Genomic DNA, 114,633 nt, shown 5'->3' with positions numbered 1-114,633 from the left:
CTCAGCTCCTTCAAGCCGGCGGGAGACCTGTTCTCCTCGCTGTCGCTGTTTCCGGACGACCCCACCCTGTCGGGCTACAAGGCAGCGTGGGACGGCGCCAACTTCTCCCAGTACTTCATCAACACGGCCATCGTGTGTGTGATCGCGACGATCCTCACGGTGGGAGTCAGCTGCTGCACGGGGTACGCGCTGGCCAAGTACGACAACAAATGGCTCAAGGTGTTTTTCATCTGCATCCTGGCCACGACGATGCTGCCGGGCGAGGTCATGCTCGCCCCGCAGTTCCTGGTGGTCCGCGACCTGGGCCTGTACAACTCGCTCGCCGGCATCATCGTCCCGGCCTTGCTCACCGCGACCGGATGCTTCATGTTCCGCCAGTTCTTCCTGACGGTCCCCGACGAGCTCATCGAGGCCGCCCGCATCGACGGGGCGCGTGAACTGTCGATCTTCCTGCGGATCATGGTGCCGATCTCCCGGCCCATCATGCTGACCCTCGCCATCCTGTCGTTCCAGTGGCGATGGAACGACTACATCTTCCCGCTGCTGATGCTCAACGACCCCAACAAGTTCACCGTGCAGATCGGCATCCAGAGCCTCGTCGGCGCGCAGAACATCAACTGGTCGGTGGTGCTCGGCGGCTCGGTCATCACCATGATTCCGCTGATCGTCGTCTTCCTGGTGTTCCAGCGTTACGTCATGAACGCCGACATCAACGCCGGACTGAAGGATTGACCTTGCCCAACCCGCTCGACCACGAGTTCGTCCGCGCGGCGGCCCGCGCCGCCGACCGGTCGGCCGCCCCGCTGGCGGCCGGCCCCGACGAGGAACTCGCCGGTGTGCCGCACCGTGGTCTGGCGCGCCGGGTGAAGACCCTGGTCGCGGCGTACCGTTCCCCGGACTCGGCACTGCACGGCAGCGGACAGGCCGTCGCCGCCGCGATGACCCACCTGGGCGCCTTGCGGGCCGTGCAGACCACCACCGGCCTCTTCGCCGGCGGCGACAACGTGCAGTCACCGCCGGACTCCGCGTTCACCGTCAACGATGTGTGCGACACGCACGTCCTCGCCGCCGGCGCGGGGCCGGAACTGCGCGAGGTCACGGCCGCGCTCGCCGAGATCGCCGACGCCGCCTCCGGCAGTCTCCTGACCGGTGGCGTGCACACCCCGAACCACCGCTGGGAGCTGTGCGCGGCACTGGCCCGGCTGCACCGGTCGTTCCCGGACAAGCGGCTGCTCGACCGCGTCGAGGAGTGGCTCGCCGAGGGCGTCGACATCGACGCGGAGGGCCTGTACTCGGAACGCAGCGCCGTCTACGCGTCCATCGTGACCAACCCGGCGCTGCTGTTGCTGGCCGAGGTGCTCGGGCGTACCGACCTGCTGGACGCCGTCGAACGCAACCTCGCCACGACCCTGGACCTGATCAGGCCGGACGGCACGGTGGAGACCGTCCACTCGCGCCGCCAGGACCAGAAGCTCTCGTTCCCGCTGTGGCCCTACCTGCCGCACTACCGGCTGCTCGCGATCCGCACCGGCCGGGGCGACTTCGCCCGCGCGGCCCGCCTGGCGGCCGCCGACGGCATCGACGACCCCGACCTGCTCGCCCAGACCCTCCTCACTCCGGACCTGTGCCGCGCCCTGCCGGCCCCGGCCGCGCAGACACTCCCGCGCCACCGGTACCTCACCACCGCACGCCTCGCCACACGCGCCTCGGCCACAGCGCACACGGTGGTGTACGGCGGCTCCGACGTGCCCGAGCACCGGCGCATCCGCTCGGGCCTCGCCTGCAACCCCACCTTCCTGCGCATGTTCGCCGGCGACGCCGTCCTCGACGCGGTCCGCCTCTCGCGGGTGTTCTTCGACCTGGGCCCGTTCCGCGCCGCCGACATGGAACAGCTCGCCGACAACCGGTACCGGCTCACCCAAACCCTCACAACCGCCTACTACCAGCCGCTCCCGAAGGACCTCAGGCGCGACGACGGCGCCTACCGCCTGGTGGACGAGGGCCGCTTCTCCGCGGCGATGGCCTTCCCCGACCGCCCTCAGGACGAGGTCTCCCACACGACCCGAGTCGAGGTCGACCTGCGGGAGGACGGGGCCGACCTGCGGATCAACATCAGCGGCCCAGCGGTGCCCTGGGCCCTCGAACTGACCTTCCGGTCGGGCGGCGAGCCGCAGGGCGCCGTACCGCTCGGCGACGGATGCTGGTGCCTGACGACCGAGCCTTTGACCTACCGCGTCGGCGACGACGAGATCCGGGTCGAGGCCGCCGTCGAGACGGGTGAACCGCTCGCCGCACCGGACCGGAGCGACGTACTGCGCTACGACCCGGGGCAGTACTACACCGTGGTCGGCGGCACCGACGCGACGACCGGGAACCGTGTCTACCTCGGTGGGCACGGACCGCAGACAGTGACCCTCACGCTGCGCGCCACCTCTCAGGCATGAAGGGCTGATCTCCTTGCACCTCCCTCGCCAGCTCGGCGCGTTGCACGACCTGCCGGACACCCCGGAGGCGTACGACGCCGTCCTCGCCGACGTCACCGAACAGGCCCTCGCGCGCCTCACCCCCGAGGGCAACCTCGAACACCCCGACTGCGTAGACGACATCGGCGACACCTCCCTCGGCATCACCTCACTGCTCGCCTTCGCCTGGCAGCGCACCAAGGACGACCGACTGCCGGAGGCGGTCCGCCGCAGCCTCGCGTTCCATCTGCGCGAGCGGGTCTACGTCGACGACAACCCTGGATATCCGAACCTCAGGGTCCGCGACTCCGGTCTGCCGTACGCCCGTTACACCCTCGCGGCCGGAGCCCACCCCATCGGCGACTGGCCGAGCACGGTGTGGGCGCTGCTCCAGGCGGTGAACCTGCTCGACGCGGCCGAAGGTCTGGTCGACGACGCACAGCGCGCCGAGCTCCTCGACACGGCCCGCGGATACTGGCGCTGGCTGACCGAGGCGACCTTCTTCAACCCGCAGGAGGCCGGCAACCAGGCGATCGGCTGCGTGGTCGGCGGACTGATGCTGGCCCGCCACCTGCCCGCCCCTGACCGCGCAGCGGTGCGCCGGCGCGCCCTGCGCCTGTACGAGGACGAGATCCGCGCCCACCGGGTGCGCGACCGGGGCGCCCTGCTGCCGCCCGAGCACGGCGGGGCGTACGACAACAACTACGGCCCGATCTCCCTGTCCTTCCTCGCCCAGGCCCACCGGGTCAGCGGCGAGGACGTCTTCGCCGAGGACGGCGACGCGCTCGCCCGCTACATCGACGCCCGCCTGACCACCGGAGGCTTCGACAACGGCGGCCCGCGCTACAGCGAGCAGCACAGCGGCTTCGAATCCGTCCTGGGCCTGCGCTACTTCAGCCGGCGCATCGGCTCCGACCTCGGCCGCTACCGGGGCGACACCCGCTGGGGCCGGCACGCCGTGAAAGCGGACGGCGCGGTCGACGGGCACTTCGCCTGGATGCTGGTCTGGCAGATCCAGGACACCACCCGCTGGCACCGCACACCGTCCCCGACCCCGGCCCGCCACCAACTCCGGGCGGGCACGGTCTCGGTGGCCTTCGACGACCGTATGACCCCGTCGCTTCTCGAGGCGGCCGGCACCTACTACCTCCCCGCCGCCGTGAACCGGCAGCACGGCTTCGGCCCGGTCACGGACGGCTTCCTGCACTGCCGCCCGATGGGCGAGGTCCGCGTGCGGGACGTGCGCACGGAGGGCCTGACGGCCAAGCTGGTCACCAAGCCGGTCGTGGGCCGCGACCACGTCCTGCGCCATGTGCGGTCCCTGTATGTCACCGACGGCACGAGCCTGTGGACGACGGTCGCGCTGGAGCGACTCCCCTCAGCGCCCTACCTGCTCGCCGGCCTGCCGTACGCCACCGACGACGGCGACCGGGTGCGCCGGACCGCGTCAGGCGAGGTCACCGCGGCCGGAGAGCTCCGGCTGACCCATCCCGAGGCGGACCGCGTGGACCACTTCGACGCCCGCGCCGAGCGGACCCAGGAAGAGGCGGCCTTCGCCCTGGCGGCCGACCCGCGCGGCTACGGCAACCCCGACCTGGGCTGGAGCCACCTGATCGCCTCGACGGCCCTGGAGGCCGAACCGGCCCCCGGCGCCCCGCAGGACCTGCACGTCTTCGCCGTGCGCTACGGACCGGCGGGCCCGTTCGCACCCGCCTTCGCCTCCGACGGATCGGACCTGACAGTCCGCACCGAGTCCTTCACCGCCGTGATCGGCGAGCCGGCGGGCGACGCGCACGGCGAGCCGGAACTGACGCTGCGGCCCGTGTAGACCGGCGCTCACCGCCCCGCAGGCGCCGTCGGCGGCCCGGGACTGTTCAGGGGGGGTCCCGCAGAGCACCCGCGGCGCCCGGCACGCGCCCTCGCGGCACCGGCACCGGCACCGCACGGGGCCCTCTGAACAACCCCCTAGCGCAGGGCGGGCACCGCCGTGACCGGCACCACCAGGTCCGCGTGGTCCCGCGTCCGGGCGACCAACTCGGCGTTGCGCTGGTCCGAGCGCATCACCCAGGCCACCGCCTGCTCGTGCGACTTGCCGAACTCCTCGTGCCGCGCGATCAGCCGCCGCAGCCGCTCCTCCTCGTCGAGCTCGCAGAACCACACCTCGTCCAGCTCCAGCCGCACCCGGGCCCACGCGCCCGTGCCCAGCAGCAGGTAGTTCCCCTCGGTCACCACCAGCCGGGCGGTCGGCGCCACCGGGACGGCCCCGGCGATCGGCTGCTCCAGAACCCGCTCGAAGCCGGGCGCGTACACCGTGTCGGCATCCTCGTGCAGCCGCCGCAGCAGCGCCGCGTACCCCGCCGCGTCGAACGTGTCCGGCGCGCCCTTGCGATCCCGCAGCCCGAGCCGCTCCAGCTCGACGTCGGCGAGATGGAACCCGTCCATCGGCACATGGGCGACCCACGGATCCCCGCCACCGTTCAACTCCCGCACCAGGCGCTCCGCGAGCGTCGACTTGCCCGCCCCGGGACTGCCGGCGATACCGAGGACGGCGCGACGGCCGGCCCGGGGGAGGGACCGGGCGCGGGCGAGGAGGTCGTCGAAGGTCAGGGTCACCACCAGAGTGTCGCACCCGTCATTCGCCTGGCCGAACAGCGTGCGGCACACCCAGCCCTCACGGGTTAGCTTGGCAATGTTTTAATCATTGCCCGTTCCCCGCCCGTCCAACTCCTCGGGCTGTGGGGCTCAGAGGCCCTACGGCTCGTAGGGGTGAGGAGTGGACGATGACCCAGGGCACACGGCCCATGCCCGTCGGTGCGGGACGGCGCGACGGGGTGCTCGTGTCCGGCAGGTCGGGGCGGGCGCGCGGCGACATTCTGCTCGCTGCGGTGGCCGCCGCCTTCACACTCCTCCAGCTCCTCCTCGTACGGCCCGCGATGGGCCTCGGCTGGGACGAGATCGTGTACGTCAGCCAGGTCGCCGACGACGCGCCGGCCGCGTTCTTCAGCGCCCCACGCGCGCGTGGCGTCCCGCTGCTGGTGTGGCCCGTCGCCTCCTGGTCGTCGTCCACGATCCTGCTGCGGGTCTACCTCGCCGTCCTCTCCGGGCTCGCCCTGTACCTGGTCCTGCGTGTCTGGCGCGGACTGTTCCCGGCCCGGGTCCTGGCCGGCGCGGGCGTCTTCTTCGCCACCTTGTGGGTGACCCTCTTCTACGGCCCGCAGGCCATGCCCAACCTCTGGGTGGCGTTCGGCGCCCTGCTCTGCGTCGGCTGCTTCCTACGGGCCCGCGCCGACCGCTTCGACCGGTGGGCCCTGTGGGGCGTCCTGGCCGGTGCCCTGCTGATGGCGTGGATGCGGCCGACCGACGCCGTCTGGGTCACGCTGCCGCTGCTCGTCCTCGCGGCGGTGGCACGGCACTGGCGGCTTGGCGCAGCCCTCGTCACGGGCCTGGCGGCGGGTGGCATCCAGTGGGTGATCGAGGCGTACGTCAGCTACGGCGGCCTTCGGGAGCGGCTCAACGAGGCCTCTCGCATCCAGGGCGACCTCGGCTGGAACCTCGCCGTCGACGACCAGCTGCGCAGTCTGGTCGGCCGCGCCCTGTGCCGGCCGTGCGACGTGCCGACGCCCGGCCCGGCCGTCTACGCCTGGTGGCTGGTGCTGCCGCTGCTCGCCGCCTACGCCCTGGTCATCGCGGTCCGGGCCGGACGCACCGCCCGCACAGTGGTCCCGCTGGCCTGCGCCGCGACGGTCGCCTTCCCCTATCTGTTCCTGATCGGCTACGCGGCCCCCCGCTTCCTCCTGCCCGCCTACGCCCTCCTCGCCCTTCCCGTCGCCGATGCGCTGCTCCACCTGGCCACTCGCCCGAACGGCCGCCCGCGACCGGTGGTCGCCGCCGTCGTCGCGCTCGCGTCGGCCGGGCATCTGGTCATGCAGTACATCGTCCTGGACCGCACCGTGGACCGCACCACCGCCGCCCGTGTCGACTGGGCCCGCTCCGCCGCCGAACTCAACCGGCTCGGCGTGCGCGCGCCGTGCCTGCTCACCGGAGACGAGGCCATCCCCGTCGCCTACTACACCGGCTGCGCCTCGGGCGCCATCAGCGGCAACAACGCCAACACCACCACGGCCGAGATCCTGCGCACCACACGGACAATCCCGGTCGGCGCCCTGTCCTTCCCCGGCCACCAAGCGCCCCGCTACGCCCAGGACTGGGAACTCCACCGCCTCCACGGCCTGGAGGTCCGCATCGCCCCGGCGCCGGGTGCGGGCGGAGCAGGATGACATCCGCCCCTGGGCGCTGTGATCCCCAAGGGCGTTTCCCCGGCGTCCGGTTCAGGTAGGAGTCCGGATGTCGGTCGGACTCAGGAGGGGGAGTGCCATGACGAGCGGGGAGCACGACGGGCGGCTGGGGGAGGAGTTCTTCACTCCGGGGACGTCCTCCTTCACCGAGTTCCTGGCCGCGCACCGGCCGGCCCTGCTGCCCATGCGCCGCCCCTTCCCCGACGGCGTCCGCGCCGCCCCCGACCGCTTCCCGCACGGCACCACGGTGCTGGCCCTCACCTACCGCGACGGCGTGCTGATCGCCGGCGACCGCAGGGCCACCATGGGCAACCTCATCGCCCAGCGGGACCTGGAGAAGGTCCACTGTGCCGACGACCACACGGCCGTCGCCTTCGCGGGCACCGTCGGCCTCGCGCTGGACATGGTGAAGCTGTATCAGGTCGAGCTGAAGCACTTCGAGAAGATCGAGGGCGTCCCCATGACGCTCAAGGCGAAGGCCTCCCGCCTGGCCGGCATGATCCGCCAGAACCTCGGCCAGGCCATGCAGGGCCTCGCCGTCGTGCCGCTCCTCGCCGGCTACGACCCCAAGGCTCCCGAGGGCGCCCGGGGCCGCATCTTCGACTTCGAGGTCACCGGTGGGCCGTACGAGAAGTACGACTTCCACGCCGAGGGCTCCGGCTCGCCGTATGCCCGAGGGGCGCTCAAGAAGCTGTTCCGTCCGGGCATGTCCCGGCACGAGGCGGTGCTCGCCGCGCTGCATGCGCTGTACGACGCGGCGGACGACGACTCGGCGACCGGCGGACCGGACATCAACCGCCGGATCTTCCCCAGCGTCTCGGTGATCACCGAGGACGGATTCGAGCGGCTGCCCGAGACGGAGACCGAGGAACTGGCCCGCGAGATGGTGCGGCAGCGCACCGCCCGGCCGGACGGGCCCAACGCCGCACCCTGACAGGGGGCCTGGCCTTTTCCGTCCCCCGTGGCCCGGAGCGGTGCTTTCCATGGCCAAGAACTGCCACGGCCTTTACTGCACATGGTTTGCAAGTACCGGAGAGGACGACGGGCCCGCGCACTGAGAGGCGCGTCGCCCTCGGCTCCCGCGCCGGTCAGCCCCGTACCCCCACGTCCTTGCGCCACTTGACGAACTGTTTGTCCGGATCGCCGGTGTACGCCCACGGCGCCCGCGTGGCGCGCGGCCCCAGCATCCGGAACAGGGCCCCGGCGATGTCATTGGCCCGCGCATGACTTGCCGCGTGTGCCAGGTAGTTGAGGTCGCGCAGCTCGCCGGGGGCCACGCCCTGTTCGGTGCGGCCCATGATCCAGCGCTCCCAGGTGCGGCGTACGTCGCTGACGGCGCCGTCGCTGTTCCAGTGCTGCCCGAGCCCCATGGCGGCATGCTGCCCCTTGGCCGCGTCCAGGGCACAGCGGAACTCCTCGACCCGGGCGTACTGCACGAGCACCGGCAGCGGGCAGCCCGGCGGTGCCACCCCGGCCGCGTCGCGGGCGAAGTCGTACATCAGGCCGTGGGTGCCGTGCCAGCGCGCGGAGTAGTAGTGCAGCACCTGCAGATGACCCTCCACGCTGTACGGGTCCCGCCCGTGCAACTCGTCCCACCAGCGCCCCAGTTCCTGCCGCCGTACTCCTCGCGGATACAGCCGTGCCACGGACATCAGCGAGATCCACGGCGTCGGATCGTCGGGATACGCGTCGGCGGCCTTGAGGCACGACAGCACCGCGGTGTCGACGCGCCGCTGGTCGATGGACACGCCCCGGCCCGCGGCGATGGCCACGTTGAACGCCCGGGCCGTCTCCGTGGCCGCCCGCAGCACCAGTGCGTCACCGCTGTGCGGCTCGGCCGCGAGCCACGACTCCACCGTCGAACTGCCCGCGCAGGCCTGGGCGAGCAGCCGGATCCGGTGGCCCCGCACCGGCCAGTCGGGCCCGGTGGCCCGCAGCAGCTCCCGCAGGCCCTGCCAGCGGCCGATGACGATGTCCTGGCGGGCGCAGGTGAGCGGGGTGTCCCCGCAGTCGGGATCGAAGTCGGGAGTGAAGCCGCGTCTGGAGTTGCCTCGCGCCATCGCCGGTCTCCCTCAGAAGTCGGTCGGAAGACCCTCGTGGACGAGGGGACCTCGGTCGCCACCGCCCCCGGCGGGGACGTAGTCCGCCTCGACGGTCCGGGTGGCGTCCAGCTTGGCGGGGCGGTAGTAGTCGCTGCCCCGCCGCCAGTACCAGAGCATCGGGATCAGCCCGGCCGCCAGACCGCCGAGGCCGATCGCGATCGCCGAGCCGCTCAGCTCGCCCAGCGACTCGACGAAGATCCAGAACATGAACAGGGCCCCGAACAGCGGCCACAGCCCACCGAGGACGAAGGTGCCCACCGACGTCAGCAGCACCTTGCGGTAGGCGACGACCGCCGCGAGCCCCGTCAGCCCGTAGTACACGGCGATCTGCAGCCCGATCGCCGAGATGGCGTCGGCCAGGATGTCGCCCACCGTGCCCAGGGCGTTGGAGGCGACGAACATCGCCGGCGCCACCACGCCGACCACCGCGACCGCCACCCACGGCGTGTTCCACCGGCGGTGCACCCGGCCCAGCGCGGCCGGCATCGTGCGGTCCCGGCCCATCGCGAACAGCGAGCGCGTGACCTGGATGAGCGTGGTCTCCAGCGTGGCGACGGTCGACAGCATGACCGCCACGATCAGCAGCTTGCCGCCCCAGCCCGGCCACACCTCCTCGCCGAGCACCGCCAGCACATTGGCGTCGCCGGCGTGGATCTGCTCCGAGGACAGGACGATGTTCACCGCGATCGTGAACACCTCGAACAGCAGGAAGACGATGCCCACCCCGATCAGCCCCGCGAGCCCGGTGGTACGGCGGCTGTCGCGGGTCTCCTCGCTGAGGTTGCTGGTGACGTCCCATCCCCAGTAGTAGAACGCGGCGATCAGCGCCCCCGAGGCGAATCCGGTGGCCCCGTCGAAGTGCCCGAAGCCGAGCCAGGACCAGTCGAAGGCGCGGGCGTTGGTCGAGTGCAGGAGGGCGAGTACGGCGAACAGGGCCAGGATCGCCAGCTCGACACCGGTGATCAGGAGCTGCGCCCGGACGGTGAGCCGGGCCCCGCCCAGCACCACCAGCAGCATGACCAGGAACCAGCAGGCGCCGACCAGCGTGGACAGCGCGGTGTTGCGCGCGAGTTCCTCGTCGAACAGGGTGAGCGTCATCGAACCGGCGGGCAGCGAGCCCGCCACCATGAACAGGGTCGTCGAGATCACCAGCGCCCAGCCGCTGAGGAAGCCCAGGAAGGGGTGCAGTGTCCGCCCCACCCAGGAGTAGCCGGCGCCCGCGTTCACATCGATCCGGCTCAGGCGGCTGAAGGCGAGGGCGATGCCCAGCATCGGTATCGCGCAGTACAGCAGCGCGGCCGGACTGGCCAGGCCCACCGAGCCGACGAGAACCGCCGTGATCGCGGCGATCGAGTACGCCGGGGCGCTGCCCGCGACCGCCATCACCACCGTGTCGAACGTGCCGAGGACATTGGCCTGCAGCCCTCTGCCCGTGTTGTTGCTCATGCGCGCCGCTTTCCGTCTTGCACGACGCCGGGGCGAAGCGGCCCCGACGGCGTAGAGGGGGGTGAGGTGGAACAACGCCACGAACCGGAGAGGGGTGACCTCGGGGCAGGGGCGGGCGAAACAGGTGGCGGAACTGTACGCCGTTGCGTTGCCGTACGGTCACGCCGTGTGTGCGAGTGATGATAGCCACACTCTTGAGGTCTCAAGAGCCATGGGATCTCCCAGGGTTGGAGAACGCGCGACGGGAAACGCGAGGAGGACATGCGTGAGCCGGACCGGCAGACGCCCGCGAGCGAAGGAGGCACCCATGGGCACCGAACACACGCCCTCCGAGCAGATGGCGGACGACGCGTACCAGCCCACCGGAAGCAACGAGGAACAGCAGGACGCCGCACCGCTCGACCTTCAGGACGCCGTCGACGAGCGGACCTACGACGACACCCTCGACGAGGGCTACTCCCCGCCGGAGAAGCCCCTCGGGGTCTCCAAGCACGGCACCACCGCCGCCGAACAGCACACCGGCGAGACCCTCGAAGAACGGCTCGGCCAGGAGGTCCCCGAGGTGAGCGAGCCGGCCGGCGACGAAGTGGGCGACCTGCCGGGCGGCGACGGCGAACCCGTCGACCCCGAGGCCGGCGCCGACCGCGCGGGCCGCCTGGTCGCCCCGGACGAGGGAACCCGCGGCGACACCACGAAGGAGGAGATCGCCGCCGACCGGGGCGTCGACGCCGGAGCGGCAGGCGCCGAGGAGGCCGCGGTGCACGTGGTCGACGACGAACAACTGCGGGAGGGCGGACAGACCTGACGCCCGGCCCCGACGCGCGGGCTCAGTCCCCGATGCGGTCGATCTGGCGCAGCCTGTTCGTGGCGTCCAGGGCGGCGACCTTGTACGACTCCGCGAGCGTCGGATAGTTGAACACCGCGTCGACGAGATAGTCGACCGTCCCGCCGCACCCCATCACCGACTGCCCGATGTGGATCAGCTCCGTCGCCCCCGTACCGAAGCAGTGCACCCCGAGCAGCGTGCGGTCCTCGGGCGAGACCAGCAGCTTCAGCATGCCGTGCGAGTCGCCGATGATCTGCCCGCGGGCCAACTCGCGGTAGCGGGAGATGCCCACCTCGAACGGCACCCGGTCCTCGGTGAGCTGGTCCTCGGTCCGCCCCACGAAGCTGATCTCCGGGATGGTGTAGATCCCGATCGGCTGGAGGCCCAGCATCCGGCCGACGGGCTCCCCACACGCGTGGTACGCCGCCGCACGCCCCTGCTCCATCGAGGTCGCGGCCAGCGCGGGGAAGCCGATGACGTCGCCGACGGCGTAGATGTGCGGCACCTCGGTGCGGTAGTGCTCGTCGACCGTGATCCGGCCGCGCGCGTCGGCGGTCAGCCCCGCCTTGTCCAGGTCCAGCTCATCGGTGAGCCCCTGCCGGCCCGCCGAGTACATCACCGTGTCCGCGGGGATCTTCTTGCCGCTCTCCAGGATGGTCAGCGTCCCGCGCGGATGCCGTTCGACGGCGGCCACGGTCTCGCCGAAGCGGAACGTGACCGCGAGATCGCGCAGGTGGTACTTGAGCGACTCGATCACCTCGACGTCGCACATGTCGAGCATCCCGGCGCGCTTCTCCACCACCGTGATCTTGCTGCCGAGCGCGGCGAACATCGAGGCGTACTCCATGCCGATCACCCCGGCGCCCACGATGACCATGGAACGCGGCACCCGCTCCAGCGCGAGCACGTTGTCGGAGTCCATGATCGTCCGCCCGTCGAACTCCACGCTGGCCGGCCGCGCGGGCCGGGTGCCGGTGGCGATGACGATGCGCTCGGCGGTCAGCAGCCGCTCGTGGCCGGTGATCTCGCGCAAGGCGACGGTGTGCGGGTCGACGAAGTGGCCGGTGCCGGCGTACAGGGCGACGTGGTTGCGGGAGAGCTGGCTGCGGATGACGTCCACCTCACGCCCGACCACGTGCTGGGTGCGCGCCGTGAGGTCGGCGACGGTGATGTCCTCCTTGAGCCGGTAGCTCTGGCCGTACAGATCGCGCTGGGTGAGACCCGTCAGGTACAGCACCGCCTCACGCAGGGTCTTGGAGGGGATGGTCCCGGTGTGGATGGACACGCCGCCCACCATGTCGGGGCGGTCGACGACGGCGACGCGGCGGCCCAGCTTGGCCGCGGCGATGGCGGCCTTCTGGCCACCGGGGCCGGATCCGATGACGAGCATGTCGAAGTCGGGCACCCTCCGGAGTCTGACAGCCGCAAGACCCCTTTCGAAAGGGTGAGCCATGAACCACCGACCGGCTGAAGTTCCGGATCCGGTGCGGAAGTTGCGGCTCCGCGCAGGTGCGCGCACTCCACGGGCGCGCGGTCCGGGGCGCGGGTCGATAATGCGGGTATGGGTCACCGACTCGCCGACGCGAGCACGCCGGCCCGGCTGGCCGCCCCCGAGGAGGGCATCGGCCGGGACGAACTGGCGCTCGCCACCCGCAACCACGGCCTGCCCCTCGAGGCCCTGCGCCACGACATCACCCCACCCGGACTGCACTACGTCCTGACCCACTACGACATCCCGTACGTCCCCAACGACACCCCCTGGCCCCTGACCCTGAACGGCCGCGTCCGCCGCCCCCTCCGCCTGGACCGGGCCGATCTGCGGGCATTCCCGCAGGTCACCACCCGCGTCACACTGGAGTGCGCAGGGAACGGCCGCGCCCTGCTGACCCCGCGCCCGGTGAGCCAGCCCTGGCTCGTCGAGGCGGTCGGCACCGCCGAGTGGACCGGCGTACCGCTGCGTCTGCTGCTCGCCGAGGCCGGTGCCGACCCCGGCGCGGTCGACGTGGTCTTCACCGGCGCCGACCACGGCGTCGAGCGCGGCGTCGAGCAGGACTACCAGCGCGCCCTGCCCCTCGAGGTGGCCCTGGGCGGCGACCCCGAGGTGCTGGTGGCGTACGCGATGAACGGCGCCCCACTGCCGCCGCAGCACGGCCGCCCGCTGCGGCTGGTCGTGCCCGGCTGGTACGGCATGGCCCATGTGAAGTGGCTGCGCGAGATCACCGTCGTCGACGAACCGTTCACGGGGTTCCAGCAGGCCGTGGCCTACCGGCTGCGCCGGGACCCGGATGACGAGGGCGAGCCGGTCACCCGTATCGCCCCGCGCGCTTTGCTGGTCCCACCCGGATTCCCGGACTTCATGTCGCGGGCCCGGGTGGTGCGGCCCGGTCCCGTGGCCCTGGAGGGACGCGCCTGGTCAGGGCGCGCGCCGGTGACGCGCGTCGAGGTCAGCACGGACGGCGGGTGCACCTGGCAGGACGCCGACCTGGCACCGGACCGGGGACATCGATGGGCCTGGCGCGGCTGGCGGCACGGCTGGACGGCGACCCCGGGTGAGCACGTGCTGACCGCACGGGCCACGGACGCCGGCGGCGACACCCAGCCACTGGACCAGCCCTGGAACCGCGGCGGCTTCGCCAACAACCTCGTCCAGCGGGTACCGGTGCTGTGCCTGGACGAGGACGGGACGACGTAGCCCGCAGGGGCGCTGCCGAGGCGCGCGGGGGTCGCCCTGGGTGCACTCGCGCAGCCCCAGGGCGACCGGTGCCGATCGTGGGCGGGGTATCGGCTAGGGCAGGAGCTTGTCCAAGGCGGACGGCCCTTCGGCCGCCAGCTTGCGCTTGGCCCATTCCAGGTTGCGTGGGGTGATGTCCTTGCCTGAGGCAAGGACGATGTCCTCGGGGGACACCTCGGTGCCGGTACGGGCGTGGAGCAGGTCGTCCGGGGTGGCGCGGTCCTCGGACGGCCCGGACGCTTCGGGCTGGGACGTCGGCATCATCTCTGCTCCTCGGATCCGGATCACTGGTTCGGGCCCGGTGAGGTCATCGGGTCTGTTATCACCATTCAACGCCAGAGCGGACCCTGCATCCCGAAGGCGCCGCAGACCCGCCCCGCACCTCGGCCGCGTCAGCCCTCGAAGGGCGTGAGCGTCAGCGTGATCCCCGTCGGCGCCGTGTCCTGGATGTACGAGGCGAAGCCGGCCACGTCGTCGAAGGCGAAGCCGTACGCCCTGCCGTCCTCGGTTGCCGTGTGCATCGCCTTGGCGTAGTGGTTGGTCAGGTCGGCCCGGTAGAAGGCGCCGGCGTCGGTCGTCGGCTGGGCGGGGTGGCTGAGCAGGGTCGAGCGGTTGAAGCCGGCGCCGAGGATCGCGGCGACGGGACCCGTCGTGCCGTCGTTCGGAGCGGCGAGAGCGCCGTCGCAGAACAGCACGTCCCGGGTCGACGGCTTGGCGAAGGACACCTGGGCGGGCCCGTCGAAGGTGAACCGATCACCGCGCACCCGCCCGGTGAACGCCCCCGCGTTGGTGGTGACGGTGAGGTCCCGCCCGGTGTACGTGCTCCACACCTCGTCGATGTACGGCGCGAGGTAGTACTCGGCGAACAGCCCGGCGTCCAGGCCGTGACCCGGTGCGATGACGCGCGTGTCGTCCACGACGAGCCGGGCGAACCCCTCGACCTGGCGGACCGCGGCGAACGCGGCGGCACGTCCCCCCGCGCGCAGCCTGCCCGTGGTCTGGTCCTCGGCGCCGGTCAACCGGATGCTCAACGGCACGCTGAACATGTCGACCATGGTGGTGTTGCAGAACATCCCCGAGGCGTTGTACGTGAACTCGGCGCAGTCGTGCAGCACCGGGTAGTTGGGGTCCGAGGTCACCCAGCCGGCCGGGTACTGGAGCGCGGCGTTGCCGTTGCCGTCGGCGACGGCCTTGAACTTGAGCTTCTCGCCGAGCGACACATAGATCCGGCCGGACATGTGGGGCAGGGACAGCCGGGTCTCGCCGCTGCCGGACAGGGAGATGGCGTAGTCGGTGAAGCCGTCGGGGCCGTTGTCGGACAGCGCGATCGGCGCGAGGGTGCCGTCGGGCGTGACGCGGACCTGCCTGCCGTCCTGGTTGCCGACGATGTAGAGGTGGACGCTCGCGTTGCCGAAGGAGCCGCTGTCATTGACGATCGTCAGCGGCAGCGGGCCCGCCGCGGCAGGCGAGCGATCGCCGGCGGACGTGCCCGCGAGGGCGTAGGGGCCCATCGTGGCGGCGGCGGGGACGGCCACCGCCGCACCGCCGAGGGTGAACAGAAGCCTGCGTCGGCCGAGTCGGCTCTGGTGACGGGAAGTCATGTGGGGGGTCTCCCGGAGTACTTGTGGGGGTACTGGGGCCGTGGCGGCGGGCCGTACGGTCGGTTTGAGAGCGCTCTCGAAACGCGTCGGACCGACCCCGGCCGCCACCGATGGGCCCCGATGCTACGCACGACCGTGGCATGGGCCAATAGGTCTGCACCAAGTTCAAATCCCCTTGAGGGGCGTGCATTTGAAGAGCGCTCTCAGATCCCAAACCCCTGGACGCCCCTGCCGGAGATCACATACTCTGTGGGTCCACGCCCTGAGACGGACGGAAGGAGGCGAGTGCCGTGCGGTTCACATCTACCCAGCGCTCCCTTTTCCGTTGCCCCGGCGTGCGTATCGCGATCTGACCGGGAGCGCTCCAAGCAGCCTGTATCCCGGAGGAATCCGTGACCGAACTGGTCATCCGCGCGCTCGACGAGAGCGACGCCCATCTCTTCGACGCACACCCCGACCCGCTCGGCGCCCGTGAGGGCCACCGGCGGACCCGATTCCGCCCCGAGTGGAAGCGGGTGGCCCTGCGCGACGGCAACGTGGTCGCGCGCGGCGCCTGGTGGGGCGGCCCCGACGACTCGGAGCCCCTCAACATCAACTGGTTCGACGTGGCCGAGGGCGAGGAGGAGGCCGGCGCCGCACTCCTGCGCTCCGCCCCGTGGCGGGTCGAACTCGAGATCAACCTGCCCGGCGGCTGGCGCGACGAACCCGCCCTCAAGACCGCCGCCGAGACCCGCTTCAACGCCGCACGCGCGGCCGGATACGACCTCCTCGTCGAACGCTTCCGGTACTGCTGGACCCCGGACCTCGGCCTGCCCGAGCGCCCCGGACGCCTGTGCTTCAGCGCCGAGCCCGACGACGCGGTCTTCTTCGACGCCCTGCGCCGCATCCACTCCGTCACCCTGGACGCACACGCGCTGCGCGCCATCGAGGAGGGCGGCCTCGACCGGGCCGCCCAGGAGGAGCTGGACTTCTTCCACTGGTGCCCGTCCCCGCGGGAGTGGTGGCAGGTCGCCCACACCCCGCAGGGCGACCTGGCCGGCATCCACATCCCGGCCCACAACCCCTCCGGCCCGACCATCGGGTTCATCGGGGTCGTCCCGGAACAGCGCGGCCACGGCTACGCCTACGACCTCCTCGCCGAGTGCACCCACTTCCTCGTCGAGCAGGGCGCGCGGTCCGTCACCGGCGCGACGGACCAGGGCAACTTCCCGATGGCCGCGAACTTCGCCAGGGCGGGCTACCCCGTCGTCGAGGAACGGATCAACTTCCATGCGGTGAGCCCGGAGTAGCCGGGCCGGGCGCGGCGAGGTCGCATCACGCGACGGCGGTCCCCTCGAGCTCGACCATCTGGCCGGGGACCGCCAGCCGTGTCACCCCGAGCATCGTGGTGGGCGGCGCCACCCCGGCGGCGGCCAACCGCGACGCCAGCACGCCGTAGTGCGGGAACAGCAGATCGACGTCGGTGGTGTACACGTTGAGCCGGACGAGGTTCGCGAGGGACATCCCGGCCTCGCCCAGCACGGCCTGAAGGTTGTCGAGGCTCAGCGCCAACTGTGCGGCCATGTCACCGTCGTGCCGGGGCTTGCCGTCTTCGCCCATCGCGGTCTGTCCCGAGCAGTACAGGGTCCGGGTGTGCCCGGAGACGATCTCACCCTGGTTGAATCCCAGCTCCGTCGACCACGTCACCGGGTTGACCGCCGTTCGTTCCACTGCCACATCAGCTCCATTCGGTTCACGGGCCCGCACGCACCATGGGCGGCGGTGATCACGAGGAGCTTCCCAACAAAACACGACACCCTTCGTCATGTATGTGGATAGGGTCCTCGTATGCGCGCCGATCGGTTGGTCTCCTTGGTGTTGCTGCTGCGCCGGCGGGGTCGGCTGACCGCGGACACGCTCGCCCGCGAGCTGGAGGTGTCCACCCGTACCGTGCTGCGCGACATCGAGGCGCTGTCCGCAGCCGGCGTCCCGGTCTACGCCGAACGCGGGCGGCATGGCGGGTTCGCGCTGCTGCCCGGTTTCCGGACCGAACTCACCGGACTGAACCACGACGAGGCCCTTGCCCTGCTGACCGCCGGATCGGCGCGCGGCGAGCAGGCGTTCGGCCTCGGCACGGCGCTCGCCTCGGCCATGCGCAAGGTCGTTGACGCTCTGCCCGAGAGCCACCGGAGCACGGCGAGCGACGCGGCCGAGCGATTTCTCGTCGAGCCGGAGACCGACCTGCTCTCACGCCGGCTGGTCACCGAAGAGGTGCCGGACACGACGATGATCGAGATCCGGCGCGCGGTGCTCGCCGGACACAAACTGCGTATCCACTACGCGGCCACGGACCAGACGCCCCGGTGGCGCACCGTGGACCCGATCGGCCTGGTCACCGTGCGCGACCGGGGCTACCTGCTGGCCACGAGATCCGGCGCGGACCGCACCTACCGGCTGTCGCGGGTGCTGGCCGCCGAGGAACTCCCCGAACCGGCACAGCGACCGGACCGGGTCGACCTGGACCAGGTCTGGCGGGAACGCTGCGCGCAGTTCCTGTCCGGCGACCACATCGCCGTGCCGATGCGGGTGAACCCTAAGCGGCGGGAGGACCTGCTCAGCACCGCGGTAGCCGTCCGAGCCGCGGAACCCGAGGCAGACGGCCGACTGCGCCTGGAGGTGACGTTCCAGGACCTGCGCCACGCCGAGTGGGCGCTGTGGCAGCTCGGCACCGATGCGGAAGCCTTGGCCCCCGAATCGTTGCGCGCCTCCCTGCGCGACCGCGCCGCCGCGATGGCCGCTCGCTACGCAGACTCGTCCTGAGAGCTGGTCAGGGCGCCCGTCCGAAGTCGCCTGGAGCAGTGACTCGGCGTATCGAGTCCCGCCGCGGCGCGCCCTCAGCCGCCGCCGTACAGCAACCCCTCCGCCTCGGCCAGAATCTCGGTCACCCGCAGCCCGAACGCCGCGTCGCAGGCGTGCGCGTTGCCGTCGCGGGCCGCGGCGAGCAGGCCGTCCCCGGCCCGGATCAGGGCGGACACCGCGCTCTCGGTGCTCTCCGGGAGCACCGTCACCCCGGCCGCGCCCCGCAGCTCCACCGTCGCCCCCGCGGCGGCGGGCGGTGCCGTGAGGCTCAGGGCCAGCGTGCTCGACGCGCCGCCAACGTGCTCGAGGACCAGGTGGACGGTGTCGCCCGGGCCGGGCGCGGCCGCCGCCACGCGCCTCGCGTCCCCCAGGACCGGCAGCAGCACGGACAGCGCATGCGGGCCCACGTCCCACAGCGCACCCTTCTCCCGCCGCCACGGCGAGTCGGCGAACGGGTTGCCGTCACCGCTGAACAGCGCCCCGAGCCACTGCGCCCGCCCGGTGAACCACCCTTCCGCAGCCGCCTGTTCGCAGATCCACGCCTCGGTCTCCGGCTGGAACCGCGCGGTGAAGAAGACGACGGACGCGACCCCGGCAGACTCCACGCTCTCGACGACCGCCCGCGCCTGCTCCACGGTCGGTGCGAGCGGCTTGTCCAGCAGCAGATGGCAGCCCGCCCGCGCGGCCCGCACCGCCAGGTCGGCCTGAATGGCGGGCGGCAGGGCCACGGCCACCGCGTCCACGTCGGCGAGCAGCATGTCGACGTCGTCGTAGGCGCGCACGCCGTAGCTGTCGGCCAGCTCCTTCGTGGGGGCGGTGCGGCGTCCTCACACCCCTACGAAGTCCAGTTCCCCATGCCGGCTCAGGGCGGGGGCGTGGGCCATCCGCGCCCACGGGCCGGTGCCGAGCAGTCCGATGCGCATGCCGCCGCCTCTCACTGTGCCGTCGATCGAGGCGAGCGTGCCACATCAACCCCGAGGCCGCGCAAGCGGTTACACGGCCGATCCCGGCAGCGCACAGCCGCGGCGGGGATTCAGCGGCGCCGTCACTGAATGCATTCGCTTTCTTCTATTGGACCTCGTGCGTCCCGGCGGCGACGCTGGAGTGGTCCGGTACGGCCCGTGATCCACGCATCGCCCGCCGGACGACAACGTTGCCAGCGCGACAGCCGAAAGAAGGGTCACGAGCCCATGCACACCCGCCGCATCGGGGATGTCGAGGTCAGCGCGATCGGCCTGGGCGCGATGCCCATGTCCATCGAGGGCCGCCCGGACGAGGCACGCTCCCTCGCCACCATCCACGCCGCGCTCGACGCCGGCGTGACACTGATCGACACCGCCGACTCCTACCACCGGGACGCCCACGAGGTCGGTCACAACGAGATCCTCATCGCCAAGGCCCTCGCCTCCCACGACCTCGGCAAGGACGTCCTCGTCGCCACCAAGGGCGGCCACCTGCGCCCCGGCGACGGCAGTTGGACCCAGGACGGCAGCCCCAAGCACCTGAAGGCGGCCTGCGAGGCGTCCCTGCGCCGGCTCGGCGTGGAGGCCATCGGGCTCTACCAGTTCCACCGGCCCGACCTCAGGGTGCCGTACGCCGACTCGGTCGGTGCCGTACGCGAACTGCTCGACGAGGGCAAGATCCGCATGGCCGGCATCTCCAACGCCGACCCGGACCAGATCAGGCAGGCGGGCGACATCCTCGGCGGCAGGCTGGTCTCGGTGCAGAACCAGTTCTCCCCGGCGTTCCGCTCCAGCGAGCCGGAACTGCGCCTGTGCGACGAGCTGGGTGTCGCGTTCCTGCCCTGGAGCCCGCTCGGCGGCATCTCCCGGGCGGCTGAACTGGGCTCCGCCTACGCCCCGTTCGCGCGCGTCGCCGAGGCCCACGGGGTGAGCCCGCAGCGGGTGTGCCTGGCCTGGATGCTCGCCAAGTCGCCGGTCGTCGTCCCGATCCCCGGTTCCAGCCGCCCTCAGACCATCCTGGACTCGCTCGCCGCGACCGACCTCGTGCTCACCCCCGAGGAGATCGCGCAGCTGGACGCCGTCTGAACGTCGCCGGAACCCTGGGAAGGGCAACGCCGATGGCGTCGTCGTACGACAGCCCCCTCGACCACCGCTACCGGGACGAACATCCCGTCCGCACCCTCGCCTATCTGTTCCGCGCCGACCGTCACCGCATCGCGGCGGCGGTCGGCGTCTTCACGGTCAAGCACAGCCCGGTCTGGCTGCTGCCGCTGATCACCGCGTCCATCATCGACACCGTCGTCCATCACCAGCCGATCGGCAGGCTCTGGCTGATCACCGGCGTGATCCTGTTCATCCTGCTGGTCAACTACCCGCTGCACGTGCTCTACGTACGCCTGCTGTACGGCAGCGTGCGCCGGATGGGCACCGGCCTGCGCTCCGCGCTGTGCACCCGCATGCAGCAGCTCTCCATCGGCTACCACTCGCGCGTCAGCGCCGGCGTGCTCCAGGCCAAGGTCGTGCGCGACGTGGAGGCCGTCGAGCAGATGGTGCAGCAGACCGCCGAGACGGGGCTCGGCGCGACCACCGTGCTCATCGGCGGCCTCGTCATCATCGCCGTACGCACACCGGAGTTCGTGCCGGTCTTCCTCGTCGTCGTGCCCGCCGCCGCACTGGTCGTCGCCCGTCTGCGGGCCCGGCTGCGCACCCACAACGAGCACTTCCGCAACGAGGTGGAGACCCTGTCCTCCCGGGTGACGGAGATGACCCGCCTCATCCCGGTCACCCGCGCCCACGGCCTGGAGGGCAAGGCGCTGCGCCGCATGGACGGCACGCTGCACCGGCTGCTGACGTCCGGCCTGCGTCTCGACCTCGTCAACGGCCGCTTCGGCTCGCTCGCCTGGGTGGTGCTGAACGTGGTCGGCGTGCTCGTCCTCGCCGGTGCGGCGCTGATCTCGTACTACGGCGTCTGGGGCGTCACCCCCGGCGACGTCGTCATGCTGAGCGCCTTCCTGACCACCCTCACCAACTCCACGACCACACTGGCCGGCCTGGCCCCGGTCATCACCAAGGGCCTGGAGTCCGTCCGCTCGGTCGGCGAGGTGCTCCAGGCGCCCGAGCTGGAGGACAACGAGGGCAAGGCCGAACTCGCCTCCCTGCGCGGCGCCGTGACCTTCGAGGGCGTCGGATACGCCTACGAGGACGGCGACCGTCCCGCCGTACGGGACTTCGGCCTCGCCGTCGCGCCGGGGGAGACCATCGCCCTGGTCGGCGCGTCCGGCGCGGGCAAGTCCACCGTGCTGAACCTCGTCATCGGCTTCATCCGCCCGACCTCCGGCCGGCTCCTCCTCGACGGCACCGACATGAACACCCTCGACCTGCGCACCTACCGCCGGTTCGTGTCGGTGGTGCCGCAGGAGTCGATCCTCTTCGACGGCACGATCCGCGAGAACGTCGCCTACGGCATGGACGAGGCCGACGAGGAGACGGTGCGCGCGGCGTTGCGCGACGCCAACGCGCTGGAGTTCGTCGACCGGCTCCCGCAGGGCCTGGACACCCTGGTCGGCGAGCGCGGCGCACGCCTGTCCGGCGGGCAGAAGCAGCGCCTGGCCATCGCGCGGGCGCTGATCCGGGACCCGAGGGTCCTGGTCCTCGACGAGGCGACCTCGGCCCTGGACACCCGGTCGGAGGCGCTGGTCCAGCAGGCCCTCGCCCGGCTCCTGAGAGGCCGTACCACCTTCGTGGTCGCCCACCGCCTGTCCACCGTGCGCGGCGCGGACCGGATCGTGGTGATGGGGGACGGCCGCATCCAGGAGATCGGCACCCACGAGGAACTCCTGCGCCGGGGCGGGGCGTACACGGCACTGCACAGCGGCCAGGTCGCCTGACGCGTGCCGTCCCACCCGCTCCACCGACGCGTCGCGGTGGAGCGGGTGGCACGGCCGGGCTACGGCAGGCCGACCACGCGGCCCAGCTCGATCCGGTCGATGTCCGGCGCCCGGGCGGTCGCGTTGGCGAACGTCACCTTGGTGGAACCGCCGCACCGACCGCCGTACCGCCCGAGCAGGGCGCCGTCTGGGCCTACCCGCAGCCCGGCCAAGACGACGACCTGATCGCCTTCACCCTGGGCGGGGCCCTGCTCGGCCGGATCCACCTGTCCGGCCACCTGGACCGGATGACGCCGCGCCAACTCGCCCTCGTGCGCGAGGCGCTGACCACGTACAAGGCGATCCGCCGGGACCTGGCGCGGGCGCTGCCGTTCTGGCCGCTGGGCCTGCCCGGCTGGACGGACCCATGGCTCGCCCTGGGGATGCGCACGCCCGACGACCGCACGACGTACGTCACGCTCTGGCGCCGCGGCGGCGACCCCGGACTACGGCTGCCGGTCGACCACTTGGCGGGCCACGACGTCCACACCGAGATCCTGCACCCGTCCGCCGCACGGGCCGATGCGGCGGCCTGGGACGGGGACGCGCTGCGGGTGACGCTGCCGCGCACGCCCGGCGTCCTGCTGGTCCGGCTCACGGCGGGCGGCTGAGTACACCGGTCCTGGCCGGGTACATGGACGACAAGACAACGGAGCGATAACAGGAGGCAACTGAAGGAGACTCGCCGAGGTCTAGTCCGCCATGAAGATCTCTTTCCTGCTGCACAACGCCTATGGGATCGGAGGCACGATCGCCACCACGTTCAACCTGGCCCAGGCACTCGCCGAGCGGCACGAGGTGGAGATCGTCTCCGCCCTGCGGCACCGGGAGCACCCGAATTTCACCCTGGACCCGAGAGTGTCCCTGCGGCCGCTGGTGGATCTGCGGCAGGAGAAGGAGCATCCGCTGCATCTCAGACCGGCGCGGGTGTTCCCCGCCGCCGAATACCGCTACCGGCAGTACAGCGAACTGACCGACCAACGGATCGGCGACGCCCTCGCGGCGACCGAGGCCGACGTCGTCATCGGCACCCGGCCGGGACTCAATGTGCACCTCGCCCTCCAGGCGCCGGAGCGCGTCGTCCGCATCGGCCAGGAGCATCTCACCCTCGACAACCACTCGCCCCGGCTGCGCACCGCGCTGCGCCGCGCCTACCGCCGACTCGACGCGCTCACCACCGTCACCGAGGCCGACGCCGCCGCCTACCGGCGCAAGATGCGGCTGCCCGGGGTCCGGGTGGAAGCGCTCCCGAACAGCGTCCCCGATCCGGTGCTGCCCTCGGCGGACGGCACCGCGAAGGTGGTGGTCGCGGCCGGCCGACTGGTCCCCGTGAAGCGCTACGACCTCCTCATCGAGGCCTTCGCCCCGGTTGCCGCCGCACACCCGGACTGGCACCTGCGCATCTACGGCAAGGGCGAGGAACACGAACGGCTGCGAGGGCTGATCCACAGCCTCGGTCTGCACAACAACGCCTTCCTGATGGGCGCCGCGGCCCCCATGGAGGCGGAGTGGGTCAAGGGCTCGATCGGCGCGACCGCGGCCAACTTCGAGCCGTTCGGCATGACCATCGTCGAGGCGATGCGCTGCGGACTGCCGGTCGTGAGCACCGACTGCCCCTACGGGCCCGGCGAGATCATCAAGGACGGCATCGACGGCCGGCTGGTACCCGTCGGGGACCGCGAGGCCATGAGCGCCGCGCTGCTGGAACTCGTCGGCGACGACGAGCGACGCCGCCGGATGGGGCGTACGGCACTGGAGAACGCGGGACGGTACGCCCCGGTCCCCGTCGTCGAGCAGGCCGAGCGCCTGATCGACGAGGTGAGGGCCGCGCGCGGGACCGGGCGACCGGCCCCACCGGAAGCCGGTCGAATACAACACGCCCTGGTCAGCCAGGGCTTCGCCGCGCGCGACGCCGCATACACGGTGGCCTCGGGCGCGCTGCGCGCGGTACGGAGGGGACGCCGATGACCACGCAACCCGGTACGACGGGCGCCACCGGCCTGCGCGCCGACTGCACGGCCGACGCGGACGGCCGGATCACCCTCACCCTCGAGGCACCCTCGGCCGCCGCCCACCTGCTGCTGAGGCTGCGCCCCAAGAAGGGCCAGCCCGAGAAGATCCTGCACACACTCGACCTGGAACCCGTGGAGGACGGCCGCTTCCGCGCCGTCCTGGACAGCGAGCCCGTACTCGCCGAAGGCCGTTGGGACGTCTACCTGGTCCCCGAACCCGGCGCACCCCGGCAGCGACTGCGCCCCGGGCCGCGTGACCTGCGGGCCCTCGTCGACGGCCACCGCCGTGACCGGCCCTCGCCGGTCGCCGTGCGGATCCCGTACGTCACCAAGGACGGCTACCTCGCGATGCGCGCCTGGCTGCGCACCGCCCACGCGGAGGTCGCCGGCATCGACGTCACGGACCGCACGATGACGGTCAGGGCGAGGCTGCACGGCACATCCCTCACCGAGGGAGCGGCCGTACGACTGCGGCTGCGCGGCGGCGGCACCGTGCGGACCCTCGTGCCGCGGGTCGAGGACGACGGCCGGGGGTTCTCGTTCACCGTGGACTACGGAGAACTGGTGGGCGACGACGCCGGGAACCGTGTCTGGGACCTGTCCGTCCAGGCCGGACCGGCCGAGGGGACGGCTCCGGTCCGGATCGGCCGCCTCCTCGACGACGTGGCGGACCGCAAGGAGGTCTTCGTCTTTCCGGAGGCCGTGGTCGGCGGCGCGGTCGTGCGCCCCTATTACACGGTCGACAACGATCTCTCCGTACTTGCGGACAGAACCTGACCGCAAGTGTTCCTACGGTGGTTCCATGACGCAGACACAGCAGGCACAGAAGATCCTTGTCACCGGAGCCACCGGAACCGTTGGCCGCCAGGTCGTGGCCGAGCTGCTCGCCCGCGGCCACGCGGTCCGCGCCCTCACCCGGGATCCGGCGAAGGCCGACTTCCCGGCAGGCGTCGAGGTGGTCCAGGGCGACCTGACCGAGCCCGACAGCCTGGTCCCGGCCCTGGAGGGTGTCACCGGCGTCCACCTGATCACCTTCGGCGGGGCGTACTTCGCCCCGCTGGAGACCGGCCCGCGCATCCTGGAGCTGGCCCGCGCGGCCGGGGTGCGCCGGGTCACCGTGCTGCACGGCGGGGAGGGGACCCCGCTGGAGGACGCGGTGCGGGCGGACGACGGGGTGGACTGGACGGTGCTGATGCCGGTCGAGTTCATGGGCAACGCCCTGGAGTGGGCGGACGAGATCGTGTCCTCGGGCGAGGTGCGCGAGCCGTTCGTCTCCCGGTTGAGCGCCATGGTCCACGAGGGCGACATCGGTGCCGTCGCGGCGGTCGCGCTCACCGAGGAGGGACACGGGGGACAGGAGTATGTGATCACCGGGCCCGAACTGCTCACCGTCGCCGACAAGGTGACGACGATCGCGGAGGCCCGCGGCCAGGAGATCGCCCTGGTCGAGCTGACCGAGGAGCAGGCCATCGCGCAGTGGCGGGCGGCGGGGCACCCCGAGAACGTGATCGGGTTCCTGCTGGAGGCGTACGGCAACACGCCGGAGGTCGGCCGCACGGTCGTCGGCACCGTCGAGAAGGTCACCGGCCGGCCCGCGCGCACCTTCGGCCAGTGGGCGGCGGAGCACGCGGCCGCGTTCAAGGCGGGCTAGCTCCACGTTCCGTCGCGTCGTGGGCGACCTGTGAGTGCAGCGCGGCGCACGAGCAGGGCGTCCACGCCGGCGGTGGTGCGGGACGCTCGAAATGGCCAAATCGGGGCCGGAAGTCGTCCAGACCTCCCAGGAGCCTTGAACCGGCCTGTCCGGGCCTGCTTGGGTGACGGAGGTTTTAGTGCGGGGCCGGCAACGGGGGCATGAACGCGCCGTGCGACAGCGGGGGGCACCGACTCGCGGTTGAGCGGGCGGGGCACGGTATTCCGGCCGGACATCACTCTCACCCTTCATGCGGACCAGGGGAAGGTGCATGAGGCATTTCCGGCTGCTCGTCCTGGGCAACGGCATCTCGGCGTACGGCAGTTACCTGAACATGGTGGCGCTGAACGTGTTCGTCTACGACGCCACGGGCAGCGCGCTGGCCGCCGGGCTCTTCATGGCCGTACGGCTGGCGACGAGCGTCGTGTCGGGCTGGGTGAGCGGTCGGCTGGTCTCGGCCCACGACCGCAAGCGGCTGATGGTCGGCGCCGACCTGTGCCAGGCCGCGGCGCTGCTGACGCTGCTGCTGGCGCCGGACGGCATGCGCGCGGGCCTGCTCTACGCCCTCGCCGTGGTCACCGGCGGCTGCTCGACGCTTTCCCAGGTGGCCCTGCGCAGCAGCATCCCGGAGATCGTCGGGGCGGAGCACCGCGTGCGGGCCAACGGACTGCTGGTGACGGGGCGTTCGCTCGCCATGATCGCCGGGTTCGCCTCGTCGGGCGTGGTGGTGGCGCAGCTCGGGTACTCCGCCGCGTTCGCGCTGGACGCAGCGACCTTCCTGGTCTCCGCGACCGTGCTGTTCCTGCTTCCCGTGCGCACCAAGGCCGCCGCGCCCGGCGGAGGTTCGGCCGAGGCATCGGGTGCCGCCCGCTGGACCGCGCGGATGCTGCTGGGCACGGCGCCGGTGCTGATGGCGATGATCGCGGTCCGCGCGGTGGACGGGCTGGGCTCCTCGTCCCACAACGTCGCCCTGCCCATCTACTCCAGCAGCCTGGATCCCGACCATCCGGCCACGTTCATCAGCCAGTTCTGGGCCACCTGGGCCATCGGCAACATCGTCGCCCAGCAGGTGATCGGGCGCGTCACCAAGAGGACCGGGCGGACACCGGGGGAGCGGGCCTTCGCGCTCGGCGCCTGTGTGATGTCGGCCGGGTTCATCGTGGTGTTCTGCGGACTGCCCACCGCCCCCGCCGTCCTCGCCGCGCTCATCGCCGGAGCCGCCGACGGATTCACCGAGATCGTCTACGTGTCGCGGCTCCAGACCGCCCCCGACGAGCAGCGCGGCCGCCTGTTCGGGCTCTCCGCCTCGGCCGAGAACACCGGCTTCGGCCTCGGCATGCTCGTCAGCGGCGCCCTGCTGGAGAAGTTCTCCCCGCTGCAGGTGGTGGCCGCGTTCCACGGCCTGGCGATCGTCCTGTGCCTGGCCCTGCTGCTGGCCCTCCTCAGGCGCGGTGGCGCGCGCGGTCCCGGCGTCGAGGAGACGGCCCGCCGTGGCACGTCGACCGTGACGGAGGGACGCGGCTGATGACCACGAGCGACCCCGACCCGCGGATGGCCGTCATCGGCATGGCCTTCCGGCTGCCCGGCGCCGACACCCCCGAGGCCTTCTCGCGTCTCATCCATGAGGCACGGACACCATCGCCCGTTTCACGCCGGGGGAACTTGCCGCCGCCGGTGTCCCGAGCAGGGAGTACCGGCAAGCAGCCTTCGTCGGCGCCTCCGGCGTACTGGACGACATAGCCGGCTTCGACGCCCAGCACTTCGGGATGAGCGCCCGCGAGGCCCGCCTCACCGACCCCCAGCACCGCATGTTCCTGGAGTGTGCGCCCAGCACGCCCTGGAGAACGCCGGCCGCCCCGGCGAACGCCCACCGGCTCGGCCGGCTGACCGGACCGGCCGTCAACATCCGGACCGGCCGCTCCAGTTCGCTCGTCGCGGTACAGTCCGCCGCCCAGTCCCTGCTCCTGGGCGACTGCAGAGTTCGCCGGCAACTGGAGGCGGAGGTCGAACTGCCCGGCCTGACCACGGCCGTCGAGGGCTGGACCCGCGACCATGTCGGCCTCCTGCGCGAGGAGGCCGATCGGGCCTCGGGCACCGAGGACACTGAGCCCGCTCACGCGGCGCTGCTGCTCCTCGGCATCCAGTGCCGGCACGTCACCTCGTGCTCCGTGCCGAGACTCGTCCACCAGCGCTCGCAGCACGCGGAGTCGAGCTCCGCCTGGACGATCGCGTCGGCGGCGTCCCCGCCGCCCCGCGAGGCACGCGCGATCAGATCCAGCAGAATCCGCCGCTGCTCACCGATCACCGTCTCCCGTACGACGGCGATCACCGGCACCAGACCGGCGGCCGCGAACAGACAGGCGGCCCACAGCGGGCCGAACCGGAACTCGAGGATCGAGGTCCAGGCGAGCCCCGCGCTCGTGGCGATGTAGAGGACACACAGCAGTCGGCTGGAGCAGTTCATGGGCGTACACCGTCCTTGAGGCGGATCGATTCCCCCTGTCCAACTGCTCACGGCCCTCGCGGATTCGGGTGAATTATCCCGCCGTGACTGACCAGGCGCCGAAAGCCGGGAATGACTAGGCCCTGACCGGGGACTTTCCCTGGAACGCGCAGCGGTAGGCGTGCGGCGTGGTGCCGACCACCCGGCGGAAGCGCTCACGGAACGCCGTCGGTGAGCCGAACCCCGCCTGCCGGGCGATCCGTTCGACCGGATGATCGCTGTTCTCCAGCAGGTACTGGGCCCGCCGCACCCGCGCCCGCAGCAGCCACTGCAGGGGAGTGGTGCCGGTCTGCTCGCGGAAGCGGCGGCTGAAGGTGCGCTCGCTCATCCCCGAGCGCTCCGCCATCGCGCCCAGCGTGATCTCCCCGGCCAGGTTGTCCTCGATCCACTCCAGCAGCGGTTCGAGCGCCGAGCCGCGCGGCACGGGCGGATGCTCGTGCACGATGAACTGGGCTTGCCCGCCCTCGCGTTCCAGCGGAACCACGCAGACGCGGGCGGTGTGCGCGGCCACGGCCGAACCGAGGTCCCGCCGGATCATGTGCAGGCACATGTCCAGTCCCGCGGCGGCTCCGGCGGAGGTGAGGATCTGCCCGTTGTCGACGTAGAGCACGTCCGGCTCCACCCGGACGTCGGGGAAGCGCCGGGCCAGCTCGCCCGTCGCCATCCAGTGCGTGGTGGCGCGCAGCCCGTCCAGCAGTCCGGCCTCGGCCAGCACGAAGGTGCCCACGCAGATGGACGCGATCCGGGTGCCCGCCCGCGCGGCCCCGCGCAGGGCCGCCACGACCTGCTCCGAGGGCGGACCGGTGGCGTCGCGGCCCGGCACGATGATCGTGTCCGCGTCCGCCAGCCCGTCCAGCCCCCGGTCGATCCGCAGGGCGAAGCCCTCCGTGGGCACCTCCGGCGATTCGGCGCACAGCCGCACCCGGTACGGACAGCGGCCGTCCGGCAGCCGCGTCCAGCCGAACATCTGGAACGGCGTTGCCATGTCGAACGGCACCACGCTGTCGAGAACCAGAATCGCCACGGTGTGCATGAACGCCACCTTAGGCAGGTTCCTGCCAGCGGCAGAAGTCGAGGTCATGGGTTGAGGGCCGGGGTACGAGGCGGGGTGAGGGAGGTGGCGGGAATCCGTTGGAAGCTGTCGTTTCAGCCCCTGTGCGGTCGGTCGGAAGATCCTTAGCGTGGGCCCGGTGACCAAGATCCTGCTCATCCTTCATGTCCTTGCCGCGATCATCGCCGTCGGCCCCGTCACCGTCGCGGCCAGCATGTTCCCGCCGGCCGCACGCCGTGTCCCGGCGACGGACGGGGCCGTGGCGGTGGGCACCGTGCAACTGCTGCACCGCATCTGCCGCGTCTACGCGGCCATCGGGATGTCGGTGCCCGTCCTCGGCCTCGCCACCGCCCTGGCGATGGGCGTCCTGGGCAGCGGATGGCTCATCACATCCATCGCCCTGACCGCTGCGGCCGCCGGGATGCTCATCGCGTTCGTCCTGCCCCGCCAGGAGGAACTCCTCGGGCAACTGGCCGCCGACAAGCCCGTCGAGCGCTCGGCCACCGTGCAACTCGCCATGGTCACCGGCATCTTCAATCTCCTGTGGGCGACCGTCACCATCCTGATGATCGTCCGGCCGGGCTCGACGACGGGCGCCTGACCCGCCGGGGAGGGCGGCCCCACGACGCCGCGTCGGGGCCGCCGTAGTCCCCGTTCGTCCGCCGTCAAGCGCTCTGGCAGAATTCGTACTTCAGTGTGCGTCGGCGCCTAGACTCGACAGCCGTGCCCATATGCACACAGGGGCCACGACACGAAAGGCGCGTTGACGGGTGTTCCAGGATTCCCCCATTTACGACCGGCTCATCGCGGAGCGCGGCGACATCCCCACCCAGGTGCGCAGGGAGGCCGAACGCGTCAGCCGGGAAATGGAGTTCGTGATGCAGCCGGGTCCGCCCCTCGGCGGCCCGCCGGCTCCCGGACGCCCGGCGTCCCCGGCCCCGGCGTGGCAGCGCAGCGCCCTGCCGCCCGGCCAGTTGCCGGGCTGAGCCCGGTCATACGACTTTCGCGCTCGCGCCGTTGACATGGCCGTCGTGCCCCGTGGCGGGGCGGGCGAGCCACTCGGCGATGCTGCGGGCTATGGGCTGGCCCGTGTCCACCTCGACGAAGCCGAACTGCCCGGACTGGTTGCACTCCAGGAACCACCACGTCCCGTCCGCGTCCTCGACGAAGTCGAAGGCGCCGTAGGCGAGTTCGGCCTGCCGCAGATACGCGCGCACGGCCTCGGCGACGCGCGGCGCGACCTCGACGGGCTGCCACGGCACATCGGACGCGGCGAAGCGGACGTCCACCTCGGCCTCGGCGCCGGTCGCCTTGCGGGCGGCCAGCAGTTCCTCGCCGACCGCGGTGAGACGGATGTCGGCCCGCTTGGCGACGCGGCGTTGCAGCAGGGTGGGGCCGAACGCGACGGCCGAGAAGTCCGTGTCCGGGGCCACCCTGCTGGTCGGCACCGCGCGCGGCGGGTCCTGCGGATGCGCGCCGGACACCGGCTTGACCACCAGATCCGGATAGCGCTCGGCGAACTCCCGGGCGGCCTGCGGGAACGTCGTGATCAAAGTGGCCGGCACGGGCAGCCCGCAGCGCTGTGCCAGCCGCAACTGCCACGGCTTGTGACGGGCCCGGCGGGCCGCGTCGGGATGGTTCATCCAGCGGGCGGCACTGCCGCGCAGCATGCCGTACAGCGCCTGCCCGGCCTCCTCCGTCAGCCAGGCCGAGGGGCTGGCCGCCCGCAGCGCCGCCGCTCCCGGCCTGCGCAGCCATATCGAGCGCAGCCCACCGATGCTCACCAGGCGCCCCGCGAACGACAGATGGCCGCGGAAGGCGCCGTGCACGAACTCGCCCGACAGGGCGACCCCACCAGTCAGGTCGGCGGGATCGAGGCGGAACACCGGAACGCCCGACGCGTTCAGGTGGACGACCACCATGTCGGCCGTCACGTCCTCTTCGCTGGTCAGAATCAAGACGGTCATCGTCGCCGACCTGTGTTCAGTCGTCGAAGTGAGTCTTCGAGCCCGCCGTGGACGTCGTGGTGCCCAACTCCCGCAACAACGCGTGATCACAGGCGGCTATTCGGCCGTCACGGAGCACGTTCAACTGCATACCGGAGTCATAGACGTACGGAGTGGTGACCTCCAACTCCGCTGCCGGCCGTGCATAGTTGAGCGCGAACGGTTGCATCGTCTCTCCCTCACAGGTGCTGCTCCGATCGAGCCTGGTCACCCGGCGGCGGCCCTCGGTCACCGACGCCCTTTGTCTTCTACTTACTTAAACGAATCGAACGGGTGGTTGGTTTCCTTACTTTCTGTAATCAACGGCGTCCGGGGGCCCCGCCTCGGGAGAACGGCGCAGGGAGCGCAGTGCCAGCAGGAGCACGCCGATGTCGTCCAGGTACACCGGATCGGGCATCAGATCGGCCGGCAGCACGAAGTACAGAACGGCACCCCAGAACACCCAGCGCGGCCCGGTCGGCAGCCCGGAACGCCGCAGCAGCCGCCGCGCCCGTACGAGCCGCACCAGCAGGCCGACGGCCACGGCGAGGAGGGCGGCCGCGAGGGCCACGGCGACGACGATCACCGCGGTGGTCGAATCCACGGGCCCTCCTCCCGCCGGCGGCGCACCTCGCGCCCCTCGCTGGTCGGATGCCCGCTCACGTCGTGCGCATTGCATGACGGCGGTCACCCGGCCGCATCCCATCACTCGTCAGGACGGAAGACGCACAAACCGCCCGGTCACCTGCTTGACCGCGCTGACGGGCAGAAGAAGCAAGCAGGGAAGTGCCCCCGCCCGACGCAGTAGCCGCACCCCACGAATCCACCGCAGCCGGCATACGCCCCCCGGGGTGCACGGGCCGGTCGTTTCCCGCATTTTCCGCTCGCCCCGGCTAGTGGTCGGACGGCTCCGGCTGTTCCCCCGCGGGGGCCTTGCGGGGCCGGGCCGTGCCCTTGAGACGCTCGAAGGTCCGGGTGAGCTGCTGGAGCGGGGACGCCGTCGGCGCGGCGGGCGCCTCGGGCTGCCGCTCGGGTGCGGCCTCGGCGGACTCCCGGTAGGCGGTCAGCGCCGCGTGCGCCTGCTCGGCGGCCTCCCGGTACAGGTCGCGGGACTTCGTCATCGCCTCAAGGGCCTCCGCGTACATCGCCACGAGCTTGCGCTCGCGCGCGAGTTCCTCCTCCAAGGTCAGCAGCCGCCAGTCCTCGCGCAGCGCGGTGAGCGCCTCCTCGCCGCCGTCCGGCAGCGGGCGCGGCAGCGCGGCGAAGCGGGTCACGGCGTGGATGAGCTCGGCCGGCTCCGAGCCGTCGAGGAAGACGCTGCGTACGGCGAAGTCGTCGGCGTCGTACCCGGGCGGCGCCGGGGTCCCGGGCAGCACCACGGCACCGCCGCGCGGCACCTCGATGCCGAAGTCCCGCAGGGCCCAGTTGACGACGCGGAGCCGGCTGGGTGCGGCACGGTGCTCGACGACCCGGTGCCCGAGGCCCGGCGGCAGCATCCCGGCGAGGGGCACGCGGCCGCGCTGGTCGGTGGTCATGGCCTCGTGGACGACGACATGGATGCTCCAGCCGTCACGGGCGGAGTCCCGCAGTACGCGCCGTACGGCCTTGTCGTCCGAGGGGAGCGGGTTGATGTCCCGCAGGCGCAGGCCCGTGACGGCCTCGTGGTCCCAGGCCGCGTCCGGATCCTGCGGCCAGAACTGGGTGGCCGGCGACGGCCAGCGCGGATCCCACGGGGCCTCCGCCTCCGCGACCAGCGTCCACTGCTGCCCGCTGCCGGCGTCGTGCTCGAAGGTGAGCCGGGCGCGTACGGTCACCGACTCGGCGACCTGCCACCGGGCCTCGAAGATCCCTTCCCGGGCGCCCTCGGTCTCGGGCAGTTCCAGGAAGTCGTCGATGGCCCGGCTGTCCTTGAGCCGCGGCAGGCTGCGCCGCAGTACGTCCTGTGCGGCGGGCCCGGCGTGGCGACCGCGGGCGAACCACACCGTGTCAGGGGCCGTGGGGCGGGTGCTGGGAGAGCTGGGCATGGGTCCATCTGTGGGGCGGGGGCACGTGCTCGTACCAGTATCGTCGCCGCAGGTGGATGCCGAGCGCGTGGGGTCCGCACACGGGGTGTGCGCGATCCGCACCGGCCGACCGCCGCTCACTCGTGGCCCGCTCCCCGTCCCGTCATGACAATGACTCGGTGAGCAGGACCCGCCCACCATCCGCATTGGGGCGGGTCCTGCTCGTCCCCGGGTCCTCGGTCAGCCGTGGTACGTGATGTAGCCGTTGCCGTCCCGGTCGTCGCGGCTCTTGGTGTAGGAGTGCGAGTCCGCCCCGGCGCCCGAGGGCTTGTAGAGGTAGATCGAGTCCTTGTCGTTGTTCCAGATGAAGTTGCAGTTGTCGCGGTAGACGACGTTGCCCGCGTCGGAGTCGGTGCCGTTGCCGCCCCGGAGCTTCACATAGTCACCGGGCTGCAGGTAGTGGTTGGCGGTGAACCTGAAGCGGTTGCCGGCCTTGTCCTTCACGACATAGCCCTTGAGGTTGACGGTCGTGCGGGACGCGTAGTTCTTGATCGTCAGGTATTCGGCGGCGGTGTTGCCGGTCCGGCAGTTGTTGGAGTCGCGGCCGGGCGCGTCGTACTGGACGCCCTTGATCTTCAGCGCGGACGAGTACTCGGTGGCCTGGGCCGGTGCGGCGGCGAGCGCGGCGAGGGTGCCGGCCGCGAGGGCGGTTGTGGCGAAAATGCGTATGCGCATGGAGAAAATCCCCCCTGTGTGGAGCTTCTGTGAAGATCCGGAGTGTATCCAGGGACTGTCTCCCGTGTGTCGACTTCACCGAATTGCGAGACGCGGGGCGCGGCGACGGCGAAGGGGCCGGAGTGGGAACCCCGGCCCCTTCGGTCGGCCTCGGTCGGTGTCGACGGCGCCGTCTTACGCGCCGCTCTCCCGGAGCATGTCCTCGCGCTCGACGAGCTTCACGCGCTCCCGGCCCTGCGGCTCGCCCAGCGCCTTCTCGGCGGCGTCGAGCTTGTACCAGCCCTCCCATGTGGTGAAGCGGACCTCGCGCTCGGCGAGGAACGCCTCCACGGCCTCCGGCTCGGGCGATGCCGGCGTCTGCAGACGGTCGTTCGCGTAGTCGTCCAGCAGGTTCGACACCGTCTCGTTGGCGTCGCCCTTGGTGTGGCCGATCAGGCCCACCGGGCCACGGCGGATCCAGCCGGTGACATACGTCGACTGCAGGTGCTCGCCGGACTCCTGGACGACCCGGCCGCCCTCGTCCGGAACGGTGCCCGTCTCGATGTCCCAGGGCAGCTTGGGGAGTTTGTCGGAGAGGTAGCCGACCGCGCGGTAGACCGCGGTGACGTCCCAGTCCTTGAACTCGCCGGTGCCCTTGACGTTACCGGTGCCGTCGAGGGCGGTGCGCTCGGTGCGCAGGCCGACGACCTTGCCGTCCTCGCCGAGGATCTCCGACGGCGACTCGAAGAAGTGCAGGAAGAGCTTGTGCGGCCGGTCGCCGACGTCGCGGATCGCCCAGTTCTCCAGGGTCTTGGCGACCATGTCGGCCTGCTTGTTGCCGCGCCGGGTCTCGATCGAGCCCTCGTCGTAGTCGATGTCCTCGGGGTCGACGATGACCTCGATGTTGGGGGAGTGGTCCAGCTCCCGCAGCTCCATCGGGGAGAACTTCGCCTGCGCGGGGCCGCGCCGGCCGAACACGTGGACCTCCAGCGCCTTGTTGGCCTTCAACCCGTCGTAGACGTTCGGCGGGATCTCCGTCGGCAGCAGCTCGTCCGCCGTCTTGGCCAGGACGCGGGCCACGTCGAGCGCGACGTTGCCGACGCCGAGCACGGCGACCTTCTCCGCCTGAAGCGGCCAGGTGCGCGGCACGTCCGGGTGGCCGTCGTACCAGGACACGAAGTCCGCGGCGCCGTACGAGCCGTCGAGGTCGATACCCGGTATGCGCAGCTCGCGGTCGGCCATCGCGCCCGTCGAGAAGATCACGGCGTCGTAGAACGCCCGCAGGTCGTCCAGGCTGATGTCGTTCGGGTAGTCGACGTTGCCGAAGAGACGGATCTGCGGCTTGTCGAGCACCTGGTGGAGGGCCGTGATGATGCCCTTGATGCGGGGGTGGTCGGGGGCGACGCCGTACCGGATCAGGCCGAACGGCGCGGGCATGCGCTCGAACAGGTCGATGGACACACCGGGTTCGGCGGCCACGTCGGACTTGAGCAACGCGTCGGCGGCGTAGATCCCGGCGGGGCCGGCTCCGACGATGGCTACCCGCAGGGGGCGGGGCATGATCAGGTTCCCTTCGAGAGGCGATAGATCGACTCGAACGGGAAGCCTAAACTAAGGCAAGCCTAAGTCGGTACGCGGGTCCGGCCTATGAGCTCATAAATCAATTCTATGGGATGGCGGCAGCCGAAGTGCTCCGGTCAGTCGAGGTGGTAGCTGTCCCCGTACACCTTCCAGTCCAGCGGTGTGTCGAGATCGAGGTTGCCGTCGCGCAGGAAGACCCGCTGGGCCGTGTCGACCCGGCTGGTGTCGCTGTGGGCCTCCTCCTGCTCCATGGCCCACACCCGCGCGTCCAGGAAGGCGTCGAGGTAGGTGACCTCGTCGCCGCCCTGCGCCGGGGGCCGGGCCCGGCCGAGGGCACGCCTGCGGATGTTGCGGAAGCCGGTGGGGTCGGTGCCGTCGCCGTGCATGACGAGGGCGTCGTAGTACGCGAACTGGCCGAGCACCCGTAGGCCGTCGGCCTTGCCCTGCCGTACGGCCGGGTTGAAGTACACCCGGTCCCGCTCGTCGTTCTGCGCCCGCCGGAAGGCCTCGTCCCGCGCGGCCCGGACCCAGTCGCCGGGGTAGTGCGGGTCGAGCCCGTCGTGCGAGTCGGTGCCGTTCACGCGGCGCAGCGCCGGCAGGTACGGGGCGAGGACGTTGCCGGGGCGGCGGTCGGCGTACAGCTCGACCAGGTCGAGCATGTCGCCGGTGCCGGAGCAGAAGCCGATGATGCCGGCGGTGTAGCCGCGGCCGTCGCCGATGTCCTCGATGTACTTGTACTGCGCCTTCCAGTCGAGCGAGGAGTTCTCCGCGCTCGACACCAGCTTCATGGCGATCTCCTTCTTCGCCGGGTCGTCGAGTCCCACCGCGACATGGCGCGCCGCGGCGCGCGGGGAGTCGAGGAGCGGGACTGCTGCCAGGGATGCGCCGATCAGGGCGAGCAGGGTGCGGCGCGACGTGCGAGCGGGGTGCTTCACGGCGACTCCAAAGGATGGTGGGGGGTGGGGAGTTGGCCGTACCTGGCGCTGATAGGAAAGTTTCCTATCAGAAGCCGAGTGCGATGCGCACCGGTCGCGTCAAAGGTTCGTACCTATCTACAAGCCGTCGACTACGGCAGCGGCTGCTCCGACCAGATCACCTTGCCCGCGGGCAGATACCGCGTCCCCCAGCGCTCGGCGAGCTGCGCCACGAGGAACAGGCCGCGCCCGCCCTCGTCCGTCATGGTCGCGTACCGCAGATGCGGCGAGGTGCTGCTGCTGTCGAAGACCTCGCAGATCAGGCTCCGGTCGCGCAGCATGCGCACCCTGATCGGGTCACCGCCGTACCGGATCGCGTTGGTGACCAGCTCGCTCAGGATCAGCTCCGTGGTGAACGTCAGCTCCTCGAGCCCCCAGCTCTCCAGCGTCCGCGTCACGGCGGAGCGCACCCGCGCCACCGCGGCCGGGTCGGACGGCACGTCCCACTCGGCGACCAGGTCGGCCCCGAGCGCCCGGGTACGCGCCACGATCAGTGCGATGTCGTCGCTCGGCCGGGCCGGCAGCCGGGCCTCCAGCACCGCCTGGCACGTCTCCTCCGGCGTCCGGTCCGCGCCGGCCAGCGCGTCGCGCAGCAGCTCCAGGCCCTCGTCGATGTCCCGGCCCCGGTCCTCCACCAGCCCGTCCGTGTACAGCACCAGCCGGCTGTCCTGCGCCAGCTCCAGCTCGGCCGTCTCGAACGGCAGCCCGCCCAGGCCCAGCGGGGGGCCGGCGGGCACGTCGGGGAACTCGACGGTGCCGTCCGGCCGCACCAGGGCCGGCGGCGGATGGCCGGCGCGCGCGATGGTGCACACCCGGGAGACCGGGTCGTAGACCGCGTACAGACAGGTCGCGCCAGTCACCGCCGCGCCGTCGCCCTCCTGGGCCTCGTCCTGGTCGATACGGGCCACCAGCTCGTCGAGGAGCGCGAGCAGCTCGTCGGGCGGCAGGTCCAGCGCGGAGAAGTTGTGCACGGCCGTACGCAGCCGCCCCATGGTGGCCGCCGCGTGCAGCCCGTGGCCGACGACGTCCCCCACCACCAGCGCCACCCGGGCACCGGACAGCGGCAGCACGTCGAACCAGTCACCGCCCACCCCGGCCTGCGCCGGCAGATACCGGTAGGCGATGTCCAGGGCGTTCTGCTCGGGCAGGCTGCGCGGCAGCAGGCTGCGCTGAAGCGTCACCGCCATGCTGTGCTCACGCGTGTACCGGCGGGCGTTGTCGATGGACACCGCCGCCCGGGCGACCAGCTCCTCGGCGAGCGCCACCTCGTCGGCGTCGAACGGCTCGGCCTTCTTCGACCGCCAGAAACTCACCACGCCCAGCACCAGGGACCCCGCCCGCAGCGGTACCGCGACCAGCGAGTGGATGCCGAACTCCACCACCTGCGCCGTCCGCTCCAGATCCTGGGCACGCCAGTCCGGAGCCTCCTGGAGCTGGGGCTCGATGACGGCCTGCCCGTCGCCGAGCGCGCGGCCCTGCGGCGAGGAGTCGACGAACCGGATCTGCTCGCCCACCGGGTACAGCGGCGCGTCCTTGCGGATCCCGCTCAGCGCCGTGCGCCGCAGCCGGGTCGCCGCCTCCGGCTGCCCGCCGCCCAGCACCGCGTCGAACAGGTCGACCGTGGCGTAGTCCGCGAACCGGGGCACCGCAAGCTCCGCCAGTTCCTCGGCGGTGCGGGTGACATCCAGGCTGGTGCCGATGCCCACCCCCGCGTCGTACAGCATGTTCAGGCGCTCGCGGGCCTCCTCGGCGCGGCCGGACAGGGCGCGCAGCTCGGTCGAGTCGCGCAGCGTGGCGACGCTCCCGGAGGGCTTGCCCCTGAGGTGGGTGGGGCGCTGGTTGACCGCCAGCAGCCGGTCCTTGACCAGGTGCACCTCGTCGGTGGCCATCCGGCCGGAGTCCAGCAGCTCGGCGGTGTCGGCGGCCAGGCCGAGGTCGAGCACCCGGTGTCCCTCGGCGTCCTCGGGCAGATCGAGCAGGCGGTGCGCCTCGTCGTTGGCGAGCAGCATCCTGCCCTCGTCGCCGACGATGATCACGCCCTCCCGCACCGCGTGCAGGACGGCGTCGTGGTGCTCGTACATCCGGGTCATCTCGTCCGGCCCGAGGCCGTGCGTCTGCCGCATCAGCCGCTTGCTGACCAGCGCCGTGCCGCCCGTGGACAGGGCGAGCGCGACCGCGGCGGCGATCAGCACGAGGGGCAGCTGCCGGTCCGCCGTGCCGCCCACGGTGGCCGTCGTGATGCCGGCCGACACCAGGCCGACGACCTTCCCGTCGGGATCCTCGATCGGGACCACCGCCTGCACGAGCGGGCCGATGGTGCCGGTGATCTGCTCGGTCACCACCCGGCCCTCGAGCGCCGGTTCCAGGTTCCCGACGAAGTGCTTGCCGATGCGGTCCGGCTTGGGGTGCGTGTAGCGGATGCCGTCGGTGTTCATGACGACGATGAAGTCCACGCCGGTCGCCTCGCGCGCCGCCTCGGCCCGCGGCTGCAGCACGGCCGTGGGATCCGGGCCGTCCAGCGCCTCCCGGGTGCCCGGCGCGTTCGCGAACGCCTCGGCCACCGCCACCGAACGGTTGCGCGCCTCCTGCGTGCTGTCGTGGCGCACCTGGAGCACCAGGGCCACCACCGCGGCGACCACCAGCAGCAGCACGATCACCACCTGCAGCAGGAACACCTGCCCGGCGACGCTGCGCCCACCGACCGCCGACCGCAGCCAGGCCAGCGGTCCCTTGCGCTGCCCCGGATCGCGCGGCTCTCCCCGTTCGGGCACCACAACAACGCGGTCTGGCGCACGCCGGGTGCGCGGACCGCTGGGGCGACCGGCCGACCGGGCCCCGGATCGACCCGATAGTCGGACCATGTGCCCATGTCTACACTGCCGCGCCTCCGGAGGCGAGAGACGTCACAGACCGTGACAGGAGGTGTTTGCACTCTCACCCGACGATCACGTTGTGAAGCGTCGAGCGCGGGCAACTCCCGTGTCCCGAGCAGGGGTACGACGCCGCCGGAGCGCCCCTCACTTCCCGCGCAGCGGCGTGGCCCGCCGGGTGGCGAGCAGCAGCGCGATGTCGTCGGGGCGATCCGCCATGTGCCGGGCCGTCGCGGTGAGCCGGTCGGCCACGCCCGCCAGCGACCGGCCGCCCGGCCGGGCACCGAGGGCACCGGCCTTGGCCAGCGCCACCCGCAGCGCGCTGATGCCCTCGTCGATGTCGACACCGGGCCGCTCCACCAGCCCGTCCGTGTACAGCGCGAGCACAGCACCGGGCTCCATCCGCAGCTCCGCGACCGGATACTGCGCCTGCTGATCCACGCCGAGCACGACTCCGCCCGGCAGATCCACCAGATGAGTACGGCCGTCCGGGCGGCGCAGCAGCGGCCGCGGATGCCCCGCCACGGCCGCCTGGGCGACGCCGGTCGCCGGGTCGAGGCGGATGTAGCAGCAGCTCGCGAACAGGCCGGTGTCGAGGTCGATGAGCAGGTGGTTGGTGCCGCTCATGACCTCGTCGGGCGGCCGGTCGCCGAGCGCGAAGGCCCGCACCGCGCTGCGCAGCTGGCCCATGGTGGCCGCCGCCTGCACGCCGTGCCCCTGCACATCGCCGATGACCAGGGCAAGGCCGTCCCCGGCGGGCACCACGTCGTACCAGTCACCGCCCACCTCCATGCCCTGGGTGCCCGGCAGATAGCGCCCGGCGGTCTCCAGCAGCGGGTGCTCGGACAGCCGCCGGGGGAGCAGCGCCTGCTGCAGCCCGCGGGCCAGCGCGGCCTCGCTCTCGTAGCGCTGCGCCTTCTCCATGGCGTGCGCGATCAGCCCGGCCATGGCGGTGAGTACCGCGCGTTCCTCGCTGCTGAAGCTGCGCGGCCGGTCGAAGCCGAGGATGCAGGAGCCCACGGGACGCCCGGAGGCGATCAGCGGCAGAAAGGCCCGGGCGCCCTCCGTGGCGTCCAGCGGGATGCCCGGATAGGCGTCGGCGAGCTGCTGCATCGAGTCGAAGAACAGCGGGCGCCCACTGGTCAGCGTCTCCACCCCCGGCAGGCTCTCGTCCAGCCCCACCCCCTCGAACGGGGCGAGGAACCCCTTGGGGAAACCCGTCTCCCACGCCAGGTACAGATGCCGCTCCTGGAGCAGATAGATGGCCAGCCGGCGGCCGCCGAACGCGGGCAGCAGCTCCCGCATCACCACGGCCGACACCTGACGGGGCGTGACGGCCTCCGTCAGCGCGATGGCGAGCACGATCGGGCGGTACAGCGGAGCGAGCGAGGGCGCCCCGGCCGGCTCCGGCGTGACGTGCGCCTCCGGGAGGTCGGACGGCGTGTCCGCCACCCCGTGCCCCGGGCGGATCGTGCAGGTCAGCAGGTCGGGGCCGGGATAGACGGACAGGGCGAGCCAGTCACCGCCGAACGGGCGGTCGGCGGGTTCACGCTCGGGGACGGACGGCCTGCGGACATGGAAGTGCACCGGGTCCGGAGCCAGCAGGGCCACCCGCAGATGGTCCTCGACGGCGGGCTGGTCCAGCCACGGCACGCCTTCCCACAGCGTCCGGCCCAGCAGCTCGGTGCGCGAGCGGCGCAGCAGCCGCGCCGCATGCGGATTCGCGTAGACGACCGACCCCAGCCGGTCCAGGCAGAACACCCCGTCGGGAAGCTGATCGGCCGCCACGTCCGCCACCGCGCCCGCCCCCGGATCGAGGACGACACCGCGGACCGGCGCCACCCCGAAGGGAGCCGAGCCGTCGTACGGCCCCCAGACCTCGACCAGCCGCAGCGCACCGTTGGCGGCCCGCACATACAGCGGCAGCGCCGGTGGCCGCCCGCCAGCCGCCTCCCGCAGCGCCGCCAGAATCCGGTCCACGTCCCCCGGGGCGACAGCCGCCGCGAACTCCTCCACGGTGGCGTGGGCCTCGCCCGGAGCCTCGCCGAGCACCACGTTCAGCCGCTCCTCCGCGCTCACGACACCCGACACCGGGTCCCAGGCGAACCGGCCGAGATACCCGGAGGGCCGGCGTCTGGCCGGCGGCCGGACGCACAGGGGCCCGCCGTCCCAGGACACCGCCGACGCGTCGGCGTCCTCCAGGGTCCGCAGCGCCGATCCCAGCTCCTTGGCGAGCTGCGCCATGCGCTCGCGCACGGGCAGCAGCTCCGCGGCGTCCGGCGCCGAGGGCCGCAGCACGGTCAGCACGCCGAAGACGGCGGAACCGCAGGTGACGGGGACGTACAGGGACCCGAACTGGAACGGCAGGCCGGCCGCGAACTGCGGATAGCGGCGCATGGTCTCCGTCGCGTTCGGCAGCACCACCTCGACCCCGAGCCGGTAGGCGTCCGCGACCGGAAACGGCCGGTCCACATGCAGCCGCCACCATGGCCGGAACAGTGGCCCCGGCAGGCCTTCCAGCACCGCAAGCCGGAGCAGTCCGGGCGTGCCGGAGCGCAGGTAGACCCCGCCCGCGTGGCCGCCGGCCGCGCTGATCGCCTCCGCCGAGGCATCGATCAGCAGCGCCGCCAGCCCGCCGGGCGTCCGCTCTGCGCCCTCGGCGCTCACCGTCATCGGCCCTACCTCGTCCGTACGCCGTCGCGCGCGCGACACAGCAAGAATGCGCCACTACACCCCTCGCCCGCACCTGGGCGGCGGAACCTCTCGTAGAAGATTTCCGGCCATAGGACGTCCCGCAGTCGTGGATGCAGGCGGACATCCGCAGCCGGAGGCGGGCCGGTGTTCCCCGCGCGCCTCGGCATCGCGATCACCAGCAAACGGGCAAGTCCTCTCCCCGTTGTCGGTGCGAAGCCACGCCGCCACCGGGAAGACTCGGAAGCGACCCCGGCGGGCTCAGCACAGGCAGGAGAGCAGACGCATGGAGTACTACGACCTCGGCAGCCACACCCGCTCCGTCACCACGTCCTCAGCCCAGGCCCAGCTCTGGTTCGACCGCGGCCTGGTGTGGACGTACGCCTTCCACCACGAGGAGGCCGTCGCCTGCTTCGAGGCCGCGGCCCAGGCCGACCCCGACTGCGCCATGGCCCACTGGGGCATCGCCTACGCCCTCGGCCCGAACTACAACAAGCCCTGGGAGTTCTTCGACGACCAGGACCTCGTGCGCACCGTCGACCGCACCCACGCCGCGGTGGAGCTGGCCCACGAGAAGGCGGCGAGTGCCACCCCCGTCGAACAGGCCCTGATCGCCGCACTGCGCGCCCGCTACCCGCAGGCCAAGGCGGTGGCGGACTGCGCGATCTGGAACGCCCCCTACGCCGACAGCATGCGCGCGGTCTACGAACTCGCCCCCGACGACCTGGACGTAGCCACCCTCTACGCCGACGCCCTGATGAACCTCACGCCCTGGCAACTGTGGGACCTCGGGACCGGCGAACCGGCCGAAGGCGCCCGCACGTTGGAGGCGAAGGCCGTCCTCGACCGCGGCCTGGCGACCGGTGCCGGACGCGACCACCCGGGGCTGGTCCACATGTACATCCACCTGATGGAGATGTCCCCGACCCCCGAGGCGGCCCTGACCGTCGCCGACCGGCTGCGCGGACTGGTGCCCGACGCCGGACACCTCAACCACATGCCCTCGCACCTGGAGGTGCTGTGCGGCGACTACCGTCGGGTGGTCTCCGACAACACCGCCGCGATCGCGGCCGACGAGAAGTACCACGCCCGGGCCGGGGCGATGAACTTCTACACCCTCTACCGCTCGCACAACTACCACTTCAAGATCTACGGCGCGATGTTCCTCGGCCAGTCCGAGGTCGCCCTCGAGACCGCGGCCGAGCTGGAGGCGTCCATCCCCGAGGACCTGTTGCGGGTGCCGAGCCCGCCGATGGCCGACTGGCTCGAGGGCTTCCTCGCCATGCGCGTCCACGTGCTGATCCGCTTCGGCCGCTGGGACGACATCCTCGCGCTGCCCCTGCCCACCGATCCCGAGTTGTACTGCGTGACGACCGCGATGCTCCACTACGCCCGCGGTGTCGCGCTGTCCTCCATGCACCGCGTCCCGGAGGCGGAGGCGGAGCGCCGGCTCTTCCGCGAGGCGGTGGCCCGGGTCCCGGAGACCCGCATGCTCTTCAACAACACCTGCGCCGACATCCTCGCCATCGCCTCGGCGATGCTCGACGGCGAACTGGAGTACCGCAAGGGCAACCACGACACGGCCTTCGCCGCACTGGAACGCTCCATCGAACTCGACGACAACCTGCCCTACGACGAACCGTGGGGCTGGATGCAGCCCACCCGGCACGCCTACGGCGCCCTCCTCCTCGAACAGGGACGCGTCGAGGAGGCCGAGGCGGTCTACCGCGCCGACCTCGGCCTCGACGGCACCCTCCCGCGTGCCCTGCAGCACCCCGGCAATGTCTGGTCCCTGCACGGCCTGCACGAATGCCTGATGCGCCTGGGCCGGACCGGCGAGGCACAGATGGCGGCCCAGCAACTCCGTCTGGCCGCGGCTCTGGCGGACGTACCGATCGAGGCGTCCTGCTACTGCCGCCTCGACACCACCGCCGACGGCGACTGCTGTCCCGAGTGACGGCGGGGGCCTGCTTGAGGGGGTCGGCAGTCGTCAGGCGCGGCGTCGGCAGCGTAGGAAGATCTGTACCTCCGGCTGGACGTCGGCGGCGGCCGGCGCATAGGAGTGCGTGGACTCCTCGGTGATCTCGAAGCCCGCCGACTCGACGACCTCGCGCAGCTCGTTCCGCAGATAGCCGGAGACGCGGATGCTCGTTCCGATGAACGGGATCGTGACGTCGTCCACATCGGCCTCCACCATCGACAGCGCGAACAGGCCCCCCGGAACCAGCAGGTGGTGGACGGTCCGAAGGGCGAGAAGGATCTCGGCGCGCGGGAGCATGAGCAGGGAGAAGAAGGCGGTCACCGCCTCGAAGCGACCCAGGTCCAGCGGGCCTCCGGGCCGCAGATCCGCGATGTCCGCCTGGTGGAACACCGCCCCGGGCACATGGGCGCGCGCGAGCGCCACCATCCCGGCCGACAGATCCACACCGAAGACCGCGAAGCCCGCCTCCGACAACCGGCGGGCGGTCGGCAGCCCGGTGCCGGACCCCAGATCCAGCACGCGAGCGCCGGGCTCCAGGGACCGGATGAGCCACTCGGTGGCCGCGACCTGGCCCTCCTTGTGCGGGAAGGCGTCGTCGTAGCGCTCGCCGAGGGCGTCGAAGGCCTCGGCCTGGCCGGTGCGGTCGGGCCGCAGCTCCCCGTAGTCGAACTTGTCGGCGGGGTTGCTCACCAGGAATCTCCTCCCGGAATCATGGTGCCGGTTCTCAGATTCGTACGGATTCGGTCGGAGGGGGCTCCGCATCCGTGGGACTGTCCAGGCCGTCCTCGAGGAAGCCGCCCGACTGGTGTTGCCACAGCTTCGCGTAGGCGCCGTCCGCGGTGAGCAGTTCGTCGTGGGTGCCCTGCTCGATGATGCGGCCGTGATCGAGGACGACGAGCTGGTCCATGGTGGCGACCGTGCTCAGGCGGTGCGCGACCACCAGCGCGGTCCGTCCCTCCATGAGCCGCCACAGCGCCTCCTGGACCAGGATCTCGCTCTCCGAGTCCAGCGCGCTGGTCGCCTCGTCGAGCAGCAGGATCGGCGCGTCCCGCAGGATCGCCCGGGCGAGGGCCACCCGCTGGCGCTGGCCGCCGGACAGCTTGATGCCGCGCTCGCCCACCATGGTGTCGAAGCCTTGGGGCAGCGCGTCGGCGAACTCCGTGACGTGCGCCGCCTCGGCCGCGCGCCGGATCTCGGCGTCGTCGGCGCCCGGCCGCGCGAAGGCGATGTTGTCCCGAAGGGTGCGGTGGAACATCGCCGGGTCCTGCGGCACATAGGCGATCAGGCCGCGCAGGTCGGCCTGGCGCAGCCTGCTGATGTCCTGTCCGCCGATCAGGATCCGGCTGGCGTCGATGTCGGTCATCCGCAGCAGCAGCCGGGTCAGGGTGGTCTTGCCGCCGCCGGAGCGGCCCACGAGGCCGACCTTCGTCCCGGCGGGCACGGCCAGGTCGAGGCCTTCGAACAGCGGCCGGCCGCCGGCGTGGGTGAAGTTCACCTGCTCGAAGCGGACGTGGGCCGGGCCGGGCAGCAGCGGCTCCGGCGACGGCGGATCCAGCACGGTCGGCGGCGTCAGCAGCAGTTCGGTGAACTGCGCGGCCTCCGTCATCGAGCTCTCCAGCCGGCGGTAGATCTGGTTGAACTCGAACATGATCCGCGTCGCGTTGGCGTAGTAGGTGAACGCGACCACGATCGCCTCCACCCCGCCCCCGCCGAGCGCGACCGCCAACAGCAGGCCCAGCGCGTTGGTCAGCACCGACATCGGCGCGACCAGCGTGTCGATGCGCAGATTGCCGTAGTCCCACGACCGCAAGGTGAGCCGACGCGACGCGGCGACGCGGGCGCGGTGCTCGGCGGCCTCGCGCTCCTCGGCGGCGAACGCCCGCACCGTGTCCATGTTCATCAGGCTGTCGGCGACATGCCCCGACACCCGCGCGATCGCCTCCTCGCGATGGTCGACGAGCGCCTGCCGGCGCCGGATCAGAGGCACCACGCACACCGCCGTCAGCGTGATCATCGCCAGGAGCCCGACGACCAGCAGCGGCTCGTAGCGCCACAGCACCACCGCCCCGAACGCCAGCGGCACGAAGCTGCCCACGATCTGGAACGCCAGCGTGTCGACGAACTGCTCGTAGCGGGCGGCGAAGCTCAGGACGCGCTTGGTCAGCGATCCGGCGAAGTTGTCGTGGAAGAACGCGGCGTCCTTGGCGAACAGTTCGTCCATCCCGATCACATACAGGTGCTCGATGCCCAGCGCGTCCAGGCGGTTCAGACAGTGCAGCGCGATGCGCCACAGCGCCTCCGAGAGCAGCAGCACACCGACGAAGCCCAGCACGTACGGCAGCGCCGAGGCGACGGTGACGGCCGTGTCGCCCGCGACGTCGCCGACGAGCTTGGCGACGATCAGCGGTGCGACGTAGTTGATGCCGATGTTGCCCAGGGCCGACAGCAGCATGGCGGGTATCGTCAGCCACCGCAGCCGGGCCAACTCCCGGCCGTAGTAACGAAGTGCGAGCAGCACCGAGCGCTTGCCCGGCAGGACCCTGCGTGACTCAGGCGTTCCCATCCCACCCCTGTACGGCTACGTAGAGTGCTGGTTCGAGTACGCAGTGTCCCGCGACGGCGGCCGTGGCGTCCAAGCGTTTTTCCGGCCGGTAGCGGTCAGGTCACGACGGCTTCCCGCTACCACAAGTAACATGATCAACTTTCATCTTGGGTGCCCCTCGCGGGCGCCTCGGCACCGCGTTGCCGCCACCCCCCACCAGTTCGACCCAGAGGACCTCGATGTCGTCCCGAAGCGATGCCCTCCAGCAGACGCGCACCGACTACGAACACCACATGCGGACCTGCCGGCAGTGTCATGCCGACAACGCCCCCTGCGCGGTGGCCAAGCATCTGCTGCGCCTGTACAACAACGCTCGAAGAACCGCTGCCCGGCCCTGAGGCCCAACTCCCCGGCCCCCTGGAGGACTTCGTGCGACTCCTGCCCCGCTCCGCGTCCGGCTGGACCATGGCCGCCTTCGGCGTCCTGGCCGCCACCATGGGCCTGGTAGGGCTGATCGCCCCCGACGCCCTGCTCCGGCTCATGGGCTTCACGCCCGTGGCGGGCTCCCGGCGCGGGGCGGGGGATCACACGCCGGCCTTCGTGACGGCGTCGTCCATGGCGGCGCTCAACATGGGCGTGTACTACGTGCTGGCCGCGCTCTCCGACTGGAAGGCGTTCTTCCGCTGGACCGTACCCTTCCGCCTGCTGACCTGCGCGGTCTTCATGCTCGCGGTGATCGGCGGCCGAGCCCCCTCGGGTTTCCTCGGCGTCGGCCTGTGGGAGGGGATCGGCGCGCTGGCCACGGGCGCGGCCCTGCGCCACGAGAGCCGGCGCGCCCCCGGCTCCGGCCAGGTGTCGGCCGCCGTCAGTTGAGGACCGTCTCCCAGGTGTCCACGGCGTAGTGCAGGGTCATCCCGTGCCGGGCGTACAGCGCCGGAGCCCCGGTGGCGTTGGCGGTGTCCACGCCCAGCCCCACCGTGTCGCGGCCACGGGCGGCGAAGGCGGCGAACGCGTTCCGCAGCAGCAGGCCGCCGAGCCCGGCGCCCCGGGCCTCGCGCACCACGCCGATGCTGCGGATCCAGCCCATGGCCTCATGGTCGTCACGGGCCATCAGGAACCCGGCGTCCCCCAGGCCCTCGGTGCCGGCGATCCACACCAGGGACCAGTCGAGGGTGTCCGCTTCGACGTCGTGCAGCCACTGCTCATACGTGCGCGGCTGGAAGTCGAAGTGCTCGGCGAAGCTCGACTGGTACAGCGCGTGGACCCGGGCCCGGTCGGCCTCGTCGGCGCACGCCCGCAGCCGTATGCCGGGTGGAAGCTCCGGCACCGCATCCTCCACCGCCTTCAGTGGCCGCTGCAGCACCTGATAACGCCGTACGACGTACCAGCCCCGCCGCTCGATCAGGTCCGTGTCGAGCGTGGGCCGCGTGTTGAGGTGCAGATGCACCACCGCCCGACTCGCGCCGTTCTCCCGGGCCTTGGCCAGGGCCCGGGCCTCAAGCGCGTCCAGGATCACCTCGCCCGCCCGCTGGTGGTCGGGCAGCACATAGTGATCGACGTCGATGCGCTCGCCCCCCGACTCGTCCCACAGCAGTCCGTACGCCACCAGCCGGTCGCCGTCGAAGACCAGCCACGAGTCGCGGTCCAGAGCGACGTCGGGCCGCTTCAGATCGGCCTCGACGGTGTGCAGGTCGGTCTCGGGCCGGCCGATCTCGATCCGGTCGATGTCGTTGAGCAGGTCGGTGACGGCGGCCGCGTCGGTGAGGCCGGCCGGGCGAAGGGCGTAGGGCATGGGCTCAGGGTCCGGGCCGGGCAGGCGGGCCGCAACGGATTTTCGGCGGCCCTCCCGCCCAGCGCCCACTTGATGCGAACAGGTCCCAGCGCCCACTTGATGTCAGCAGGTCGCGGACGCCGGCAGGTCGCCGTACTGGTCGCCCTTGAGGTAGACCGCGCTCACATAGCCCTCGACGAGCTTGACCCACACGTTGTTGGTGTATCCGTTGTCGCGGATGGTCTCGCCGCGCACCCAGCAGTACGCCCCGCGCGGCTGCCCCGCCGCGACACTGCCGACCTTGGCGTACGAACGCGCCGGTCCGGAGCGGACGTTGACCGTCTCGTACGGCACGACGGCGTACGGCGCCGCCATGATCCGGGCGTCACCCCGGTTCACGTCGGAGGCGGCGACGGCGGTGGCGGCCGTGAGCGGCCCGAGCAGCGCGAGCGCGCCGGCGCCGACGAGCGCGGCCCGGGCGAAGGTACGGGTGGTCATGGTGGGTTCCCCTGGGTCGTCCGGTCACTTGCCCGGCATCCGGCCGGCGCTCAGAACTGTAGGGAAACGCGAGGTCACCAGGACCCTGAGATGTGTCAGGTACCGTCCCCGCGGCGCGGACCCTACGGTCCTGAACATCAGCGGTGCGCGGCCGGAACGACCGTCGGCACCGCACCACCACCGACCCAGGAGAGAGGGCTCGCATGCGCCGCCGAACGCTTCAGACCCTGCTGACCACTTCAGGCGCCGCCGCGATGCTGGCGCTCACCCCGCTCACCGCCCAGGCCGCACCGCACTCGGGCGGCAACTACGGGGCCTACGGCTTCGAGGGCCAGTACCCGACCGTCTCCGGCTGCTCCGGGTCCTTCCGCCAGGTCGGGCCGACGAAGACCTTCGAGGGCATGAGGCTGAAGTACTTCTACTCCGACCGGTGCGGCTCCTTCGCCCGCATCGAGAACTCCCGCGCCAACTGCGCCGCGGTGCTCGAGCGCTCGAACTCCGGGGCGGGACGCGCCGACGGCTGGGTCTCGGAGACCGTCGACCCCGGCATCGACTACGCCTACACGAAGATCGGCAACAACCTCCACGGCCGCGTCTCGCGCGCACTGCTGGCGTGCGACGGCCACGCCCTGACGCACACGAACTGGTACTGACCGCAGGACAGCCCTGTGCGGGGGCCGGGATCCCAGGGGCAACCGAGAAGGCTCTCGGCTCGTCCTTGGGATCATGTACACCGCCAGCCCCACCGGCCCCCTGGCCGCCTCGCTGCGCCGGCTCTTCGAGTTCGCGTGGCTGCAGACGCGCTCCTGCGCCTTCGCCATCGCCCTGATGTCCGGAGTGGCGGCGTCCACTCTGCTGCCCGGCCTCCCCGTGGCCCGCTACGACCTGCTCGTCGTCTACGGCGTCCTGCTGACGGGGCTGTTCTGGCTGCGCGGCTGGGAGAACGGGCGGGACGTCGCCGTCATCGCGGTCTGCCATGTCATCGGCCTGGCCTTCGAGCTGGTGAAGGTGTCCCTCGGCTCATGGAGCTATCCGGAGCCGGCCGTGCTGAAGTTCGCGGGCGTCCCGCTGTACGGAGGATTCCTCTACGCCGCCGTCGGCAGCTATGTCTGCCGCGCCTGGCACCTGTTCGACCTGGAGCTGGTCCGGTACCGCCCGCGCGCGACGGCCGCCGTCGCCGCCGCCGTGTACGTCAACTTCTTCAGCCACCACTGGCTCCCCGACGCCCGCTGGCTCCTGGCCGCCGCGCTCCTCGTCGTCACCGCGGGCACCTGGGCGTGTTTCACGGTGCGCGGCGTGCGCTGCCGTATGCCGCTCGCGCTGTCGTTCGTCCTGATCGGCTTCTTCCTGTGGATCGCGGAGAACCTCGCGACCTATGTGGGCGCCTGGCGCTACCCCTACCAGCTCGACGGCTGGCAGCCCGTGGGCGTGGAGAAGTTCGGCGCCTGGTCCCTGCTGATCAGTGTCACCGTGGTGCTGGTGGCGGTGACGCGGTCGCACCACGGGCCCGGAAGCACCGGCACGGCGACGTCCGCCGGGCGAAGGCGGAGGCTCGGCCCCCGCCTTCGCTGACCGCTAGGCGCTCTTCGGCCCCGCCTGCTGCACGACCTCGAAGGACCACAGGGTGGACCCGCTCGCCGCCGGCTTGGGGCGCTCCCCGCCCGCTTCGCCGCCGCCCTGGTGGGCCGACTTCATCGGACCCTCCATCCACGCCTGGAAGGACTCCTCGTCACGCCAGCGCGTGTACACGAGGTAGGTGTCGGTGCCCTCGACCGGCCGCAGCAGCTCGAACCACTCGAATCCGTCGGAGCTCTCCACGGCGTGGGCACGCGAGGCGAAGCGCTTCTCCAGCGTCTCGCGCTGCTCTGCGGGCACGGTCAGTACATTGATCTTGACTACGCTCATGGTGCTCATCCTGCCAGGAGGAGTGACCCGGCCGGTCACCGCCCGGGCCGCCCCTCCCACGCGTGGCTCAGGCCGTGTGCAGTGTCAGCCCGTAGCGGCCGAGTATCTCGTTGACGGGCTGGAACCAGGTCTCCCCGCCGCCGGAGCAGTTGCCCCAGCCGCCCGAGGTGACCCCCTGCGCCTGATCACCGCTGATGAAGGAGCCCCCCGAGTCGCCGCCTTCGGCGCAGACGCTGGTCTTGGTCATCTGGTGCACCGCGCCCTGGCTGTAGTTGACCGTCTCGTTCTTGGCCAGCACGGTGCCGCAGTGCCAGTGCGTCGTGGAGCCGGACCGGCAGACGGAGGCGCCGACGGGTGCCTCGCCCGAGCCGCGCACGAGGCGGTCGGGGACCGTGCCCCAGCCGAGGACGACCGGTACCGTCCACCAGCCGCTGCCGACGCTCACCCACGCGTAGTCATTGCCCGGGAACGAGGAGCCCTGGAAGGTCCCGATGTGGGTGCCGTCCCAGCCCCTGACACTGGCGCCCGGCTGTCCGCAGTGCCCCGCGGTGACGAATCCGCCGTGCACCGAGAAGCCTATGGAGCAGCGGACGTTGCCCGTGTAGTACGGGTCGCCGCCGACCGTGCCCGCCGCGAACGTGCGCGGGGCTGCGGCGACGGTCTCGACGGTGACGGGCCCCGCTGCGCGAGCGCGGGAGACGAAGCGGCGGACATCGTTGTCAGCATGCTTGTCGCGGACCACGTTCACGACCACGGTGCTGGCGGCCGGATCGACGTGCCAACTGCTCACGCCCGACGGCGCGGGCAGGCGGTCGATGCGTGCCTTGGCGGCGTCGAGTTCGCTCGCGCTGTGCGCGACGGTGCGCACGCTCGCGCCGGCGGAGCGGAGTTTGCGTACGGTCGCGGACGGGGCGTCGGGGGTGACGGCCACGGTGAGCCGCTCGCTGTCCGCGTCGAACCAAGCGCCGCCGTAGGCGGATCCGGCCGCCCTGCGCGCCTTCGGGGCGAGGTCGATGGCGATGCGCTCCGCCGCCAGCCGGGCCTCGGCCCGCTCCTTCGACAGGCCGAGGTCCCGCTGCATCGCCTGGAGCAGCCCGGGGGAGGCGGGTTCGGTGTCGGCCGCCGCGGGGGAGTCGTCCGCCGAGGCCTGTCCGGTGCCGCCCGCGGTCCAGCCGCCGAGCACCAGCAGCGCGGCGAGACCGGCGTACGTGAGTCTGCTGCGTCTCAAGGGAGTTGCCCTTCGTCGTTCCAACAAGGTGGGGTGGAACAACCGCAATCAGAGAGCGCTCTCCATCAGGGTCGGGCAGAGCATAGCGAGGCGGGCATGACAGGTCCATACCAACGCTGGGGAAAGGGCTGTGCTCCAGATGCCGAACGGCCACCCGGAGCACGGAGGAGGGCCGCCTCGCCCGTGCCTCAGCCGAGGCTGCCGGTGCGGGCGTCCCGCCACAGGTCGACGCCGCCGTCGGTGGCGTACTTGTCGATCTCGGTGAGTTCCTCGTCGGTGAAGTCGGGGTTCTCCAGCGCGGCCACGTTCTGCTCGAGCTGCTCGGTGCGCGAGGCGCCGATGACCAGCGAGGTGACGCGCGGGTCGCGCAGGGCCCAGGCGAGCGCCATCTGGGCGAGGCTCTGGCCGCGGCGGGCGGCGATGTCGTCGAGGGCGCGCAGCCTGCGCAGCATGTCGTCCGACAGCCACGTCTCGTCGAACGACTTGCCCTGGGTGGCGCGCGAGCCGGCGGGCACGCCGTCCAGGTAGCGCCCGGTCAGCAGCCCTTGGGCGAGCGCGGTGAAGCCGATCACCCCGAAGCCCTCCTGCTCGGCGGCGTCGAGCAGGCCCTCGGTCTCGATCCAGCGGTTGAGCACGCTGTACGACGGCTGGTGGATGAGCAGCGGCGTACCCATCTCCCGCAGGATCGCGGCCGCCTGCCGGGAGCGCTCGGCGTCGTAGGAGGAGATGCCGACGTACAGGGCCTTGCCCTGGCGGACGGCGGTGTCCAGCGCGCCCATCGTCTCCTCGAGCGGAGTACTGGCGTCGAGCCGGTGGGAGTAGAAGATGTCCACGTAGTCCAGCCCCGTCCGGCGCAGCGACTGGTCGAGCGAGGCCAGTACGTACTTGCGGGAGCCGCCGCCCTGGCCGTAGGGGCCGGGCCACATGTCCCAGCCGGCCTTGGTGGAGATCACCAGTTCGTCCCGGTAGGGCGCGAGGTCCTGCTTCATCAGCCGACCGAAGTTGATCTCCGCGGCGCCGTAGGGCGGGCCGTAGTTGTTGGCCAGGTCGTGGTGGGTGATGCCGAGGTCGAAGGCGCGCAGGGCGATCTCGCGCTGGGCCTCGAAGGGCTTGTCGTCACCGAAGTTGTGCCAGTACCCCAGGGACAGCACGGGCAGGTCGAGTCCTGAGCGACCGGTGCGCCGGTAGCGCATGGTGCCGTCGTAGCGCTCGGGAGCCGCGACGTGGTTCATCGAGTGTTTCTCCGCAGGGTGCAGTAGGGGTGGTCCGGTCCCGGGTGAGGGACGTGTTCACTGTGCTCCAGCCTGATTCTGACGTCCAACGCATCCTTCTCATCGGATTCAGCGACGTCGTTTCTGAATGCCGGTGCGCGGGACGGACGGGGCGAACACCGCGACCGCGTTCACGGACGAGGGCACCGTCGCGGTGCCGACACCACGCACGACGGTCGTGGAGGCCGTCGGCGCAGGCGGCGCCTTCGCGGCCGGGTTCCTCGCGGGACTGTTGCAGGGCGCGACCACGGCCAACGCCCTACGCGGAGCGGGAGGCACTGCTCGCCCTGTCGGAGCGGGAGTGGGCGGAGCGGGCGATGGGGACGCCGTCGGCCTGAGTACCGCGGATGCTCGCCGAGCGCCAGGAGATTTGCCCGCCTATGCTCCATTTGTGTGACGACTATCTTCCAAGAACTGGTGGCGAAGGAGCGCGCGGCCGAGCAGGCGCACAGCCGCGTGGAAGAGTTGCGGGGCATGTACGGGCCGCCGACCCAGCAGGGCGGCTGGAGCCCCCGGCAGGCCGAGACCTACAACACGGCACTGCGGGCCTGGCGGGATCTGGCCCGGGAAGTGCGGATCGCGCTGGCCGACTACGCCAGGGCGCAGGGCGCGACATGCAGCGATGTCGAGGAGCAGGTGAGGAAGGCGGTCTGGCAGACGGAGGCGGGCGGCGAGGGGCTGTAGGGAGCGGGCTCCCGGGCCGCGCCTCCGATGCCAACTCCGGCACCTTCGGCGTACCCGACCTGTTCACCCGCGCTCCCCGCCGGGGCGTCCGAGGGTCGCGGCGAGGAGAAGCGCGGCGATGGCGGTGACGGTGATGCCCCGCCAGCCGAGGGCGTCCAGGAGAGGTGCGGCGAGTGCGGTGCCGAGCGCGCCGATCGTGAAGTACAGCACGAGGTAGACGCTGCTCAGGCTCCCGGAGCGGCGGGGGTCGAGGGTGATGACGCGGCTCTGGTTGGCCGCCTGGGCGGCGAAGCAGCCGGCGTCGAAGAGGGCGAGCCCGAGTGCCGTGACCGGCGGGCGGCTCAGGCCGGTGGCCAGCAGCGCGGTCCCGGCCGCGGCGGCCAGGACACCGGTGGTGATCACGGCCCGGGGAGTGTGGCGGTCGGTGAGGCGTCCGGCCAGGGGGAGCGCTGCGAAGCCGAGGAGTCCGGCCAGGCTGTAGAGGCCGATGGCGGTGGGGCCCAGCGAGTGGGGCGGCTGAGCCAGGGCGAGTGCCAGGGCGACCCAGACGAGGTTGAACGCGAAATACCACAGGCCGCCGGTGGCCACGGCGCGGCGCAGCGGTGGGTGGTGGCGCAGCAGCGGGGGGAGCGAGGCGAGGGTGGCGCGGTAGCCGAGGTCGGTGCGGGGCCGTTGCCGGGGCAGCAGCGTGCGGGCGGCTGCCGCGCAGAGCAGGACGAGGGCGGCGAAGACCAGGAGCATCCGCCGCCACCCGAGAGCGTCGGCCAGTGCCCCTCCCGCCACCCGGCTGAGCAGAATGCCGGCCGACATGCCGGCGGCCACGGTGGCGACGCCGGTGCCACGCCGCCCGGGCCGCGCGTGCCGGCCCGCGATGTTGCCGGCCTGCGCCGCGACACTGGTGGCGGCGCCGATCAGCAGATAGGAGGCCAGGAGCAGGGCGGGGCCGGATGCCGTGGCGGCGGTGCCGAGGGCGGCGGCCAGCGCCGTGAGCTGCGCGGTGACCAGGCGACGCGGGGCGACGTGGTCGGCGAGGGGCAGCAGGACGGCGAAGCCTGCCATGCAGCCGACGAGTGCGGCCGTCGGCACGAGGCCGATCACGGAGAGGGGCGCGCCCAGATCGGCGGCGACGGCCGAGAGCGCGGGCTGGAGGGCGTAGTTGTTCGCGATCGCCGTCCCCGCTGTGCCGGCGAGGACGAGCGTGCCGCCCCGGGGCAGCGGCCGGGTCACGGCTGTGTGCCGCGGGCGAGGATCACGGCGTAGCGGCACTCGGTGTCGGTGGTGTTGGCGAAGACGCGCTCGGTGGGCTCGCCGAGTTCGATGGTGTCGCCCGCGCCGAGTTCATGGACGGCGTCCCCGTCGTGGAAGGTCAGCCGGCCGTCCAGGACCCAGACGACTTGTCGTACGAAGGCGAAGGCCGCGGCCGGATACGGCACCCGGGCGCCGGCCGGCAGGCGGATCTCGGCGATCTCGGCGGGGAACCGCGGGCCGGTGATCTGCCGGCGCCGATAGCCGGTGCCGGGGTCGCGCCACTCGGCCGCATCGGCCTGGCGGCGCACACCGGGCCGTACGTCCGCCTCGTCCCGCCCGCCTTCGGCCAGGGCGAGCAGGGACGCGACGCTGAGCTGGAAGGCGGCCGACAGCTTGCCGAGGACGACGGCGGTGGGGCTGCTCTCACCGCGCTCGATCCTGCTGATCATGGCCTGGGAGACCCCGGAGGTGTCCGCGAGCTGGGCCAGGGTCCACCGGCGGCGTTCTCGCTCGGTCCGGATCCGGGCAGCGATCTGCCCCACCAAGGGATCTACTATCTTGGACATGAATCCAATATATAAGAGGCGCTGGGCCGTGACGGTGCGCCCGGCCCATCTCGGCGACGCCGAGGCCGTCCGCGCGATCCGCAACCACGCGGTCGAGCACTCGACGGCCCTGTGGACCGATACCCCCCAGTCCCCCGCCGAGGGTGCGGCCTGGCTGGCCGCGCACATCGAGCGCGGCTCGGCGTTCGTGGCCGACGTGGACGGCGAGGTGGCCGGGTTCGCGGTCTACGGCCCGTGGCGGGAGCTGGACGGATACCGCCACACGGTCGAGGACTCGGTCTACGTCCGCGACGGCAGGCACGGACTCGGCATCGGCTCCGCCCTGCTCGCGGCGCTCGTCACCGCGGCACGCGAGGCGGGGCACCACGTCGTCGTCGCCGGTATCGAGGCCGAGAACACCGCGTCGATCCGGCTGCACGAGCGGTTCGGGTTCCGGCATGCCGGCACCCTGACGGAGGTCGGCACGAAGTTCGGCCGCCGACTCGACCTGACCCTCATGCGACTGGCTCTGAACTGAACCGCCGTCCCGCCCGTCAGCGCATCCAGGCCCGTGTGCCGAACGAGGTGCACGCCCGGGACGCCACGATGACGGCGGCCTCGAGGGCCTGGACGAAGCCCCGTGAGGTCAGCTCCCGTTGGGCGGCGAGGTGATGGGTGAGGGCGCCGTGCAGGACGTCGCCGGCGCCGAGTGTGTCCGCCACCGGCACGGTGGGCACGTCGATGGTTCCGCCGCCGTCGGGGCCCGCCCAGACGATGGGCCGCTCTCCCCGGGTGACCGCCGCCCAGGCGACCCCGTGCTGGTGGAGAAAGCGCAGGACGTCGGCGGGGGTGCGGGTGCCGGGCGGGTGGAAGTCGGCGGAGCAGACGGCCACGTCGACCGACCCCAGCAGGTTCTGTGTGCCGGGCTTCCAACTGCCCGCGTCGAGGACGGTGCGGCGCCCGGCGGCGCGTGCGGCGTGAGCGGTCGCCGTGGCCAGCTCCATGTGGTGGCCGTCGAGTTGGACGATGTCGCAGGCCGCCACCAGCGCGCCGAGATCGTCGGGCGGGGCGAGCCGGTGTCCGGCGGCGTTGGTCGAGGCGACGGCACGCTGACCGGTGGCGGCGGTGACCATGACGGAGGACACGGCGGGCGGGTCGGTCGCGTGCGGCGCCAGGTCCGACACGGTCACGCCCGCCCGGTCCAGATCGGCCGTGACCGCGCGGGCCAGCGGGTGGGAGCCGATGGCGGTGAGCAGCCCGGCGGCGCCGCCCAGGTGGGCGAAGGCCACGGCCGCGTTCGCCGCCGGACCGCCCGCGGCCACGGTCTGTTCGCGGGCCGTGAGCTTCTCGTCGGGAGCCGGGACATGATCGACGAGCTGGATGACATCCAGGGTGCACAGCCCCACGAACAGCCCTCTTCTCGCGCCTGGCTGCACCGAAGCGCACCTCCTGTCGCCCCCGTCCCCTCTCCGACCGGTCCCTTCAACCGTGCCCACCCGGACTGGTCAGGAATCGAGAAGCCCCGGCTGCCGGGTCGCCCCTAGCGTGACGTTCATGGCAACCACGACATCCACCCAGTCCCTCGCATCCGTCACCCTCGAGGTCGCCGACCCCGAGGCCGCCCGCCGCTTCTACCGCTCCTTCGGCGTGGACAGGCACATCGACCTACGCGCCTGCGACGTCCAGTCCACCGGATTCCGCGGCTTCACCCTGGCGCTGACGGTATCCGGGCCGGCCACCGTCGACGGTTTCCTCACCGCCGCCGTGGACGCCGGCGCCACGGTGCTCAAGCCCGCGGCGAAGTCGCTGTGGGGCTACGGCGGGGTCGTCCAGGCGCCGGACGGCACGATCTGGAAGGTCGCGACCCCGGCGAAGAAGGACACCGGTACTGCGACCCGCGAGATCGACGAGATCGTCCTGCTGCTGGGCGTCGAGGACGTGAAGGCCAGCAGGCAGTTCTACGTCGGCCGGGGCCTGACCGTGGCCCGGAGCTTCGGCGGCAAGTACACCGAGTTCGCCGCCGGCGGTTCCAGCCCCGTCAAGCTGGCCCTGTACAAGCGCCGCGGCCTGGCCAAGGACCTCGGCGTCCCCGCCGAGGGCAACGGCGCGCACCACATCATCCTCGGCAGCACGGCCGACGCCTTCACCGACCCGGACGGCTTCACCTGGGAGCCCACGTCGTCGCTCACGGCCGCAGCGTGATCAGGCCAGGGGCGACGTCCGGTACGGTCCCTCGGATGCTTTGATCCGCTGCCGCTGCCACCGCTGGACCCGGCAACGCCGACGGCCTCCGGCAGGAGCCCGCCCCGGGATGCCGACCCAGGTGAGAAACCGGCATCGCGTGACAGGGAGGTCGTCAGGTCGGGCCTCGGTATCGGTCCTGCGCAAGGTCGGTCACGGGGAGGTCGGAGTGCAGTGGGGCGAGATGGGCGGCGCGGAGTTGTTCCCGGGTCCGGGTGCGCTGGATCTTGCCGCTGGTGGTGCGGGGCACGCTCATCGGGCCGACGATGACGACCCGGACGGCGAGGCGCAGTTCCCGGTCCAGGCGCCTGCGGATGAGGCCGGCGAGGGCCGCGGGGGAGCGGCCGTCGAGGTGGACAGGGCGGATCTCCTGGACCAGGACGATGTGTTCGCGCCCCGAGGCGTCGGGCAGGGCGAAGGCGGCGCAGGGGCCGGCGGCGGGGTCGGTCGTCTCGCTCAGCCGCTCGATGTCCTGGGGGTGGATGTTGCGGCCGTTGACGATGATCAGGTCCTTCGCGCGGCCGGTGACATACAGCTCGCCGTCGAGGAAGAAACCGAGGTCTCCGGTGCGCAGACAGGGGCCGTCGCCGTCGGCGGTGGTGGCGGCGAAGTGCTCGGCCGTGGCCTGCGGGTTGCCGAGGTAGCCGCCCGCGACGCTGTCGCCGCACACCCAGATCTCGCCGACGTGCCCGTCCTTGAGGGGCTGTGAGGTGGCCGGGTCGACGATCCGGACGTCCACGCCGGCCGGGCCGCCACAGGCGACGAGTTCCACTCCGTCCGGAGCGGGCACGGCCGCCCCGGCCTCCAGCGCGTCCCGGTCGAAGCGTCGCACGGTCGCTCCCCGGCCGCAGGGCGTGCCGGTGACCATGAGGGTGGCCTCGGCCAGGCCGTAGCAGGGGGCCCAGATGTCCGGGCGGAAGCCGATGGGGGCGAGCCTGCGGGCCACCGCGGTCAGGACGTCGGCCCGGACGGGCTCGGCGCCGCTGATCGCGTACCGCAGGCAGTCCAGGTCCAGCTCCGGGTCCAGTTCGGTGAGTCGGCCGGTCCCGAGGCTCCTCAGCAGCCAGTCGTAGCCGAAGTTCGGGGCGAAGGTGTAGAAGGCCCGGTACCGGCTGATCATCCGGAGCCACAGCAGCGGATGGGCGATGTACGACACCGGTGAGCAGAAGACGAGGTTGCCGTAGCTGGTGAGCGGGCTGAGCAGCATGCCGACCAGGCCCATGTCGTGGTAGTGCGGGAGCCATCCGGCGCCGGTCGGAGCCGGGTCGTGGCGCAGTTCGTCCAGGACCTCGTCCGTGACCAGGTTCCTCCTGATGGACAGCAGGTTGTGCAAGAGGTTGCGGTGGCTGATGACGACACCGCGCGGCTCGCTGGTCGACCCCGACGTGTACTGGATGTAGGCGGTCGCGGAGAGCTCCAGCGAGACCGGGGACCAGGTGTCCGGCGCCGCCCGCACCGTCTCGTCCGTCGCGACGCACTCGGCCCGTGCCGCCGGGGCCGGACCTGCCAGCCATGCGGCGAGCGCCGGCCGGTGCGCCGAGTCGCTGAGGACCAGGCCGACGCCGGCGTCGCGGATGATGCCCTCGGCGCGTCGCAGGGCCCGCCGGTCGGTGTCCGGCAGCGGGGCGGGGACGGCGACCCGCCCGGCGTACAGGCAGCCGAGGAAGGCCGTGAAGAACTCCAGGCCCGCCGGGTACATCAGCAGGACGTGCGCGCCGGGCGCCGTACGGTCGGACAGCCAGGCCCCGACCGCGCGGGCGCGGGCGTCGAGCTGGGCGTATCCGAGGCGCTCCACCTCGACGAGCTCGCCGCGGACACTGTCCACGCGCGCGTACCAGCGGGTGTCCCCGAGGATCCACATCTTCTCGCGCAGGAACCGGACGAGTTCACTCACCGCCGCCTCCGATCCGCCGCGGCCAGCGCGTCCTCGACGTAGGTGACCACGGCGCCGACCGTGTGCAGCTCCCAGGCGGCCTCGTCCGGGATGCGGACCCCGAACCGCTCCTCGGCGACGACGGTCATCCGCACCAGGACCAGGGAGTCGAGCCCGAGGTCGGCGACGAACGCGGTCTGCTCGTCGACCAGTTCGGGGTCGACCTCCCCGAACTCGGCGAGCATCGCCTTCACTTCGGCGAGGATCTCGGCCCGCTTCACCGCACCGCCTCCTTCCGCGTCACGTCCCACGCGACGGGCAGGCCGCTGAGCCCGCGTTCGAACATGCTGGGCCGCCACCGCGGTGTACCGGCCGGCCGCAGTCCGGGCAGCCGGCGCAGGACGGTGGCGACGGCGGACTCGGCCGTCATACGGCCGATGTGGGCGCCCAGGCAGTAGTGGGCGCCGTGGCCGAAGGCGAGATGACCGGGGACCTGACGGCGCAGGTCCAGGCGGTCGGGATCGGGGAAGCGGGCGGGGTCCCGGTTGGCCGCGCCGATGCACAGGAACAGCGACTCGTTCGCCGGGACGGTCACCTCGCCGAACTCCACGGGTTCGAGGGTGCCCCGCCAGCTCGTGAAGGGCAGCGGGCTTTCGTAGCGCAGCAGTTCGCCGACGGCGGTGGCGAGCAGGGACGGGTCGTCGCGGAGCGCGGTGAGCTGGTCGGGGTGGGTGAGCAGGGCGTGCAGGCTGTTGCCGACGCTGTTGATGCTCGGGTCCTGGCCCGCCGCCAGCATCATCATGACCTGGCCGTGCAGTTCGTCCTCGCCGAGCAGGCCGTCCTCGTCGCGGGCCCGCACCAGCAGCGAGATCAGATCGTCGCCGGGGGAGCGCCGCTTCTCGGCGACGGCCGTGCGCACGAACGCGTCGACCTCGTGCGCCAGCGCCGCCACGTACGGCACGTCGTTGTTCCACTCGGCGGTGCGCCAGATCATCGCCCGCAGATGGTTCATCCGCGGCGGGGTGGCGCCCAGGACGGAGAACAGGACGTTGCCGCCGAGCGGATAGGCGACGGCCGCCATGAGGTCGCCGTGGCCGCGGTCCACGATCTGGTCGATCCGGTGGTCGACGAGGCGCTGCACCCGCGAGCGCCACCGCTCCTGCCGGGCGGGCGTGAAGAACGGCTGCATGATCCGGCGCAGTTCGCCATGGCGCGGGTCGTCGCTGTCCAGCAGATGCACGAAGAGCCGCTCGCGCAGCTCGGACGGCCAGTGCCGCAGCCACATCCCGCCCGCCGGGGTGCGCTTGCTGTCACACGTCACGCGCGGGTCGGTGTGCGCCTTGCGGACGTCGTCGTAGCGGGTCAGCAGCCAGCCCGGCCCGTCCGGACTGACGATCCGGCTGACCGGCCGGTGCTCGCGCAGCCAGTGCAGCGTCGGGTAGGGGTCGTGCCGGAACGCCTCGGTGAACGGGGCGGGCAGGCCGTCGGGCAGCGGATCGGGTGGCCAGCCCGGCGGGTACTCCCGGGCCGCCTCGACCCTCGGCCTGGGCCGGTCCGGGACGTGCGGGCTCGCGTCCCCGGCCGCGGTCGGGCCGTCCTGCGCGATGGCCACGCCTTGCAGGCGGCTGGTGCGCAGCATCGGGTAGTTGAGCTCCGCGAACCGGTCGCCGCTCAGACCGGGGCCACCGTGGTTGGACAGGTACGGCACGCCGGCCAGATGGGAGTCGTTCACCCTGAGCTGGCCGCAGGAGCGCACGTCGCGGACGAACCGGTCGATGACCTCCGGGCTGCGCGTCCACAGGGAGTTGCGCAGACCGTAGGTGCCGGAGGCGACGAACGACAGCATCTCGGTGAGGAGTTCGTCGTCGCCGGCGGGACGGGGCACCGCCAGCGTCAGCAGCGGGAAGAACGTCTCGTACCGCACCGACCGCAGCTTCCCGGCGAAGGAGAGCCCGTCGGCCCGGACGAGCGTCGGCTCCGCGAACACGGCGACGTCGCTCTCCCGGCCGTCGACGTCCAGGTGACGTCCGCCGGCCAGGATCCGGGCGCCCGCCCGCCGGGCGTCGGCGAGCGTGGCGTCGTATCCGGCGGTGTTGGGCGTCGCGGCCAGCACCACCCTGGGGTCGTCCGGGAAGCCGGGGCGCAGTGCCCGGACGCGGTCGGTCAGCAGATCGGTGAGCCGGTCGGCGATCTCGGGGTGGATCAGAGCGATGTTGGGCGCGCAGCAGATCTGGCCGCTGCCGTGGTAGGACTCCATCAGCGCCTCGACGGCCCGGTCCAGGGGCGCGTCCCGCCACACCACGACCATGTCGTTGCCGCCGAGTTCCAGCAGCGGCTTCTTGCCCGCCGCGAGGCACGCCTTCTCCAGATGCTCGCCTCGGATCGAGTCGCCGAAGTACAGCACGTCGTCCACCAACGGGCTCTCCAGCCAGGTGTCCAGCGCGAGCGCGGGGTCCGTGCACAGGGCCGACAGCACGCCGGGCGGAGCGCCGGCCTCCGCGAGCGCGGGTACGGCGACGCGCTCCAGCAGGTACATCGCGGCCATTGGCGCGTGCCGGGACAGCCGCACCACCAGCGCGTTCCCGGCCAGTACGGCCTGGAAGGCCGCGCCGACGCTCAGCGCCGGCGTGTTCTGCGGCGGCTGCACGCACACCACCCCGTCCGGCACCCGGCGCAGCGAGACCGTCCGGCCGCCGACGGTGTGCCGGGTCTCCATGTGCCGCAGGCACCAGTCCGTGGTCTCGGGACCGAAGAAGGTCAGCAGATTGGCGACCTCCATCCGGGCCAGCCGCACGGGATGCCCCTCCTCCACCAGGAGCCCGGTCAACGTGTCGGCGTGGTCGCGCAGCCGGGCGCGGAACGCCTCGGCGAGTCCGGCGCGCCGGGCCGGGCAGCTGCCGCCCCACTCGTCGGCCGCCTGCCGGGCGGTGCGCAGCGCGGCCTGCATGTGGTCGGGCCCGGCGAGGGCGCAGCGCCCCAGGATCGTCTCGGGGTGGGCGTCGGGCCCCATGCGTCCTGCGTTGAGCGCGTTGCGGTAGCAGGTGGCACCGACCGGATCGTCGATCAGCGCGCTCGCACGGATCGCGTGCACCCACTCGGCCGGGCCGTCGACGGTGACGCCGCCGATGAGCGGGCCGAAGCTGAGCGGGCCCTCGGCGGTCGCCGTCGCCGGGCCGTCGGGTTCCTGACAGGTCACCATGTAGGGGCCTCCTTCAGGCGTCGGCGGTGTCGGTGGTGCGCACGCCGAGGCGCAGCAGCACATGGCGGGACAGGTCGTTGAGGGTGATGCCGCCCTGGAGGAGTTCCATGGGCGGGATCTCGACGTCGAGGCGCCGGCGCAGGGTGGTGAGCATTTCGGCGGCCATCAGGGAGTCGACGCCGTAGTCCTGGATCGGCGTCCTCGGGTCGAGGCGGGCGACGTCGGTCTGGAGGATCCGGGCCAGCATCTCGGCCAGTGCGCCGTTGACCGCCTCGAGCGCCTCGTCCGCGCAGAGTCCCGCCAGCGCGGCCGCGAGGTCCTGGCGGCTGTGCCCGCCGATGTCGCCCTCGGCCGGCAGCAACGCCGCGAACCTGGACAGGCCCGTGGCGGGCAGGAACATCCGCAGCCGGGACCAGTCGTAGCGCCCGATCCCGGCCACGGCCGTGCCGGAGGCGGCCAGGGTCTCCAGCGCGTCCAGTGCCTCGCGCGAGCCCAGCGGCTCGGAGCCGAGCGTTTCCATGGCGGGTACCAGGCCCTCGCGGGCGACGTGGCCGCAGTCCTCGATCGCGCCCCAGGCGACGGCGAGGGTGGGGGCGGTGGCGTGCCGCCGCCGGGCCAGCGCCTCGGTGAACAGGTTGGCGCCGACGTAGGCGGACTGCTTGATGTTGCCGACGGTCGCGGCGAACGAGGAGTAGATCCAGAACAGCCGCAGGCCGCGATCGCGGGTCAGGGCGTCGAGGACCGCCGCCCCGGCCAGCTTGGGGGCCAGGACCGCGCGGATCCGCTCGTCGGTGAGTTCGGTCAGCGGGGCGTCGTCGATCGTCACCGCCGCGTGCACCACACCCGTGAGCGGGTGCCCGGTGGCGTCGATCCTGCCGATCACCTCGGCCATGGCGGCGGCGTCGGTGACATCGGCGGCGTAGGGCGTGGCCGTCACACCGAGTTCGGCGAGGTCGGACAGTACGGCCGCCGCCTCGGGGCCTTCGGCGCCGCGCCGGGAGACCAGGGCCAGGTGCCGGGCGCCGCGCTCGGCGAGCCGGCGGGCGGTGGCGGCGCCGAACCCGGCCAGGCCGCCGGTGACCAGATAGCTGCCGTCGGGATCGAGCCGGGGCGCCTCGGGCCGGGTGCGGACCGCGACCGGCCCGTCCTGAGGGTCGAGGCTCACCACGACCTTGCCGATGTGCCGCGAGTGCTGAAGCAGCGCGAACGCCTCCTTGACCCGCGCGGCCGGATACACCGTGTGCGGCAGCGGGCGGTACCGGCCGTCGGCGACCCGCTCGGCGACCTCGGCCAGCAGCCGCCGGCCGCTCTCCCACCCCGCCTCGCCGGACAGCAGGGCGGTGACGTCGACGCCGAAGAAGGCGATGTTGCGGCTGAACGGGCGCATGAGCAGCGGCTTGTTGGCGTAGATGTCACGCTTGCCGAGCTCGACGAACCGGCCTCCCGGCCGCAGCGTCTCCAGGCCCCGGTCGATGGCCTGCCCGGCCAGCGAGTTGACCACCACATCGACCCCGCGCCCCTCGGTGATCCGCAGCGCCTGGTCGGCGAAGTCGAGGGTGCGTGAGTCCAGCACGTGCGCGACGCCCAGCGCGCGCAACAGGTCCCGCTTGGCCGGGCTGCCCGCGGTGGCGATCACGGTGGCACCCACCAGTCGGGCGTACTGGACGGCGGCCAGGCCCACGCCTCCGGCCGCGCCATGCACCACAACGGTCTCCCCGGCCGCGAGGCGCGCCAGATCGTGCAGCGCGTAATGGACCGTCAGGAAGGCCACCGGCAAGGTCGCGGCCTCCGCGAAACCCAGCCCGTCGGGGATCCGCACCACGGCTTCCGCGGGAGCGACCGTGTGCGAGGCCAGGCAGTCCGGGGCGGTCGCGCACACCCGGTCCCCGACGGCCGGCTCGCGGACCCCCTCGCCGACGGCCGTGACGATCCCGGCGCATTCGAAGCCGGGCCGGCTCCCGCCGGGGGTGCCCTCGGCCGCCTCCGGGGGCAGCAGACCGGTCGCCAGCATGATGTCGCGGTAGTTGAGCGCCGCGGCCCGCCCCGCGATCACCACCTCGCCGGGCCCGGGCGTGACGGTGCCGGTCCGCTTCCAGACCGGCTCGTACGACAGTCCGGGCGCGGGGATGTCGAGGGCGAAGGGCGCGTCGCCGCTCGGCTCGGCGCGCTCGTCGGAGGGGAATTCGTGTGCGCGGGGTACGAAGCGGCCGTTGCAGGTGAGCACGATCTCGTCCTCGCGCACGGCCGCGCTCTCGCCGTCGCCGGACGACGTGAGGGATTCGAGGAGTTCGCCGGCCAGCCGGTGCGCGTCGGCGGCCGGGTCGCCGGCGCGTTCCAGCGACAGCCGGGTGACCCGCAGCTCCGGGCGTTCGTTCGCGAGGGTGCGGGCCATGCCCCAGACGGCGGCGTCCTGCGGATGGCCGTCCCGTTCGGGCGCGGGCAGCGCCCCGCTGGGCCGGGTCACCAGCCACAGCGTCGGCCGTACATCGTCCGGGAGGTCCCGGCAGGCCGAGGCCAGGGCACGCAGCGCGCCGGCCCGTCGCACGGTCCCGTCGAGCATCGCCTGCGGGTCGGCCGGGGAGTCCCCCAGCACCAGGACGACGACGGGATCGCCGTCCCCGGTGAGTGACGCGGTCCAGGCCGTCGGGTCTTCCGGCACGGATGTCACGGGCACACACCGCGTCCCACCGTCGCCCAGGAGCCCGGCGAGGTGCTCCGCCAGCGGCGTCTCCGACTCGCTCTCGGCGGCCACGACCCACCGGACGCCGTCGCCCGGACGGGCCGGGGCGGGCCGGGCGGCCTCCTGCGAGGGGGCCGAGGCCAGCAGCACCGAGGCGCTCTCGCCGGCCCCGACGCGGTCACCGGGGCAGACGACATCGCGGAAGCCGCACGCGTCAAGCAGCCGGAACCACTGGTCCCGGCCCAGCATGGGCCCATCCGGCCGCAGCGGATCGTCGGCGGCCCAGAAACTGCCCAGCGTGCCGAAGAACGGCAGCAGATAGTCCGGGTCGTGGATCTCGAACGCCAGCAGGCGGCCACCCGGAGCCAGCAGCCCGCGTACCCGCCGCAGCGCCGTCTGCAGATCGCGCGCCGTGTGCAGGGCGTTGGCCGCGACCACGAAGTCGTAGGCGCACTCGCCGAAGCCCTGCTCGGCGGGGTCGGTGTCGAGGTCGAACACGCGGTGGTCGACGAAGGGAAAGTCCGCGAAACGATGCTGGGCGCGCACGAAGAACGCCGCGGACACATCGGTGAAGTGGTAGACGGTCCGCTCCGGCGGCAGCAGCGGGAGCAGCGCGGCGGTCGTGCCGCCCGTGCCCGCGCCGATCTCCAGGATCCGCAGAGGCCGGTCCGCCGGCCAGAGCCGCACGATCTCCGCCATGAGGGCGGCCATGCCCCGATTGTGGAAGCGACAGGACGGCGCCACGTCGTAGAACTGCTCGAAGGCATCCTGCGACCCCTGGCCGGCGAGCAGATGCAGTGCCTCCTCCTCGCCGCGCAGCACCTGCGGCAGGTGCGACAACTGCCGTACGGCGAGCTGCACTTCGGCCGAGAAGGCCGGGAAGTCCAGCGGCAGCCCGGCCAGCAGGGGTCCCGGGTCCGCGGTGCCGGTCAGCCGCCACCGCCCGTCCTCGCCGACGGCCGCCAGGCCGTGCCGGGACATCAGGCCGAGCAGGGCCCGCGCCGGCCGCTCGTGTCCCGGGAGCATGCCCTGCCGGACCAGATCGGCCGGCGTGAACCCGGTGACGTCCGCAGGCAGCAGGCCCGCGAACGCGGCGGCCGCCGCATGGGCGGTCAGCAGCTTGAGCCGCGCCATGAACTGCGTGACGCGCACGGCACGCGCACCGGCCTCCGCCACATCGACGGCGTCCGCGACGGCGTCGGCGAGTTCCTGGTTGCCGCACAGCGGCGAGGGCGCGGCCGGCCAGTGAAGACGCGGCGCGGCGCGCAGCACCGTCTCATGCCGCCGGGGCGCCCGGTCGACGGCAGCGGGCGCGCGCCGCAGCCGCACACCGTCCAGCTCCACGGTGACACTGCCGTCCGGATCGGTGACGACCGCGTCGAAGCACAGCTCGGCCGTTCCGCGCGTGCGGTCACGCACGTGCACCAGTCCCGCCGGGGACGGGCTGCGCCACACGCGTACGGCCCCGACCGAGGCCGGAAGCCAGGCCTGCCCGGTACCGCCGCGGGCGGCCACGAGCGGCGCGCACGCCTGGAGCGCGCCGTCGAGCAGCGCCGGATGCGCCACGTACTGCGCGATGTCCGCCGCGTCCGTGGTGTGCCGGTAGGCGGCCAGTGCTTCCCCCGCGCCGACGTGCAGCCGCGTGAGCTGCCGGAAGGCGGGCCCGTAGGCCAGGCCGGCGGCGGCCAGTTCGGCGTACAGCGCATCGGGGTCGCCCCGGCGGGTGCAGCGGGCACGCACCCCGGCCGGATCGATCCGCGCGGGCGGCCGGCCGAGCAGCTCGCGGACCCGGCAGCGGGCGTGCGGGCGGGGCGACGTGCCCGCGGCCTCGGGGCCGTCGTCGGCCTCGGTGCCGGCGATGGACACCATGCCGTCGTCGGCGGAGAACGCCACGCGCATCCGGACGTCGCCGGCCCGGCCCCAGGGCACGACCAGTGGGCGGATCACCTCCAGCCAGGCCAGCTCCACCGGCCCGTCCAGCACCCGTCGGCCGGCGGCCAGGGCCAGCTCGACATGACCGACGGCGGGGAACACCACGGACCCGGCCACCTTGTGGTCGGCCAGCCAGGGAACCAGCGCGGGTTCCACCGGCCCCTGCCAGGCCGGCTCGGCCGTCGGCAGCCGCTCGCCCAGCAGCGGGTGGTCCAGCCGGCCCGACCCGCTGCTGCGAACCCACTCGTGCGGGCTGCCGCTCCAGTGCCGTTCCCGCTGCCACGGGTACGCGGGGAGCTCCGCCACCCGGGCGGGGCCGGGAAACCAGCGCGCCCAGTCGGTCATCGCCCCGACGGCGATCAGCGATTCGACCGACCGGCGCAGCGCCTCGGGCCCGGCCGTGTCACGGTGCAGGGTGCCCAGTACGGCCACCCGATCGCGCCCGGCGGCGATCCGGCGCAGATACGCACGCAGGACCGGATGCGGGCCCACCTCCAACAGGACGTCGACACCCGCGTCCAGGGCATGCCCGACGGCTTCGGCGAAGCGGACCGGTTCGCGGACACTGCGCCACCAGTGGTCCGCGTCCAAGCCGGACTCCGGCACCCGCCCGCCGGTCACCGTGGAGATCAACCGCTCCGTGCCGCCCCGAGGGGCCAGATCCTCCAGGGCGGCGGCCAGCGGCGCCCGGACCTGCTCCATGGCCGGGCTGTGGAAGGCGTAGTCGAGATCCATGAGACGGAAGAACACCTCCCGGCTCGCCAACTCGTCACCCAGTGACTTGAGTTGCTGCACCGGCCCGGCGATCGTCACGTCCCGGGCGGTGTTCACCGCCGCCACCACCAGCCCCGGGTAGGCCGACAGGACCCGTTCCGCCTCGGCCGGTGACAGCCCTACCGCGGCCATCCGGCCCCGGCCGGCCGTCGCCGCCTGGGCCCGGCTGCGCTCGGCGACGACACGCGCCGCCTCCTGGAGCGTCAGCGCGCCGGCGGCGTACGCGGCGGCCACCTCCCCCACGCTGTGCCCGAGCGCGACCGACCAGGTCACACCCCGCTCGCGCAGCACCGCGACGATCCCGGCCTGCACCGCGAACAGCAGGGGCTGCGCGACCTCGGTGGCCGCCAGCCCCCACTCGTCCGCCGGCCGGCCCAGTGCCGCGACGAGGGACCATCCCAGCCGGGGCGCCAACGCGGCGTCGACCGCCTCCACCTCGGCCCGGAACACCGGGTCGTCCAGCAGATCGGCCGCCATCCCCGCCCACTGCGAGCCGTTGCCCGCGAAGACCAGCCCGACCCGGCCGCGCTCGACCACCTCACCCGTCCCGCACTCGCCGGACAGGATCCGCGCGGCCCCGTCCGGCGTCGACGCCAGCGCCACCCGGCGGTGGCGGTGCCGGGCCCGGCGCACAGCGGCGGTGGCCGCGATGTCGTAGAACTCCTGCGCAGCGGCACCCGTCAGCCGGGCGGCCAGCCGCCGTGCCGCCGCCTCGGCCGCCTGCGCGGTACGGCCCGAAGCGATCACCGGCACGTCGCCCGCCACCTCGGTGCGGGGCCGGGGCAGCGCGGCCGACGGCGGGGAACCGATGACCACATGGGCGTTCGCCCCACCGAACCCGAAGGAGTTGACCCCGACGAAGCGCCGCCCCTCTCCCGGCGCCAGCGGACGGGTCCGGTCGACCGGCTCCAGGCCCAGCCCGGCGAAGTCGATGCCCGGATTGAGCGGCTCCATGTGCAAGGAGGCGGGGATCGCGCCGTACCGCAGCACCGCCAGCGCCTTGAACAGCCCCGCCATGCCCGACGCGGGCTCCAGATGCCCCACGTTGGACTTCACCGACCCGATGGGCAGCGGCCCCACGGTCCGCGCCGCGCCCAGCGCCCGGCCCAGCGCCGTGCACTCGGCAGGGTCGCCCGCCTGGGTGCCGGTGCCGTGCGCCTCCACGTACACCACCTCGTCGGGCGCGATGCCCGCCCGCTCGTACACCTGCCGCAGCAGGTCCTCCTGAGCCTCGGCGCTCGGCAGGGCCAGTCCCATCGTGCGGCCGTCGCAGTTGCTCGCGGCACCGGCGATCACCCCGTGGATCCGGTCCCCGCCCGCCACCGCGTCGGCCAGCGGCTTGAGCACCACCAGGCCAGCGCCCTCGGCCCTGACGAACCCGTCGGCATCCGCCGAGAACGCCGCGCAGCGCCCCCTCCTCGACAGCATCGACGCCTGGCTGAACCCGACGAACCCCACCGGGTTCAGCAGCAGGTTCACCCCGCCCGCCAGCGCCACGCGGCTGCCGCCCGACGCCAGCTCCCGGCACGCCCGCTCCACGGCCACCAGCGACGACGAACAGGCGGTGTCGACCGCCATGCTCGGTCCGCGCAGGTCGAAGAAGTGCGACAGCCGGTTCGCCGCGATCGAGTGGGCGGCGCCCGCCATCGAGTAGGCGTTCATCCGACGGGCCCGGACCATCTGGAGCCCCGCGTAGGAGAAGTCCGAGATGCCGACGAACACACAGGCGTCGGAGCCCGCCAGCGTCGCGGGATCGATCCCGGCGTCGTCCAGCGCCTCGACCGCCGTCTCCAGCAGCAGCCGGTGCTGCGGGTCCATCTGCGCCGCCTCACGCGGCGAGATCCCGAAGTAGTCCGCGTCGAACCCCGCGATGTCCGTCAGGAACCCACCGTGCGCGGTGTACGACTTCCCCGGCCGCGCCATCTCCGTGTCGACGAACCGCGCCACCTCGAACCGGTCCCTCGGGACCGTACCCACCAGGTCACGCCCGGCCTCCAACGCCTCCCACAACCCGGCCAGATCGACGATCCCGCCGGGCAGCCGACACCCCAGGCCGACGATCGCGAACGCGTCCGCGGCGCACGAATCCCCCATCAACCCCACACCCCATTCCTGAGAACGATGGACGGTGACCGAAGAAGCTGAAGAAGCGGCACCCGCCGAGTCCGGGATCGGCCACGGCGTCACGTCCCCAGCAGGAAATCGCGGACGTGCCGGTCGAGTTCGCCGGCCGCGTCCTCCATCACGAGGTGACCGGCATCGCGGTAGCGGCGCACCCGGGCCTGCGGGAAGCGCCGGATCCACTCGTCCAGCACCGTCGGTGTGAACAGGGCGTCCCGCATCCCCCAGCCGATGAACACCGGCAGCCCGGCGAGGCCGCGGTCGGCGTCGAGGTCTTCGAGGCCGACGAGGAGTCTCCACACCGGGTCGTGAGCGTCCCGGGGGAGGTTCCGCACGAGCTCCACGGCGGTGCGCCGATGGTGCGCGTCGGCGAACGGCAGCAGGTACGCCATCCGTTCCGCCGCGCCGAGCCGCCGTACGACTCCCCGCCGCAGGGCCGCGCGCGGAAACGCATTGGTGGCCAGGGCCAGGGCGGCGACCGGGGCGCTGCCCCTGATCCACCTCAGATGCGCCGGCAGCCGGTGGCCCGCGGGCCAGGGGAAGGCGACGCTGTTGAGGACGACAAGGCGCCCCACCTTCTGCGGATGCCGCAGCGTCCACGCGAGGCCGATCAGCCCTCCCCAGTCGTGCACCACCAGGGTCCATCGGCGGGCGGGCCGCTCCTGACCGGCGGCGATACGGTCCACGAGCTGATCCAGACAGGCGAGGTGCCGCTCCAAGCGGTCGACGCTCCGCAGAGGCTCGGGGCAGCGGGGAGACAGGCCGAGCCCCGGAAGATCGGGGGCGACGCAGCGGAAGTCCGGCGACAGGGTGCCCAGCAGGCCCCGCCAGAGGTAGCTCCAGCTCGGGTTGCCGTGCAGAAGAAGCACCGGGTCACCCGCGCCGACGTCGACGTAGTGCTGGCCCGTGACGGGCACCTGCCGCCAGTGGCGGGGTCCGGGATAGCCGGGAAGTGCTCGGGCCCGGGCACGTACAGCGGAAGGCACACTGATCACGGTAGGGCCGCAGCGGTCAACTGGCCGCTCCCGCACAGCTTTTCGCCATAACGGAGGAATAAGCGATCAAAAGGACGAAGTATAAGTACTCGCCATTCTGGGCATGTTGGGGCCTGGCCGGACCCAGACTGCGGGGATGGAGTTCTTCTGCTACCACCGCGACCGTTCCGACTCGCTGCCCCTGCGCGGGAAGCTGGGGGAGGAGCACTGGTCGTACATGGACCTGTTCGCCGAGCAGTTGATCGCGCGAGGCCCGACCTTCGCGGCGGACGGTGAGACGCCGACGGGCAGTGTGCACATCGTCGACCTGCCCGACCCGGCCGCGGCCCGCGCGTTCGCCTTCGACGAGCCCAACTACCAGGCCGGCGTGTACCGGGACGTGCTGCTGCGCCGGTGGCGCAACATGCTCGGGCGCACCATGTGGGACTTCCCCGGCGGCAGCGGCGGCGGTGACCGGTATCTGGTGCTGGGCCTCGGCCCGGAGCGAACCGACGGCCCGGCCGAGCCGCCGGCGGGCGAGGACCTCATCGCGTACGGGCCGCTGCTGTCCGACGACGCCGCCGCCTGGCTCGGTACGGCGGCGCTGGTCAGGGCGCCGGACGCGGAGACGGCACGTGCCGTGCTGGCGCCGCACCGATACGCCGATGTCGAGGTCCACGCCTGGGAGTTCGGCGGGCGGCGCTGAGTCGGGGGAGCGCCGAAACCGGCGCCGCCGCAGTCAGCCGAGGGGCGGTCGCAAGGTCGCGGGAGTGGGACCGTCCGGGCGGACGGTGATGCCGTACTTCGCCTTCTCGGGGGTGGAGGAGAAGACCACGGTGTGGGCCGGCAGCAGACGCTCGAGCAGGACGGTCGACTCGCGCATCGCGAACTGCATCCCGAGGCAGGCGCGCGGACCGATGCCGAAGGGGAGATAGGCGCCCGTATGACTCGGCCGGCCGTTCGGGGTGAGGAAGCGCCGCGGGTCGAATCGCTCGGGATCCGGCCACAGTTCGGGATCGCGGTGGGTGAGATAGGGGCAGACCAGGAGGTCGGTGCCGGCCTCGACGGTGTAGCCGGCGAGCGTGTCGTCCTCGGCGGCGTGGCGGGGCAGGACCCAGGCGGACGGGTAGAGCCGGAGCGTCTCGTGGACCAGCGCCTGGACGGCCTGACGGCGCTGGTCCGAGCCCTCGCCACCGGCCGCGAGGGTCTGTTCACGGGCGCCGGGGTACTGGTCGAGCAACAGATACAGCCAGGTCAGGGTGTTGGCCGTGGTCTCGTGCCCGGCCGCGAGCAGCGTGACCAGCTCGTCGCGGATCAGCCGGTCGGTGTACTCGGGCCGCTCGGCGGCGGCGTCGACCAGAACGCGCAGCAGTCCCGGGCCGTCCGGGCCCACCTCCCCGCCGCGGGCGGCTTCGATCGCGCGCCGGGCGACCGCGTCGATCCGGGCCAGATCGGCGGCCACGGCTTCCCTGGCGTCCTCGGCATCGGCGGGCAGCGTCGGAAGGGCGGCCCCCACGGCCTCCACGGCCGTCAGTTCGCGCTGGGTGTCGTCGTCGAGGGGGTGGCCGGTGAGCGAGCGCCAGATGACGTCCAGGGCGAAGCGCTGCATCTCCCGTCCGACGTCCAGGGCCTGTCCGGTGCGCGCGTACGCCGCCCAGCGCTCGGCGGTGACCCGGGCCGCCTCGGTGATCCGCGCGTCGTAGCGGCGCATCCCGGTGCCGGTGAACTGGGACTGGAGCAGCCGCCGCTGCCGCTTCCACGCCTCGCCCTCGGCCGACAGGACGCCGTCGCCGACCAGCAGCCGTGCGCGGTGGGACCGCTTGACGTACGTCTCCGGGTGGCGGGCGAGCACGTGCTGAACGGCGTGCGGCTCGGTCACGAGAACGGTGTGGGCGGGCCCGAGCCGGAAGGCGGCGACACCACCGACGCGCTCACGCACCAGGGTGAGGAGTTCGACCAGTTCACCCCCGCGTGCATGCCACCGCTGCACGAGCTCGGACTCGGCTTCGGGAACCGGCCGGGCCGTTCCGGAAGCGTGCGGGAGGGAGCCGGGACCGGCTTCGGTGTCCATGGTCCTTGTTCCTTCTCAGGGTTGGCCGCTGGGCGTTGGGCTTCGGGCGTGTGGTGGATGTGGTGGCGCACGCGCTGCTGCCACGGACTGTACGGGAGAAGCAGGCACATTTGGTGACAGTCCGCCGGGGCCAAGTCCGAAGCGCGCGGGGCGTTTCCGGGGGCGCCCCGCCACCACTGAAAGAGATGTGCTCGCTCTCGACGATGGGCGAGCATGGCGGACATGGCATTGTCGACGGAGTTCACGCAACTGTTCGGTGTGGAACACCCGATCGCCCTGGCCCCGATGGGCGGGTCGGCCGGAGGCGCCCTGACGGCGGCGGTCTCACGCGGCGGCGGCCTCGGACTGCTGGGCAGCGGTAACGGTGACGAGGACTGGCTGGCCCGCGAGTTGCCCGTCCTGGCCGCGGAGGCCGGCGGGAAGCCGTGGGGCATCGGCTTTCAGGCGTGGGCGATCGATGACGGCGTGGTCGCGCGGGCACTGGAGCACGACCCGGCGGCGATGATGCTGTCCTTCGGCGACCCGAGCCCGTTCGCGAAGCGCGTGCGCGACTCGGGCACGGCGCTGATCCTCCAGGTCACCGACCTGGAAGAGGCCCGCAGGGCAGTGGATCTCGGCGCCGACGTGATCGTGGCGCAGGGCACCGAGGCCGGCGGTCACGGGTCCGGGCGCGGGCGATCGACCCTGCCGTTCGTGCCTGTCGTGGTGGATCTGGCGGCGCCGGTGCCGGTGCTGGCGGCCGGCGGTATCGCCGACGGGCGTGGCGTGGCGGCGGCCCTGGCGCTGGGGGCGGCCGGAGCCTTGCTCGGCACCCGCTTCCAGGCCACGGCGGAGGCGCTGGTGGCCCCCGCCACGGTTCAGGCGATCCTCGAGGGAGGCGGAGACGACACCGAGCGCAACCGGGTGCTGGACATCGCCCGCGCATCGCGCTGGCCCGCGAAGTACACCGCCCGCACCCTGGGCCATCCCTTCCTCGACGAATGGCGGGACCGCGAGGACGAACTCGCCGCCGACCCACACGCCCGGCAGGCGTACCGGGACGCCGTCGCCCAGGGCACGATCCCCGCGTTGCCGCAGTGGGCCGGCGAGGCGATCGACCTCATCACCGACCTGCCGTCCGCGGCGGAACTGGTCACCACCCTGGCGGCGCGGGCCGAAGCGGCACTGTCCCGAGCCGGCAGGCGCTGACCTGGTGCTTCTGAGGCGCGCCCCCTCCTTCAGGAGGGGGCGCAGGCCAACTTCTCGGCTCATGGCGCATCGCAGAAGGAACAGTCCCTTCCCCGACTCCTGCTTGAGCTGCTGCATGGCCTCGCCTGGATACCCGGGCGCTCACTCTGCCCGGCGTCATCGTGGCCCTCGTCGGCGGTCAGCCGCGCACGTGCAGCCCGAAACCCGTGCGGCCCGCGGGCTCCAGTCCCTCCCTCAGGTGCAGCGAGGGGATCTCGTAGTCGCCGAAGTTCTGCCGCCGGAACGCGATCGGCTCGGTCGACTCCAGGGTGAGCAGGCGCTGCTCCCACGCCTTGGCGACGAGCGGGTATTCCTCGTCCGTCATCCGGTCGGTGCCGTACAGCACGAACGGCGGCAGTACCTCGATGCCCGGGTAGTAGAGGATGCCGTGGTGGATCGGGAACAGCAGGTCGTCGATGGGGCCGTTGATCCCGCGCGCGGCGTAGTGCGACTCCGGGCCGCCGGCGGTCACCGACAGAAGAGCCTTCCTGCCCGCGAGGGTGCCCTCGCCGAAGCGCTCGCCGTACTTGGTGTCGCTGTGCTCGCCGACGCCGTACGCGAAGTGGTAGACGAACACCCGGTCCACCCAGCCCTTGAGGATCGCGGGCATCGTGTACCACCACAGCGGGAACTGGAGGATGATTGCGTCGGCCCACAGCAGCTTCTCCTGCTCGGCGAGGACGTCCGGGGTGAGCGACCCGGCGTCGAAGGCCCGGCCCGAGTCAAGGGCGACCTTCAGCGGACTCGAGGTGTGGGGGCCGTAGTCCGCGGCGTCCACGACCGCCTTCCAGTTCATCGCGTACAGATCACTCACCCGCACCTCGTGCCCGGCATTCTCCAAGGTGGACACCGCGAGGTTCTTCAGCGCGCCGTTGAGCGACTTCGGCTCCGGGTGGGCGTAGACGATCAGCGTCTTCATGGGAACTCCTTCGGATCGGATGCCTTCGATCCTGGGCGCCCTGGCGCCCGGCGTTCAGGGACGCCGCTTCCGTCGGACGGGACTTCCTGGTAACGGCAGGACCACCCTGCGCGGGCAACACCGAGGCCATACTGGGGGTATGGACGATCTTGCGGGCTACCTGCGGACTCGGCGTTCCCGGGTCGACCCGGCAGCCGTCGGCATCCCCGTCGACAGCCGCCGCCGCGTCGAAGGGCTGCGCCGCGAAGAGGTCGCGCACCTGTCCGGAGTCAGCGTCGACTACTACGTACGCCTGGAGCAGGGCCGCGCGACCCAGCCCTCCGAACAGGTCCTCGGCGCGCTCGCCCGTGTCCTCGGCCTGGACGAGACCGAACGCGGGCATCTCTACCGGCTCGCCCGGCAACGCGACCGCCGCCGTGAGAAGGCGAAGGCGCCGGGCCGCCGGATACGGCCGGAACTGCTGCATGTTCTCGACCTGGTCGCCGACGCACCCGCGATGATCATGAATCACCGCCTGGACGTGCTCGCGGGGAACCGCCTCGCCGGGCTCCTCTACGGCCGGCCGATGCCGGGGTTGAACACGGCCCGGCACATCTTCTTCGAGGAGGCCGAGCGCGGCCTGTACGCGGACTGGGAGACATGCACCCTCGACGTGGTCGGGCATTTGCGCCTGGCCGCCGGCAAATACCCCGAGGACCCCCACCTGGCGTCGCTCATCGGTGAGTTGGCGATGGGCAGCGAGCGGTTCCGGCGCCTCTGGGCCCGCGCGGACGTACGCGCCCGCGCACATGGCCGCAAGGCGTTCCGGCACCCGCTGGTCGGGCTGCTGGAACTGCACCAGGAGAACTTCGCGCTGCCGGACGGATCAGGCATGGAGCTGCTGGTGCTGTCCGCGCCCCCCGGCAGCCCCGCCGAGGACGGACTGCGCCTCCTCGCGGGCCTGGGCTCGGACAGCGGTGACGCGCACCCGGAGTGAACGCCGAGATCCGCGAGCGACTGTGGTGAGCCTGCCTTGTCAGAAGGCTGTTCCCGCCCTGTCCTGCGAAGGCTGCGCCGACCGACTCGCTCCGCACCGCACCGGTGGCCGTCGGGCGGATGTACTCGGCCCGATGTCCGGTCGGCAGCATGCTGGAGCCGGAACCGGAGCCACTGAGGAGGATGCATGGACGGGCTGATCTCGGTGATCGGCGGGGCCGTGGTGGTGGTCATTCTGCGGGACGTGTTCCACACGCTGTGGCATCCGACCCGCCACGGCGGACTGAGCCGGCTCGTGATGACAACGCTGTGGCGCCTGTCCTCCCGCGCCGGTCCGAACCGGAGGGCCGCCGGAGTCGCCGGACCGCTCGGCATGGCCCTCGTGGTGGCGATGTGGGCTCTGGGCGTGGCCGTGGGCTGGGCGGTGATGTACTGGCCGCACATGCCGGAGGCGTTCGTCTTCTCCAGCGCCCTGGAGCCGACCCAGCACTCACGGCCGGTGGACGCCCTCTACATCTCGCTGGTGATGCTGGGCACCCTCGGCCTCGGCGACATCGCACCCGCGGAGGAGTGGCTGCGGGTCGTTGCACCCCTGGAGGCACTGGTCGGTCTCGCTCTGCTGACCGCCACCGTCTCATGGGTGCTCGGCGTCTTCCCCGCACTCGCCCGGCGCCGGACGCTGGCGCTGCGCATCTGCCATCTGCGCCGCGCCGCACTGACCGACGAGCAACTGGACTCCGACGCGGGGGCGACGGCGCTGGACGCACTGGCCGCCGACATCGCCCGGGTGACCGTGGACTTCGCCCAGTACCCGGAGTCGTACTACTTCCACGACGGGACCGGGGACACCTCGCTCGCGCGGAGCGTCGGCTACGCCGCCGAACTCGTCGAGCGTATGCGCCGGGCCAAGCACCCGGGCGCCCGGATCGCGTCCTCCGTGCTCGCCGCCGCACTCGACGACCTCGCCTCTGTGCTCGACGAGCGCTTCCTGCGGACCGGGAAGGGCCGACAGCAGATCCTCGTCGTCTACGCCCGCGACCACGGCGCCGGCTGATACGCGCAGACCGCCCGGTCGCTGCGCTGTCATTGCCGCCTGCTTCTCGCCAAGTTGCCATCAGCCGACGCAGACGCCCGACAGCGCGGCACGGCGCGGTTGCCACCCGGCTCGGCTCGCCGCCCGCCGGGCCGAGGCTCACCGGCACCTCCGAAACAGCGGACGACGGGCCCGAAACGCGCAAGGATGGCCGGTATGACGTTGCCTGCCCTCCCCGAGGAGTCCTTCCAGCGCGTGCTCTGCGTCGTCGCGCACCCTGACGACATGGAGTACGGCACGTCCGCGGCCGTCGCTCGCTGGACCGAGCGTGGCATCGAGGTCGGCTATCTCCTGCTCACCCGCGGCGAGGCCGGCATGCCGAACCCTCCCGAGGAGACGGCACGCCTGCGCGTCGCCGAGCAGCAGGCCGCCTGCGCCGTCGTCGGCGTCGAGCACCTGACCGTCCTCGAACACCCGGACGGCGTGCTCGTCTACGGCCTCGACCTGCGCCGGGACATCTGCCGGGAGATCCGCCGGTTCAAGCCCGACGTCGTACTCGGCGGCGGTTACGAGATCGAGACGCCCTATGGCTTCGACCAGGCCGACCACCGCGCGGCCGGGCTCGCGACGCTCGACGCGGTGCGTGACGCGGGCAACCGGTGGGTCTTCCCGGAGCAGATCGACGAGGAGGACCTCGAACCGCACTCCGTGCGCTGGTTCATCGTCCCCGGACTCGTCGGCGCCGGCGCGACCCACGGTGTCGAGGTCACGGGTGAGCCGCTGCGCCGCGGCGTCGCCTCGCTCGAGGCGCACGCCGCGTACCTGGCCGCGCTCCCGGACCACCCCGCCCCCGAGGACTTCATCCCGAAGTTCACCGCGCTCAGCGGCAAGGCCATGGGCGTCGAGCACGCCGTCCTGTTCCGCGCCCACGACCTGCAGGCACCACCGGACTTCTCCGCTGAAGCCGTGCAGGACTGACTCGGGGTCCGGCACCGGCCACGCTCGGCACCAGGTGCCGCCAGTCACGGACCGACGGTCCCTTCACACACCGCACCCTCAGGAGGCGGCGCGTTCCTGGAGCAGCGTGCGCTCCGCGGGGTTGGTGGTCAGGTCGAGGGCGAGGCGGTCCGCGGTGCGGGCCTCGTCGGGGCGGTCGAGTGCGCGCAGGAGGTCGGCGCGGGTGGCGTGGAACAAGTAGTAGTGGTCGAGTTCCGCGGCCAGGCCGTCCACCTCGGCCAGGGCGGCGCGCGGGCCCCGGGTGTAGCGGAGGGCGACCGCCCGGTGGAGGCGCGTGACCGGCGACGGGGCCAGGTGCAGCAGCATGTCGTACAGCAGCACGATCTGCTCCCAGTCGGTGTCCGCCCAGCGCGCCGCCTCGGCGTGACATGCGACGATCGCGGCCTGGAGCTGGTACGGGCCCGGGCGCTGCCGCCTGATGGCACGGGTCAGCAGTGCCGCGGCCGCCGTGATCGCCCCGTGGTCCCACAGGGAACGGTCCTGGTCCTCGAGTCGCACGAGCGTGCCCTCGGGGGTGACGCGGGCGGCCGTACGGGCCCGGTGCAGCCGGATCAGCGCGAGCAGCCCGGCCACTTCGGGCTCGGTCGGCATCAGCCGGTGCAGCAGCGCGGCCAGCCACTCGGCGTCGTCGGCGAGGTCGTGCGACTGCGCCTGTCCGGCGGTGGAGAGGTAGCCCTCGTTGAACAGCAGGTAGATGACCGCGAGGACCTGCGAGAGGCGGCCGGCCAGTTCCTCGTCGTCCGGCACGCGGTACGGGATCCCCGCCCTGGTGATCTTCTGCTTGGCCCGGGTGATGCGCTGCGCCACCGTCGACTCCCGTACCAGGAACGCGCGGGCGATCTGCGCGGTGGTCAGCCCGCACACCACACGGAGGGTGAGGGCGATCTGCGCCTCCTGCGTCAGCGCCGGGTGGCAGCAGGTGAAGATCAGCCGCAGCCGCTCGTCCGGCTCCGCCGCCCCGTCCTCGTCCGGCGGCCACCGAAGCTGCGCGAGCTTGCGCCGGTAGTTCTCCTGGCGCCGCAGCAGGTCCAGCCCGCGCCGCCGCGCCACCGTGAACAGCCAGGCGTCGGGCCGCTCCGGAACGCCCTCCTGCGGCCAGCGCTTCAGCGCCACCAGCACCGCGTCCTGCACCAGGTCCTCGGCGGTGGAGAAGTCACCGGTCACCTGGATCAGCGAGGCGGCCAGCCGGCCCGCGTGCTCCCGGACCACGCGCGCCAGCCGGTCGTGCGACTGAGCCGTCTCGTACGGCGATGAGGTCACCTGCCGCTCACTCCATCGGGCCGGTCTCCACCGGGCGGATCTCGACCACCGGACAGCCGGGCCACGTCCGCACCATCCGCAGGGCCTCATCGAGGTCGGCGACGTCGATCTCGGTGTATCCGCTGACGACCTCCTTGCCCTCGACGAACGGCCCGTCGACCACGACCGGCTCCCCGCCCCCCAGCCGCACGGTCGTCGCCGTCTCCGGATCCCGCAGCTTCTGCCCGCCGGTGATCCGGCCTGCGTGGGCGGCGAACCACTCGTTGACCCGCTCGAACGCCCGCGCCCGCTCGGCCGGTCCCATCGCCTGGAACTCCGCGGCGAACTCCTCGGTCTCGACGAACAACAGCACGTACTTCATGCCTGGCCTCCCTCTCCCATCATGGCGGCCATCCGCCGCTGCGCCTCCTGCGGCGTCACGTCCTCCACATGCGTGGCCACGGTCCAGCAGTGCCCGTACGGATCGACGATCGCCCCGTCCCGGTCGCCGTAGAACTGATCCTCCGGCGCCCGCTTCAGCGTCGCCCCCAGCTCCACGGCACGAGCGACGACCGCGTCCACGTCGTCGACGTAGACGAACAGGAACGTGGGGCTGCCGGGCAGTCCGCCGGCGGGCGGGGCCTCGGTGCCCAGCATGGGCGAGGCGTCCTCGACGATGACGACCGAGTCCCCGATCTCGATCTCGGCGTGCGCGACGGTCCCGCCCGGACCCGGGAACCGCATCCGCTCGGTGGCTTCGAACACCTCACGGTAGAACTCCAGCGCCTTGGCGGCGCCCTGGACGACCAGACACGGGGTGACCCGGCGATAGGCGTCGGGAATCGGCTTCGGCGCGGTTGACGATGACATGGCTCGCCTCCTTGTGGCTCCTGTGCAGGGCGGGAATGCCCTGCTACCCAGAAGACGATCGGCGGACCGGCGGATACGACAGCCACACTGATCGGATTCTCAAGCGTCCGGGTGCGTCGCCTCTACCTGGCCCCTCGCTCCTCCTGCGGCGCCACCAGCGCCCGCGTGAGCGGAATCCGCGACAGTGCGAGGACCCCGGTCGCGATCAGCGCGACACCGAACATCTGGGGCAGCAGCCACCACCCCGAGCGGATGGTCTCCTCGTACAGGGTGATGCCGAGGGCGAGGCTCACCAGGGCGTCGCCGAGGGTGAGGGCGGGCTGCGAGGCGACCAGCGGACCGGCCTGCATGGCGTGCTCCAGCAGGAGCAGCGCGCACACGCCGGTCGCCGCGAAGCCGTACGTCTGCCAGGCGGTGAAGAAGCCCACGAGCCCTTGATCGTCGAGGATGTGCGTGGCGGCCTTCATCAGCGCCGCGGTCACCGCGTAACTGATCGCCGTCGCGGCACCCAGACAGGCCGCCCGGGCACGGCCCACCGGACGCCGGAACGCCGCGGCGGCGAGAACCACGACCAGCCCCATGCACACGACGAGCGCGGGAATCCAGCGATCGAGCGCCACATGGGTGCGATTGCCGGTGGGCGCGGCAGCGGCGAGCGCGACCGCCAGCCCCGCCACCACCCCCGTCACGGCCAGCCAGCCCGTGCCCGGCAGATGCCGGTGCATCAGCAGCGAGGCGACGATGAGGGTCAGCGGCAGCTCCAGCACGAACAGCGGCTGCGCGATCGTCAGCGGGCCGGTCGCCAGCGCCAGCGCCTGGCAGACGGCGGCGACGATCACGGTGAGCATGCCGGCCAGCCAGACGGGCCGGCGCAGCAGATCGAGCAGCAGCCCGGTCCGGAACCCCTCGGAGCGCGGCACGGTGAGCGCCGCCTTGCGCTGCAGCACGGTCGCGACGGCGTTGCTCAAGGCCGCGCAGAGCGCGAAGACGACGGAAATCGGGGTGTGCAGCGCGGTCACCTCCCGGACCGGCGGGCAGGCGACACCGGCCGGCCGTGTCCCTCCTGCCATCGTCGCCCGCGGCTCTCGCGTCCGCGCGGGGAGCGTGCTGTCCGCCCGCGATCAGTCGGCAACGGCCTCGATCAGTGAGAACGGTACGGCGTCGACGAGCGGCGTAACCGAGGTCAGGGACAGGCCGGCACGCCGGCACACCTCCGCGAAGTCCTCGCGGGTGCGCTCCCTGCCGCCCAGGTTCACCAGCATGTTGAGATCGCTGAGGTAGGTGATCCCGGCGTCGCTGACATCGGCCTCGGCGGCGCCCCCGACGGACTCCGGCAGCACGGGCTCCACGATCAGGACGACACCCCCGGGCGGCAGCACCTCGCGGCAGTGCGTCAGGATCGTGACCGCCTGTTCGTCCGACCAGTCGTGCAGAACGCTCTTGATCAGGTACAGGTCCGAGCCCTCGGGGACGGAGCGGAAGAAGTCACTCGGGACCAGGGAGCAGCGGTCGGCCAGCCCGTGTCGTTCCAGCGTCCTCGGTGCTCCGGCCAGGCCCTGCTCGGTGTCGAGGACCACGCCCCTGAGTCCCGGATGCGCACCGAGAACTCCGGCGAGGAGCGTCCCGTCGCCCCCGCCGACATCCGTGACGGACGTGAACCGCCCGAAGTCGAAGGCGTACGGCAGCACGGCGGCCGTCTCGGCGACGGCTTGGCTCATCGCCGCGTTGAACTCGGCGGAAAGCTCGGGTTGTTGGGCGAGGTGACTGAAGAAGTCCGTGCCGAAGACGGCGTCGAACGCGACCTCGCCGGTGCGGACACTGCCGTCCAGATGCTCCCAGGCGCGGATGATCGCCGGCTCGGTGAACATCCGCACGAACGAGGTGAGCGACTCGGGGTGCCCCGGGTCGAGCAGTGCCCCGGCCGGGGTCACCGAGAAGGAATCGGGGGCGTGCTCCGTAAGGAGGCCGAGGGCGGCCATGGCACGCAACAACCGTGCCATGGCCTGGGGTTCGGCGCCGGTGTCGGCGGCCACCGCGGCGGCCCGGCGCGGGGTGTCACCGACGAGCTCCACCACCCGCAATCGGACCGCCGCGCGCAGGGTCTGCGCGGCCATGCTCCCGAACGCGAGCCGGGCGATCAGATCACGGCCCGTCATGGCCACTGTCTGGACATCGGTGTTCGACACAGGTGCTGTCCTTCCGTGTGGGGTGATACGTGCATGAACCGGCGTGCACACGCGCGTGGCCCTCCCTCGGCGCGCGGGACGCGTCAGCCGGCGGTCGTGTTCATGCCTGCCAGGGCGCCCGGGGTGCATCCGGAAAGGGCCAGCACATCGCGATGGAGATGCGACTGATCGGCGTATCCGCAGGTCAGTGCCACGTCGCTGACACGCTCACCCGCGCACAGCGCGCGGGCGGCCCGGTCGAAGCGGACCAGCATGGCGGCCCGCTTGGGGGTGAGGCCGATCTGGGCCTCGAACCTGGACCACAGTCGTTTGCGGCTCCATCCGCAGGACGCCGCGAGGTCGGCGACCCGGACCCGCCCCCGACTGGCCACGATCGCGTCCCACGCGGCGGCGACCTCCGGCGACGTGGCCGGCGCCTCGGCGGCCCGCCGCGTGAGGAACTCGTCGGTCAGCGCGAGGCGTTCGTGCCATGTGCCGGCGTCGGTCAGCCGCTCGCCGAGCCGGCGCGCCCGTGGCCCCCACAGATCGTCGAGACCGGCGACGGACCCGTGCAGTTCATACGGGGGGAGGCCCAGCAGCGCGTAAGCGGCCCGCGGCGACAAGGTCACTTCGACGCACTCGACACGCTCACCGCGAATACGGGCCGGACCTGGCGAGAGCGAGGCCACGAGGCTCCGCAAGGATCGGCGACCGGCAGGGCCCTCCACCGTGAGTGGGGTGTCCCCGAGACCGATGACCACGACCACGGCGGGCTGGGGGAGCACCCGCAGGTCCAGTCCCACTCCGGCGCGGTCACGGAACCCGGCCATCCGCACGCCGTCGAGGGACGTGCCGCCGAGCGGGTGCACGGTCTCCCAGCCGTTGTCGGCATCGCGATCCGCGGGAGCGGCGGCCCCGGCCTCATGTGTGCGCATACCTCTACGGTCGCCGAGATCCGCCGTCCTGTCTTGGACGAAAGTTCCGCGGACCGGGACGGCCGGGCGGGAGGGGGCCGCCCGGCCGCGCTCGCGGCTGTCGGGATCAGGCCGTGGCCGGCAGCACGTGGTCGCCCACGCTGTCCGTGCTCAGGCACAGCGAGCAGACCACAGCGTCATGGGTGGCACAGGCGGTGAGGTCGGGGCGCTCGTACGACTGGTGGCAGACATGGCAGTCGAGGGTGAGCGCGCTCGGGTTGCCGTCGCCGTCCAGCAGCGGCTCTTCGATGCCGTCGTCGGTGCGGCGCAGGTGGTACCGGCCCTTGGTGACGACGGCCATGAGCGGGGTGAGGACGAAGGCCATCACGGGCGCGGCGACGGGGGAGTACGGCTGAAGGGTGTCGCCGAGGGCGTGGAAGTACATGGCGATGGACAGCCCGGAGGCGGCGACGAACGCGACGACGCCGACCGGGTTGACGGCGTGGAGCATGCCGCGGCGGAACTCCGGCCGCAGCGGGGAGAGCTTCAGCAGGTGCTCGTTGACGCCGATGTCGGTGGCGACGGTGACGACCCAGGCGATGGCGCAGTTCGAGTAGAAGCCGAGGATGCCGTTGAGGAACGTTGATCTTGATCTGGCTGATGACGACCAGGACCACGGCCAGCGGGACGACCAGCCAGGACGGCATCATCGCGTCGAAGGCGCTGCGGAACTGCTGGATCGGCTCCGGCGCGGCGGCAGCCGGGTCCGGCCATCACCACGGCCGTCCACCAACCGCGCTTGTTCTCCTCGGTCTTGGGCGGCATGAAACGCGGGCCGACCATCAGCAGCAGCCAGATCGGGGTGGTCCACACCTGGAGCCTGCTCAGCGCCTTCATGCCGACCCCAGCCACAGCGGCATTCCCAGCCCGAGATTCAGCCCCTGGGCCATGATCGAGCCCTCGATGGCGAAGAAGATGAAGGTGAAGCTGGCGAAGATGACGCTGGTCAGGACGGACCCGTAGTACCCGAAGCCGGAGCCGCGGGTGATCAGGTCGAGGTCGATGTTCTAGCGGGCGCCGTAGTACGCGAGCGGAAAGCCGGTCACGAAGATGACGACGGCGGCGACGGCGATCGCCGCCAGCGCGTTCCCCGTGCCATGGGCCAGGCCGATACCGGCGCCGATGGAGAAGTCGGCCATGTAGGCGATCCCGCCGAGGGCGGTGGTGGCCACGACCATGGGGCTCCACCGGCGGTAACTGCGCGGAGCGAAAGGGATGGTGTAGTCCCCCAGCGTCTCCTTGACCGCTTGGTCGGCGACGACTGGCGTCGTGCCGGCCGGCCCCGACGTCGTCGATCGTGACTCGGTGGTGCTCATCACGCCTCCCGGCGGGGACTGTGATCCGACAGCCGGTCACGCTGGATAGTTGTTGTTACCACCGGTTTTCCCTTGTCGTGAACACGATGTTCCGGTCGGCAGGGGCGTCACGTCACTGCCTCCGCGACACCCCCAACTCGACGAGGTAGCGCTTGGTCACCCGGCCGCCGTACCGTCCGTCGATCAGTCCCGCGATACACGCCAGCAACCCGTCCCGGGCGTCCTCGGGAAGGGCGCGGTGCCCCGAGTAGGTCAGCAGCAGGTCGAGATAGTCCGACGTGGTGTAGGTGAGGTCCCGCTCATAGCGGCGGAAGACGGTCGCCCCGAACCGGCCGCTGCGCGCCACCTCCCGCGCATGATCCGAGCCGTCGACGTCGTCCGGCGAGGGCAGCCGCAGCCCGGGCGGAGTCTGCGGATCGAACCGCTCGTAGCAACGCTGCACCTGCGTGAAGAACTCCTGCGTGCCGCCCGCCACATGCTGCGTCCGCACCACAGCCAGCGCCCCACCCGGACGCAGCGCGTCGGCCGCCTTGATCACCCGCACCGCCGGATCGATCCAGTGGAACGCCGTCGCCGACACGACCACGTCGAACGGCTCCTCCGGCAGCGCCCAGCTTTCGAACGCGGCCGTCACCACCTCCACCCCCGCGGCCGCCCCAACCAGCTTGCGGCGGGCGACCGCGGCCATGCGCGGCCCCGCCTCGACGGCCGTGACCCGGCACCCCCGCCCGGCCAGCGGCACCGTCGCCTGACCGGTCCCGCAGCCCACCTCCAGCACCCGACTGCCGGGCCCGGCACCGGCGAGCTCCTCCAGGTCGTCGTACATCTCCGACGGATATCCGGGCCTGGCCCGGTCGTACCGCTCCGCGTCCTCGTCGAATGTGCGGCTCAGGCGGGCCCGCCGGGATTCCTCGGGCCGGTCATCGCGTCGCGCGCGCGTGAGATCGTCGGGCATGGGGATCACGCTAGCGACGGGGTTCCCCGCCGGCACACCCGTTTTCCCCGCACCTCGCCTCCCCGACAGGAGAAGAATGCAGCGGCATTCCGAACGGCACGCACACATGGCCGAATCCGCAGAGCATTCGGAACGCCTGCGTCACGTCTACTGGATCGGCGGCGGAAGCGGCGCCGGCAAGTCGACCATCGCCCGCCGGATCGCCGACCGGCACGGCTGGCGGCTCTATGCCACCGACGACGTGATGCAGGATCACGCCCGCAGGACCACGCCCCAACAAGCCCCTCTGCTCCACCAGTTCATCGCGATGGACATGGACGAGCGGTGGGTGAACCGCTCTCCGCAGGTCATGCTCGACACCTTCCACTGGTTCCGGGGCGAGGCCTTCGGCCTGATCGTCGAAGACCTGCTACGCCTCCCGCGGGAACCCCGCATCGTCGTCGAGGGTTTCCGCCTGCTGCCACACCTCGTGAAGCCGCTGCTCGCCGCCCCCGAGCACGCCGTCTGGCTCCTTCCCACCCCGGAGTTCCGCCAGGCCGCCATCCGGAGCCGGGCCGCACCGGGGGAGGGGTTCGTATGGCAGACCAGTGACCCGGAAAGGGCCGGCCGCAACCTGGCCGAACGCGACCACATGTTCACCATGCGCCTTCAGAGGGAGGTCGAGCGCCTCCACCTCCACGCCATCCACGTCGACACCACGGTGCGGGAGGACGATCTCGCCGCGCAGGTGACCACCGCATTGCGGATCTGACCCGGAACCGACGTCGGCCGGCGCGAAACCCGCGCCGGCCGAAACATCTTCGCTGTCAGCGCCTCAACACTCGCCGCGCCATACGACCTTGACGATGCGCGTGCCCGGTGCCGCGTTCGCCTTGTACGCGCCGGGGCCCGGGTTGTAGTGCAGGCAGGCCGTTTCGCCGCCACCGCCGGGCGAGGCGTAGGTCACGTCGACGTGGTCGGCACCCGGAAAACGCCCCCCGTTGTTGAAGGCGGAGCGGAAGGCGACGTTTCCACTCCAGTTCCCCTTGGTCTTCACGACGAGTCGACCGGTCTGGTTCACACCGCTGTAGGCGCAGAAATACTCCTTCTCGCAGCCGGGCGGATTGGGTTCCGCCGACGCACCCGGCGCGGTGACCAGCACGGTCGTGAAAGCGGCAGCCGCCACTGCCCCGACGGCAGCTTGTTTGCGCATGTCGTTGTTCCCCCTTGGTCGGAATGCCGAAGATCTTGGTCACGTACGCATCTCAGGCTGCCCGTCACCGATCGCCCTGCGCCAGATGATTCGATCCACGTCGAATGCGCATGCTGACGGCACATCCATGCCGTGGAGGCCGTTTCCCAAGAGAGAAGTCAACCCTCGCTCGCCGGACGGCTGGGGTTTCCCTGCCGGATGGTCTGCACGGCGAGCCGCCGACCTGATCAGTCGGCTGGGCTTCGACACCGTCGACGCCGGCCCTCTGACCGAGAGCTGGCGCTTCGAGCCGGAGACCGACCCCTGCGCGGTGCCGTATTTCGCCGCCCCTGACGTCTTGAAGGCCTTCGTGGCACAGGTGAGCGAAGCCCTCCGCTCCGGCACTCCGCCGCAGCTGCCCCCCGCCGGCCCGGGCCCCTGCTCAGCCTGGCAAGACTGCGGCCGAGCAGGACCTGGGCTGGAAGGTCCCGACTGCAGAACCGTTCCATCAGGGAATCCCTAGCTCGAACACCTCCTCGCTCGTCTCGGCACGGGACCGGGGCGCGCGCCGCGAGTTGCTTGCCCTCGGTCACAACTGCGGCCGCCGAGCGCGGTCTGAACCGGTGGCTCAGACCGCGCTCCGCACGTGTTGCTGTCGCTCAGCCTTCGCGTATGACCATGCGCAGGCGGGTGGCGAAGACGTCGGGGCTCTCGACGAACCCGGTGTGGCCGCCGGGGAACATCGTCGGCTCGGTGTCCAGCGCCTTGGCGAGCGCGCGGGAGGTTCGGTCGCAGAGCTGTCCGGCGGAGTCGTCGCCGACGCCCACCAGAACGCGGGTGGTCGCCGCGCGCAGGGCTGCCGGGTCGGGCTGCCAGTAGGTGGAAGCGCGCATCTCGTGGGCGAACCAGCGGCGCTCGTCCGCCACTTGCTGTGGCTCGCGCTCCCCGCCGAACATCTGCTCTATCAAGGGCTCGGGCATCGTGATGTCCGCCTGGGCGAAGAACTTCCTCCATGCCCCCGTCACGTCGCCGGCGAGGTAGGTGGCGATGAGGTCCTCGGTTCCGGCGCGCAGTTGCTCTCGGTCCTCCAGCAGCTCGATCAGCGGAGGCTCGTGGGCGACGACGGTGTGCACCTGGTCGGGGTGGGCCTGAGCGAGGGCCAGCGCGCTGACGGCGCCGCCGCTGGAGCCCAGGACGATGCCCGGTCCCGCGTCGACGTGGGTGATCAGCCGGGACAGGTCGTCGGCGCGCAGTTCGGGTGTCGAGTCCTGCTCGGGGTCGTCCAGCTCGCTGCGGTTGATGCCGCGTGGGTCGGTGGTGAGCACGGTGTGGTCGGTGGCCAGCAGCTCGGCCAGCGGTGCGAAGGCTGCGGCGTCCATCGGGGCACCGACCAGCACGATGAGAGGACCCTGTCCGCGCGCTTCGTAGTGCAGACGGGCCCCGGGCACTTTCAGGGAACGGACGGTAGCGGTGTCGGTCGGGCCAGAGGTCATGCGTTCTCCAGATGAGGCTGTGATCGGTCTGTCGATGACCTGGACCCCTCAGATCCCGCAAACTCATCGCTCGCAGGCCACGTCGTGCTGAGGCGATGGTTGGTGGCACCCTGAGGCTGGTGGGTGAGTCAGAGGCCGGCGAGGAGGTCGCCGAGCGGTGTGGGCACCTGGTCGGGCTCGAGGGCCTCGGTGAGGATGCGGGCGTAATGGATCTTGCGCCCTTTCTTGGTGCCGAGGAAGCGGCGAAGCTGCTGGTGCGGGGTGCGGTGCTGTTGCGCGGGCTGGCGCAGGAAGGTGTTCAGGGCGCGCTGATCGTCCTGGGTCTGGACGAGTTCGTTGACGCGGTCTGTGCCGAGGGCACGGATGAGTTCGTCTTCGAGATCGGCCGTGCAGACGAAGATGTCGCGTTGGGCGAGACCGGTGCCGTGCAGGGCGCGGCTGTAGTAAGGACGCTCTGCCACGTCGCAGAGTCCGGTGAGACGCAGGCCGAGGCCGGCCGGTCCGAGGACCCGGGCATAGCGTGCGACGCTCATGGCACCGCCCATGGCCAGAAGACAGGCTCCCTCGGCCGGCAGGTCCCGACCGCGTCGCGCGGCCAGTGTGCCGACTGCGGCGGCGTCGCTGGGCCCTTCGAGCAGAACGACGGTCCGTACGGACAACTCGGCGGCGAGTTCACGCGCGGGGCGGTCGGGGCCGCCAGCTGCCCATGCGGTGACTGCTTCCTGGAATGCGCCCATGTCGGCCATGGGACTGAGTGTCCGCTTGTGCGCGGCTGCCGTGCCAGGCGTTTTCCGTCACGGGCGACGGCCGTCGCCACGGCGTCCAGGCCATAGCGCGCATGCACACCTCAAGTCGCGCTACTCCCCGCCGGGCGGGTGCTGCCGGTGCTCGGGCAGGCTCGCGAGGTTCGACGCCCATCGCCGCATCCCTGTGTTCTTCGCCATCGCCGCATAGCGTTCGAACTGTTCGCGGCACAGATGTCTGAGGATGCCGCCGCCGATGGCTGGAACCCGCGCGAACTCCTCGCCGGGCTGTAGCGGCTCCCACTGGGTCAGGACCTCGGCTGCGCCGTCGCTGGGGGATTCGAGTCCGTACCAGATCTGGTTCACCCCCAGGGCCACGGCGGCACCCAGGCACATCAGGCACGGTTCCAGGGATACGGCGAGGGTGAGCGGGCCGGTACGCCTTCGCCACCCCAACCGTTGATCAGCCTCGATCATCGCCAGCAGATCGGCGTGGACGAGCCGCCGGCCGAGGGCCTGTTCCTGTGTACGCCCGCCCGACGATCTCACCGTCCATGGCCACGACTGCGCCGATGGGCAGCTCGCCCGCAGCCAGGGCTTCTTCGGCGACCTCGATCGCGAGGCCGACCAGCCGCTCAGCGGCGCGGGATTTCCCCTGCCAGTCCGGATTCATCACGCGCCTGCCTTGGCCGCGTCCAGGGCGGCGAAGACGGTGAGGGCGTCGCGGACGGCCGCGACGTCATGGGTGCGGATGAAATCCGCCCCGTGCCACGCCGCGTACAGCTCCGCCGCCACCGTGGCCGCACCGATCCGGGACAGACCGCTCCCGGTGAGTGCCCGGAGAAGCGACTTCCGGGAGGGCGACACCAGGACCGGCACCCCGAACCGGGCCTTCAACCGCCCGAGGCCGGCCAGGGCCCGCAGGGACGGTTCCGGACTGCTGCCCAGGAAATAGCCCAGCCCCGGATCGATGACCAGCCGGTCCCGACCGATGCCGGCTGCCTCCAGAGCGGCCAGGCGCTCGGCGAAGAACTCGCCGATCCCCTCCCACACGGCCGCGGGATCGGTCATCACCGTGGTGGCGGGCCCGCTGCGCTGCACGCAGTGCATGACGATGAGCCGGCAGTTGCCGCCGGCCAGCTCCTCGTACCGGGCGGGATCGGGGAATCCCTGGATGTCGTTGAGGTACGCCGCCCCGTGAGCGGCAGCGAAGCGCTGGGTCTTCGGCAGGAACGAGTCGACCGACACCGGCACGCCCTCGGCGACCAACTCGTCGATGACATCGGCCAGTCGCCTGATCTCCTCGGCCGCGGTGACCTCCCGGGCGGCCGGGTTGCTCGCCGCGGGACCCAGCTCGATGATGTCCGCCCCGTCCGACCGCAGCCGCCGCGCGTGCGCCAGCGCGTCCTCGGCGGCCAGGAATCGGCCGCCGTCCGAGAACGAGTCCGCGGTGATGTTGACGACGCCGACCAGCAAGGGCCGTTCGGCGGTCATGGGTGAGGTGTCCAGGTGTCGTTCCACGGCGTGCCTCCCAGGTTGCTCCCAAGAAGCCCAGGCGCGCGGCACACGTCCATGTGACGAAGCCGCTCCCCGATGGTTACGCCCATCCCGACACGCCAGTCACGACTCGAGCCCACGGTATCCGAGCCCCGGCCGCCCGCGGCAACCGATTTCTCCAGCGCGTGGCCGCGCGAGCGTGGAGCACTGGCTGCGGGTTCGCTCAGTTGAAGGGAACGGCGTCTGCCGGGGCGGTGTGCCAGTTGGTGACGATCGGCTTCTCGACCGTGATGGTGCCGACCGGCAGGGAGACCGGGTTGGGGTCGTCATCACCGACGCCGACGATGATGCTGTCCAGTTCCTTGCCGCCGTTTGAGCTGGTGGTCTTCGGGTTCACGCCGGCGTATGCGGTGGTGCTCCCGCTCAGCTTGATCTGCCGGCCGACGGCCTGCTCGGCGGGACCCGCCTGGGTGCCGTCGGATCCGAACGCCACGGTCGGCAGCGCGGCCGGCAGGTAACAGGTGATCCCCGACTTCGCCTTCGCGATGATCAGGATGTATCCGCCCGCCTGAGTCTCGGACCTGGTGCTCCAGGAGATGTCGTTGGCGCCACAGGTCTGCCCGACCGGCTCCCGCCCGCCGCTGCCGGTGTCGGCGCCGTCCCCGTCCCTGGTTCCCTGGCCCGACGCGTCAGAGCCCTTGTCGGCGCCCTTGCCGCCTCCCGTGGTCGACGACCCTGACGGGGTGGCCGCCGCATCGCCGGTCGGAGTGGCGGACGAAGACCCCTGCGCGGCGCCGCTGTCCGTGGACTCGTCCGTGTCCTGGCACGCGGTCATCAGCATGGCGCCGCCCACGAGGGCTGCGGAGACGAGGATGGCCTTGCGACGGTTGCCGGACATGAAATCCCCCTGAGTCATTGGTGGTTGAGGCCGAAGTTGTTCGGCTTCTCGGTGCCTTTCTCGATCACTATGAGGAGCCTGCGGGCCGAGGGGATCCCGGTGCCTTCGTTCCAGGACATCGCTGTCACGAACTGGTGACATGATCACGAAGCCGAAATCGAGGCGGCTCCCGGAAGTACGACGCGGAAGAGTAGGCACTACGAGCCGACGTTCGAGGCCAGAGGCCAGAGGCCGGATGCCACCTGCCGAACTCAGGCCAGGGACTCGAAGTAGGCCTTCTGAGCGGGGTAATAGTCGTCGCAGTCGGGCCGTGGCCCGCCCGTGCGAGCTGCGGTGAGCATGTCCAGGTAGTACCGCGTGCGGAGCTGGTCGGGGACGGGTCCCGGACCAGCGTCGGTATCGTCCGCGAGGTGTTTGGTGACCAGCGACGGGCGTGGTGACCACCGGACCGTCTCTGACGGTGACGTTGTGGAGCGGCAACCGAGTTGGACGGCGAAGCGGACGTGGAAGGGGAGGGCGATGACACGGTTGTGGGGGCTCGGCGTGGCGCTGGCCGCCGGGGCGGGGGTGCTGCTACTGGCGGGATGCAGCAGCGCCCCGACGGATTACAGCGAGATCGTCACGTTCACCGACAAGCACGGCCGCGCCTGCACCGCCGCGGTGGTTGTCGACCAGGAGCAGAACGAGGGCGAGGACTACGAGGTCTCCAGCCTCGACTGCGACTATCCCCCAGAGGGTCGAACGCCGGGATCCACCGGCTACTCAGGCCTCCCGGAGCGAGACGAAGAGTGATCTCCTCGCTGGAGCTGATCCCGTCGGGATTCGGCGCGCAGCGGCTGAAGCGGCGGAGTACCAGCGGCATCAGGCAAACACTCCTCTAAACCATGACAAAATCCACATATCGGAGAAGTGATGGTTGGAGGAACGGGTGGACTTCGACGCTGTCGCCGACGAGCTGTACGGCGTGCCCCCGGGCGATTTCATCGCCACCCGGGACGAGCGCGCCAAGGCCGCCCGCGCCGCAGGGGACCCGGAACTGGCCGAGCGGATCCGCCGGCTACGCCGCCCCACCGTGTCGGCGTGGGCCAGCAACCTGCTGGTACGCGAGCAGCCGGACGAGACCGAGCGCCTGCTCCGGCTCGGCCAGGCGCTGCGGCAGGCTCATCAGGACCTGGACGGCGAGCAGCTTCGGGAACTGTCAGCACAGCAACGGCAAGTGACCTCCGCTTTGGCGCGGCACGCCGGGCAGGTGACCGCCCAGGCAGGGCAGCGCATCAGTGACAACGCGCAGCGAGAGGTTCAAGAGACGCTGCACGCGGTGCTGGCCGACCCGGAGGCCGGCCGGCAATGGGCCCGGGGCCGTCTGACGAAGCCGTTGAGCGCACCGGTCGGATTCCCCGCCCTGGCCGAGGCGCCCGAGGCGGCCCCGGATGCCCGCCGCGATGCCAAGCCGACCGGCCAGGTGGTCGATCTGAACACGGCGCGCGCCCGCCGCAAAGAGCAGCAGGAACGCCTCGAGCAGGCCCGCCGGCATGCCGCAGACGCCGAGCGGGAGCTGGAGGAGCGCGAAAAGGAGCTGGCCGCGGGCCAGGAGACACAGCGCGCGGCGGAGGAACGCCGGCAGCAGGCCGAGCAGCGCCTCGCCGAACTGTCTCAGCAGATGAAGGAAGCCGAGCGCGAGCTGCAGCAGGCCCGGGACACCGCCCGCCGTGCTCGTGACGACACGCGGGAAACCGACCGGGCTGCCCGCGAAGCCCGTCGCCGGGCGAAGAGCGCCGCCACACGTGCCCGACAACTCGCCGAACAGCTCCGCCGCAAACACTGAGGACCTGAAATCGCCGCGACGGCGGGAACGGGCAGCTTGGCCGGTGCTGGATCCGCACCGGCGCGAACGGAACCACCTCACGCTCTCGTGCGGCTGCGCGTGCTGCCTGCCTGTGACCGGGTTTTGGTGACGGCTATGGCCATTCCGGCTATGGCATTACGGCCATGGCCGTTGGCATCATCGGCCCGTCGCCCCGGCATCCGTGAGGAGCCGGGGCGCGGCGGACGCGGTCACCACGTACGCACGGAGGCGAGGGACTGCGGCCGTGGTGCCCGGCGTGCACCGTCAGCGGTCGGCTGCCAGCCGGACGCCCAGACCGATGAACAGGCTCCCGGTCGCGGCGTCGATCCGGCGCCGCACCGCCTGCCGTTCGCGCAGCCAGCCGCCGATACGTCCAGCCAGGACGCCCACCGTTCCGTCGGCGAGGAACTCCAGGACGATCAGGACGCAGCCGAGGACGGCGAACTGCGCCCACACCGGCCCTGCCGCCGGGTCGATGAACTGGGGCAGGAACGCGACCATGAACGTGAACGTCTGCGGGTTGGCCGCCGCGGACACCACGCCGTTGAGGAACGCGCGCCGTCCCGACATCCCGCCGGCGGCCGGATCGTCGACCTGTCCGTTCTTGCGCTTGCGAATCATCTGAACACCGAGATAGACCAGGTAGGCAGCCCCGGCGAACCTCAGCACAGTGAACACGACCGGGAACGTGGTCAGCAGGACGGCGAGCCCGGCGGCGGCCGCGACGACGTACAACGCGTCCCCCGTGATCACCCCGAGGGTTGCCAACAACCCGGCGCGAGCCCCGCCCCGCATGCCGCATCCGAGTACGAACAGCATGTCCGGCCCTGGCGTGACCAGAGCGACGATCGTGGTCACCGTGAAGACGGTGAGCAGGTGAGGATCAACGGGCATTCGCCGAGCTTTACGCCTGATGCCTGGCGAGGCAATCGCTTATCCGGCTCATTTGAGGGTGCCCGCCGGCCGGCCGAGCACGTCTTCGACATTTGCCGCTGCCGGACCGGCGGCAGCAGCTTGGACAGGAAGGTGTTCACGTTGTCGACGGGCGTTGATCGCCGCCGAAGTGACCGTATGGGACTGAACCCGGCTTTCCCGCAGCGCTTCCGCCGGTGTCTCCCAGGCGTCCACGAGCGCCCGCGCGTCCCGCTGGGCTCCGGGCGGAGGATATCGTCCTTGCCACTCGTCCGACTGAGGCTTGCGGTGGCCCTGGGATGCACGGAGGCCTGATGGAACGGCGCCAACTCGAATACTTCATCGCCGTGGTCGAGCACGGCGGTTTCACGGCCGCGGCCACCGCGCTCCACGTCGCCCAGCCGTCGTTGTCCCATGCGATCCGTACGCTGGAGCGCGAATTCGGGGGGAAGCTCTTCCACCGCCTCCCGCACGGTGTCGCCCTCACCGCGGCGGGCGAGGCGCTGGTCCGGCCGGCGCAGCAGGTGCTGCGCGATCTGTCCACGGCCCGTTCGCTGGTCAGGGAGGTCCTCGGGCTCAGCGGTGGCCGGCTCGACATCGTCTCCCAGACGACCCTCTCGGTCGACCCGCTCGCCGGAATGCTGGGCCGGTTTCACCAGGTGCACCCGAAGGTCTCCATACGCGTCGTCGATCCGGAGCAGGGTCCTGCCGTGGCGCACATGGTCGCAACCGGCCAGTGTGAACTCGGCCTGGTGGACGCCTCGGTGCCCACTGTGGACCTGCGCGGTATCGATCTGCCGGAGCAGGAGATGCACGTCGTACTGCCCCCCGACCACCCGAATGTGCCGGGTGACACCATCACCTCGCGTGAGCTGGCCGCACTGGATCTCATCGTGACACCACCGGGCACCGAGACCCGGGCGGCGGTGGACGAAGTGTGCACCGCGCTGGGCGTCGTACCGCGCATCACCGTGGAGACGGCACACCGCGCGATGATCGTCCCGCTGGTCCTCTCCGGCGTCGGTGCCGCCCTGCTCCCGGCCTCCATGGCCCGGGACGCCGCGCTGCGCGGGGCCCGGATGCTGTCCCCTCGGCCGCGGCTGCTGCGTCACGGCCGGCTGGTCTGGCGATCCGGCCCGCTGTCCCCTGCGGCCGAGGCCTTCGTGGCCCTGGCGTCCTCGCCCGAGCAGGACCCATCCCTGGCGGTATAGAAGTCTTCTATTGCCGTCATTCAAAACCGGTTCGCCGTAATCCGGGCCGTCTTGTTGACCGTTCTTGGTGGCGACTGCCACTTTGACTGCACCGCAGACAGAGTATTCCGGTCACCGATCCTCGGCTCTATTTCGCCGGTGATTCTGTCGTGTTGCGAGGGTGTGATATTTCCCCACCGGGCACCGAATCGGAGAAATGCATGACTGAGTTCGACGCCGGACGCCACATACTTCCGCGGCCCGACACCCGTCGCCCCCAGACGACCGCGATGGACGTCCACGACCAGGAGACCCCCTTCACCCCGATCGGCCCGGTGCCTGCGCCCGAGGGCGCGCCGAACGTGGTGATCGTGCTGGTCGACGACCTCGGGTTCGGTACCTCCAGCGCCTTCGGCGGACCGTGCGAGATGCCGGCCGCGGACCGGCTCGCGGATCACGGGCTGCGCTACACCCGCTTTCACGTGACGGCCCTGTGCTCCCCGACCCGGCAGGCCCTGCTGACCGGCCGCAACCACCACTCCGTCGGTATGGGCGGTACCACCGAGATGACCACCGCGGCCCCGGGATACAACGGGTTCCGGCCGCGCAGCGCGGCGACCATGGCCCAGATCCTGCAGGGCAACGGCTACAGCACGGCCGCCTTCGGCAAGTGGCACCAGACCCCGCCGCGCGAGATCAGCGCGGTCGGACCGTTCGACCGCTGGCCGACGGGGGAGGGGTTCGACACCTTCTACGGATTCATGGGCGCCGAGATGAACCACTGGTACCCGCTGCTGTACCAGGGCACCACACCGGTCGAGCCGGACCGTCGGCCAGAGGACGGCTACCACCTGTCCGAGGATCTCGTCGACCACGCCATCGACTGGGTGCGCACCCAGCGCACGCTGACTCCGGACCGGCCGTTCTTCACCTATCTCGCGCTGGGTGCCGCGCATGCGCCGCTGCACGTCGGCTCCGAATGGCAGGAGAAGTACCGCGGACGGTTCGACGACGGCTGGGACCGCCGACGCGAGGTGACCCTTCAGCGGCAGAAGGAACTCGGTGTCGTACCCCCGGAGACGGAACTCGCACCCTGGGCCGAGGGCGTCCCCCACTGGGACGAACTCACCGACAACCAGCGCCGGTTGTCCGCCCGGTTCATGGAGACGTTCGCCGCGTTCACCGAACACGCCGATGCGCAGGTCGGCAGGTTCATCGACGCGCTGGAGGAACTCGGCGAGCTGGACAACACCCTCTTCCTCTACATCCTGGGCGACAACGGCGCCTCGGGCGAGGGCGGCATCGAGGGGACGATCGTCGAGCACCGGCTGGGGCACGGCGTGGTGGACGACCCGGACGAGATGATCGACCACATCGACGAGATCGGCGGCCCGCTCAGCTATCCGATCGCCCCGGCGGGCTGGGCGCTGGCGCTGAACACCCCCTACCAGTGGACCAAGCAGGTGGCCTCGCACTTCGGCGGCACCCGGGACGGCATGATCCTGCACTGGCCGCGCGGGGTCGCCGAGCGCGGCGGGCTGCGCCACCAGTTCTCCCACGTCATCGACGTCCTGCCGACCATCCTGGACTGTGCGGGCATCCCGGCGCCGTTCAGCGTGGACGGTGTGGAGCAGCAGCCCATCGAGGGCACCAGCATGCGGCCGACGCTCGCCGACCCCGAGGCGCCGGAGCATCGCCGTACCCAGTACTTCGAGATGTGCGGCAACCGGGGCATCTACCACGACGGCTGGATGGCGGTCACCCGGCACGGCATCCCCTGGGAGATGGTGCCGCAGGGGGACCGGAGGTTCGCCGACGACGTCTGGGAGCTCTACGACCTCAGCAGGGACTGGAGCCAGGCGCACGACCTCGCCGCCCAACACCCCGAGAAGTTGCGCCGGTTGCAGGACCTGTTCCTCATCGAGGCGTCGAAGTACCAGGTGTTCCCGCTGGACGACCGGGTCACCGAGCGGGAGAACCCGGCCGTGGCCGGCCGCATCGATCTCCTCGGCGACCGCACCTCCGTCACCTACCGAGCCGGAATGCGACGGTTCACCGAGGAGACCACACCCAACGTCAAGAACCGCTCCCACAGCATCACCGCCGACCTCGAACTGCCCCGGACCCCCGCAGAGGGCGTGATCATCGCGCAGGGCGGCCGATTCGGCGGCTGGAGCCTCTACTTCACCGAGGGCAGGCCGGCCTACGCCTACAACTACTTCGGAATGAACCTGTACACGGTGCGCGGCGAGGAGCCGGTGGCAGCGGGACGGCACGAGATCCGGCTCGAGTTCGACTACGACGGCGGGGGACTCGGCAAGGGCGGCACCGCCACGCTCCTGGTGGACGGTGAGAAGCACGCGACCGGACGGGTCGGGCAGACCATCCCGTACTACTTCTCCTTCGACGAGACGCTCGACGTCGGCGTGGACCTCAGCACACCCGTGACCGACGACTATCCCGTCCTCGACAACGAGTTCACCGGGACGATTCACACGGTGCGCATCGACCTGGATGCCCAGAACACCGAATCGTCCGAGTACGACGGCGGACTGCACCGGCGCGTCATGGGGGCACAGTGAACTGCTGCGCACCGTCCGGTGGCCGGAGCGCGGACCGGCCACCGGCACCCCGACCCACCGCAGCCCGATCGGCGGCCACCGAGGGCATGGTGGCCGTGCCCGCCGGGCAGTTCCTGATGGGCAGCCAGGACGCTCTCGCCTACCCGGCCGACGGGGAGGGCCCGGTGCGGACGGTGCACGTCGACGCCTTCTGGATCGACGCCTGCACGGTGTCCAACGCACAGTTCGCACGCTTCGCCGCCGACACCGGGTACCGCACCTCGGCCGAGCGGATCGGCTGGTCGTTCGTCTTCGCAGGGCTGCTCCCGGACGACTTCCCGCCCACCCGCGCAGTCGCGGCGGCGCCCTGGTGGCGGCAGGTCGAGGGCGCCGACTGGTGCCATCCGGACGGTCCGCACTCCACCTGGGAGGACCGGGCGGATCATCCCGTCGTCCACATCGACTGGGACGACGCCCGCGCCTACTGCGCCTGGGCCGGCAAACGCCTGCCCACCGAGGCGGAATGGGAACGCGCCGCCCGGGGAGGACTGCACGCGAAGGTGTTCCCCTGGGGCGACGAGCTCGAGCCGGGCGGCCGCCCCCGCATGAACGTGTGGCAGGGCGCCTTCCCCCACCGGCACCCGACCGCCGACGGCTGGTACGGCACCTGCCCGGTCGACGCCTACGAACCCAACGGCTACGGCCTGTACAACGCCACCGGCAACGTCTGGGAATGGTGCGAGGACCTCTTCCGCCCCTCTCCCACCGGACAGGAGCGCGTCGCCAAGGGCGGCTCGTACCTCTGTCACGCCTCCTACTGCCGCCGCTACCGGGTCGCCGCACGACAGGGCCTCTTCCCGGACTCGGCAACCGGCAACGTGGGGTTCCGGTGCGCCCTGGACATGACCTGACCCGACCCTTCCGACTCCACCACTCGGACAATCGCGCGACACCTCGGCGCACAAGGAGTACGACCATGGCAAGACGAACACAGCAGTGGCGTTCCGGCGCGGCGGGGATGGCCGTACTCGGCCTCACCCTGACCGCCTGCGGCGGAGCGAAGATCGGCGAGGAATCCGCCGACGTGTCCAGCTCGGGCAAGTGCGGCACGTTCAACCTCGCGGTCAGTCCTTGGGTGGGCTACGAGGCCGACGCGGCGGTCGTCACCTATGTCGCGGAGAAGGAACTCGGCTGCAGCGTGACCCAGAAGGACCTCAAGGCGGAGATCGGCTGGCAGGGCTTCGAGACGGGCGAAGTCGACGTCATCCTCGAGAACTGGGGTCACGCGGACCTGAAGAAGAAGTACATCACCCAGCAGAAGACCGCTGTCGACCTCGGCTCGACCGGCAACAAGGGAATCATCGGCTGGTACATCCCCCCGTGGATCGCCAAGGAGCACCCGGACATCACCGACTGGAGAAACCTCAACAAGTACGCCTCGAACTTCAAGACCTCCGAGTCCGGCAGCAAGGGCCAGCTCCTCGACGGCGATCCGTCGTACCAGACCAACGACGAGGCGCTGGTGAAGAATCTGAAACTGGACTTCAAGGTGGTGTACGCCGGGAGCGAGACCGCGCTGATCCAGGCCTTCCGGGACGCCGAGAAAAACAAGAAGTGGGTGATCGGCTACTTCTACGAGCCGCAGTGGTTCCTCGCCGAGGTGCCGTTGGTCAAGATCGACCTGCCCAAGCACACGGAGGGCTGTGACGCCGAGCCGGCGAAGGTCGCCTGCGACTATCCCGTGTTCGATCTCGACAAGATCGTCAGCACGAAGTTCGCCAAGTCGGGCAGCCCGGCCTACGACCTGGTGAAGAACTTCACCTGGACCAACGAGGACCAGAACACCGTCGCCAGGTACATCGCGCTCGACAAGATGAAACCGGAGGCGGCGGCGAAGAAGTGGGTCGACGCCAACCCCGACAAGGTCAAGGCCTGGCTCGGCGGTTGAGGCCTCGGGCTCTGAGCGGGACCTGTAGCGCCGAGGTACCGGGCGAGATCTCCTTCGGTGCTGACCTCGCCTTCGTGGCCGATCTCCCGGCGATAGGAATAGATGTCGTCGATGAGGGCGTACTGGTCCCCGAACGTGTCGAAGAGCTCGCGCATGATCCGGTGTTCACGGAGCTCGTGGGGAAGGTCCCGGCGGGGTGACTCGGAGCCGCGGGCGGCTCGCCGACCACCGGCATCAGGGCCCGCTGCAACTCGACATAGCCCTTCAGGCCCGGATGGTCGCGGCGCCGCTTGTAGGCCCTGCACGCGCAATCGTCGACGGCGAACGGCGAACGCCCACACGTTCCACGCGGTCGCCCTGGTGAGCTGCGCCGGCGGGGCCTCCGGGTTGCAGCCCGGCACCACCAGGCCCACGTCGCAGGCCCGTTGCTTGCCTTGCCGCCGTCGCGCGCCCCGTCGTTCGTGTAGTGGCTGGAGCGCGTGTGCCACTCATGGCCGCCGGCCACAGGGGCGCGCTCACCGCGTGCTCGACCAGCCCTGCGGACCAGGGGCGCCGCCGACCCTGCGTCGGACGTCCGTCTCTCGTGATCAGTCCCAAGCCATCTGCGCCATCAGTGAAAAGACCGTGACCGTCACCGCGGCTGGGAAAGGGTTGGACCGGGCGATGCTCGGGCTTGTAACGTGCAATGCGCTGTGACACCGCCCAAGGAGGTGAGACCCATGAACGCTGTATCGATGTGGGTGCTCCGCCTTCCCGTCACGGTCGGGCGATCGACGTAGGTGTCGCCGGGAGCGCCTCGCCAACAAGGCACTCCCGAAAGGCAACACCCATGGACTCTCCGCAGCTCACCCCTGAGCCGTCTCGCGAGCCCCTCATGTTCGACGTGATCATCGCCGGGTGCGGGCCGACTGGTGCCATGCTGGCCGCCGAACTACGGCTGCACGATGTGCGGGTACTCGTTCTGGAGAAGGAAACCGAGCCCGTGTCGTTCGTCCGCATCGTCGGTCTGCATATTCGCAGTATCGAGCTGATGGCAATGCGCGGACTGCTGGATCGCATTCTCGAACACGGAAGACGGCGTCCGGCCGGCGGATTCTTCGCCGCCATCGCCAAACCCGCGCCCGAGGGCCTGGATTCCGCGTACGCCTATCTGCTGGGCATCCCGCAGCCCGTCATCGTTCACCTGCTGGAAGAGCGTGCGATCGAACGGGGTGCGCAGGTCCGGCGCGGCTGCGCGGTCGCCGGTTTCGAGCAGGACGACGAGGGCGTGACCGTCGAGCTGGCCAACGGCGAACAGCTACGTTCGCGCTATCTCGTCGGCTGTGACGGCGCGCGCAGTACGGTGCGCAAACTGCTCGGCGTCGGCTTCCCCGGCGAGCCCTCGCGGACCGAGACGCTGATGGGCGAGATGGAAGTGGGTGTGCCGCAGGAGGAGATCGCCGCCAAGGTGGCCGAACTCCGCGATATCCATCAGCGATTCTGGCTCCGGCCCTTCGGCAAAGGGGTCTATAGCGTCGTAGTCCCCGGCGCGGGAGTCAGCGATCGCGCGAAACCGCCCACCCTCGAGGATTTCAAACAGCAGCTACGCACGATCGCCGGAACCGATTTCGGCGTGCACTCCCCGCGCTGGTTGTCCCGCTTCGGGTATGCCACCCGGCTGGCCGAACGTTATCGGGTCGGGCGGGTTCTGCTGGCCGGCGATGCGGCGCATATCCATCCGCCCATCGGCGGACAGGGCCTCAACCTGGGCGTTCAGGACGCGTTCAACCTCGGCTGGAAACTGGCCGCACAGATCCGCGGCTGGGCGCCGGACACGCTGCTGGACACCTACCAGGCCGAACGTCGTCCGGTCGCCGAGGACGTGCTGGACAACACCCGCGCCCAGATGGAACTGCTGTCCACCGAACCGGGCCCGCGGGCCGTGCGCAGGCTGCTCACCGAACTGATGGACCTCGACGAGGTGAACCGCTGTCTGATCGAGAAGATCACCGCGATCGATATCCGCTACGACTTCGGCGAAGGCCCCGACCTGCTCGGCCGCCGCCTGCCCGACATCGACCTGAAACAGGGCCACCTCTACGGTCTGCTGCACCGCGGCCGCGGCCTGCTGCTGGACCGCACCGAACGCCTGACCGTCGGCGGCTGGTCGGACAGGGTCGACCACCTCGCGGATCCCACTGCCGTACTGGATGTTCCGTGCGTCCTGCTACGCCCCGACGGCCACGTCGCCTGGATCGGCGACGATCAGCAGGACCTGGACGATCACCTCTCCCGCTGGTTCGGCAAGCCGGCCGACTGATGGCCTGACATGTTGTCGGCGTCGTCCCACGGCGTCATTCGGCAGGCAGGGCGAGCGCCAGCTTGCCCGTGACGTGGCCGTCGAGGAGATGGCGGACGGCTGCGGCGGTCTCGGTGAGCGAGTAGACGCGGTCCACCACAGGGCTGAGTGTGCCCGCGTCGATGAGCTTGGTCAGATCGCGCAGCCCGTCGGCGTGCTCGGAGGAAATGAAGGTACCGAGGTGCTGGCCGATGAAGGGGGACAGCATCTGTGCGCGGAGCTGCCGGTCAGTGCCGCCGAGCCAGCGGCCGTTCGTCTCGCCGCCGGTGATGACCAGCCTGCCGCGAGGTGCGAGAGCCCGACGCAGATCCCGCAGACCGCGGTTGCCCGCGATATCGATGACGGCGTCGTAGCGGCGCGGGCCGGCGAGGAAGTCCTCGCGCGTGTAGTCGATCACGTGGTCGGCACCCAGCGCGCGTACGGCGTCGAGCTTGGGGGTGCTCGCGACGGCGGTGACCCGGGCACCGAAGGCGTGGGCGAGTTGGACGGCGAAGGTACCCACGCCGCCGGCGGCTCCCGTGATCAGGACCTGCTGACCCTCCCGGACCTTGCCCTTGTCGCGAACCGCCTGGAGCGCGGTCAGGGCGCTTACGGGCACCGTCGCCGCCTCCTCGAAGGTGAGTCCGGTCGGCTTGGGGGCGATCCTGTCGGGGCGGGCGGCGACATACTCGGCGAACGCGGCGGCTGCCGTGCCGTAAACCTCGTCGCCGGGTGCGAACCCGGTCACGTCGGAACCGACCGCTTCGACGACACCGGCGACATTGCGGCCGGGGTTGGGGAGCCTCGGGCCGCGCAGCCCACTCACGGGCCGGACCGCGTACGGCAGTCCGGCCATCAGGTGCCAGGTGCCCCGGTCCACGCTGGAGGCGTGCACCCGCACCAGGACCTCGCCCGGACCGATGCCGGGTCGGGCGAGCCGGGCCGTGTGCAGCACGGCTTCCGGCTCGGCGCCGTACCGCTCCTGCACCACGGCGGCCATCGTCCTGGTCCCACCGGCGGCCGCGACGGGCTCGTTCGTCTTCCGCATCGTCACTGCTCTCCCCGTTCCGTCTCCACAGCAACAGATCCACTTACGGCGTAAGCACCGTGCTTACGCCGTAAGTACAGCACTTACGGCGTAAGCTCGTCAATGCTGGAGACCACGAGAGGAAGTGACCGTCCACCGTGCCCCGACGTACCTCCCCGCAGCCGGCCCGCGAGACGCTCACCCGGCAGCGGGTCCTGCGCGCCGCGGTCGAACTCGCCGACACCGGCGGACTGGAGACACTCAGCATGCGCAAGCTCGGCGAGGCCGTCGGGGTCGAGGCGATGTCCCTGTACAACCACGTGGCCAACAAGGAGGACCTGCTGGACGGCATGATCGACCTGGTCTTCGCCGAGGTCGAACTGCCCACGCCGGAGGACGGCTGGCGACAGGCGATGCGGCAGCGGGCTCTTTCCATGCGCCAGGTGCTGTCCCGCCACCGCTGGGCGATCGGGCTGATGGAGTCACGTTCCACTCCGGGACCGGCCACCCTGCATCATCACGACGCCGTTCTCGGCTGCCTGCGCCAGGGCGGATTCTCCCTCACCCTGACCGCCCACGCGGTCTCGGTCCTCGACAGCTACATCTACGGGTTCGCCCTGCAGGAGAAGACCCTGCCCTTCAACACCCCGGACGAGACCGCCGAACTGGCCGAGTCCATCATGAGCGGTTTCGGCGACGGCGAGTACCCGTATCTGACCGAGATCGCGACCGCCCACGTCATGCGCCCCGGGTACGCCTATGGCGACGAGTTCGAGTTCGGTCTGGACCTCATCCTCGACGGCCTCCAGCAGGCGGCGGGCTGACGTTGTCACCTGGGCAGGCTTGGTGTCACCCAGGCCACTCCTTCGGCCAGGGTGACCCGGGCGGCGACCGGCAGATGGTCGCTGCCGGTGGCGGGCAGGGTGCGGATGTGGGTGACGGTTGCTGAGCGGGCCATGACCTGGTCGATCCGGGCCAGCGGGAAGGCGGCGGGGAAGCTGAAGGCGAAACCTCGCTGTGCCACGTTCATCCGTGAGGTCAGCGGTGCCAGCCCGCGGTCGTCGACCGTGCCGTTGAGGTCGCCCAGCAGGATCACCGTTTTGAGCTGCTCGGCAGCGATGGCCTTACCGAGCAGGCCGGCACTTTCGTCGCGCCAGGAGGACGCGAGGCCGCTCGCCCGGATGCGGACCGAGGGCAGGTGCGCGACGTACGCCGCGATGTCGCCGTGCGGCGTGTGGACGACGGTCCGCAGTCCGCGGCTCCAGGTCTGCGTGATCCCCCGGGGTTTGATGTCCAGTAGCCGGGCAGAGGTGAGCGGATGCTTCGACCACAGTCCGACAGTGCCCCGGACCGCGTGGTACGGGTAGTGCTGGGCCAGAGTCCTCACGTAGACCGGCAGCGCCCGGGGGAGCAGTTCCTGCAGCGCGATGAGATCGGGCTCGGCTTTCGCCAGGGCGCGGGCCGTACCGGCGGGGTCGGTGTTCTCGTCGCTGACGTTGTGCTGCACCACGACGAGATCGTGCGGGCCATGCTTCGCACCGGGCATGAGCAGCCCGCCGAAGAGGTGCGTCCAGGCCGCCACCGGCAGGAGCAGGGCCACCAGCGCGATGGCCGAACGGCGCAGCAGAGCCAGGCCCAGCAGTAGAACGACCACCAGGCCGAGCCAGGGCAGGAACGTTTCCAGCAAACTGCCCGGGCGGCCCGCGAAGTTGGGCACGGCCCGGTGGAACGCCAGTAGCCCGGCGGTCAGGACCGCGAGCGCGGCGGGCACCCACCCCCGCCTCCAGGCCGACCGTCCGCCCCGCCTGTCCCGCTTCGTGCCCTCGCCCGCAGACGACAGCCCCGTTCGGCGCCGCGTCCACCGGGGCGCTGCGGCCCTCAGTGTCGACGTCACGCCGCTGTCCGACCGATCCACCATGACTTCCCATCCGCTTGGCCTTGGTGCCCAAGACGAGTCGCCAGGTGTCTCGGTTTCTGTCCGGACCAAAAGCCGCGTGGGCGTAGTGCGGCAGCCGCTCGTGAATGAGCCCTTGTCCTCGGCGTCTCTCTCCCCGGATCAGGAGTGGTGCGATCTGCGCAGTGCCTGACCCGGCGTGGAGTGGGCCCGCCGGCCGGGTCAGGGGAAGGCCGGCATGATCCTGTCGTGGATCAGGCGGAGCTGTGTGTTCACGTCGGCTGCGTTGTCCAGGTCACGGCCTGTGAAGGCCTTCACGAGGGTGCGGTCGGTGAGGGCGCAGATCATGTGGTTGACGCCGGTCGGGGCGGTCTCCCGCTGGATTTTGTCGAGGCATTCTTCGGGGGTGCCGGAGATGGAGAGGCGCTCGGCGAGTTCCGGGCTGGTCAGCTCGATGCCGCGGGGGAGGTCGCCGGCGGCGATGGCGTCGATGACCGGCTTGAGTTCGGCGGGGTCCACGTTGTTGCGGCGTAACTGTTCCTCCGGCATGGAGGAGGCGTAGATGCCGACCATGCTGCGGGCTGCGTCCTTGGCCGCGGCGGTGTCGGGGCCGGTGGCGAAGACGACCCAGGCGTCGATGTCGAGTGTCCGCCAGTCCTTGCCGGCCCGTTCGGCGCCGGCCTGTATGTGCCGCACTGCGTAGTCGTAGGCCTCGCGCGTGTAGCTCAGGGCGTGGTGGCAGCCGTCCGACAACTCGCCTGCGGCCTGGAACGATTTGGGACCGCGCATCGCCCCGAGTTTGAGCGGGAGGCGATGCTGGACGGGCCGGGCGAAGGTGAACAGGCCTTCGTATGTGTAGAACTCGCCCTCGTACGTGATGGCGCCTTCGTCCAGTACGGTCCGTACGACATGGAGCGCCTCCTTGACCCGGAACAGGGGGCGGGTGCGGGCCGAGTCGATGCCGTACTGCGCCTTGCGATCAGAAGGGCCAGGCCAGAGGCACACTCGGCTGATCACATAGTGATCGTCTCTCACAATCTCTCACGACTCACCGGTATCCCCGCCGTGGAAGACGTCCCACGCCGCTGCGGCCGGGCGCAGGTCCTCGACGTCCGGCTTCACGTACCACTTCTTCGTCGTGCGGACGTTGGAGTGCCCGGCCCACCGGGCCAGGATGTGATCCGGCACCCCGTTGTTGGCCAGATACGTCAGGCACGAGGCGCGGGCGTCGTACAGGCGCACCCGGCGCAGCCCTAGGTCACCCATGAGCAGGTAGGCGTGCTTGCGCAGCTGCCGGGTGTTGAGCGGCTCCGTGGCCGTCGCCACCGGGACCGGCATCACCACGACCGTGGCCGCGTTCCTGGTGCCGGGCTGGACCCTGGCCGCGGCCGTCGCGGCTGCCGCATTGTGCGGGCTGAACGGGGAGAAGCGCGACGGGAAGCCGCTCATCACCCGCTGCGTCGCCACGAACGTGCTGCGCCGCCTGGACTCCACCGAGGTGTTCGAGGCGCTCGCGGCGATCGGTATCGAGGGCCGGAAGGGCAAGCGGGGGGTGGAGTTCGCCTCCGAGGTCATGCGGGACGGGCCCGGCTGGCGCGCCGAGGTCGACCTGCCGCCGGGCGTGAAGGCCACCGCGGTGCTGGAGAAGCGCGAGGAGCTGGCCGCCGCCATGCGACGGCCCATCTCCACCATGTGGCCGGAGGCCGACTGCTCCGCTCACCCCGGGCGCCTGGTGCTGTGGGTGGCGCAGCGGGACCCCGCCAAGGCCGGGCAGAAGCTGTGGCCGCTGATGAAGAGCGGCCAGGCGGACGTGTACGAGCCGCTGCCCTTCGGGTTCGACCCGCGCGGCAACCTCGTCGAGATCACCCTCATGTACTCCAACCTGCTCGTCGGAGGCATCCCCGGGTCCGGCATGACCTCCTGCGCCCTGGCGATCGTCCTCGGGGTCGCCCTCGACCCCACAGCCGAACTGTGGATCTTCGAGCTGAAGGGTTCCGGCGACCTCGACTCGGTCCGCCCTGTGTGCCACCGGTACGTGTCCGGCGACGAGGATGAGGACCTGGAGGCCGCGCTCGGCGGGATGCGCTCGGGATCGCCGAGTACCAGCGGCGCGCCGCGTTCGTGCGCTCCCTGCCCGCCTCCGAGGTCCCCGAGGGCCGCAAGGTCACCCGCGCGCTCGCCGAGGAGTACCCCGAGCAGCAGCTCGGACCGCGCGTCATCGTCATCGACGAGGTGCAGGAGCTGTTCACGCACGACGACTACAAGAATGAAGCGACATCCCTCGCCACACGCCTGATCAAGAAGGCGCGGGCGTACGGCATCATCCTCATTCTGCTCACTCAGAACCCCGACGCGCCGTCCCTGCTCACGTCGGTGTCCAGCTCGGTCGGCACCCGCCTGTGCCTCGCGGTCATGGACTGGCGCGCCAACAACAACGTTCTCGGCACCGGCGCCTACGACCGCGGCCTCCGCGCCATGGACATCAGCGTCGACGAGCAGGGCACCGGCATCCTCGCCCGCGGACGCGAAGGCATCACTGTGCGGGCCGCGTTCATCAAGCAGACCGAGGCCGAGGACATCTCCAAGCGAGCCCTCGCACTGCGCACGGCGGCCGGCACCCTGTCCGGGCAGTCCGTCGGCGCCCAGGTCGAGGAGCTGGACGTTGAGACGGTCGTGGACCATCTGCGGTCGGTGTGGCCGGACGGGGTCGAGTCAGTGCACTCGCACCGGCTTGTCGAGGCCCTCGCGCGCTTCCGTCCGGACCTGTACCGGCCGTGGCTGGAGATGGATGCCGCTGCCGCGTCGACGGTCCTCAGTGCCGCGCTGAAGCCATTCAAGATCTCAACTCGACAGCTCACGATCCGCGAGTGCTGCGGCGGCGCGAAGGGCCTCCGCTGGGCGGACATCCCGCCCGCCGAGGACGGCGACTAGACGCCCCCGGGCCGGTTTCGGATCAAGCCTGTGGTTTCACCCCGGCCCGAAACCGGTTTCGCCCCCGATATCGGCCCTGAGCTGCGCAGTTTCGGGTTTCGGGCCCTCTCGCAGGGGCTTGAAAACCCCTCAGAAGCCTCTCCGCCGTGCTTGGCGGACCCGAACCCACCTGGAGATCACATGTATACGCCCGGAGAGAAGCTGCGCCTGGCCTGGCTCACCGCCAAGGCCGCCAAGTCGGCCATCCTCTACGCCCGGCAGGGCCAGGACGACTGGCAGCCCAACCCGCGTATCGAGCGGGAAATGGACTGCATCACCGACCGGGCCGAGAAGCGGTGGGAGCGTGAATCCTCCGCCGCCTTCGCGAAGCTGGCTGAAGCCGAGGACGAACTCACCGCGGCCAAGGCGGACCTGCGCGCCGCAAAGGGACCGGAGAAGACTGCCGCGCGCCGACGCCGCAACGACGCCAAGGACAAGGTGCGTCGCGCCCGCGCCGCCGCCCGCCGGTACGACCCGCACGCCTGAAGAGCGGCCACACGACGCAAGGGGATGAGCCCAACTGGTGTGCGCAGACCCGCGGGTATGGCCCGACGCACGCGACCCCGGAAGCGTCGAGGTTGCTCATGACCTGACGCTACGCCAAGCTCTCGGCTCAGGGATGCAGGACTGGCAGCTGTGTTGGGTGCATTGGCTGGCGCTGTAGCGACTACCGGGGCCGCCCTGGTCGCTGGTTATTCGGCGCGTGAACAGGCACGGATCACGGCTCGTGCCGAGCACCTTCGACAGCGCAGGGAACCTCGGCACGGGGTCTACAAGGAGTTCGTCGCGGTGACATCAACCTTGAGAGACAGTGCCGCATCCCTCTTGCCGAGACTCAGAAAAGAGCTGGAAGCGCTTGAGCAGGCATCGCCTACCCCTGATGAATTCTCCCCCGTGGTTGCTCGCATCATCGAGCTATCTGAAGAATTTGCTCAGGAATTCTGGGAGATGCAACAACAGATCAGAGATAAATGGCTCGAGGTCGCTCTAGCCGGTCCTCAAGTGGTAGTAGACAAGGCTACGCAGATTGAGGAAGCTAGTCGCGAACTCACAGTTCTCTTGCGCTTGCGATTCGTATTTGACGACCCTGACCCTGAACGGGCTGCATCTCATGAAGAGGCTGCGGCTTACCTGCTTCGAGCCGTTGTTGAACTCAATGCCGAGCGCGCCAAAGAGGTGGCCGAAAAGGTGGTTTCCGGGGTTGCGGAGTTCATTTCGCTTGCACAGTTAGCCCTTGATGACGACGGCAGCAAACGCAGGCTTTGGCTCGGCAGGCTGTAGTCGTCGAGATCGCGTGACATGGTTCCCCGCCCTGCTGTGCCGTTGTGAGGGAGGCGAGCCTAATGCCGGTCCGCAGCCGCGTACGCTGGTCGTACTCCAAGGACTCCCACATAGGGGCGACGCACAGGGATGGGTAGACCGGTCCCCGGCCCGTGGCCGCAGCGACCGGCAGGCTCCCGCAGCCTGAAGAGCGGGCCCTGTCGCCCCGCCACCAAGAAGGCCCGGGGCGCCCACGCCGATGGGTGCCCCCGGGCCGCCCCGCTGGCATCGATCCAGTCATACCCCTGGTAATCCGGCTGAATCGGGCGCATGATCCTTTCGCCCACCACGCAACACCAACCGCGCAGAGGGGGCGATATGGGCCTGAAGCGCCACGTCCGGACCTGGGCCACAGTCGTACGCGCCGGGAACCCACAATGCTCGTATCCCTTGAGAACTGGTACGGCGGGCAGATTCTGGCCCCCGTCGATACGTCGATCATCGAGCGGGCTACTCGGAAGCCACGCCAGCAGCTACCCGGCACGCAACTGTCGGTGATGGCGCGGCTCACTGCGCAGTCCGCCGAGGAACTCGGCCTACGGAAGTGGGAGCCATGCCAGAGGGCCCGTCGCAGTCGGGCCGCGTGACCGGGCCTGGATCGCCGCGCTGCGGCGGGCGCCCCGACTGCGCACGTCAACGACGCCGCCATGATCACCTGAACGGGCGAATATGGGCAAAGGGCGACCCTCCGTGGCCGAATACGCCGACAGAGTGGTGCGCGTCGTTCAGGTGAGCCCTCCCGTTAAGGAGTTGCCCATGCCCAAGCGCAAGTGGACCACCGTCGCGCTCGTGTCGGTTCCGCTGGCCCCGCTGCTCTACTTCGGCACCGTGCAGTCGGCCTCGGCGGCGGCGTCCTGCATGCCGACTGCGCCAACGGTGACCAACCCGACGCCGACCAGCACGCGGATCGTTGCCGGCGTGACGTGCAGCGGTGCGACCGAGGACGTGGGTATCGCTGTTGAGGTCAAGGACGCGGCCGGGGCCCCGTTCGTGCTTGCCACCTCCACCACGGATGTGGCTGCGAACGGCACCTCGCAGCAGGTCGTCCAGGTGCCGGTCGCGGTGAGCAAGGTGTGCGTGACAGTAACAGCCGGAGGTGAGGAACAGACCCACTGCGTGCCGTGACAATCCGATGACCGGGCCCGCGCCCCCGCCGGTCATGGGGCGCGGGCCCGGCTGCGTTCTGAGGCGGCGCCTGGCCAGGCTGCGCCGCGCCCGAACGGACGACCCGATGGACGGGCGGGCGGACTGGGGCACGGGACATGGCGCCGGCGGGCTCCACAAGCTAGCCCCGCATTTCGCAGGTCGCTGATTCAGGTCTGTTACAAGCGGGGTCGTCTGCTACCACTGTCGAGAAGGTGGAGTCGGACACGCCCCGGGTGATCTGGATGGTGGGAGGGTCGGCTGCGTCGTCGCTGCGCGGGATGAGTTCGGCGAGATGTAGAGGATCACAGGCCGGTGGATCGGCTTGTCCGGTAGGTGGGATGGGAGGGTTGCGGGCTCATCGTCAGTGAGTCCTGCTGTCGACGGATCGAGGTGCCGGGTGGCCTCGTTGCCGGGGGCGAGCAATGAGGATTGGGTTCGTGTGGTGGGTTCCGGCCCTGGGTGCGTGGGCCAGCCCGGGGGATCATGCCGTACGGCGTTGATGCGCGATACGGAGGGCGGAGCCGGTGATGACGGAGCGGCGGTGGGCGCTGGTCAGGCGGGAGAGCGCACAGCAGGGCGTGTCCGTACCGACCGCGGTGCGCTTCGGCGCCTTGGTCGCTCTCGTGCAGGTGGCGGTCGGGCAGCTCATCTTCGAAGTCGCCGTGTCGAGCGGGGGCGGGGGCCTGGCGCTGGACTACGCGGTGATCCTGGACTACGCGGTGATCGCGGTGGGCCTGGGTGCGGCGTACTACTGCGTGCCGGGTCCATGGGCCTCCGCCGCGTCCTCCCGTTCGGCAGGCCGCCGTCGCCTGGTCGGAGCCCTGCTGTACGGGGCGTGGCACGGGGTCTGGCTGTTCGTGGTGACGATCCTCGCGCGGTCCGTCGCGATCGAGGCGCCGTCGCCGGTGTTGTACGTCGTCTGGTACCTCCTGCTGGCCGCCGTGCTGGCGGGGACGCTGTACCGCCTCGGCCGCCGCTCGGCGCGGCGAACCGCGCACAGGCAGCCGTCGCAGCGGAGCGTGCCTGCCACCACGGCACGCCCCGTGGACCCGGACGAGGAGGTGCACCGGGCCACGATGGAGCTGGTCCGTGCGGCCGGGGACTTCGGCGCCGGGGGCGCGGAGCGGCGGCGGGCCGCGGAAGCGCGGCTGAAGGCGGCCAGGGATCGCGCTCACGTGGACCCCGAGCAGCAGGCCCGGGACGCCGAGCGGGCCATCACCGAGTTCGGTGCGCTGCTCTCCGTACATCCGTTCACGCCCGGCGATCTGGACGCCACGTACCAGCAATTGGCCGACCACTCCCTCGCGCTGGACGCGTACGAACGCGCCAAGAGTGCTCCTGCGGCGGACGTTCCCGGGATCCTGGCCGGGGGCCGTGCGGCTCTGGAGCGGCTGGACAGGCGGCTGGGGCTCGACACCGCCGTGTCGGGGGGCGGGTGCTTCTTCGACCAGCGGCACGGGCCTGCGGTCGAGTCCGTTCGGTGGGCCCCGCCGGGTGGCGCCGTACGGACCGTCGAGGTGTGCCGGGCCGATGCGGTGCGGCTCGCTGACGGGGAGTTGCCCGGCAGCCGTTGACCTGGCCCAGCACGGATCCGGCCCGGCCTGCCACAGACCTGAAACGGTGACCCGCGAAGTCCGGGGCTAGCAAGCGGCCCTGTCGCCCACCCACTGAGAATGGGTATGGGTGCCCCCCTGCGGCGGGGGCACCCATACCGGGAGGGGTTGCTGCACTGCCAGGATCACCTCCGCTGCTCGGCCCCGCATCCGCACGAGACAAGCCGTCACCCAACCGGCCTACCCGGTCCCTCGTCTCGATGTGCGGCGTATCCCATTCGGTCGCACGCTGAGCATGACCCGGTTGCGCCAAGCACCAGCTGTGATCACTGCTCAGCGGGGAGGCGTCGTGATCATGCTAGCCCTGCTCGTGCCGGTGATGATGTTCCTCATGCTGTTGGCGATGGCCGCCCTCGAAGACCGCATGTTCCCGTCACCGCAACCGCCCCCGTCGGAACCGGCGATCCCGGAACAGCCCGCACCGGACAAGAAGCTGCATGGATAGGCGGCGGGTGGGGGCAGTTGGCAAGCGGGGCGGGAACAGGTTCCGTGATCATGGAATTGGGACGTTCTGTGATCACCGGAAGACCTGTGCCTGTGCTTGCCGTCATGGCTGACCGAACCGCTATGGGACCAATTTGCCGCCCTGCTGCCGCAGCGGCCCAAGTTGTGACCGGCCGCCTCTATGCGGGTACGGCTGCACGTACGACAACGCCAGCGGGTGCCCCACCCATCAGTTGAGCGAGGCATCCGTGCTGGCGAGAGGTTGTGCAGCGCCGTCATGCCTGCGGAGTCGTCCGGCTCACTGCGGGAAGCACCTGGTGATTTGGTTGACAGTGACGCATACCTGGGAGATTGGCGATCCGAGGAACACGGTCTGGCTGATTCTGCCTCTTGCCGCGACGTTTGCATTGGTGTCGGACAGCAGCAGCGTATTGCCGTTCAGGGACGCACTGATCGTGAGATGAACGGGCTGTGCCTCCGCGCAGGTGGCTCCTGCCGTGATCCGAACGCCTTGGGCCGCTGGCCTGACGGTGGGGGGCGTCACTACACACGGGGTCTGTGCATGGGCCGGGGTGGCGGTGGCGGTAGCGAGCGCCAGCGGTGCGATTGACGTCACCGCAGCGAGCATGACATTTCGCAGAGACCGGATCGACAACGACTTCATGGTTCTCCTTCCAAGGCGGCGGGCTTGGATGCGCGGAACACGCAGCCCGATGAACATATGAACCGGCTATTCGAGAGCTGCATCAGTGACACGCCGTGGCATCACCCATCAGGCCGCAACTTGCATGAGCACCAGGCCAGGGCATCGACATGGCCATGTGGCGTCTGACGTGACGATTGGTCAGGACTGAGCTCTCTGGGGACGTCCCACCGCCCTGGAGGCAGGCCGTGCAACAGAAGCCGGCATCTCCACGGTGCTTCGCCTCGGGACGGCGGTGGGCTGAGCAGGGGCTGCGGCGCATGGTCTCGCTGGCGCGATCATCACCGTTCGAAGCCTGATCCGCCGAGCCTGGACCCCCACCGCTGGGATACATCGTCGGCGCCGGTCATGCCGCCCTTTCTACGCGGCCTCTAAGACGTCATCTCATTTGGGTCGGTAGCCTGTTGGTCGTGGTTTCGATCGTTGAGCGGCTGGTGCCGGATGAGTT

General features: G+C 71.3%; 99 protein-coding genes, 5 pseudogenes and 1 riboswitch (1 of these 105 only partly in view). Of the genes and pseudogenes, 50 read left to right on the top strand and 54 right to left on the bottom strand.

The genetic code is table 11. The features are described from left to right. The 3 genes in view from ACP4J3_RS27045 to ACP4J3_RS27035 are tightly spaced (at most 13 nt apart) and all read left to right on the top strand, a layout consistent with a single transcriptional unit that may run on beyond the window. On the top strand, positions 1-732 hold the 3' portion of the coding sequence (locus ACP4J3_RS27045) for a carbohydrate ABC transporter permease (RefSeq protein ID WP_426538646.1). It extends 168 nt beyond the left edge of the window; the window shows 732 of its 900 coding nt (coding positions 169-900); its start codon lies beyond the left edge, outside the window; the stop codon is at positions 730-732. Between the two features lie 2 nt (positions 733-734). Continuing rightward, a complete protein-coding gene (locus tag ACP4J3_RS27040; RefSeq protein ID WP_426538645.1) occupies positions 735-2,444 on the top strand; it encodes a hypothetical protein in 1,710 nt (569 codons plus the stop codon). 13 nt (positions 2,445-2,457) lie between these two features. After that, complete coding sequence (locus tag ACP4J3_RS27035; protein ID WP_426538644.1) at positions 2,458-4,290, top strand: hypothetical protein; 1,833 nt, start codon at positions 2,458-2,460, stop codon at positions 4,288-4,290. A gap of 137 nt (positions 4,291-4,427) precedes the next feature. Here the strand turns inward: ACP4J3_RS27035 and ACP4J3_RS27030 are convergent, their stop codons facing one another. After that, positions 4,428-5,075 (bottom strand): nucleoside/nucleotide kinase family protein, encoded by a 648-nt coding sequence (locus tag ACP4J3_RS27030; protein WP_426538643.1) that lies wholly within the window; start codon positions 5,073-5,075, stop codon positions 4,428-4,430. A gap of 167 nt (positions 5,076-5,242) precedes the next feature. Between ACP4J3_RS27030 and ACP4J3_RS27025 the strand changes: the two genes are divergently transcribed. Together ACP4J3_RS27025 and prcB are read left to right on the top strand one after the other, a co-directional pair. Further along, the gene (locus ACP4J3_RS27025; RefSeq protein WP_426538642.1) at positions 5,243-6,739 is read left to right on the top strand and encodes a hypothetical protein; all 1,497 of its coding nucleotides are present in this window, start codon (positions 5,243-5,245) and stop codon (positions 6,737-6,739) included. A 97-nt stretch (positions 6,740-6,836) separates the two neighbouring features. Further along, positions 6,837-7,691, top strand: coding sequence for a proteasome subunit beta (gene prcB / locus ACP4J3_RS27020; RefSeq protein WP_426538641.1), 855 nt, complete (start codon positions 6,837-6,839; stop codon positions 7,689-7,691). A 154-nt stretch (positions 7,692-7,845) separates the two neighbouring features. Here the strand turns inward: prcB and ACP4J3_RS27015 are convergent, their stop codons facing one another. Further along, positions 7,846-8,817: a hypothetical protein gene (locus ACP4J3_RS27015; protein WP_426538640.1), complete on the bottom strand. Its 972-nt coding sequence runs from the start codon at positions 8,815-8,817 to the stop codon at positions 7,846-7,848. A 12-nt stretch (positions 8,818-8,829) separates the two neighbouring features. Beyond that, positions 8,830-10,305, bottom strand: coding sequence for an APC family permease (locus tag ACP4J3_RS27010; protein ID WP_426538639.1), 1,476 nt, complete (start codon positions 10,303-10,305; stop codon positions 8,830-8,832). Positions 10,306-10,612: 307 nt separating this feature from the next. Here ACP4J3_RS27010 and ACP4J3_RS27005 point away from each other — a divergent pair, with 307 nt between their 5' ends. Continuing rightward, positions 10,613-11,110 (top strand): DUF5709 domain-containing protein, encoded by a 498-nt coding sequence (locus tag ACP4J3_RS27005; RefSeq protein ID WP_426538638.1) that lies wholly within the window; start codon positions 10,613-10,615, stop codon positions 11,108-11,110. Between the two features lie 22 nt (positions 11,111-11,132). Here ACP4J3_RS27005 and sthA read toward each other — a convergent pair whose 3' ends face one another. Further along, entirely contained in the window at positions 11,133-12,536 is a 1,404-nt protein-coding gene (gene sthA, locus ACP4J3_RS27000) for a Si-specific NAD(P)(+) transhydrogenase (protein ID WP_426538637.1), read from the bottom strand. Between the two features lie 156 nt (positions 12,537-12,692). On the opposite strand from sthA, the gene ACP4J3_RS26995 reads away from it, so the two are divergent. Then, positions 12,693-13,823 carry a sulfite oxidase gene (locus ACP4J3_RS26995; protein WP_426538636.1) on the top strand — a complete coding sequence of 377 codons (1,131 nt, stop codon included), beginning with the start codon at positions 12,693-12,695 and terminating at the stop codon, positions 13,821-13,823. 93 nt (positions 13,824-13,916) lie between these two features. Here the strand turns inward: ACP4J3_RS26995 and ACP4J3_RS26990 are convergent, their stop codons facing one another. Beyond that, positions 13,917-14,123, bottom strand: a complete 207-nt coding sequence (locus ACP4J3_RS26990; protein ID WP_194049795.1) for a hypothetical protein — start codon at positions 14,121-14,123, stop codon at positions 13,917-13,919. A gap of 131 nt (positions 14,124-14,254) precedes the next feature. Beyond that, entirely contained in the window at positions 14,255-15,463 is a 1,209-nt protein-coding gene (locus ACP4J3_RS26985; protein ID WP_426538635.1) for a beta-1,3-glucanase family protein, read from the bottom strand. A 392-nt stretch (positions 15,464-15,855) separates the two neighbouring features. Here ACP4J3_RS26985 and ACP4J3_RS26980 point away from each other — a divergent pair, with 392 nt between their 5' ends. Then, positions 15,856-16,752 carry a GNAT family N-acetyltransferase gene (locus ACP4J3_RS26980; protein ID WP_426538634.1) on the top strand — a complete coding sequence of 299 codons (897 nt, stop codon included), beginning with the start codon at positions 15,856-15,858 and terminating at the stop codon, positions 16,750-16,752. 25 nt (positions 16,753-16,777) lie between these two features. Here the strand turns inward: ACP4J3_RS26980 and ACP4J3_RS26975 are convergent, their stop codons facing one another. Continuing rightward, complete coding sequence (locus tag ACP4J3_RS26975) at positions 16,778-17,173, bottom strand: RidA family protein (protein ID WP_426538691.1); 396 nt, start codon at positions 17,171-17,173, stop codon at positions 16,778-16,780. Positions 17,174-17,290: 117 nt separating this feature from the next. Here ACP4J3_RS26975 and ACP4J3_RS26970 point away from each other — a divergent pair, with 117 nt between their 5' ends. Continuing rightward, complete coding sequence (locus ACP4J3_RS26970) at positions 17,291-18,262, top strand: helix-turn-helix transcriptional regulator (protein ID WP_426538633.1); 972 nt, start codon at positions 17,291-17,293, stop codon at positions 18,260-18,262. Positions 18,263-18,336: 74 nt separating this feature from the next. Here the strand turns inward: ACP4J3_RS26970 and ACP4J3_RS26965 are convergent. Further along, positions 18,337-19,224: pseudogene (locus ACP4J3_RS26965) on the bottom strand (Gfo/Idh/MocA family protein). Positions 19,225-19,491: 267 nt separating this feature from the next. On the opposite strand from ACP4J3_RS26965, the gene ACP4J3_RS26960 reads away from it, so the two are divergent. The 9 genes and pseudogenes from ACP4J3_RS26960 to ACP4J3_RS26920 all read left to right on the top strand — a co-directional run bounded on the left by ACP4J3_RS26960 (position 19,492) and on the right by ACP4J3_RS26920 (position 28,324). Next, entirely contained in the window at positions 19,492-20,349 is an 858-nt protein-coding gene (locus ACP4J3_RS26960) for an aldo/keto reductase (protein ID WP_426538632.1), read from the top strand. Positions 20,350-20,381: 32 nt separating this feature from the next. Next, entirely contained in the window at positions 20,382-22,151 is a 1,770-nt protein-coding gene (locus tag ACP4J3_RS26955) for an ABC transporter ATP-binding protein (RefSeq protein WP_426538631.1), read from the top strand. Positions 22,152-22,300: 149 nt separating this feature from the next. Further along, a pseudogene (locus ACP4J3_RS26950) lies at positions 22,301-22,801 on the top strand (alpha-galactosidase); the annotation flags it as partial. A 91-nt stretch (positions 22,802-22,892) separates the two neighbouring features. Further along, on the top strand, positions 22,893-24,158 hold the full coding sequence (locus tag ACP4J3_RS26945) for a glycosyltransferase family 4 protein (RefSeq protein ID WP_426538630.1): 1,266 nt from the start codon (positions 22,893-22,895) through the stop codon (positions 24,156-24,158). Beyond that, positions 24,155-24,979 carry a transferase gene (locus tag ACP4J3_RS26940; protein WP_426538629.1) on the top strand — a complete coding sequence of 275 codons (825 nt, stop codon included), beginning with the start codon at positions 24,155-24,157 and terminating at the stop codon, positions 24,977-24,979. Before ACP4J3_RS26945 ends, ACP4J3_RS26940 begins: the two co-directional genes overlap by 4 nt. Before the next feature lie 25 nt (positions 24,980-25,004). After that, positions 25,005-25,853, top strand: a complete 849-nt coding sequence (locus ACP4J3_RS26935) for an SDR family oxidoreductase (RefSeq protein WP_426538628.1) — start codon at positions 25,005-25,007, stop codon at positions 25,851-25,853. Positions 25,854-26,163: 310 nt separating this feature from the next. Beyond that, positions 26,164-27,417 carry an MFS transporter gene (locus ACP4J3_RS26930; RefSeq protein ID WP_426538627.1) on the top strand — a complete coding sequence of 418 codons (1,254 nt, stop codon included), beginning with the start codon at positions 26,164-26,166 and terminating at the stop codon, positions 27,415-27,417. Positions 27,418-27,529: 112 nt separating this feature from the next. Then, positions 27,530-27,658: pseudogene (locus ACP4J3_RS26925) on the top strand (hypothetical protein); the annotation flags it as partial. After that, complete coding sequence (locus ACP4J3_RS26920) at positions 27,659-28,324, top strand: beta-ketoacyl synthase N-terminal-like domain-containing protein (protein ID WP_426538626.1); 666 nt, start codon at positions 27,659-27,661, stop codon at positions 28,322-28,324. A 147-nt stretch (positions 28,325-28,471) separates the two neighbouring features. Here the strand turns inward: ACP4J3_RS26920 and ACP4J3_RS26915 are convergent, their stop codons facing one another. Then, entirely contained in the window at positions 28,472-29,428 is a 957-nt protein-coding gene (locus ACP4J3_RS26915) for a GlxA family transcriptional regulator (RefSeq protein WP_426538625.1), read from the bottom strand. A 157-nt stretch (positions 29,429-29,585) separates the two neighbouring features. On the opposite strand from ACP4J3_RS26915, the gene ACP4J3_RS26910 reads away from it, so the two are divergent. Together ACP4J3_RS26910 and ACP4J3_RS26905 are read left to right on the top strand one after the other, a co-directional pair. Then, positions 29,586-30,047, top strand: coding sequence for a hypothetical protein (locus tag ACP4J3_RS26910; protein ID WP_426538624.1), 462 nt, complete (start codon positions 29,586-29,588; stop codon positions 30,045-30,047). 169 nt (positions 30,048-30,216) lie between these two features. Beyond that, complete coding sequence (locus ACP4J3_RS26905; RefSeq protein WP_426538623.1) at positions 30,217-30,432, top strand: hypothetical protein; 216 nt, start codon at positions 30,217-30,219, stop codon at positions 30,430-30,432. A 6-nt stretch (positions 30,433-30,438) separates the two neighbouring features. On the opposite strand, the gene tgmB is transcribed toward ACP4J3_RS26905, so the two are convergent. The 9 genes from tgmB to ACP4J3_RS26860 form a co-directional block, all read right to left on the bottom strand. Then, positions 30,439-31,413, bottom strand: a complete 975-nt coding sequence (gene tgmB / locus ACP4J3_RS26900) for an ATP-grasp ribosomal peptide maturase (protein WP_426538622.1) — start codon at positions 31,411-31,413, stop codon at positions 30,439-30,441. Between the two features lie 16 nt (positions 31,414-31,429). Next, entirely contained in the window at positions 31,430-31,621 is a 192-nt protein-coding gene (gene tgmA, locus ACP4J3_RS26895) for a putative ATP-grasp-modified RiPP (RefSeq protein WP_426538621.1), read from the bottom strand. 117 nt (positions 31,622-31,738) lie between these two features. Continuing rightward, positions 31,739-32,035, bottom strand: coding sequence for a DUF1232 domain-containing protein (locus ACP4J3_RS26890; protein WP_426538620.1), 297 nt, complete (start codon positions 32,033-32,035; stop codon positions 31,739-31,741). 289 nt (positions 32,036-32,324) lie between these two features. Further along, a complete protein-coding gene (locus ACP4J3_RS26885; RefSeq protein ID WP_426538619.1) occupies positions 32,325-33,455 on the bottom strand; it encodes a hypothetical protein in 1,131 nt (376 codons plus the stop codon). 219 nt (positions 33,456-33,674) lie between these two features. Continuing rightward, the gene (locus ACP4J3_RS26880) at positions 33,675-34,169 is read right to left on the bottom strand and encodes a lamin tail domain-containing protein (RefSeq protein ID WP_426538618.1); all 495 of its coding nucleotides are present in this window, start codon (positions 34,167-34,169) and stop codon (positions 33,675-33,677) included. 174 nt (positions 34,170-34,343) lie between these two features. Continuing rightward, the gene (locus ACP4J3_RS26875) at positions 34,344-35,708 is read right to left on the bottom strand and encodes an FAD-dependent oxidoreductase (RefSeq protein ID WP_426538617.1); all 1,365 of its coding nucleotides are present in this window, start codon (positions 35,706-35,708) and stop codon (positions 34,344-34,346) included. A 137-nt stretch (positions 35,709-35,845) separates the two neighbouring features. After that, a complete protein-coding gene (locus tag ACP4J3_RS26870; RefSeq protein ID WP_426538616.1) occupies positions 35,846-36,664 on the bottom strand; it encodes a chitosanase in 819 nt (272 codons plus the stop codon). Between the two features lie 131 nt (positions 36,665-36,795). Continuing rightward, positions 36,796-39,564 carry a SpoIIE family protein phosphatase gene (locus ACP4J3_RS26865; protein WP_426538615.1) on the bottom strand — a complete coding sequence of 923 codons (2,769 nt, stop codon included), beginning with the start codon at positions 39,562-39,564 and terminating at the stop codon, positions 36,796-36,798. 156 nt (positions 39,565-39,720) lie between these two features. Then, a complete protein-coding gene (locus ACP4J3_RS26860) occupies positions 39,721-42,246 on the bottom strand; it encodes a SpoIIE family protein phosphatase (RefSeq protein ID WP_426538614.1) in 2,526 nt (841 codons plus the stop codon). 304 nt (positions 42,247-42,550) lie between these two features. Between ACP4J3_RS26860 and ACP4J3_RS26855 the strand changes: the two genes are divergently transcribed. After that, positions 42,551-44,221 carry a hypothetical protein gene (locus tag ACP4J3_RS26855; protein ID WP_426538613.1) on the top strand — a complete coding sequence of 557 codons (1,671 nt, stop codon included), beginning with the start codon at positions 42,551-42,553 and terminating at the stop codon, positions 44,219-44,221. Between the two features lie 33 nt (positions 44,222-44,254). On the opposite strand, the gene ACP4J3_RS26850 is transcribed toward ACP4J3_RS26855, so the two are convergent. Continuing rightward, positions 44,255-44,935: a class I SAM-dependent DNA methyltransferase gene (locus ACP4J3_RS26850; protein WP_426538612.1), complete on the bottom strand. Its 681-nt coding sequence runs from the start codon at positions 44,933-44,935 to the stop codon at positions 44,255-44,257. A gap of 34 nt (positions 44,936-44,969) precedes the next feature. Next, complete coding sequence (locus ACP4J3_RS26845; protein ID WP_426538611.1) at positions 44,970-46,808, bottom strand: ABC transporter ATP-binding protein; 1,839 nt, start codon at positions 46,806-46,808, stop codon at positions 44,970-44,972. Positions 46,809-47,026: 218 nt separating this feature from the next. Here ACP4J3_RS26845 and ACP4J3_RS26840 point away from each other — a divergent pair, with 218 nt between their 5' ends. Next, entirely contained in the window at positions 47,027-47,185 is a 159-nt protein-coding gene (locus ACP4J3_RS26840) for a hypothetical protein (RefSeq protein WP_426538610.1), read from the top strand. 67 nt (positions 47,186-47,252) lie between these two features. Continuing rightward, the gene (locus ACP4J3_RS26835; protein ID WP_426538690.1) at positions 47,253-47,660 is read left to right on the top strand and encodes a hypothetical protein; all 408 of its coding nucleotides are present in this window, start codon (positions 47,253-47,255) and stop codon (positions 47,658-47,660) included. Here the strand turns inward: ACP4J3_RS26835 and ACP4J3_RS26830 are convergent. Together ACP4J3_RS26830 and ACP4J3_RS26825 are read right to left on the bottom strand one after the other, a co-directional pair. Continuing rightward, complete coding sequence (locus ACP4J3_RS26830; RefSeq protein WP_426538609.1) at positions 47,653-48,579, bottom strand: GNAT family N-acetyltransferase; 927 nt, start codon at positions 48,577-48,579, stop codon at positions 47,653-47,655. The genes ACP4J3_RS26835 and ACP4J3_RS26830 overlap by 8 nt on opposite strands. 102 nt (positions 48,580-48,681) lie before the next feature. Continuing rightward, positions 48,682-49,056 (bottom strand): SH3 domain-containing protein, encoded by a 375-nt coding sequence (locus tag ACP4J3_RS26825; protein WP_426538608.1) that lies wholly within the window; start codon positions 49,054-49,056, stop codon positions 48,682-48,684. Positions 49,057-49,259: 203 nt separating this feature from the next. Here ACP4J3_RS26825 and ACP4J3_RS26820 point away from each other — a divergent pair, with 203 nt between their 5' ends. Together ACP4J3_RS26820 and ACP4J3_RS26815 are read left to right on the top strand one after the other, a co-directional pair. Beyond that, a complete protein-coding gene (locus ACP4J3_RS26820; protein ID WP_426538607.1) occupies positions 49,260-49,709 on the top strand; it encodes a hypothetical protein in 450 nt (149 codons plus the stop codon). A gap of 73 nt (positions 49,710-49,782) precedes the next feature. Next, entirely contained in the window at positions 49,783-50,628 is an 846-nt protein-coding gene (locus tag ACP4J3_RS26815) for a DUF817 domain-containing protein (RefSeq protein WP_426538606.1), read from the top strand. A gap of 3 nt (positions 50,629-50,631) precedes the next feature. Here the strand turns inward: ACP4J3_RS26815 and ACP4J3_RS26810 are convergent, their stop codons facing one another. From ACP4J3_RS26810 to mgrA, 3 genes are all read right to left on the bottom strand, one after another. After that, positions 50,632-50,961, bottom strand: coding sequence for an antibiotic biosynthesis monooxygenase family protein (locus ACP4J3_RS26810; protein WP_426538605.1), 330 nt, complete (start codon positions 50,959-50,961; stop codon positions 50,632-50,634). 67 nt (positions 50,962-51,028) lie between these two features. Further along, positions 51,029-52,189, bottom strand: coding sequence for a S1 family peptidase (locus ACP4J3_RS26805; protein WP_426538604.1), 1,161 nt, complete (start codon positions 52,187-52,189; stop codon positions 51,029-51,031). A 188-nt stretch (positions 52,190-52,377) separates the two neighbouring features. After that, positions 52,378-53,421 carry an L-glyceraldehyde 3-phosphate reductase gene (gene mgrA / locus ACP4J3_RS26800; RefSeq protein WP_426538603.1) on the bottom strand — a complete coding sequence of 348 codons (1,044 nt, stop codon included), beginning with the start codon at positions 53,419-53,421 and terminating at the stop codon, positions 52,378-52,380. Between the two features lie 127 nt (positions 53,422-53,548). On the opposite strand from mgrA, the gene ACP4J3_RS26795 reads away from it, so the two are divergent. Both ACP4J3_RS26795 and ACP4J3_RS26790 read left to right on the top strand, forming a co-directional pair. Continuing rightward, positions 53,549-53,857 carry a PfkB family carbohydrate kinase gene (locus ACP4J3_RS26795; RefSeq protein ID WP_426538602.1) on the top strand — a complete coding sequence of 103 codons (309 nt, stop codon included), beginning with the start codon at positions 53,549-53,551 and terminating at the stop codon, positions 53,855-53,857. Beyond that, positions 53,854-54,144, top strand: a complete 291-nt coding sequence (locus tag ACP4J3_RS26790) for a hypothetical protein (RefSeq protein WP_426538601.1) — start codon at positions 53,854-53,856, stop codon at positions 54,142-54,144. Before ACP4J3_RS26795 ends, ACP4J3_RS26790 begins: the two co-directional genes overlap by 4 nt. Positions 54,145-54,207: 63 nt before the next feature. On the opposite strand, the gene ACP4J3_RS26785 is transcribed toward ACP4J3_RS26790, so the two are convergent. Continuing rightward, on the bottom strand, positions 54,208-55,371 hold the full coding sequence (locus ACP4J3_RS26785) for an MFS transporter (RefSeq protein WP_426538600.1): 1,164 nt from the start codon (positions 55,369-55,371) through the stop codon (positions 54,208-54,210). After that, complete coding sequence (locus ACP4J3_RS26780; protein ID WP_426538599.1) at positions 55,368-55,958, bottom strand: helix-turn-helix domain-containing protein; 591 nt, start codon at positions 55,956-55,958, stop codon at positions 55,368-55,370. The genes ACP4J3_RS26785 and ACP4J3_RS26780 overlap by 4 nt, the downstream gene beginning before the upstream one ends. Between ACP4J3_RS26780 and ACP4J3_RS26775 the strand changes: the two genes are divergently transcribed. Further along, positions 55,957-56,475: an N-acetyltransferase family protein gene (locus ACP4J3_RS26775; protein WP_426538598.1), complete on the top strand. Its 519-nt coding sequence runs from the start codon at positions 55,957-55,959 to the stop codon at positions 56,473-56,475. The two genes, ACP4J3_RS26780 and ACP4J3_RS26775, sit on opposite strands and share 2 nt — an antisense overlap. Positions 56,476-56,491: 16 nt before the next feature. On the opposite strand, the gene ACP4J3_RS26770 is transcribed toward ACP4J3_RS26775, so the two are convergent. Further along, a complete protein-coding gene (locus ACP4J3_RS26770) occupies positions 56,492-57,373 on the bottom strand; it encodes a PfkB family carbohydrate kinase (protein WP_426538597.1) in 882 nt (293 codons plus the stop codon). 118 nt (positions 57,374-57,491) lie between these two features. On the opposite strand from ACP4J3_RS26770, the gene ACP4J3_RS26765 reads away from it, so the two are divergent. Continuing rightward, positions 57,492-58,139 carry a glyoxalase gene (locus ACP4J3_RS26765; RefSeq protein ID WP_426538596.1) on the top strand — a complete coding sequence of 216 codons (648 nt, stop codon included), beginning with the start codon at positions 57,492-57,494 and terminating at the stop codon, positions 58,137-58,139. Between the two features lie 154 nt (positions 58,140-58,293). Here ACP4J3_RS26765 and ACP4J3_RS26760 read toward each other — a convergent pair whose 3' ends face one another. The 5 genes from ACP4J3_RS26760 to ACP4J3_RS26740 form a co-directional block, all read right to left on the bottom strand. Then, a complete protein-coding gene (locus ACP4J3_RS26760) occupies positions 58,294-60,072 on the bottom strand; it encodes a fatty acyl-AMP ligase (protein ID WP_426538595.1) in 1,779 nt (592 codons plus the stop codon). Further along, positions 60,069-60,332, bottom strand: a complete 264-nt coding sequence (locus ACP4J3_RS26755; RefSeq protein WP_426538594.1) for an acyl carrier protein — start codon at positions 60,330-60,332, stop codon at positions 60,069-60,071. The genes ACP4J3_RS26760 and ACP4J3_RS26755 overlap by 4 nt, the downstream gene beginning before the upstream one ends. Then, positions 60,329-63,250, bottom strand: coding sequence for an aldehyde dehydrogenase family protein (locus tag ACP4J3_RS26750; protein WP_426538593.1), 2,922 nt, complete (start codon positions 63,248-63,250; stop codon positions 60,329-60,331). Before ACP4J3_RS26750 ends, ACP4J3_RS26755 begins: the two co-directional genes overlap by 4 nt. A gap of 13 nt (positions 63,251-63,263) precedes the next feature. Continuing rightward, complete coding sequence (locus ACP4J3_RS26745; RefSeq protein WP_426538592.1) at positions 63,264-70,730, bottom strand: SDR family NAD(P)-dependent oxidoreductase; 7,467 nt, start codon at positions 70,728-70,730, stop codon at positions 63,264-63,266. A gap of 89 nt (positions 70,731-70,819) precedes the next feature. Beyond that, complete coding sequence (locus tag ACP4J3_RS26740) at positions 70,820-71,743, bottom strand: alpha/beta fold hydrolase (protein ID WP_426538591.1); 924 nt, start codon at positions 71,741-71,743, stop codon at positions 70,820-70,822. A gap of 145 nt (positions 71,744-71,888) precedes the next feature. On the opposite strand from ACP4J3_RS26740, the gene ACP4J3_RS26735 reads away from it, so the two are divergent. Continuing rightward, positions 71,889-72,437: a YciI family protein gene (locus ACP4J3_RS26735; protein ID WP_426538590.1), complete on the top strand. Its 549-nt coding sequence runs from the start codon at positions 71,889-71,891 to the stop codon at positions 72,435-72,437. A 33-nt stretch (positions 72,438-72,470) separates the two neighbouring features. Here the strand turns inward: ACP4J3_RS26735 and ACP4J3_RS26730 are convergent, their stop codons facing one another. Then, positions 72,471-73,802 (bottom strand): cytochrome P450, encoded by a 1,332-nt coding sequence (locus tag ACP4J3_RS26730; RefSeq protein ID WP_426538589.1) that lies wholly within the window; start codon positions 73,800-73,802, stop codon positions 72,471-72,473. Between the two features lie 222 nt (positions 73,803-74,024). On the opposite strand from ACP4J3_RS26730, the gene ACP4J3_RS26725 reads away from it, so the two are divergent. Continuing rightward, a complete protein-coding gene (locus ACP4J3_RS26725) occupies positions 74,025-74,990 on the top strand; it encodes an NAD(P)H-dependent flavin oxidoreductase (RefSeq protein ID WP_426538588.1) in 966 nt (321 codons plus the stop codon). A gap of 178 nt (positions 74,991-75,168) precedes the next feature. On the opposite strand, the gene ACP4J3_RS26720 is transcribed toward ACP4J3_RS26725, so the two are convergent. Next, positions 75,169-75,948: an NAD(P)H-dependent oxidoreductase gene (locus ACP4J3_RS26720; protein WP_426538587.1), complete on the bottom strand. Its 780-nt coding sequence runs from the start codon at positions 75,946-75,948 to the stop codon at positions 75,169-75,171. Between the two features lie 139 nt (positions 75,949-76,087). On the opposite strand from ACP4J3_RS26720, the gene ACP4J3_RS26715 reads away from it, so the two are divergent. From ACP4J3_RS26715 to ACP4J3_RS26705, 3 genes are all read left to right on the top strand, one after another. Beyond that, the gene (locus ACP4J3_RS26715) at positions 76,088-76,924 is read left to right on the top strand and encodes a helix-turn-helix transcriptional regulator (protein WP_426538586.1); all 837 of its coding nucleotides are present in this window, start codon (positions 76,088-76,090) and stop codon (positions 76,922-76,924) included. Between the two features lie 186 nt (positions 76,925-77,110). Beyond that, positions 77,111-77,977 (top strand): potassium channel family protein, encoded by an 867-nt coding sequence (locus ACP4J3_RS26710; protein ID WP_426538585.1) that lies wholly within the window; start codon positions 77,111-77,113, stop codon positions 77,975-77,977. A 195-nt stretch (positions 77,978-78,172) separates the two neighbouring features. Further along, positions 78,173-78,934 (top strand): PIG-L deacetylase family protein, encoded by a 762-nt coding sequence (locus tag ACP4J3_RS26705; RefSeq protein WP_426538584.1) that lies wholly within the window; start codon positions 78,173-78,175, stop codon positions 78,932-78,934. 78 nt (positions 78,935-79,012) lie between these two features. On the opposite strand, the gene ACP4J3_RS26700 is transcribed toward ACP4J3_RS26705, so the two are convergent. The 8 genes and pseudogenes from ACP4J3_RS26700 to ACP4J3_RS26665 all read right to left on the bottom strand — a co-directional run bounded on the left by ACP4J3_RS26700 (position 79,013) and on the right by ACP4J3_RS26665 (position 86,492). Beyond that, positions 79,013-80,233 carry an RNA polymerase sigma factor gene (locus ACP4J3_RS26700; protein WP_426538583.1) on the bottom strand — a complete coding sequence of 407 codons (1,221 nt, stop codon included), beginning with the start codon at positions 80,231-80,233 and terminating at the stop codon, positions 79,013-79,015. Positions 80,234-80,240: 7 nt separating this feature from the next. Continuing rightward, positions 80,241-80,594 carry a YciI family protein gene (locus tag ACP4J3_RS26695; protein ID WP_426538582.1) on the bottom strand — a complete coding sequence of 118 codons (354 nt, stop codon included), beginning with the start codon at positions 80,592-80,594 and terminating at the stop codon, positions 80,241-80,243. Continuing rightward, the gene (locus tag ACP4J3_RS26690) at positions 80,591-81,082 is read right to left on the bottom strand and encodes a VOC family protein (protein WP_426538581.1); all 492 of its coding nucleotides are present in this window, start codon (positions 81,080-81,082) and stop codon (positions 80,591-80,593) included. Before ACP4J3_RS26690 ends, ACP4J3_RS26695 begins: the two co-directional genes overlap by 4 nt. 122 nt (positions 81,083-81,204) lie before the next feature. Further along, positions 81,205-82,101, bottom strand: a complete 897-nt coding sequence (locus ACP4J3_RS26685) for a DMT family transporter (protein ID WP_426538580.1) — start codon at positions 82,099-82,101, stop codon at positions 81,205-81,207. A 102-nt stretch (positions 82,102-82,203) separates the two neighbouring features. Further along, on the bottom strand, positions 82,204-83,268 hold the full coding sequence (locus tag ACP4J3_RS26680) for a methyltransferase (RefSeq protein ID WP_426538579.1): 1,065 nt from the start codon (positions 83,266-83,268) through the stop codon (positions 82,204-82,206). A gap of 83 nt (positions 83,269-83,351) precedes the next feature. Continuing rightward, positions 83,352-84,182 carry a helix-turn-helix domain-containing protein gene (locus ACP4J3_RS26675; RefSeq protein WP_426538578.1) on the bottom strand — a complete coding sequence of 277 codons (831 nt, stop codon included), beginning with the start codon at positions 84,180-84,182 and terminating at the stop codon, positions 83,352-83,354. 106 nt (positions 84,183-84,288) lie between these two features. Continuing rightward, positions 84,289-85,537, bottom strand: a pseudogene (locus ACP4J3_RS26670) (purine-cytosine permease family protein). A 112-nt stretch (positions 85,538-85,649) separates the two neighbouring features. Beyond that, positions 85,650-86,492: a class I SAM-dependent methyltransferase gene (locus ACP4J3_RS26665; RefSeq protein WP_426538577.1), complete on the bottom strand. Its 843-nt coding sequence runs from the start codon at positions 86,490-86,492 to the stop codon at positions 85,650-85,652. A gap of 106 nt (positions 86,493-86,598) precedes the next feature. Here ACP4J3_RS26665 and ACP4J3_RS26660 point away from each other — a divergent pair, with 106 nt between their 5' ends. Further along, the gene (locus ACP4J3_RS26660; protein WP_426538576.1) at positions 86,599-87,243 is read left to right on the top strand and encodes a hypothetical protein; all 645 of its coding nucleotides are present in this window, start codon (positions 86,599-86,601) and stop codon (positions 87,241-87,243) included. Positions 87,244-87,306: 63 nt separating this feature from the next. Here ACP4J3_RS26660 and ACP4J3_RS26655 read toward each other — a convergent pair whose 3' ends face one another. From ACP4J3_RS26655 to ACP4J3_RS26630, 6 genes are all read right to left on the bottom strand, one after another. Beyond that, positions 87,307-87,684 (bottom strand): peptidase inhibitor family I36 protein, encoded by a 378-nt coding sequence (locus ACP4J3_RS26655; RefSeq protein ID WP_426538575.1) that lies wholly within the window; start codon positions 87,682-87,684, stop codon positions 87,307-87,309. Between the two features lie 638 nt (positions 87,685-88,322). Beyond that, positions 88,323-89,156 (bottom strand): alpha/beta fold hydrolase, encoded by an 834-nt coding sequence (locus tag ACP4J3_RS26650; protein ID WP_426538574.1) that lies wholly within the window; start codon positions 89,154-89,156, stop codon positions 88,323-88,325. Positions 89,157-89,284: 128 nt separating this feature from the next. Beyond that, positions 89,285-89,902 (bottom strand): TOPRIM nucleotidyl transferase/hydrolase domain-containing protein, encoded by a 618-nt coding sequence (locus tag ACP4J3_RS26645; protein WP_426538573.1) that lies wholly within the window; start codon positions 89,900-89,902, stop codon positions 89,285-89,287. Between the two features lie 111 nt (positions 89,903-90,013). Further along, positions 90,014-90,448, bottom strand: a complete 435-nt coding sequence (locus tag ACP4J3_RS26640; RefSeq protein ID WP_426538572.1) for a deaminase — start codon at positions 90,446-90,448, stop codon at positions 90,014-90,016. A gap of 123 nt (positions 90,449-90,571) precedes the next feature. Further along, positions 90,572-91,393 (bottom strand): dihydropteroate synthase, encoded by an 822-nt coding sequence (gene folP / locus ACP4J3_RS26635; protein WP_426538689.1) that lies wholly within the window; start codon positions 91,391-91,393, stop codon positions 90,572-90,574. A 48-nt stretch (positions 91,394-91,441) separates the two neighbouring features. Then, positions 91,442-91,533, bottom strand: a riboswitch (ZMP/ZTP riboswitch). 86 nt (positions 91,534-91,619) lie between these two features. Next, positions 91,620-92,294, bottom strand: a complete 675-nt coding sequence (locus ACP4J3_RS26630) for a hypothetical protein (RefSeq protein ID WP_426538571.1) — start codon at positions 92,292-92,294, stop codon at positions 91,620-91,622. Positions 92,295-92,813: 519 nt separating this feature from the next. Here ACP4J3_RS26630 and ACP4J3_RS26625 point away from each other — a divergent pair. Further along, positions 92,814-93,086, top strand: coding sequence for a hypothetical protein (locus ACP4J3_RS26625; RefSeq protein ID WP_426538570.1), 273 nt, complete (start codon positions 92,814-92,816; stop codon positions 93,084-93,086). 136 nt (positions 93,087-93,222) lie between these two features. Continuing rightward, positions 93,223-94,119, top strand: a complete 897-nt coding sequence (locus ACP4J3_RS26620) for a hypothetical protein (RefSeq protein WP_426538569.1) — start codon at positions 93,223-93,225, stop codon at positions 94,117-94,119. Between the two features lie 285 nt (positions 94,120-94,404). On the opposite strand, the gene ACP4J3_RS26615 is transcribed toward ACP4J3_RS26620, so the two are convergent. Beyond that, positions 94,405-95,034, bottom strand: coding sequence for a LysE family translocator (locus tag ACP4J3_RS26615; RefSeq protein ID WP_426538568.1), 630 nt, complete (start codon positions 95,032-95,034; stop codon positions 94,405-94,407). A 332-nt stretch (positions 95,035-95,366) separates the two neighbouring features. On the opposite strand from ACP4J3_RS26615, the gene ACP4J3_RS26610 reads away from it, so the two are divergent. The 5 genes from ACP4J3_RS26610 to rox all read left to right on the top strand — a co-directional run bounded on the left by ACP4J3_RS26610 (position 95,367) and on the right by rox (position 103,050). Then, complete coding sequence (locus tag ACP4J3_RS26610) at positions 95,367-96,263, top strand: LysR family transcriptional regulator (RefSeq protein WP_426538567.1); 897 nt, start codon at positions 95,367-95,369, stop codon at positions 96,261-96,263. 200 nt (positions 96,264-96,463) lie between these two features. Next, complete coding sequence (locus tag ACP4J3_RS26605) at positions 96,464-98,824, top strand: arylsulfatase (RefSeq protein WP_426538566.1); 2,361 nt, start codon at positions 96,464-96,466, stop codon at positions 98,822-98,824. An 86-nt stretch (positions 98,825-98,910) separates the two neighbouring features. Beyond that, a complete protein-coding gene (locus ACP4J3_RS26600) occupies positions 98,911-99,714 on the top strand; it encodes a formylglycine-generating enzyme family protein (RefSeq protein WP_426538565.1) in 804 nt (267 codons plus the stop codon). Positions 99,715-99,779: 65 nt separating this feature from the next. After that, positions 99,780-100,751, top strand: a complete 972-nt coding sequence (locus tag ACP4J3_RS26595; RefSeq protein ID WP_426538564.1) for an ABC transporter substrate-binding protein — start codon at positions 99,780-99,782, stop codon at positions 100,749-100,751. Positions 100,752-101,580: 829 nt separating this feature from the next. Next, entirely contained in the window at positions 101,581-103,050 is a 1,470-nt protein-coding gene (gene rox / locus ACP4J3_RS26590; protein WP_426538563.1) for a rifampin monooxygenase, read from the top strand. Positions 103,051-103,084: 34 nt separating this feature from the next. Here the strand turns inward: rox and ACP4J3_RS26585 are convergent, their stop codons facing one another. Then, positions 103,085-104,116: an NAD(P)-dependent alcohol dehydrogenase gene (locus ACP4J3_RS26585; RefSeq protein WP_426538562.1), complete on the bottom strand. Its 1,032-nt coding sequence runs from the start codon at positions 104,114-104,116 to the stop codon at positions 103,085-103,087. Positions 104,117-104,253: 137 nt separating this feature from the next. Here ACP4J3_RS26585 and ACP4J3_RS26580 point away from each other — a divergent pair, with 137 nt between their 5' ends. Further along, positions 104,254-104,919, top strand: a complete 666-nt coding sequence (locus ACP4J3_RS26580; protein WP_426538561.1) for a TetR/AcrR family transcriptional regulator — start codon at positions 104,254-104,256, stop codon at positions 104,917-104,919. Between the two features lie 5 nt (positions 104,920-104,924). On the opposite strand, the gene ACP4J3_RS26575 is transcribed toward ACP4J3_RS26580, so the two are convergent. The 3 genes and pseudogenes from ACP4J3_RS26575 to ACP4J3_RS26565 form a co-directional block, all read right to left on the bottom strand. Continuing rightward, complete coding sequence (locus ACP4J3_RS26575) at positions 104,925-105,866, bottom strand: endonuclease/exonuclease/phosphatase family protein (RefSeq protein WP_426538560.1); 942 nt, start codon at positions 105,864-105,866, stop codon at positions 104,925-104,927. A 345-nt stretch (positions 105,867-106,211) separates the two neighbouring features. After that, positions 106,212-106,961, bottom strand: a pseudogene (locus ACP4J3_RS26570) (LLM class flavin-dependent oxidoreductase); the annotation flags it as partial. 69 nt (positions 106,962-107,030) lie between these two features. Next, entirely contained in the window at positions 107,031-107,327 is a 297-nt protein-coding gene (locus ACP4J3_RS26565; RefSeq protein ID WP_426538559.1) for a tyrosine-type recombinase/integrase, read from the bottom strand. On the opposite strand from ACP4J3_RS26565, the gene ACP4J3_RS26560 reads away from it, so the two are divergent. The 7 genes from ACP4J3_RS26560 (at position 107,302) to ACP4J3_RS26530 (ending at position 113,483) form a co-directional block, all read left to right on the top strand. Further along, the gene (locus tag ACP4J3_RS26560; protein ID WP_426538558.1) at positions 107,302-108,285 is read left to right on the top strand and encodes a hypothetical protein; all 984 of its coding nucleotides are present in this window, start codon (positions 107,302-107,304) and stop codon (positions 108,283-108,285) included. The genes ACP4J3_RS26565 and ACP4J3_RS26560 overlap by 26 nt on opposite strands. Then, positions 108,222-108,920 carry a hypothetical protein gene (locus tag ACP4J3_RS26555; RefSeq protein WP_426538557.1) on the top strand — a complete coding sequence of 233 codons (699 nt, stop codon included), beginning with the start codon at positions 108,222-108,224 and terminating at the stop codon, positions 108,918-108,920. Before ACP4J3_RS26560 ends, ACP4J3_RS26555 begins: the two co-directional genes overlap by 64 nt. 180 nt (positions 108,921-109,100) lie before the next feature. After that, complete coding sequence (locus tag ACP4J3_RS26550; protein ID WP_426538556.1) at positions 109,101-109,445, top strand: hypothetical protein; 345 nt, start codon at positions 109,101-109,103, stop codon at positions 109,443-109,445. A 303-nt stretch (positions 109,446-109,748) separates the two neighbouring features. Continuing rightward, positions 109,749-110,240, top strand: coding sequence for a hypothetical protein (locus ACP4J3_RS26545; protein ID WP_426538555.1), 492 nt, complete (start codon positions 109,749-109,751; stop codon positions 110,238-110,240). Positions 110,241-111,035: 795 nt separating this feature from the next. Continuing rightward, positions 111,036-111,404, top strand: coding sequence for a hypothetical protein (locus ACP4J3_RS26540; RefSeq protein WP_426538554.1), 369 nt, complete (start codon positions 111,036-111,038; stop codon positions 111,402-111,404). A 548-nt stretch (positions 111,405-111,952) separates the two neighbouring features. Further along, positions 111,953-112,999, top strand: a complete 1,047-nt coding sequence (locus ACP4J3_RS26535) for a hypothetical protein (RefSeq protein WP_426538553.1) — start codon at positions 111,953-111,955, stop codon at positions 112,997-112,999. Positions 113,000-113,327: 328 nt separating this feature from the next. After that, a complete protein-coding gene (locus tag ACP4J3_RS26530; RefSeq protein ID WP_426538695.1) occupies positions 113,328-113,483 on the top strand; it encodes a hypothetical protein in 156 nt (51 codons plus the stop codon). Positions 113,484-114,633: the final 1,150 nt, after the last annotated feature.

The organism is Streptomyces sp. UG1, assembly GCF_049974585.1.
Taxonomy (GTDB): domain Bacteria; phylum Actinomycetota; class Actinomycetes; order Streptomycetales; family Streptomycetaceae; genus Streptomyces.
The sequence above is the reverse complement of the archived record's forward strand: the minus strand, read 5'-3'. Positions and strand labels throughout refer to the sequence as shown.

Coding starts and splice junctions, on each gene's coding strand:
- ACP4J3_RS26990 (WP_194049795.1), bottom strand. CDS start 14,123: ATGCCGACGTCCCAGCCCGAAGCGTCCGGGCCGTCCGAGGACCGCGCC.
- ACP4J3_RS26885 (WP_426538619.1), bottom strand. CDS start 33,455: ATGCCCAGCTCTCCCAGCACCCGCCCCACGGCCCCTGACACGGTGTGG.
- ACP4J3_RS26810 (WP_426538605.1), bottom strand. CDS start 50,961: ATGAGCGTAGTCAAGATCAATGTACTGACCGTGCCCGCAGAGCAGCGC.
- ACP4J3_RS26690 (WP_426538581.1), bottom strand. CDS start 81,082: ATGTCATCGTCAACCGCGCCGAAGCCGATTCCCGACGCCTATCGCCGG.
- ACP4J3_RS26995 (WP_426538636.1), top strand. CDS start 12,693: ATGGGTCACCGACTCGCCGACGCGAGCACGCCGGCCCGGCTGGCCGCC.
- ACP4J3_RS27010 (WP_426538639.1), bottom strand. CDS start 10,305: ATGAGCAACAACACGGGCAGAGGGCTGCAGGCCAATGTCCTCGGCACG.
- ACP4J3_RS26705 (WP_426538584.1), top strand. CDS start 78,173: ATGACGTTGCCTGCCCTCCCCGAGGAGTCCTTCCAGCGCGTGCTCTGC.
- ACP4J3_RS26615 (WP_426538568.1), bottom strand. CDS start 95,034: ATGCCCGTTGATCCTCACCTGCTCACCGTCTTCACGGTGACCACGATC.
- ACP4J3_RS26625 (WP_426538570.1), top strand. CDS start 92,814: ATGACACGGTTGTGGGGGCTCGGCGTGGCGCTGGCCGCCGGGGCGGGG.
- ACP4J3_RS26865 (WP_426538615.1), bottom strand. CDS start 39,564: ATGGTCCGACTATCGGGTCGATCCGGGGCCCGGTCGGCCGGTCGCCCC.
- ACP4J3_RS26835 (WP_426538690.1), top strand. CDS start 47,253: ATGGCCGCCTTCGGCGTCCTGGCCGCCACCATGGGCCTGGTAGGGCTG.
- tgmA (WP_426538621.1), bottom strand. CDS start 31,621: ATGCAACCGTTCGCGCTCAACTATGCACGGCCGGCAGCGGAGTTGGAG.
- ACP4J3_RS26750 (WP_426538593.1), bottom strand. CDS start 63,250: ATGGTGACCTGTCAGGAACCCGACGGCCCGGCGACGGCGACCGCCGAG.
- ACP4J3_RS26595 (WP_426538564.1), top strand. CDS start 99,780: ATGGCAAGACGAACACAGCAGTGGCGTTCCGGCGCGGCGGGGATGGCC.
- ACP4J3_RS26605 (WP_426538566.1), top strand. CDS start 96,464: ATGACTGAGTTCGACGCCGGACGCCACATACTTCCGCGGCCCGACACC.
- ACP4J3_RS26815 (WP_426538606.1), top strand. CDS start 49,783: ATGTACACCGCCAGCCCCACCGGCCCCCTGGCCGCCTCGCTGCGCCGG.
- ACP4J3_RS26660 (WP_426538576.1), top strand. CDS start 86,599: ATGGCCGAATCCGCAGAGCATTCGGAACGCCTGCGTCACGTCTACTGG.
- ACP4J3_RS26655 (WP_426538575.1), bottom strand. CDS start 87,684: ATGCGCAAACAAGCTGCCGTCGGGGCAGTGGCGGCTGCCGCTTTCACG.
- ACP4J3_RS26840 (WP_426538610.1), top strand. CDS start 47,027: ATGTCGTCCCGAAGCGATGCCCTCCAGCAGACGCGCACCGACTACGAA.
- ACP4J3_RS26550 (WP_426538556.1), top strand. CDS start 109,101: ATGTATACGCCCGGAGAGAAGCTGCGCCTGGCCTGGCTCACCGCCAAG.
- ACP4J3_RS26645 (WP_426538573.1), bottom strand. CDS start 89,902: ATGGCCGACATGGGCGCATTCCAGGAAGCAGTCACCGCATGGGCAGCT.
- ACP4J3_RS26780 (WP_426538599.1), bottom strand. CDS start 55,958: ATGTCCAAGATAGTAGATCCCTTGGTGGGGCAGATCGCTGCCCGGATC.
- ACP4J3_RS26600 (WP_426538565.1), top strand. CDS start 98,911: ATGGTGGCCGTGCCCGCCGGGCAGTTCCTGATGGGCAGCCAGGACGCT.
- ACP4J3_RS26775 (WP_426538598.1), top strand. CDS start 55,957: ATGAATCCAATATATAAGAGGCGCTGGGCCGTGACGGTGCGCCCGGCC.
- ACP4J3_RS26610 (WP_426538567.1), top strand. CDS start 95,367: ATGGAACGGCGCCAACTCGAATACTTCATCGCCGTGGTCGAGCACGGC.
- ACP4J3_RS26630 (WP_426538571.1), bottom strand. CDS start 92,294: ATGTCCGGCAACCGTCGCAAGGCCATCCTCGTCTCCGCAGCCCTCGTG.
- ACP4J3_RS26695 (WP_426538582.1), bottom strand. CDS start 80,594: ATGAAGTACGTGCTGTTGTTCGTCGAGACCGAGGAGTTCGCCGCGGAG.
- ACP4J3_RS26945 (WP_426538630.1), top strand. CDS start 22,893: ATGAAGATCTCTTTCCTGCTGCACAACGCCTATGGGATCGGAGGCACG.
- ACP4J3_RS26665 (WP_426538577.1), bottom strand. CDS start 86,492: ATGCCCGACGATCTCACGCGCGCGCGACGCGATGACCGGCCCGAGGAA.
- ACP4J3_RS26880 (WP_426538618.1), bottom strand. CDS start 34,169: ATGCGCATACGCATTTTCGCCACAACCGCCCTCGCGGCCGGCACCCTC.
- ACP4J3_RS27025 (WP_426538642.1), top strand. CDS start 5,243: ATGACCCAGGGCACACGGCCCATGCCCGTCGGTGCGGGACGGCGCGAC.
- ACP4J3_RS26710 (WP_426538585.1), top strand. CDS start 77,111: ATGGACGGGCTGATCTCGGTGATCGGCGGGGCCGTGGTGGTGGTCATT.
- mgrA (WP_426538603.1), bottom strand. CDS start 53,421: ATGAACCACGTCGCGGCTCCCGAGCGCTACGACGGCACCATGCGCTAC.
- folP (WP_426538689.1), bottom strand. CDS start 91,393: ATGACCGCCGAACGGCCCTTGCTGGTCGGCGTCGTCAACATCACCGCG.
- ACP4J3_RS26855 (WP_426538613.1), top strand. CDS start 42,551: ATGGAGTACTACGACCTCGGCAGCCACACCCGCTCCGTCACCACGTCC.
- ACP4J3_RS26795 (WP_426538602.1), top strand. CDS start 53,549: ATGCCGGTGCGCGGGACGGACGGGGCGAACACCGCGACCGCGTTCACG.
- ACP4J3_RS26930 (WP_426538627.1), top strand. CDS start 26,164: ATGAGGCATTTCCGGCTGCTCGTCCTGGGCAACGGCATCTCGGCGTAC.
- ACP4J3_RS26960 (WP_426538632.1), top strand. CDS start 19,492: ATGCACACCCGCCGCATCGGGGATGTCGAGGTCAGCGCGATCGGCCTG.
- ACP4J3_RS26820 (WP_426538607.1), top strand. CDS start 49,260: ATGCGCCGCCGAACGCTTCAGACCCTGCTGACCACTTCAGGCGCCGCC.
- ACP4J3_RS26875 (WP_426538617.1), bottom strand. CDS start 35,708: ATGCCCCGCCCCCTGCGGGTAGCCATCGTCGGAGCCGGCCCCGCCGGG.
- ACP4J3_RS26765 (WP_426538596.1), top strand. CDS start 57,492: ATGGCAACCACGACATCCACCCAGTCCCTCGCATCCGTCACCCTCGAG.
- ACP4J3_RS26720 (WP_426538587.1), bottom strand. CDS start 75,948: ATGAAGACGCTGATCGTCTACGCCCACCCGGAGCCGAAGTCGCTCAAC.
- ACP4J3_RS26920 (WP_426538626.1), top strand. CDS start 27,659: ATGAGCGCCCGCGAGGCCCGCCTCACCGACCCCCAGCACCGCATGTTC.
- ACP4J3_RS26565 (WP_426538559.1), bottom strand. CDS start 107,327: ATGCCGGTCCCGGTGGCGACGGCCACGGAGCCGCTCAACACCCGGCAG.
- ACP4J3_RS26860 (WP_426538614.1), bottom strand. CDS start 42,246: ATGACGGTGAGCGCCGAGGGCGCAGAGCGGACGCCCGGCGGGCTGGCG.
- ACP4J3_RS26730 (WP_426538589.1), bottom strand. CDS start 73,802: ATGGACACCGAAGCCGGTCCCGGCTCCCTCCCGCACGCTTCCGGAACG.
- ACP4J3_RS26985 (WP_426538635.1), bottom strand. CDS start 15,463: ATGACTTCCCGTCACCAGAGCCGACTCGGCCGACGCAGGCTTCTGTTC.
- ACP4J3_RS26845 (WP_426538611.1), bottom strand. CDS start 46,808: ATGGGAACGCCTGAGTCACGCAGGGTCCTGCCGGGCAAGCGCTCGGTG.
- ACP4J3_RS26735 (WP_426538590.1), top strand. CDS start 71,889: ATGGAGTTCTTCTGCTACCACCGCGACCGTTCCGACTCGCTGCCCCTG.
- ACP4J3_RS26830 (WP_426538609.1), bottom strand. CDS start 48,579: ATGCCCTACGCCCTTCGCCCGGCCGGCCTCACCGACGCGGCCGCCGTC.
- ACP4J3_RS27015 (WP_426538640.1), bottom strand. CDS start 8,817: ATGGCGCGAGGCAACTCCAGACGCGGCTTCACTCCCGACTTCGATCCC.
- ACP4J3_RS26745 (WP_426538592.1), bottom strand. CDS start 70,730: ATGGGGGATTCGTGCGCCGCGGACGCGTTCGCGATCGTCGGCCTGGGG.
- ACP4J3_RS26955 (WP_426538631.1), top strand. CDS start 20,382: ATGGCGTCGTCGTACGACAGCCCCCTCGACCACCGCTACCGGGACGAA.
- ACP4J3_RS26940 (WP_426538629.1), top strand. CDS start 24,155: ATGACCACGCAACCCGGTACGACGGGCGCCACCGGCCTGCGCGCCGAC.
- ACP4J3_RS26825 (WP_426538608.1), bottom strand. CDS start 49,056: ATGACCACCCGTACCTTCGCCCGGGCCGCGCTCGTCGGCGCCGGCGCG.
- ACP4J3_RS26970 (WP_426538633.1), top strand. CDS start 17,291: ATGCGCGCCGATCGGTTGGTCTCCTTGGTGTTGCTGCTGCGCCGGCGG.
- ACP4J3_RS26540 (WP_426538554.1), top strand. CDS start 111,036: ATGCCCAAGCGCAAGTGGACCACCGTCGCGCTCGTGTCGGTTCCGCTG.
- ACP4J3_RS26585 (WP_426538562.1), bottom strand. CDS start 104,116: ATGCGGAAGACGAACGAGCCCGTCGCGGCCGCCGGTGGGACCAGGACG.
- ACP4J3_RS26935 (WP_426538628.1), top strand. CDS start 25,005: ATGACGCAGACACAGCAGGCACAGAAGATCCTTGTCACCGGAGCCACC.
- ACP4J3_RS26715 (WP_426538586.1), top strand. CDS start 76,088: ATGGACGATCTTGCGGGCTACCTGCGGACTCGGCGTTCCCGGGTCGAC.
- ACP4J3_RS26675 (WP_426538578.1), bottom strand. CDS start 84,182: ATGCGCACACATGAGGCCGGGGCCGCCGCTCCCGCGGATCGCGATGCC.
- rox (WP_426538563.1), top strand. CDS start 101,581: ATGGACTCTCCGCAGCTCACCCCTGAGCCGTCTCGCGAGCCCCTCATG.
- prcB (WP_426538641.1), top strand. CDS start 6,837: ATGACGAGCGGGGAGCACGACGGGCGGCTGGGGGAGGAGTTCTTCACT.
- ACP4J3_RS27005 (WP_426538638.1), top strand. CDS start 10,613: ATGGGCACCGAACACACGCCCTCCGAGCAGATGGCGGACGACGCGTAC.
- ACP4J3_RS26535 (WP_426538553.1), top strand. CDS start 111,953: ATGACGGAGCGGCGGTGGGCGCTGGTCAGGCGGGAGAGCGCACAGCAG.
- ACP4J3_RS26915 (WP_426538625.1), bottom strand. CDS start 29,428: ATGCACACCGTGGCGATTCTGGTTCTCGACAGCGTGGTGCCGTTCGAC.
- ACP4J3_RS26725 (WP_426538588.1), top strand. CDS start 74,025: ATGGCATTGTCGACGGAGTTCACGCAACTGTTCGGTGTGGAACACCCG.
- ACP4J3_RS26650 (WP_426538574.1), bottom strand. CDS start 89,156: ATGACCTCTGGCCCGACCGACACCGCTACCGTCCGTTCCCTGAAAGTG.
- tgmB (WP_426538622.1), bottom strand. CDS start 31,413: ATGACCGTCTTGATTCTGACCAGCGAAGAGGACGTGACGGCCGACATG.